Below are 112,333 nucleotides of genomic sequence, written 5' to 3'. Positions count from 1 at the left end.
CTTCGTCCAGCGCCGGCCGGTGACCCGCGCCGCCGCCCTCGGCGTCGTCCTCGCCGTCGGCGGACTCGCCTGCGTCGTCCAGGTCTGGTCCGGCCTCAGCTTCGACCTGCTCGGACTGCTCCTCGCGCTCGGCGCCGCCTGCTGCCAGGTCGGCTACTTCGTCCTGTCCGACCAGGGCAGCGCCGACGCGGAACCCGCCGACCCGCTCGGCGTCATCGCGTACGGCCTGCTCGTCGGCGCCCTCGTCCTCACGGTCGTCGCCCGCCCGTGGGGCATGGACTGGTCCGTCCTCACCGGCGACGCCCACCTCGACGGCACCGCCGCTCCGGCCTGGCTGCTGCTCGCCTGGGTCGTCCTGATCGCCACGGTCCTCGCCTACGTCACCGGAGTCGTCTCGGTGCGCCGGCTCTCCCCGCAGGTCGCCGGGGTGGTGGCCTGCCTGGAGGCGGTCATCGCGACCGTGCTCGCGTGGGTGCTGCTCGGCGAGCACCTGGCCGCGCCGCAGATCATCGGCGGTGCGGTGGTCCTCGCGGGCGCCTTCATCGCCCAGTCCTCGACGCCGAAGACGACGGGGGAGGAGCCGGTCGCCGGGTCGGCGGCGGACGGCGGTCCGGCGCATGAGGGTCCGGCGGACGGGGCCGGAGCCGCGGACGGGGCCGGGGGCGGGGGCGGCTTCGCGTCCGCGAGCGGCGACGCGGCACCGGTGGCGGAAGAGGCCGGGTTGTCCGGCCGACGGACCACCTCGTAAGGTGGCGATCATGCACTCGACCGTTCTGCCGCCTCCCGCCGCCTAGCGCGGGCGGCACCTTCCGCTGACGAAGACCGGACTCGGGCGGGCCGACACGGCCCCCGAGTGGTTCGTCGCTGCCCGCCCGCGGAGCGAAGCGACCACCCATCCCGTCTTCACGCGGAGAACACACGTGTCGAACACCCATGGTTCCGCCCTGTCCACCGGGCGGAGCCTCACCTACCTGATCGTCGCCGGACTCGCCTGGGGCACGGCCGGCGCCGCCGCCTCCCTGGTCTTCCGGGCCAGCGACATGGGCCCGCTCGCCCTCTCCTTCTGGCGCTGCGCCGGCGGGCTCGTCCTGCTGCTGGGCGTGCTCGCGCTGCGCCGGGAGCCGCGGGCCGCCACGCGCCTCGGGGACGCGGAACCGCGCCGGCGGAGGCTCGTCCGCATTCTCGGCACGGGGATCGGCCTGACCGTCTTCCAGAGCGCCTACTTCGCCGCGGTCGAGGCCACGGGCCTCGCCGTCGGCACCGTCGTCACCCTCGGCGCCGGGCCCGTGCTCATCGCGGTCGGCGCCCGGCTCCTCATGGGCGAGCGGATCGGGGCCGGCGGAGCCGCCGCCGTCGCCGGGGCGCTCGCCGGGCTCGGCGTCCTCGTCCTCGGCGGCAAAGGCGCCGACGTCCGGCCGCTCGGCGTCCTCCTCGCCGTCGTGTCCGCCGCCGGTTACGCCGCGATCACCCTGCTCACCCGCCGGCTCGGCCGCGACGGCGGCGGCGCGGACGCGCTGTCGACCACCACGTGGTCCTTCGCCGTCGGAGCGGTCGGACTGCTGCCCATGGCCGCGGCCGAAGGGCTCCTGCCGCACACCGACGCCCCGGTGCGGCTGCTCGCCCTGCTCGTCTACGTGGCCGCCGTGCCGACCGCCCTCGCCTACGCCCTGTACTTCGCCGGAGCGGCCGTCGTCCGCGCCGCGACCGTGTCGGTGATCATGCTCCTCGAACCGGTGAGCGCGGCGGTCGTCGCGGTCGCCCTCCTCGGTGAACACCTCACCCCGGCCACCCTCGCCGGCACCCTGCTCCTGCTCGTCGCCGTCACCGGCCTGGCCTTCGCGGAGGCCCGCACGGCGGCGGAACGCAGGCGGGAGGGGCAGGCGGTGGCGAGGATCCCGGTGCGGGCGGAATAGAGCGGCGCCGGGCCGTCGCTGTCCTTGACCGACGGAGCGTCGACTCCCCGAAGGAGCGCCTTTCATGGAACGGACGACGGCACCGGCTCCCCTCCCGCGCGGCACGAGGGTGCTGACCATCGGGCTGCACCCCCGGGCCCTCGACTACAGCCGGATGCCCGAGGGCCTGGACGAGGCGGCGATGGCCGCCCGGATCGAGGCGGGCCACGCCTTGGTGCGGGAGGCGGGCTTCGACGCCGTCTCCTGTCTGATCGACGGGGACCCGGACGGAGCCGAGCGTGCCGTCCGCGCGCACCTGCGGGACCGGGAGTTCGGGCTCGCGATGATCGGCGGCGGGGTGCGGATGCTGCCCGAGCACACCCTGCTGTTCGAGCGGATCGTCGACGTCCTCGGCGAGGCGGAGCCCAGGATCCGGCTCTGCTTCAACACGTCGCCCGAGGGCGTCGTCGACGCGCTGAAGCGCTGGGTCAGCGGCTGAGGCCGGCCGGCCCGGCGGTGCGGCGGCGGGTCTGGTGGGAACGGGCCGCCGCGTCGCCGGGGCCGTCGCGGTCGGCGAGGTGGGCGGACACGCGGTCCTGGACGTCCTGCGGCTTGTTGCCCGCGTACTTGAACTTCGCCCGCACGTCGGTCACCTCCAGGCGCAGCACCCGGATGCCGGGCAGCATCCGGCCGAAGGGCGCCTCGCCCACGCGGACGGGGGCGGTGCCGCCCTCCGGCTGGAAGTGGGCGACCTGCCGGTCGAGCAGGGCCGCCTTCTCCTCGGGGTCGTCGACCACGTGCGCGGTGCAGCGCAGTTGGACGGCCGCGTAGTACGAGGTGGGGGTGCCGTGCTCGGAGGGCGCTCCGGCCGGGGCCGTCCAGTGGCCCGGTACGAACACGTAGTCGTCGACCACGCTCAGCAGCACGGTCGGGTTGCGTTCCAGGTCCCGCCAGAGCGGGTTGGGGCGCGCCAGGTGGGCGATCGCCTGACCGTACGGGCCGCGCTCGGGCTCGTACCGGAAGTGCGTCGGCTGCACCCACGGCGGCTCGCCGGGGCCGCCGTTGACCGCGAGCTGCCCGAAGTCGTGGGCGGCCAGCCAGGTCCGCCACTCGCGCTCGTCGTGGGGCGCGTCCCAGGGGTGGATCAGCACGGCGGGGTCCTCAGAGGGCGGCGAGGTAGTCGGGCAGGGCGATCGCCGGGTCGAGGTCGGCGGCCGGGATCGGCGTGCCGTAGCCCCGCTGGACCGGGATCACCCCCGACCAGTGGGGGAGTCCGGCGTCGGCCGGGTCGTCGTTGGGGCCGCCGGTGCGGACCTTGGCCGACACCTCGGTGAGGTCGAGGCGCAGTACGGCGGTCGCGGCGATCTCCTTGGCGTTGGCCGGGCGGGAGTCGGCGGAGCGGCCGGGCACGACGTGGTCGACGAGCGCGTCCAGCGCGGTGCGGAGCTCCTCGGGGTCGGTGACCTGGTGGGCGGTGCCGTGCACCACGACCGAGCGGTAGTTCAGGGAGTGGTGGAAGGCGGACCTGGCCAGCACCAGGCCGTCCACGTGGGTCACCGTGAGGCAGACCGGCAGGCCGGGCGCCGCCTCGCCGCGACCGGCCGCCCGCAGCGGCCGGGAGCCGGTCGAGCCGTGCACGTACAGGCGCTCGCCGACCCGGCCGAAGAGGGTGGGCAGGACGACGGGCGCGCCGTCGCGGACGAAGCCGAGGTGGCAGACGTAGGTCTCGTCGAGTATCGAGTGGACCAGCTCGCGGTCGTAGGAGGCGCGCTCGCGGGACCGGGTGGGGACGGTCCGCTCGGTCGGCTCGTAGGAGGGCCTCTCGGTTCCGCCACCGGTTTCCGTTCCGGTGCCGATTCCGGTTCCGGTGGCGGGGGCCGTCGCGTCCGTCATTGCATCTCCCATTGCACTAGTGCATACTTTGCTTTGTGCTAGGAGAGTATCGGATCGAAGGTCGTCGCGCATCGGAGATCGCCGCGAGCGTGGAGCGCGGGGTCGGCTCCGGGCAGCTCACGCCCGGCCAACTGCTGCCACCCATGCGGGAGTTGGCCACTTCCCTCGGCGTGAACCCCAATACGGTCGCGGCCGCCTACCGCACCCTGCGCGAACGCGGGGTGATCGAGACGGACGGCCGGCGCGGCAGCCGGGTGCGGCCGGCGCCCGCCACGACGGCACGCGGTTCCCTGCGGGTCGAGGCCCCCGAGGGCGTCCGGGACGTGAGCGGCGGCAGCCCGGACCCGGCCGTGCTGCCGCCGCTCGGCGCGGCCCTCGCCGAGGTCGCGCGCGAGTACGCCGAGCGGCCCCCGATGTACGGGGAGGCGCCTGTCGACGAGGAGTTCGCGCGGCTCGCGCGGGCCGCCTTCGACGAGGGCGGGGTCCCCGCCGGGCCGGTCGGCGTCGCCTCCGGCTCGCTCGACGCGGTCGAGCGGGTGCTCGCCGCCCACCTGAGGCCGGGCGACGCGGTCGCCGTGGAGGACCCCGGCTGGGGCAGCCTCCTCGACCTCGTACCGGCCCTCGGGCTGCGGCCCGTGCCGGTCGCCGTCGACGACGAAGGGCCCCTGCCCGGCGCCGTGGCCCGGGCGCTGAAGGCCGGGGCGCGCGCCGTGATCGTCACCGACCGGGCCCAGAACCCGACCGGTGCCTGCGTCACGGCCGGGCGCGCCGCCGAGCTCCGGGCGGTCCTCGACGACCACCCGGACGTCCTGCTCATCGAGGACGACCACGGGCACGGCATCGTCGCGCAGCCCCTGCATCCGCTCGCCGACGGGCGGGGCAGGTGGGTCTTCGTGCGCTCGGTGGCCAAGGCGTGGGGTCCCGACCTGCGGATCGCGGCCTTCACCGGGGACCCGGAGACCGTCGACCGGGTCCTCGGGCGGCAGCGGCTCGGTCCCGGCTGGGTCAGCCGGCTGCTCCAGCGGGCCGTGGTCCATCTCTGGGCCACGGGGGCCGTCGACCCGTCGGCCGTGGCCGCCTCCTACGGCGCGCGCCGCGACGGACTCGTCCGCGCGCTCGCCCGGCGCGGGGTCGAGGCGCACGGGCGCAGCGGGATGAACGTGTGGGTGCCGGTCGCCGACGAGACCGGCGCCGTGGCCCGCCTCCTGTCGGCGGGGTGGGCGGTGGCGCCCGGGGCCCGGTTCCGGATGGAGGCGGGCCCGGCGATCCGCGTGACCGTCTCGGGCCTGGCTCGCGCCGACATCGAACCGCTCGCCGACGCCGTCGCCCACGCGGCCGGCCCGGCCCCGGCCCGGAGCTACGGCTGAGGGGCGGGGCCCGGCCCGGCCGCTCGCGCGCCCCACGCCGGGCCGCCGCGGCGCACGGCTCGCACCGGGAGGCCGCCGAGCCGTACGGCTGCCACGACCGGCTGGCCTTCCCCCCCGCTCCCAGGCATCGAACCCCGCATCGCCCATGTCGCCGGCGACCACCGCACCCAGCTCGCCCTCGTCGCCGCCGGCCTGGGCGTCTGCGTCACCCCGCGCCTCGGCCGGCCGCCGACGATGGACGGGGTCGCCTTCGTCCCGTACGGCAGCCGGTGTGGCGGCACCTCTACCCCACCTGGCGCACCGGCGCCGGACGCCGGCCGTCCATCCGGGCGGTGGTCGACGCGCTGCGCGCGGCGGGATCCGCGGGGCAGGGCCGACCGGACGGAACCCCCTAGAGCGCGCCCCCTGGAGGAACTTTCTGGCGGAACCCCCGGAGGAACCCTCTAGAGCGAGGCCAGTTTGCGGAAGTCCCAGGACGCCACGGCGTCCGGGGTCAGGCGCAGCCAGGCGTGCCGCCCGTCGTGAGGCAGGGCGTCGAGGCCGAAGTTCTTGGCGGCGAAGAGCCGCTCGGGGGTCTCCAGTTCGGGGCAGGGCAGGCCGGTGCGCGGCGCCTCGCCGACGAACTCCACGGTGCCCGAGAGCTCCACCCCGCGCAGCTCCCCGTACTCCTCGCCGTCGTCCACCACGACGGCGATCCGGGGCCGGGCGCGCAGCTCGGCCCAACGGCGGCTGCGGGTCAGGGAGTAGAGCCACATCGAGGTGCCGTCCCAGACGAACCAGAGGGCGCTGACGTGCGGGCGTCCGTCGGCCGACACGGTCGCGACCCGGCAGGTGCGCTGTTCGGTGAGGAAGGTGTCGAGCTCCTCCGGGGTCATCATGATCCGGCGTCCACGGCGCTGTGCGACGGTCATCGTCCGCACCCTTCTGGATTTCTGATGGAGTGTCAGAAATCATGGGGGCTCCGCCGCCGCGGTGCAAGGCACCGAACATGGCGGGCGACAGCGAGGAGGCCACCGTGACGCGGTCGGAACGGCTCAGGGAACAGCTCGCCCCCGACGGCACCGTGCTGCTCACCGTCGAGTGCCAGGAGGGCGTCGTGGGCCCGGTCAGCGCCCTGCCCGAACTCGCGGCCGCCGCCCGCGCGTCGGGCGCCCTGCGCAATGTCGCCCGGCTGGCCGCCGCCGCCCACGCGGCCGGCGTGCAGGTCCTGCACGCCGTCGCCGAGCGCCGGCCCGACGGGCGCGGCGCCAACCGCAACGCGCGCCTCTTCCGCGCCGCCGCCCGCCTCCCCGTACAGCAGCACACCGGAAGCGCCGCCGTACGGATCGCCCCACCGATCGAGGTGGCCGAGCAGGACCTCGTCGTCCGGCGCCTGCACGGGCTCTCGCCGATCGCCGGCACCGACGTGGACGCCCTGCTGCGCAACCTCGGCTGCCGGACGCTGGTCGTCACCGGCGTGTCCGCCAACGTGGCGATCCCCAACGCCGTCTTCGACGCCGTCAACCTCGGCTACACCGCCGTCGTGCCCGGCGACGCCATCGCGGGGGTGCCGGCCGACTACACGCCCGCGATGATCCGCCACACCCTCGCCCTCGTCGCCACCGTCACGACCACGGACGAGGTCCTCGGCTGCTGGAAGGCACCCCGCGGGGTCAGCCGAGCCTGATCGCGTCCCCGATCACCTCGACCGGGACCGGCTCCAGGGGCTGGGTCGCCGGCCCCTTCTTCACGCTGCCGTCCGAGGCGTCGAAACGGCTCTGGTGGCAGGGACAGACGATCACCCCGTCGGCCACGCTGCCGACGTGACAGCCCTGGTGCGGGCAGCGCGACGAGTACGCCTTGAACTCGCCCGCCTTCGGCTGCGTGACGACCACCCCCCGGTCGGCGAGCACCTTGCCGCCGCCCACCGGGACCTCATCCGTGCGCGCGAGCGGCGCCTCCTGCCCCGTACCGCCGGACGCGTCCCCTCCGCCGGAGGTCTCCCCGCCGCCCGAGGCGTCCTTGCCGTCCTGCGCGGTCCCGCCGCAGCCCGCGAGGGCCGCCACCAGCCCCGCCCCGCCCGCCGCCGCGACGACCGCCCTGCGCCCCACACCACTCATACCGCACCCTTTCGGATCACCGGAGTCCGCCCGTACGCGCGCCATGGTGGCGGATGGAACGGCCCCGCGCCATGAAAACCGGAACGGCGCATCCGACAGAGCGACGAAAGGGGAAGGACGGAAGGGAGCGGAAGAGACCGGAAGAGACCGGCACAGCCCGGAAGAGAGCCGAGGGGACACCACCCCCGTACCCGAGAAGGAGCCCCAGCGGCCATGGCCCCACCCCAGTCCGGCGACACCGCCGGCGCCCTCTGCCTGGTCACCGGCGCGGGCGGCTACATCGGCGGACGACTCGTCCCCGAGCTCCTCGACGCCGGATACCGGGTGCGCTGCCTCGCCCGGACGCCGGCCCACCTCCAGGACCACCCCTGGGCCGACCGCGTCGAGATCGTCCGCGGCGACGTCACCGACGCCGACACCCTGCGGCCGGCCCTCGACGGCGTTGACATCGCCTACTACCTCGTCCACTCGATGGGCTCCGGCAGCCGCTTCGAGGACACCGACCGGCGCGCCGCCCGCACCTTCGCCGCCGAGGCCCGGGCCGCGGGCCTGCGGCGCATCGTCTACCTCGGCGGCCTCACCCCGAGCGGCGTGCCCGAGGAGCGGCTCTCGCCCCACCTGCGGTCCCGCGCCGAGGTCGGCCGGATCCTGCTCGACTCCGGCGTCCCGACCACCGTCCTCAAGGCCGCCGTCGTCATCGGCTCGGGCTCGGCGTCCTTCGAGATGCTGCGCTATCTGACCGAACGCCTGCCGGTGATGGTGACCCCGAGTTGGGTCGGCACCCGCGTGCAGCCGATCGCGGTGCGCGACGTGCTGCGCTGCCTCGTCGGCAGCGCCGCGATGCCGGCGGAGGTGAACCGGAGCTTCGACATCGGCGGGCCGGACGTCCTCACGTACCGGGAGATGATGATCCGGTACGCGGCCGTCGCCCGCCTGCCGCGGCGGCTCATCGTGTCCGTCCCCCTCCTCACCCCGCGTCTGTCGAGCCAGTGGATCGGACTCGTCACCCCCGTGCCCGCCTCCCTCGCCCGTCCGCTGGCCGAGTCCCTGCGGCACGAGGTGGTGTGCGCCGAGAACGACATCCGCGCGTACGTCCCCGACCCGCCGGGCGGCCCGCTCCCCTTCGACCGGGCGCTCCGACTCGCCCTCCAGCGGGTCCAGGACGCCCAGGTCACCACCCGCTGGTCCTCCGCCTCGCTGCCCGGAGCCCCCAGCGACCCGCTGCCCACCGACCCCGACTGGGCGGGCGGCAGCCTCTACGCGGACGAACGCACCCGCACGGTCGACGCCGACCCGGCCCGGCTGTGGCGGGTCATCGAGGGCGTCGGCGGCGAGAACGGCTGGTACTCCTTCCCCCTCGCCTGGGCGGTACGGGGCTGGCTCGACCGGCTCGTCGGCGGCGTCGGCCTGCGCCGGGGGCGCCGCGACGCCCAGCGTCTGCGGGTCGGCGACGCGCTCGACTTCTGGCGCGTCGAGGAGATCGAACGCGGCCGGCTGCTCCGGCTGCGCGCCGAGATGCGGCTCCCGGGACTCGCCTGGCTGGAGATGCGCGCCGAACGCGACGCCACCGGACGCACGCGCTACCGGCAGCGCGCCCTGTTCCACCCGCGCGGGCTCGCGGGGCAGCTCTACTGGTGGGGCGTGTCGCCCTTCCACGCGGTCGTCTTCGGCGGCATGGCGCGGAACATCGCGCGGACCGCCGAGAAGGCGGCGAGGGCGGATGCTCCCGGGCCGGGCGGCGTGGGGCCCGCGCGCACCGGCTCGTCCCCTTCCGGCCCGTCCCGGAAGTGAGGTCATGAACCTCCCCGTTACCGTCCCCGCCCCCGCCGTCGTCCTGTTCACCTCCGACCTCCGCGTCCACGACCATCCGCCGCTGCGCGCCGCCACCGCCGGCGGACGGGAGGTCGTCCCGCTGTTCGTCCGGGACCCGGCCGTCGACCGGGCCGGCTTCGCCGCGCCCAACCGGCTCGCGTTCCTCGCCGACTGCCTCGCCGACCTGGACCGCTCCCTGCGGGAGCGCGGCGGCCGGCTGATCCTGCGCACCGGGGACACGGTGGCCGAGGTGTGCGCCCTGGTACGGGAGACCGGGGCCGGAGAAGTGCACCTGGCGGCCGGATACTCGGCCTTCGCCCGCGCCCGCGAGGAACGGCTGCGCCGCGCGCTGGCGGCGGAGCGGTGCCGGCTCCATGTCCACGACGGCGTGATCACCGCCGTACCGCCCGGAGATCTCACCCCCCAGGGCTCCGACCACTTCGCCGTCTTCACCCCCTACTTCCGGCGCTGGACCATCGAGCCGCTGCGCGCGCCCCTCGCGGCGCCCCGGGCGGTGCGGGTGCCGCCCGGGACGCGCTCCGAGGAGCCGCCCGCGCGGGCGGCCGTGCCGGGCGTGTCCGAAGGGCTCGCGGCCGGCGGCGAGACGGAGGGCCGCAGGCGGCTCCGGTCCTGGACGGCTCGGCACGCCGACGCGTACGGGGAACGGCACGACGACCTCGCGGGCGACACCACCTCGCGGCTCTCGCCCCATCTGCACTTCGGCACCGTCTCCGCCGTCGAGGCGGTGCACCGGGCGCGCCGGCACGGTGGGGCCGGTGCGGAGGCGTTCGTACGGCAGTTGTGCTGGCGGGACTTCCACCACCAGGTGCTGGCCGCGCGGCCCCGAGCCGCCACCGAGGACTACCGGCCCCGCCACGACCGGTGGCGGCGCGGGCCGGAGGCCGAGGCGGACCTGGCGGCCTGGCGGGAGGGCAGGACCGGCTATCCGCTCGTGGACGCGGCCATGCGGCAGCTCGCGCACGAGGGCTGGATGCACAACCGGGGCCGGCTGGTCGCCGCCTCCTTCCTGACCAAGACGCTGTACGTGGACTGGCGCGAGGGCGCCCGCCACTTCCTGGACCTGCTGGTCGACGGCGACGTGGCGAACAACCAGCTCAACTGGCAGTGGGTGGCCGGCACGGGCACGGACACCCGGCCCAACCGCGTGCTCAACCCGGTCCGGCAGGGCCAGCGGTACGACCCGGAGGGCGCGTACGTACGACGCTGGGTGCCCGAGCTCGCCGGGCTCGGCGTGCGGGAGGTGCACGAGCCGTGGCGCGTCACCGGGCCCGCGCGGGCGGCCCTGCCCTACCCGGAGCCGGTGATCGGCCTCGCGGACGGCCTGGCGCGGTTCCGTGCCGCCCGGGAAGGGGCGACCGCCCGCGCCTGACGCAGGCGGTCGCGGTGCGCGGGCTGGGCGATCCGCGCGAGGCCGGGGACGTCGCCCAGCAGATTTCTCGCTCGGTGACGGGGTGTCGCACGCCGCGCTGCCGCTGCTCGCGTTGACGTTGACGCGGAATCCGATGGCGCTCGCCGTCGGCGCGGCCGCAGGGACGCTGCCGTGGCTGCTCTTCGGGGTGCTCGGCGGTGCCCTGGTGGACCGCTGGGACCGTCGGCGCACGATGTGGATCACGGACGCGGCACGTGCGGTGCTGCTCGCGATACCGGCGGCAGCGGCCGTGCTCGACGGCCTGAGCATCCCGCTGCTCGCGGCCGTCGCCTTCCTGCTCGGCCTCGGCGGACTCTTCTTCGACACGGCCGCCACGGCCTATCTGCCGGATCTGCTCGGCCGCGACCCCGCACTCCTGGAGCGCGCCAACTCCCGGCTGCGCGGCGCCCAGACCGCCATGTCCGGCTTCGCGGGGCCGCCCGCGGGCAGTGCCCTGCTCGCGCTCGGACGGGCGGTTCCGCTGCTCGCCGACGCGGTGTCGTTCCTGGTCTCCGCACTGCTCGTCCGGTCGCTGCCCGCCATGCCCCGGCCCGTGCCGGAGGCCCGCGAGCCGCTCCTGCGGCAGGCGCGGGCCGGCGCCGCGTACGTCTTCCGGGACCGGTTGCTGCTCGGGCTCGCGCTCCGCCCGGCGGTCGGGAACGTCGCCTTCCTCGCCGTGGAGACCGTCCTCGCCCTCTTCGCGCACGAGCGCCTCGGCATCGACACCTACGGCTTCGGCCTGCTCCTCACGGCGGAGGCCACCGGCGGCCTGCTCGGGGCGGGCATCGCCTCCCGCCTCGGCCGACGCCTCGGCACCGGCACCGCGCTGACCTGCACCGCCACCGTCGAAGGGCTGGCCATCCTGGGCCTGGCCGCTGCCCCGAACCCATACGTGGCCGGGTTGGCGCTCGCCGTCTGCGGGGCCGGCATGGGCGCCACGATGGTGCTCGCACCCTCCCTCCGGCAGGCGATCGTCCCGGCCCACCTCATGGGCCGGGTCGCCTCCACCTCCCGCATGCTGGCCATGTGCGCCGCCCCCCTCGGGGCCTTCCTCGGCGGCTGGCTGACCACCGCCCACGACATCCGCACCCCGCTCTACGCCGCCGCCGGCCTCCTCCTGGCGATGACCGCCGTCACGGCGTCCATGACCGGCAACCGCCGGATCGAGGCGGCGCTGCGTGCCGCCGCCGCCCCGGCCGGCGGTCCGGATCACGCTGCGGCCAAGGATCCCGCCCCGGAGAAGGCACCCGAGGTGCGGTGACGCTTGCCGCGAAGGCGTCACCACGACGTCACTCGGCTCGAACAGTGCGCTGCCGGGCCTCAGTCGCCCCGTGCGAGCGCCGCCGCGCATGCCTCCCGGGTGGCCCGGTGCACGGCGCGGGCCACGCGGGCGCCCCAGAGGGAGCGGGGGCCGGCGAAGGGCTCGGGCTCGGTGTCGCCGGTGGCCGGGCAGGCGACGCAGACCGCGTCGGTGGGGGTGCCGGAGGCGTCGGCGCCCAGTTCCACCAGCGCCTGGACCTTGGCCTCGGTGGCCGTGGCGACCGCGTTGACGAGGGCCGCGTCCGTGAGCGGAACGGGGAGCGACACGATGATGTTGACGGTGCCCGGGCGCGGCGGGCCGACCGTGCCCGTCCCCTCGTCCGGGACCGCGGCCCAGCCGCGTACCCCGATGCCGGCCGTGACCACGGCCTCGGCGCCGCCGTCGGCGGCGCAACGGCGGTCGGCGACCGGGGCGGCCGTCATCAGGCCCACCCCGGCACCTTCCAGGCCGGCCCGCGCGGCCAGGGCGCGCAGATGGGCGACCGGGTCGAGGCGGGCGTACCCCGGGGGCACCTGGGCGTTGACCACCCAGGCGCGCTCGCCGATGCCGCCGCCGAGGACGGCGCTCGACACCATGCGGGTGCCGGGTCCCGGCGCCCACACCAGGAGCGGCCAGCGGCGGCCGTCCTCCTCGTGCCCGAGCAGGACGGCGTCGGCCAGGGCGGGGGCGGGTGCGACGGGCACCGGGACGGGAACGGGGCCGGGAGGGCCGGCGGGTCCGGCGGGTCGGAGAAGCACCCCGCACCCTAACGCCTTCCCGATCGCCTCAGCTTCACCGCGTCAGCTTCACCGCGTCAGCTTCACCGCGCAGTGCACCTCGTCGTCCTTGAACAGGTCCGAGTCGAACACCTTGTTGGTGGCGATGGCCGTCTCCCCGTGCGCGCACGGGGATGTGGAGGGCAGGACCACATTGCGGCGCACGTCGGTCAGGATGTCGCGGATCCTGTGCGTGGCGTCCTTCGCCGCGCAGGCGGCCTCCGCCACGGCCTGGCCGGACACCTTGACGCAGTCACCGATGCGGATGCCCGGGCCGCCGCCCTGACCCACGTCGGAGGGGTGGGGCCCCGTGAGCCTGCGCAGGCAGGCGTATCCCGCGGCCGGCGGATCGGTGCCGCGCTCCGCGAGGGGGAGGGCCCGGAGGCCGGCGGGCACGTCGACCAGGAAGTCGGTGTCCTCGGGGCACTGGCTCCGGGAGAGCTCGTGCGCGACCTGCGTGTCCCAGCGGCTGATCACCTTGCCGAGTGCGCCGGGCGCCGTGCAGGGCACCTCGCGGTAGACGTCCTCGCCCTGCCCGCCCTCGACGGGCGCCGCGCACTCGCCGTACCCGAGGAACTTCGCGCCGTACGGGGGGAGTGCGGAGGCGCTGGGCGAGGCGTCCTCGCCGTTCAGCCCGTCCGTACCGGCCTTGCCGCAGCCGGTGAGCAGCAGGAGGGCGACGGCCGTCCCCGTCATGATTGTTCTGCCGCGCATGACCCTCAGCCTAACCGGCGGCCGGGGCCTCGCGCAGGCGTTCCGAAGCCCGGCACGTCCCGCGTCACGCCGCGCCCAGCCAGCGCGTCAACTCCTCGGCCAGCTCGGCCGGATCCGGCTCCGTGTCCGTCGCCGCCCAGGCCAGATAGCCGTCCGGGCGGCACAGCACCGCGCGCCAGGGCGGCGCGGTGCCGTCGGCGTCCAGGACGCGGACGGTCCGCAGTCGGCCGGTCCAGCGGTCGGAGAGGCCGGCCGGGAGGGTCGTCACGTCCGGGGCGAGCAGGAGCAGGGGAGTGGCGTCTTCCAGGAGGTCGGCCGTGGTTCGCGGCCCGTCGTCGGTTTTGAAGGTGTGGTTCGGCAGGAAGGTGCCGGTGAGGGGGTCGGTGCCCGGCCGGGGGTAGTGGATGCTCTGTCCGCTGATCTCGCCGGCGGTCGCCGCCCGCGCCTCCGGCACCTCCATCAGGCGCCCGAAGTAGGCCCGGAGCGGCTCCTGTTCGGGGCGCGGGTCCATGAGCGCGGCCTGGGCGCGGGTGTTGGCGACCACGGTGAGCGCCACCGGCCGCCGCTCGTCGGTGTAGGTGTCCAGGAGTGCGGCGGGGGCGTCGCCGCGCGCGACCAGGCCGAGCTTCCAGCCCAGGTTGAAGGCGTCCTGGAGACCGGTGTTGAGGCCCTGGCCGCCCAGCGGGGCGTGGACGTGCGCCGCGTCGCCGGCCAGCAGGACGCGGCCGTGGCGCGGGGAGCGGTAGGTGTCGGCGACCCGGGTGAAGTCGCTGAAGCGGGAGCCGTACGTGAGATCCCGCATGGGCAGCTCCCGGCCGAGGACCCGAGCGGCGGTCAGGCTCAACTCCCGTAGCGTCACCGGCTGTCCGCGGTTCGGGAACGGGCGGCTGAAGTCATGGGTCAGCACCCGGCTCTGCCCCCGGGGGTTGATGTTGATCAGAGTCGAGCCCTCGGGGCCGCGCGCCCAGCCGCCGGGCGCGCCGGCCGGGTCGAGAAGACGTACGAGGCCGATGACCCCGCTGAAGGACGGCTCGGTGGTGGTGACCGGGATGCCCGCCTGCTCCCGCACGGTGCTGCGGGCCCCGTCGCAGCCGACGACGTAGTCCGCCTCCAGGGTGCGGGCGGTGCCGTCCGGGGCGAGCACCTCGACCTCCACCCGGTCAGGGTGCTCGGTCAGCCGGTGCACGCGCAGTCCTCGGCGTATCTCGGCGCCCAGCGCGCGGGCCCTGGCCTCGAAGGCCGCTTCGAGGGCGGACTGCGGCTGGTTGAGGATCGGCGGCCCTTCGGCCGTGGGGCTGGTGATCGTCAGGAGCGGCAGCCCGGCGAAGTGGAAGCCGGTGCGCTGCCACAGGTCGAGCCGGCCGGGCCGGGGCAGCCGCAGCACGCCCCGGCGCAGCAGGGACTGCACGGTACGGGCGTGCAGGGTGCCGGCGCGCGGGGCGTCCCGGATCCGGTCGTGCTGTTCGAGCACGATCGTGTCGACGTTCCGCAGGGCCAGCTCGGCCGCGAGCAGCAGGCCCACCGGCCCGCCGCCGACGACGAGGACGGTCGTGCCTTCGTTGATCATGGCGGGAGTCCGGTGTCCTCACGCGTCGGCGTCGAAGCTGGCGAACCAGCCGGCGGCCATGTCCTTGTCGCCGTGCCCGAGCCGGGCGGCCCGCTGGAAGCGGCGGTGGCCGGCCTCGGTGGCGTCGAGCCGGACGCCGACCCGCTCGGCCGCCTCCAGGACGAGCCGGGCGTCCTTCTCGGAGTTGTCGATGGAGAACTGCGGGGTCCAGTCGCGGCCGAGGATCGCGGCGGACTTGCCCTGGAAGAAGCCGCTGTCCATGGGGCCGCCGGAGACGACGTCCACGAAGTGCCGCGGGTCGACGCCGAGCCGGTCGGCGAGCGAGAGCGCCTCGCCCACGCCGTGGGTGAGGGCGCCCACCCAGGTGTTGAGGACCAGCTTGAGGCGGCTGGCGGCGCCGCTCGTGCCGTCCTCGCCGACCCAGACGGTCCGCGAGCCGATCGTGTCGAACAGCGGCTGGACGGTGGGCCGTACGCTCTGCGGGGCCGCGGCGAGGACCACGAGCTGGCCCAGCTCGGCCGGCCGGCGCGAGCCCTGGACGGGCGCGTCGACGAAGACGAGACCGGCCTCGTCGGCGAAGGCGGCCAGCTCGTCGACGACCTCGCCCACGGTGCTGATCTGCACCCAGACGGTGCCCCGGGCCAGCTTGGGCGCGGCCGCCCGGACGGCCTCCAGGACACGGGGGCCGTCGTTGAGGACGGTGAGGACGACGTCGGCGCCGTCCACGGCCTCGGCGGGGGTGGCGGCGACCTGGACGCCGTCGGCGGTGAGCGCCTCGGCCTTGGCGCGGGTGCGGTTCCAGGCGCGGACCGTCAGGCCGGACGCGGCGAGGTTGCGGGCGACGGGGGCGCCGATGATGCCGGTGCCGAGGACTGCGATGACCGGCTGTGCGGAGGTCATGTCCGTACTCCTAGAGGGTGGTTCGGGTGGACGCGGGGCGGCGCGGGTGCGGAAGCGGCACGGTGGTCCGAGGCGCGGCGGTCCGACGCGCGGTGGTCGGACGCGCGGTGGTCGGACGCGCGGGGCGTCGGAGGCACGCCGCCGACGAGCCGTGACGACGAGGTGGCGGTTCGAAAATTTTCGTACCCGAGTACCTTAGGCGGGTCCCGCACGCGTCCACAACGTGTTCCCGCGGGTATGTCACCTGTCCGAGGACGAGAGGCCCCCGATGCCCGTCGAGCTGTTCCACCCGCCGCTGGAGGCCGTCGAACTCGACGCGGTATACGCGGCGTTGGCCGACCGGCACCGCCGCGGTGTGGTGGTCCGGCTGGCCCGGACCCCGGACGACGAGGTCGCCTGCACGACGCTGGACGTGCCGGGCGCGAAGTCCACCCGCTCGTACCACTGGAAGGTGCTCCGCGAGGCGGGACTGATCCTCCAGCGCAGCACCGGGACCGGCATGCTGCTGCGGCTGCGGCCGGACTTCGAACAGCGCTTCCCCGGCCTCCTCGGCAATCTGCTCAGCCTGGAGGGCGGTCACGGCGCGCCGGCCCCCTGATGCGGCGAGGCGGCGGCCGGCGTCGTGGTGGGCGGTGCCGGTACCGCGGCGGGGAGTGATGGCTCCGCCGGTCCGGGCGCGGCGCCCGTGGCCGCCGCCCGCCGGTGCAGCAGGCCCGACACGAGCGCCGTGCCCAGGCCCGCCACCGCGAGCACCGCCCCGGACCAGACGGGCGCCGTGTAGCCGAGGCCGGCGCCGATCACGCTGCCGCCGACCCACGGGCCGATCGTGTTGCCCAGGTTGAAGGCCGAGGTGTTGGTGGTCGTGGCGAGCGTCGGCGCCCGGCCGGCCTCGCGCATCACCTGCGCCTGGAGCGCCGGGTTGATGGAGAAGGCGGCCAGACCGAAGGCCAGGACCGTCACCACCGTGGCCGCCCTGCTGTGCGCGGCCACCGCCAGCAGGACCAGCACCAGCGCCATCGCCGAGATCCCCGCGTACAGGTTGGGCAGCGGATGGCGGTCGGCGAACCGGCCGCCGACGACGCTGCCCGCGAAACACCCCACGCCGAACAGCGTCAGCAGGACCGGCACCGCCGACTCGGAGAAGCCGCCGACGTCGGTGAGGAGTTTCGCCAGATAGCCGAAGCAGCAGAAGATCGCCGCCTGGGTCAGCATCGAGGTGGAGAGCGCCACCCACACCCGGGGGTTGCGGAAGGCCGACAGCTCCGCGCGCACTCCGGCGTACGGGCCGTTCGGCATGCGCGGCACCAGGAAGAGGACGCCGAGCAGGGCCAGCACCGCCAGCGCGTCCACCGCCCAGAAGCTGGCCCGCCAGCCGGCGTGCTGGCTGAGGAACGTGCCGGCCGGGACGCCGAACACATTGGCCACGGTCAGTCCGGCGAACATGATGGCCAGGGCGCGGCCGCGGCGCTCGGGGCCCGCGAGCTCGACGGCCACCACCGACCCGATGCCGAAGAACGCGCCCTGCGCGAGGGCCGCGATGACGCGGCCGGCCATCAGCACGCCGTAACCGGGGGCGAGCGCGCCCATCGTCTGGCCGAGCACGAACAGCAGCAGCAGACCGACGAGCGAGGTCTTGCGAGGGACGCGGAGGGTCGCGACGGTGAGGGCCGGGCCGCCGACGACCACGCCCAGCGCGTAGCCGGAGATCAGCCAGCCGACGGTGGGCACGGACACCGAGAGGTCGCGGGAGAGTTCGGGCAGCAGCCCGGAGATCATGAACTCGGTGGTTCCGATGCAGAAGACGCTCAGGCCGAGCACATAGACGGCGAGGGGCATCGCGCCGCTCCTCCTTCGGTCGTGACCGGATTTTGAATCATCGTTCCAGAACGTGCGCGAACGAAAGGCCGACCGTGAGGTCGGCCCGGGGAGGCGTCAGGGGGCGGGCGGAAGGATCTGGTCCACGAGGGAGGTCAGCGTCGCGCGGTCGCTCACCTTGCCGAGCACCCGCAGCCCGTACATCGAGTTGAGCAGATGGACGGCGAGCACCCGCGGCTCCTGGTCCTTCGGCATCGAGCCGTCGCGCTGGCCCTGCTCGACGCTGACACGCAGTGCCGTCTGCATCCGGGCGAAGGTGGTGCGGACGTGCTCGGTGATCTCCGGATCGCGGCCGGCCATCTCCATCGCGGTGTTCACGACGAGACAGCCGCGGTGCTCGGGAGCCTCCGCCGTCTCCTCGTCGACGACGCTCATCAGGACCGCGCGGATCCGCTCGCGGGCCGGTCCTTCGCCCTCTTCGAGCAGACCGACCAGGCGACTGGTGTGCTCCGCGTCGTACCGCCGGAGCGCCGCCTCGAAAAGGCCGCGCTTGCTGTCGAAGGTGTTGTAGAGGCTGCCGCGGCCAAGTCCCGTGCTGTCCACGAGGTCTTGCGCCGACGTTCCGGCGTAACCCTTGTCCCAGAACGTGGCCATCGCCGCGTCCAGTGCGTGGTGGAGGTCGAAGCTCCGGGGGCGAGGTGACATGCCGCCAGGTTAGCGGTTCTGGAACGATTGTTAAAATTCAATGGCGCGGCGTGACGACCGGCCGGACGGTGTGATTACCTCAACTCGTCGACGCGGCACCGAGTGTCCCGGACCGCACCGGGGACTCGTGTACGCCTGACCGGCACGGGAGATCGACCACTTCCCCGTCGCCGGGGCCGCGAAGACCCGGTCCGCCCGTCACCGACGGGAGGACGCGGGGGAGAGCCCTGTTCGTCAGGGCAACAACGTCGTTTTCATGGGGGATCACCTTGTCACCCGTTCAGTCCGTTGCGCCCCTTTACGGCTTACGCCTGGAGGACGGGGCCTGCCTGCCCAGCCTTCTGGAGCAGCAGGCCATGGCGCGGCCCGAGGACATCGCCGTCGTCTCCGACGACCGCAGCCTCACCTACCGGGAGCTCACCGACGCCAGCGGCCGGCTGGCCGTGCACCTCTCCGGCCTGGGCGTCTCGATCGACACCTGCGTCGGCCTCTACACCGAGCCGTCGCTGGACCTGATGATCGGGGCGTGGGGAATCCTGTTCGCCGGGGCCGCGTATCTGCCGCTCTCCCCGGAGTACCCCGAGGACCGGCTCCGCTACATGATCGAGAACAGTCGCACCGGGGTCGTCGTGACCCAGGAACACCTGCGGGAGCGGCTCGCCGCGCTCGCCCCGTCCGGCACCCGCATCGTCACACTCGCGGACCTCCCCGACGCCCCTCTCGACGGCGTACCGCCCTGCGGCGCCGGAAGCACCGGCGACAGCGTCGGCGCAAGCACCGTCGGAGGCACCCCCGGAAGCGCCGCCGCCACGACCGCCGCCGCGGCCGCCGCCGTGACGACCATCGCCGCGACCGAGCCGGAGCCCGGCCCCGACCACCACCGGACGGGCCCGCGGCCGGACTCCCTGGCGTACGTCATCTACACCTCGGGCAGCACCGGCAAGCCCAAGGGCGTGATGATCGAGCACCGCAGCATCGTGTCCCAGGTGCGCTGGATGCACTCCTTCGGCCACCTCGGCAGCCACGTCACCGTCCTGCAGAAGACCCCGATGAGCTTCGACGCGGCGCAGTGGGAGATCCTCGCCCCCGCCGCCGGAGCGAAGGTCGTCGTCGGCGCGCCCGGCATCTACCGCGACCCCGAGGCGCTCGTCGCCGCCATCAGGCGCCACCAGGTCACCACCCTGCAGGGCGTGCCCACCCTGCTCCAGGCCCTGGTCGACCTGGACGAGTTCCGCGCCTGCACCTCCCTGCGCCGGGTGTTCTCCGGCGGCGAGGCGCTGTCCCAGCGGCTCGCCCGGTCCCTGCTGACCGAGCTGCCGTGGATCTCGCTGGTCAACCTGTACGGCCCCACCGAGACCACCATCAACGCCACCGCGTGCCTGGTGGACCCCGACTCCCTCGGCGACGGCTCCGGCTCCGTCTCCGTGCCGATCGGCGTGCCCGTCGACAACACGACGTGCTTCATCCTCGACGAGGAGCTCCGGCCGGTCGACATCGGCACCACCGGAGAGCTCTACATCGGCGGCGTCCAGCTCGCCCGCGGCTATCTGCACCGCGACGACCTGACGGAGGAACGATTCATCCCGTCGCCGTTCGTCCCGACCGAGCGGCTCTACAAGACCGGTGACCTCGCCTACTGGAACGAGGACGGCACCATCACCTGCGTCGGCCGCGCCGACAACCAGGTCAAACTGCGCGGCTACCGTGTCGAGCTCGACGAGATCTCCCTCGCCATCGAGGAGCACGCCTGGGTCCGCCGCGCCGCGGCCGTCGTCACCGACGACCCGCGCACCGGCTTCCAGAACCTGGTCGCCTGCATCGAGCTCAACCCGCGCGAGGCGGCCCTGATGGACCAGGGCAACCACGGCGGCCACCACCAGTCCAAGGCCAGCAAGCTCCAGGTCAAGGCGCAGTTGTCCAACCCGGGTCTGCGCGAGCCGCGGGAACTGTCCGGCCGGCCGGTCCTCGGCCTGCCCGGCAAGGAGGGCACCGAGCAGCAGCGCCGGGAGACCTTCGCCCGCAAGACCTACCGCTTCTACGAGGGCGGCGAGGTCACCCGGGAGGACATCCGCCGACTCCTCGCGCCGCCGCCGGCCGGCACGCTGACCCGCGGCCTCGACGAACTGACGCGGGACCAACTGGGCGAGCTCCTGCGCTGGTTCGGGCCCTTCCGCAGCGCGGAGCGGCTCCTTCCGAAGTACGCGTACGCCTCGCCCGGCGCGCTGTACGCCACCCAGATGTACCTGGAGATCAGCGGCGTCGCCGGAGTGGAGCCGGGAGTCTACTACCACCACCCGGTCGACCACACCCTGGTGCGGATCACCGGCACCGACCTGACGGGCCCCGCCCTGAACGTGCACTTCGTCGGCAAGAAGCGCGCCATCGAGCCGGTCTACGCCAACAACATCCAGGAGGTCCTGGAGTTCGAGACCGGTCACATGCTCGGCGTCTTCGAGGAGGTGCTGCCCGAGTACGGACTCACCATCCGCCCCGCCGGCTTCACCCCCGCCGTCAAGGACCGCCTCGACGTCGTCGAGGAGGACTACTACCTCGGCACCTTCGAGGTGTACCCGAACGACGGCGTGCCCCGCCGGGACCCGACCGAGATCTACGTCCAGGCCCACCCGGGCCGGATCGCGGACCTGCCGGCCGGCCACTACCGCTACCACGAGGGCGCGTTCGAGCACGTCTCGGACGAGCTGATCCAGCGCCGGCACGTCATCGCCATCAACCAGGCGGTGTACGACCGGGCCTCCTTCGGCATCACCGCGATCAGCCGCGCCGAGGAGCCCTGGCTCGCATACGTCGCGATGGGCGCCAAGCTGCACCGCCTCCAGCGCAACGGGCTCTCCCTCGGCTTCATGTCCTCCGGATACAGCTCCAAGTCCGGCAACCCGCTGCCCGCCGCCCGGCGGATCGACGAGATCCTCGCCTCCATCGGCACCGAGACCGGCCCCTCGTACTTCTTCCTCGGCGGCAGGGTCAGCGAGGAGCAGCTCCTGAGCGAGGGCATGAACGAGGACGCCGTCCACACCAGAGGCCCGGCCGAGATCATCAAGGACGAGCTGGCCGGCTTCCTGCCCGATTACATGATCCCCAACCGGGTCCTCGTCATGGACGACCTGCCCCTGACCGCCAACGGCAAGGTCGACGTCAAGACCCTCGCCGCGAGCGAGCAGGTGCGCTCCGCGGGCAGCGGCGCCCCCTATGTCGCCCCGGCGACCGCCCACGAGCGGTGGCTCGCCGACGTGTGGGGCACGGCCCTCAAGTACGAGGACGTGTCGACCGAGGACGACTTCTTCGCGGCCGGCGGCAACTCGCTGATCGCGGTGGCCCTGGTCAACCGGATCAACCGGGAGTTCGGCACCCGGCTGCCGCTCCAGGTCGTCTTCGAGGCACCCCGGCTGCGCGACCTGGCCGCCCGCATCGCGGACGGCTCCGACACGCCCGTCTCGCGCCTGGTCAAGCTGCACGACGACACCCCCAAGGGCGCCGAGGGCGTCACCACCCCGGTGTTCTGCTGGCCCGGCCTGGGCGGCTACCCGATGAACCTGCGGCTGCTCGGCCGCGAGTCCGGCCTCGGCCGGCCGTTCTACGGAGTCCAGGCGCACGGCATCAACGAGGGCGAGGAGCCCTATCCGACCGTCCAGGAGATGGCGGCGGCCGACGTCGCCGAGATCCGGCGGATCCAGCCCGAGGGCCCCTACCTGCTGTGGGGCTACTCCTTCGGCGCCCGCGTCGCCTTCGAGGCCGCCTGGCAACTGGAGCAGGCCGGCGAGAAGGTGGAGCAGGTGCTGCTGCTGTGCCCCGGCAACCCGAAGGTGAGGGCCGCCGAGGCCGACCGCCACGGCCGCGAGGCCGCGTACACCAACCCCGCCTACGTCACCATCCTCTACTCGGTCTTCGCCGGCTCGATCAGCGGCCCCGAGGTCGAGGAGTGCCTGGCGGCCGGCCGCGACGAGGACGGCTTCGTCGCCTTCGTCCACGACCGAATACCCGCCCTGGACGAGCGGCTGATCCGCCGGATCACCCGCATCGTCGGCGAGACCTACGAATTCGAGTACAACTTCCGGGAACTGAGCGAGCGCCGGCTGACCGCGCCGGTGACGGTCTTCAAGGCGACCGGCGACGACTACTCGTTCCTCGAGGGCAGCTCCGGCTACTCCGCCGCCCCCGCCACGGTCGTCGACCTGCAGGGCGACCACTACAGCGTCCTCAAGGAGCGCGGCATCGCCGAACTGGTGACCGCCATCCGGGCCCGGCTCGCCGTCTAGCACCCGTCGGTCGGCCGGTTGGTCGGCCAGTCGGTCCACCGGTCCGTCGACCGGCCGACCGGCTGGCTGGTCGGTTGGCCGGTCGGCCGGTCACCGGCCGCCGGCCCCGGTCGCGCCCGCCCCTTCCGACCGACTTTCAGGCCGCCGTTACGGCGACCCCTTCGTAGCCCTACGCGCCCCTGCGCGCGCCACCTCATCGAACCTCCGGATCTGGAGTCCCTCGTGCCGCACGTGGACATTTCCTACTACGACCGGGAATTCACCGACGAGCAGAAGGACCGGCTGGCCAAAGCCCTGTCCGACGTCGTCGTCGAGCACTTCTCGACCTACGACGGAGCCGTCTCCATCTCCCTGCACCCCGTGGACCGGAAGGACTGGCAGGACCAGGTCCTGGCGCCCCGGATCACCGGTCTCGCCGACCGGCTGATCAAGGCGCCCGACTACCGGTCCGCGTGACCGCCCCGTCCGCAGCCCCGTCCGCCGCCCCGGTCCACCACCCGAACAACCGAGAGGCACCCGCAATGACCGACTCCCTCGGCCCCCGACTCAAGGTCGGCGTCGTCGTCCCCTCGACCAACACCTCGGCCCAGCCCGAGCTGGAGGCCCTGCGCCCCCACCAGGTCACCAACCACATCGGCCGCATGGTCATCGGCGACGACTCGATGGTCGACGAGCCCGGCTTCGACCACGTGATGCACAGCATCCGCAACTCCACCCACCCGGCGATCAAGAGCGTCGTGAGCTGCAACCCCGACACCGTGATCATCGGCGTCTCGCCGGAGAGCTACTGGGACGGCCCCGACTCCCACGAGCGGGTCCTCGCCTCGATGCGCGAGGCCGCGGGCGGCCTGCCCGTCGTCATGAGCCCCGACGCGATCAAGGCCGCGCTCGGCGTCTACGGCGCCCGCCGGATCGCCGTCATCACGCCGTACCTGCCCCTCGGCGACGACTCCGTCAGCCGCTTCTTCAAGGACAGCGGCTACGACGTCGTCCGCATCCAGGGCCTCGGCATGCCCAGCCCCGCGAAGATCTCGCACGTCTCCGAGACCGAACTCCGCGACGTCATCAAGGCGATCGACGGCCCCGACATCGAGGCCATCGTCCAGGTCGGCACCAACGTCGCCATGTCGCACGTCGCGGCGGTCGCCGAATTCTGGACCGGCAAGCCCGTGATCTCCAACAACACCGTCCTGTACTGGCACGCCCTGCGCCAGAACGGCATCCAGGACCGCGTCCACGGACACGGCTCGCTGCTCTCCGAGCACTGACCCACGGCCCACCCCTGTCCCCGTTCAGTCCGACCCCTGTCTGACCCTGTCTGACCGATGGCCGCGGCCCGTCCCGAGCGGCGGGCCGCGCCAAACTGGAGAATCCCCGTGACCAGCACCGGCAGTAGCGAAGCGACCGCAACCGCACTGCGCCCCCAGCAGGCGCCGTCCGAGGAACGGCTTCCCATCCTCAAACTCCTCGCGTTCACCGCCGCGGGCTTCCTCGCGATCATGACCGAGACGATGCCGGCGGGCCTGCTCCCGCAGATCGGGCGCGGCCTCGACGTGTCCGAAGGACTGGCGGGCCAGCTCGTCACCCTGTACGCCATCGGATCCGTCGTCGCCGCGATCCCCGTGATCGCCGCGACCCGCAGTGTGCGGCGCCGCCCGCTGCTGCTGGCCGCCGTCGGCGGGCTGTTCGTCTTCAACACCGTCACCGCCCTCTCCACCCACTACGGCGTCACGCTCGGCGCCCGCTTCGTCGCCGGCATGGCCTCCGGCGTGATCTGGGGCCTGCTCGCCGGTTACGCCCGGCGCCTCGTGCCCGAACACCTCCAGGGCCGTGCCCTCGCCGTCGTCGGCGTCGGCCAGCCCATCGCGCTGACCGCCGGCGTCCCGCTCGGCACGTACCTGGGGTCGATCACAAGCTGGCAGGGCGTCTTCTGGATCATGTCCGCCGTCGCGCTCGCCCTGATGATCTGGGTGCGCGCCCTGGTGCCGGACTTCGCCGGCCAGGCCGCCGAACAGCGCCGGCCCATCCGCGAGATCTTCGTGACGCCCGGCATCCGGCCCATCCTCGCGGTGATCTTCCTGTGGATCCTGGCCCACAACATCCTCTACACCTACATCTCGCCGTTCATGAGCAAGGCGGGCCTCGGTGAGCGCGTCGACGTGATGCTGCTGGTCTTCGGCGCCACCGCGATCGTCGGCATCTGGCTCACGGGCATGTTCGTCGACCGCAAGCTGCGCTTCCTGACCCTGGTCAGCCTGGCCGGCTTCGCCGCGGCCTCGCTGGTCCTCGGCATCGGCTACGACTCGCCGGTCGCCGTGATCGTCGGCGTGGTCGCCTGGGGCCTGACCTTCGGCGGCGCCCCGACCCTGCTGCAGACCGCCATCGCGGACGCGGCGGGCGACGGCGCCGACGTCGCCCAGTCGATGCTGGTCACCATCTTCAACCTGGCCGTCGCGGGCGGCGGCGTGGTCGGCGGCCTCCTCCTGGAGTCCTCCGGCGCCACGTCGTTCCCGTGGGTGCTGCTCGCGCTCGCCGTCCTGGCCTTCGCGATCGTCGGCACGGCCAAGGCGGGCTTCAAGCCCGGCAGCCGAGGGGCCGCCTGACGACGAGTCGTCCGCCCGTCTCGTACGTCCGTCCCGTACATCCGTCGCGGACCTCCGTCGCGTACGTCCGGAAGCCCGGCCCCGGCAGGGAGGGGGCCGGGCCTCCGGCGTGCCCGGGGTCCGGCAAACACGACAGGCATGTTTCGTTGCCCGCGTTTCCGTACCGCGGGCCGCCCCGGTGCGAGACGATGGCGCTCCCCACATCACCGACCCGTCCCCGACCCGACCCGGAGCGTACGATGCAGCCGCTGACGCGTCCGCGCATCGTGGCGGCGGGGCTGCGTGTGCTGGAGCGCGAGGGCGTGACCGGCCTCAGCATGCGCAAGCTCGCCGGCGAACTCGGCAAGGCCCCCGCGGCCGTCTACAAGCACGTGAGCGACAAACGCGAGCTGATGTCCCTGCTGTTCGACGAGGTGTCCCGGCGGATCGAGTTGCCGGATCCCGGCGACGATCCCCGTACGGCCATCGTGGAGGCGGCGCAGAGCGCGCACCGGGTCCTGGAGGAGCACGGCTGGATCGCCACCGAGATGCTCGACGGACCGCTGCTCGGCGCCACGTCCATGCGCCTCTCCGAGTTCATCCTGGACGCCCTGATCCGGGCCGGCCTGACCGACGCGCAGGCCGCGCGCCTGCACATCGCCATCTGGGACTACCTGGTGGGCCACCTGGTCGCCGCCCGTGCCGGGGCACCGGGCCTGCTTCCCCGCCCGACCGCGAGCGCGGACGGCACCGAGGACTATCCGACCGTACGCCGGGTCGCCCCCCTCATGGCCGGGATGACCGACCAGGAACGCTTCGCGGCGGGGCTGCGCGTCCTGCTCGACGGGGCCTTCGCGGAGGTGTCCGCTCCCCGCGAGGCGGAGGCGGCGGTGGGTGAGCGAGAGGCGCCGGGAGGACGGGAGGCACGGGGCACGCAGGGGGAGTTGGGCACACAGGACGTGCCTGGGTAGCGGGCGGCCGACGGGGGTTGGGGCGGCGCTCGGGTGGCAGGGCCCGTACGGGCTGCGGGCTGTGTACGGGTCCGTGGGCCCGGGCGGCGGCTCAGGCTCAGGCGACCGCCCGGGCTCAGGTGACCGCCCGGGCTCGAATGGCGGCTCGGGCGGCGGGCCGTGTACGGGTCCGCAGGCCCGCCGCGCTCAGATGGCGTACGGGCTGCGTGGACCGCGTGCCGGCCCGCAGGCCATACGGGCCCGGGCGCCCGCTCGCCCCGCTCGGGCGGCGAGGCCCAGGCGACCGCCCGCACTCGGGCGGCGTACGGGCGGATGGCTGCGCCCACCACGGTCGGCCCGGGCCGCAGTCGGCCCGGCAGTCGCCCGAGCGCGGCGAGCCCCGCACGGCGGTGGACCGCCGACCGGGGCACCGCCGTGCGTCAGCCCGGGCGTCAGCGGGGCTCTCCGCCCTCCCGTCAGCCCGTCCGGAGTTGGTGCTGCGGGGTCAGTGCCGGGCGGGGCTGGTAGATCAGTACCGGGGCCGTGGGAGAGTCCGCCTCCGGCGGGAAGTAGCGGATCAGTTCGTGGCGGCCGCTGATCCGCAGCTTCCGGTAGGAGTGGGTGAGATGGGACTCGACGTTCCGCAGGCTCACCTTGAGCAGGTCCGCGATGTCGCGGTTGCTCATCCCGCCCGCCGCCAGTTCCGAGACCTGCCGTTCGGTCGGGGTGAGCAGCGACTCGGGGGAGTCCTTGCGCGGATCGGGCCGCCCGCCCGCGTACCGCAGCTCCCGCTGCACGGCCTCGACCAGGCCGTCGGCGCCCAGGGAGATGCCCAGCTCGTTCGCGCGGTGCAGCAGTTCGCGGGTGCGGCGGGCCTTGCCGATCTGCCGGTGGGCCCGGCCCGCCTCGTACAGCGCGTGGGCGAACAGCAGCGGCGTGGGGGAGGGTTCGAGGATCTCCAGGGCCTGGTCGGCGAGGTGCAGCGCCTCGAGGCCCGTGCTGGCGGACGCCTGCGCGACCAGGGCGCGGCCGAGGGCGAAGGGAGCGCCCCAGCGGCGGGCGAGCTCGGTCTCCTCGCGGGCGACGCGCCGGGCCGCGGCCATGTTGCGCTGGGCCAGCAGGAGGGTGGAGCGGGTCGAACGCCAGGGCAGGACGGCCGGGTTGACGACACCCCGGCGGGTCAGCTCCTCCTCGCAGTCGGCGATCAGGGCGAGCCCGCGCTGGGCCTGCCCGAGCCGGCCCAGGGCGCGCCCGGTGCTGTGCAGGAGATACAGCCGCCACCAGGTGACGGGCTGCCCGCCGGGCAGCGGCGGCGCCTTGTCGAGCAGCGCGTCGGCCGCCGCGATGTCACCCTTCTCCAGGGCCACGTCGATCAGCACGCTGCGGGCCAGTGCCCCCACGTGGTGCGCGGCGGCACCGATCCGGGTGAGCAGGTCGAGTGCCTGGCAGGCGTCGTCCTCGGCGTCCGGGAGCAGCCCGCGGTGCAGTTGCACCAGGCCGCGTACGGCCAGGGCCTCGGCGATCCGGGTCACGGTGCCGTCGGCACGGGCGAGGCGCACTTCGGTGTCCATGTGCCGCCGGGCCTCGTCGACGTCGCCCGCCCACAGCAGCGCGAGCAGCGCGTGGTACCAGGTGGGAGAGCCGTACGGGGCGCGGGGAACGGTCAGGGTCCGGTCGGCGATCCGCCGCACCGCCTGGGCCGAGTCGCCCGCCCCGGTGCGCAGCAGCAGCACCCGCTCCAGCCGGTTCTCGCCCCCGGCCCCGGCTCCGGAAGGGGTGCCGGAGCTCGCCCCGTCCCCGACCCCCGGGCGGTACGTGCCCTCGTGCAGCCGGATGTGGAGGAGCCGCTCGCGCAGCCGGGCGGCGGCGGACGGGTCCAGGTCGCCGATCTCCTCGCGGGCCTCCTCGAGCACCTCGCGGGCGCGGGCGAGCTGGTCCAGGCGCAGCAGGACGTCGGAGAGGCTCAGCGCCTCCTGCAGCCGGTCGCCGGGGTCCTGCGGGCAGGCGGCATGCGCGGTCAGGGCGCGCGCCGAGGCCGGCAGGTCCAGGGCGGTGAGCGCCTGGATCCTCAATCCCTCGGCTCGGGCGGCCAGTTCGTCGGGCACGCCGTGCAGCAGGGCCTTCTCGATCAGGCGCCGTGCCCCGGCCGGGTCGCGGCCGACGGTGTCCTGGGCGACGTCGAGCAGCAGCCGGGCCATCCACGGCTCGTCGAGCCGGTGGGAGCGCAGCAGGTGGCCGGCGACGTCCTCGCGCGGCGCGTTGCGGCGCCACATGAACCGGGCGGCGTGGCGGTGGAGTTCGGCCCGCTCGGCGCAGGGGATGTCCTGGTAGAGCAGCCCGGCGAGGAGCGGGTGCCGGAACGTCATGTCGTGCGGGCAGAGCAGGCCCGACTCGGTGAGTCGCGACAGGCTGCGGCAGGCGTCCTCCGTCGGGACGCCGCACAGGTCCGCCAGGATGGCGGGATCCAGCGGCGAGCCCAGGATGCTGGCCGCGCGGGCGACCTCCAGGCAGTGCGGGTCGAGCCGCCGGAGCATGCACAGGATGCGCTCCTTGACCGCCTTCAGGCGCATCCGCTCGTCCGCCGGGTCCGCCACCGTCCGGCCGGTGTGCTCCCGGCCCGACCGGTCCCGGCCCCCGTGCTCCCGGCCCGACCGGTCCCGCCCGGCGCGGTCCCGGCCGACGTGCTCGTCCGGTGCGTGACCGGCCACGGTCCCGGCCCCGTCACCCGCCGCGTGCCCCGCCCCGCCGGGCGGTACCGCGCCGGGGCCGGCCGGCACGGTGCGTATCTGCTCGGTCAGCAGATACGGGTTGCCGCCCGTGTCGGCGACCAGCGCGTCCACCGCCTCGTGGTCGTGACCGCACAGCGCGGCGGCCAGGTCGGAGGCGGCGCTCGGGCTCAGGTCGTGCAGATGGATGTGGCGGTCGGGGCGGACGCCCTCCATGAACTCGACCAGCAGGTGCTGGTCGCTGGCCGGCTCGCCGCAGCGCTTGGTGGCCAGCAGCACGACGGGCAGGTTGTCGAGCCGGCGGCTGAGGAAGCCCAGCCACAGCAGGGACTTGCGGTCGGCGTGCTGCACGGAGTCGACCGTCAGCAGGATCGGGGTGCGGCGCGCCGCCCGGCCGACACCCGCGCAGAGCTCCGCGAGGAGCGGGTAGTCGGGCTCGGCCGGTCCGTCGTCGCTCCCCGCGCTCGACGCGAAGGCCCGCTCCCATCCCCCGGCCGTCTCGGGCAGCGTGCCGAGGAGCTGGTGGACGACCCCCAGCGAGAAACGCTGTTCGGTGGGGGAGGCCGTGGCGGAGAGCACGACCATGCCCTGCTCGCGTGCGGTGTCCTCGGCCCAGCGGAGCAGGGACGTCTTGCCCGTCCCGATGATCCCCTCCACCAGCGCGACCGCCCCCGCGCCCGCTCTCGCGGACTCGAGCATCTCTCTGATGATCTTGGATTCTTCGCTTCTGCCGAACAGTTCCTGGGGCACCGCCCTGAACCTCCCGCCGACCAGCGCCGTCAAAGATAATGACCGGTCACGATCAATCCGTCGCCGCCCTGGCGGAAAGGGGCCTCCGCGGATGGAGTGGAGGAAACCCGAGCCCCCACTTCGATCCCCCGATCACCGGTGAACGGCGTACACCACGGACGCGCCCGACGCTAACAGACGCCCCGACCCCCGAAGGTATCCATACGTGTTCCTTCGGCCATTGCTTCGGTCCCACCGTATTGATGCGCGTGGGGACCGCACGGGTACGGTCGGCTGGCAATTGCGGTGGTGACCGGTGAGGCACGCGGAAAGCACTCACCTCCGGGACCTGACATATTCCCCCGCCGCCTAATGGCGAAATCTGATGGAAGGATCGGTGCTCGCGTGACCGCGACCAGCGAGGAGCTCCGCCCGTTATGGGCCGTCCGTCCGGCCCTGTCGCCGCGACCGGCCCCCGCCGCCTCCGACGCCCCCGCCGCCTCCGACGGCGGCCGCACGGAGCGGTTCGTGCTGTCCCTGACCGGCCTGCTGCCGCTGGTGTACGAGCAGGCATGGCAGAGCGTCCTCGGACCCGGCTTCCGGCTCCAGGTCGTCGACTGGCGGGCCACCCGCCCGGAGGTCCAGGACGCCCGCCTCGCCGAGCGGCTCGCGCGGGAGGCGGTCACCGGACTGCCCGTCGACCAGGGGCCGTCGGCGGGGCCGATGTGCGCCACCCTGATCCGGCGCGACGACCGCACCTGGACCTTCGCCTGGCGGTACGCCCGCGAGCTGATGGACCGGCAGGCGGGGCTGCGCCTCCTCGACCGGGCCACCGAGGCGTACGCCGTCCTGCTGCGCGGCGGCACCCCGAGCCGGCCGTCCGCCGCCGGCGACCTGCTCGCGGGGCCGGTGGGCCGATGACCGCCGACAGCTCGGTGCGGCTGTTCTGCCTCCCCTTCGAGGGCGTCTCCGCCGGCGTCTACTTGCCCTGGATCGAGGCGATGGGCCCCTCGGTCGTCGTCACGCCCGTGGAACTGCCCGGCCGCGGCCGCCACCCGCGCACCCGCCCGTGCGACAGCCTGGAGCCGCTGCTCGCCGAGGTCATGCCGTACGTGGCCCGCATGTGCGACCGGCCGTTCGCGCTCTACGGGCACGGCTTCGGCGCCCTCCTCGCGTACGAGATAGCCGCCCGGCTCGAATGGGAGCACGACGCGGTCGCGGACCGGCTCTACGTGTCGGGCTCCGGCATGCCGCAGCGCACCCTGCCGGAGCGCGCCGTCGGCCACCTGCCCGACGCGGCGATGATCCGCGCGCTCCGCGACCGCGGCCGGATGCCCCCGGTCGACCGCGACCCGCGCCGCGCCGCCCGGGCCCTGGCCACGCTGCGCGCCGACCTCACCGTCCTGGAGACCTACCGGCGCGACCCGCGCCATGTGGTCCACTGCCCGGTCACCGCCATGGGCGGGCTCCAGGATCGCAGCGTGACGGGTCTCGACCTGGCCGGCTGGCGCCGGTGCACCCGGCGGGGCCTGCGCGTGGAGACCTTCCCCGGCGACCACTACTTCCCGCTCACCGCCCGGCCCGAGCTCCTGGACACCTTCGCGCGGGACCTGATCCGCCCCGCCGCCGCACGGCGCATGCCGGCCCTGGCCGCCGCGTACTGAGGCCGCCCGTTCCGGAACCGGCAACAGGAATTGCCCGTCACCCCCGGCGTCCCCATCCTGGCCGCCGGAGGTGACCCATGACACCCACACACCGCGCCCCGGGCCTCGACGGCGGGCCTCCCGGCGCCGAGCCGGACCCGCACGGCCCGGAGCGCGAGCCGGACCCGCACGAGCCGGACCCGCACGAGCCGGACCCTTACGAGCCGGACCCGCACGATCCCGAGCACGAGCCGGACCCGCACGACGACCCGGAGCACGAGGCGGACCTGCACGCCGGCTTCCTGGCGGACGCGGCGCAGTGGCTGCGCGGTCTGCTCGGGCCCGAGGACCGGGTGACGGAGGCCGTCCGCCGGATCGTCGACGTCGGCAGCGGCCCCGGAGCGGCCTCCTGCGCCCTGGCCCGCGCCTTCCCGCGGGCGGAGGTGGTCGCCGTGGACCGGTCCGCCCCGCTCCTCGCCCGGGCCGAGGCCCGCGCCGCCGAGCGCGGGCTGACCGGGCGGATCACCACCCGACGGGCCGAGCGGCCCGAGGAGTTCGGCCGGCTGGGACCGGCCGACCTGATCTGGACCGGCAACGTCTGCCGTCACCTGGGCGACCAGCAGGCGGCGCTGCGCGGCCTGGCCCGCGCGCTGCGCCCCGGCGGACTGCTCGCCGTCGCCGAACGCGGACTGCCGCCGCGCTTCCTGCCCCGCGACATCGGCATCGGAAGGCCCGGCCTCCAGGCCCGGCTCGACGCCGCCGTCGAGGAGCGGTTCGCCGCCGCACGGGACAGGCTGCCGGGATCCACCTCCGTGGTCGAGGACTGGCCGTGCCTGCTGGCCTCTGCCGGACTCGTCCCCACCGGCAGCCGCACCTTCCTGATCGACTTCCCCGCCCCGCTGGACCTGGCCCCGCGCCGGCACCTCCACACCCGGCTCGCCCGCCTGCTCGACGAGCTCGGCGACCGGCTCGACCCCGTCGACCGGCTGACCGTGGAACAGCTCCTGGACGGGGACGCCCGCACGGGCATCCTGTGGCGCCCGGACGCCTTCTACCTCGCGGCGATCACCGTCCACACGGCCCGCCTGTGCCGCCCCCGGGCCCGATTGTCTCCGTAATTCCTTAGTAGTGAGCGGCAGGCGGGAAAATACCGAAGGAATCGACGCCCATTCGCTCCCGTCCGACGACCCCGATTCCCCTTCCGCTTTCCCCTCGCGCACATTCCCCCGGCATTGTCCCCTCCTTCTCCGAACGGCCCGCGGCGTTCCCGCCGCGGGCCGTTCGCGCATGTCCGCACGACCGTAGGACGACCCCGACCGCAGATTCTTCGGTCAGCCCTACGGTCCCCCCGTATTGAGGCCCCCCTTCCCGCACTTCTACGTTCCTCCCCAGAGCGGTCGCCCCGGCCGGACCGGAAAACCGGAAGGGGCACATGCACATGACGGAGGACGCGTGAAGATACGGATTCTCGGGCCCCTGGAGGCCGAGACGGAGGGTGGTCCGGTCGTCCTGACGGCGGCGAAGACACGCCAGATCCTGGCGCTCCTCGCGCTCCACCCGGGCCGGCTCGTCCCGGTGTCCACCCTGCGGGAGGAGCTGTGGGGTCCGCTGCCGCCGCGCAGCGCGCACACCACCTTCCAGACCTACATCCTGCGGCTGCGCCGCGCCCTGGCCACCGCCCTCGGCGGCCCGGACGCGGCGGACCGGGCCCGGCGGCTCCTCGCCACCGGACACGACGGCTATCTGCTGAAGGCCGCGGAGGAGGACGTGGACGCCTTCGCGTTCCAGCGGGCGGCCCGTGCCGGTCACGCGGCCTTCGCGGACGGCGACAGCGCGCTCGCGTCCCGGCTGCTGCGCCAGGCCCTGGCGCTGTGGCGGGGTCCGGCACTCGTGGACGTACGGGCCGGGTCTGCCCTGCGGATCCACGCGGCCGCCCTGGAGGAGAGCCGGCTGCTCGCCGTCGAGCGCCGCATCGACGCCGAACTGCGGCTCGGCCTGCACACCGAACTCCTCGCCGAACTCGTCGAACTGACGGAACGGCACCACCGCCACGAGCGGCTGTACGCCCAGGCCATGGTGGCGTTCTACCGCTCCGGACGGCAGTCCGCGGCCCTCGACCTCTACCGCGCGCTGCGCCGCCGGCTGATCGAGGAACTGGGCCTCGAACCCGCCCCGCAACTCCAGCGGCTGCACCAGGCGATGCTCACGGCCGACCCCCGGCTCGACGCCGTCACCCACGGCGGCCCGCCCACCCCGACCTTCGAGCTGTACGCGGCCTGAGCGCGCCGCACCCCGACACCCGAGCACCCACGGAAGAGGTGACACAGTGACCGACCGGATCCCCACCCTGTACGAGTGGGTCGGCGGCGCCGAGGCGCTGGAACGGCTCACGGAGGAGTTCTACCGGCGCGTCCGCAAGGACGAGATCCTCGCCCCGCTCTTCCGGTACATGGACGACGACCACCCGCAGCACGTCGCGACCTTCCTCGGCGAGGTCCTCGGCGGCCCCCCGCGCTACACCGAACGGCACGGCGGCTACCCGCACATGGTCTCCCGCCACCGCGGCCGCGCCATCAAGCCCGAGCAGCGGGCGCGGTGGGTCGAGCTGATGCTGGAGGCGATGGACGTCGTGGGCCTGCCCGAGGACGCGGAGTTCCGCTCGGCGTTCGTCGGCTACATCGAGTTCGGCTCGCGCCGCGCCATGGCCAACTCCCAGCCGGACGTCGCGCCCTCCAGCCGTACCACCATCAAGAAGTGGGGCTGGGGCGAGGCCGTCCCCGGGGACGACTGACCCGGCGCCCGCAGCCCGGAACCGGCCCCGCCGGAACCCGTCCGCACGTCCCGGAACCGGCCCCGCCGAAACCCGCCCGCACGTCCCGGAACCGGCAACAAATGTTGTCCGTCCGCCACGCTCGGTTCCAGCATGGGGACCAGCAGTGATCAGTGTGATCCAGCGGATCACCCCGGCGTCCGCGCCACCCGGGCGGCCGCCCAGGAGTCCGGCGACGCCGCGCTCCGCGCGCCCGGCGGACCCGCGCGCACCCGCCCCGATCCGCTCCGCTCCGTACCGTACGACAAGGAGTTCTCCCCATGCGTCCGACCACTCCCCGTCCGCTCGGCGGCAGCCGATGAGCGTCCAGACCGAGACCCACGAGGCGACCCCGCGCAAGACCGGTGACCGGCTGCCGCTCGCGGTCTACCTGCTCGCGTTCAGCCTGTTCGCGATGGGCAGCGCCGAGTTCCTGCTCGCCGGCGTCCTGCCCGACATCGCCGACGACCTGCACATCTCGCTCTCCTCCGCCGGCGCCCTGATCTCCGCGTTCGCCATCGGCGTCGTCATCGGCGGCCCGCCCCTCGCGGTCCTGACGCTGCGCTGGCCCCGGCGCACCACCCTGGTGGTCTCCCAGATCCTGTTCGCCGTCTGCGTCGCGATCGGCCTGGTGACCGACAACTTCGCCGTCCTGATCGTCACCCGCTTCCTGTGCGGCCTGGCCTACGCCGGATTCTGGGCGGTCGCCGCCGTCACCGCGATCGGACTCGTCACCCCCGACCGCACCGCACGGGCCTCCGGCGTGGTGGTCAGCGGCCTCAGCATCGCCATGGTCGGCGGCGGCCCGGCCGGCGCGTTCCTCAGCCACTTCACCGGCTGGCGGGGCGGGTTCTGGGCGGTGGTCGCCCTCACCGTCCTCGGCGCGGTGGCCACCGCGATCGCCGTCCCCGCGACCAAGGCGGCCCAGGAACCCAGCGTGCGCCGCGAACTGCGCACCATGCGCCGGCCGCAGCTCTGGGTCGTGTACGCCGCGACCCTGCTCAGCACCGCCGCGTACATGATCTCGTACAACTACCTGGCGGCCTTCCTCACCGACATCACCGGAGTCGACGCCGTGTGGGTGCCGCCGATCCTCGTCCTGTTCGGCATCGGCGCCTTCATCGGCCTGTCCATCGGCGGCCGGATCGCCGACGGACGCCCCCACCACGCCCTCCTCATCGGAGCCGGCGGCATCCTCGCCACCTCGGTGCTGCTCGCCGTCCTCGCCGACCACGCCATCGCCGTCGTCGCCCTGGTACTCCTCCTCGGCGTCGCCGGATTCGTGCTCAACCCGGCCATCTACGGACGGGTGTTCACCGTGGCGGCCGACGCGCCGACGCTCGCCGGAGCCACCGCCGTCTCCATGTTCCAGCTCGGCATCAGCCTGGTCCCGGTCCTCGCGGGCGTCGCCCTCGGCGCCGGCGCCGGACTGACCGCCATCCCCTGGCTGGGCGCCGGCCTGGCCGTCCTCACCGTCCCGGTCGTCCTGATCGACCGGACGATGGCCCGCACCCGGGCGCGCAGCCCGCGGACGAGCGAGGACTGACACCTCGCCCCTCCGCTCCCAGGTCCGCGCTCCCGTATCCCGCCACCGACCGGAGCGGCCGGAGGAGTTCTCCCCCGGAACTCCTCCGCCCGCTCCCCTCACGGAGGATCCCATGGACAACGAACTCGGTTACGAACTCGGATACTGGGTGGTGTCACAGATCCAGAGCCCGGACCGTCCGACACCGTCGACCTTCACCCTGCTGGACCAGGAGTGGGACCTGCTCCCCGACGTCTTCCCGCCCTTCACCGACCCCGGCCCGGGACTGTTCGCCTCCTGGGTGCCGTACGAGAAGGGCATCCGCTTCCTGGAGATGGGCTGCGGCGCGGGCGTCGCCGCGGTGCTCGCCGCCCAGCGCGGCGCCGAGCGGGTGGTCGCCCTGGACATCAACCCGGCCGCGGCCGAGAACGCCCGCCGCAACGCCGTCCGGCACGGCGTGTCCGACCGGGTCACCGCCCTGGCCAGTGATCTCTTCGACGCCCTGGAGCCCGCCGAACCGTTCGACCTCGTCTTCTGGAACACCCCGTTCATCGAGGCACCCGACAGCCGCCCCTACGCCGGCCAGATCGAACGCGCGGTCTTCGACCCCGGCTACGCGATGGTGCGCCGCTTCTTCCGGGACGTCGTGCCCCACCTGGCCCCCGGCGGCCGGATCTACCTCGGCACCAGCGAGGCCATGGGCAACACGGACAAGATGCTGCGCGCCGCCGCCGACGCCGGCTTCGAGGGCCGCCGCCACCGCAGCGAGTCCGTCGGCCTGCCCGCCGCGGACTTCCCCGCCTCGCCCGTCGTCGCGGCCCACACCGACGACCGCGGAATCGTCGCCATGGACTTCACCCTCTACGAGTTCCTGCGCGGCTGACCCCGGCACCACTTCTGACACATGCGCACGCACACGCACACACGGCAGGGCGACACGACCGCCCCGGAAGATGGGAATCTGATGAGCGCCAACGGGAACGCGAACACCACCGGCTACGACGTCGTCATCGCCGGCAACGGAGTCCTCGGACTCTCGCTCGCCTGGGTCCTGGCACAGCGAGGACAGCGCGTCGCCGTGCTCGGACAGCCACACCGGCCCTGGGCCGGATCGGCCGCGGCCGGGGCCATGCTCGGCTGCTTCGGCGAGGTCACCACCTCGCTGCTCGCCACCGAGCACGGGCGGGCCAAGCTCGAACTCGGCATCCAGGCCGCCAAGCTCTGGCCGCGCTGGCTCGGCGAGCTGGAGGCCGACACCGAGGGCGCCCCCGTCAAGACCGCCGACGGCACCACCGTCATCCTCAACACCATCGGCACGGCCGAGATCGACGACGCCAACTACAACGCCATCCGGGCCGAGCTCACCCGCTACGACGAGCCCTTCGAGGACGTCGAGCCCACCGACCTCGACTGGGTGGACGCCGAGCCGATCTCCCGCCCGCTGAAGGCGTTCCACATACCCGGCGAGCACGCCGTCAACGCCGCCGCCCTCCTGGAGCGGCTCGAACAGGCGGTGGTCCGGGCCGGCGCCACCCTCGTCCCCGAGTTCGCCACCCGCGTCGTGCACCAGGGCGAGCGCGTCACCGGCGTCGTCACCACCTCCGGGCGGACCATCAGCGCCGACCACGTCACCCTGGCCGCCGGCGCCAACAGCCAGGAACTCCTGGACAGCCTGCCCATCGGCCCCCGCGTCCCCCGCCTCGTCAGCGGCTACGGCGTCTCCTCCCTGATCAGGACCGTGGACGGCACCACCCCGGACAGCGTCATCCGGACCCCGAACCGCTCCTTCGCCTGCGGCCTGCACGTCGTCCCGCGCGGCGACGGCCACGTGTACCTCGGCGCCACCAACGTCATCTCCGTGGAGCCGCGCGACACCGCCGAGATGCGCGACCTGGTCTTCCTCCTCCAGTGCGCCCACCGCCAGGTCCGCCGCAACCTGTGGAACAGCGACGTCGCCAAGGTCCAGGTCGGCAACCGCCCGGTGTCCATGGACGGCTTCCCGCTGCTCGGCCACGGCGGCATGCAGGGCCTGTGGATCATGACCGGCACCTACCGCGACGGCCTGCACCTCTCCCCGCTCCTCGCCCAGGACTTCGCCGCCCGCATCCTCGGCGAGGAGCCGGTCGCCGACCTCGACCGCTTCGCGCCGCTGCGGCAGCCGCTGCGGACCGGCACCCGCGAGGAGATCGTCGACGTCCTCATCGACCACCAGATGGGCATCGGCTACGAGCAGGACTGGACGATCCCCGTCGAGTGGCACCACTGGATCGAGATGGACCTGCGCCCGGCCACCCTCGCCTGGGCGAACGAGCTCGACCCGGAGTTCACCCCGCCGGCCGAGCTGCTCTTCGCCTCCCGCTTCGACGCCGAGCTGGTCAGCCTGCTGCGCAAGTACTACGCGACCTGCCGCGAGCACGGCTGACCGCCGCTCCACGGTCCCGGCCCACCCACACCCACACCCACACCGCCGCCGTGCGGGCAGGGGCGGCCCGCCCCTGCCCGCACGGCACGTCGAGAAAGGACAGCCATGGCAGTCGAGCCCATCGACCCGCCCGGTCTCCCCAAGCCCTACGGCTGGCGGCAGTTGGCCGTCGGCACCGGCAGCCGGGTGGTCTTCCTCAGCGGCCAGACCCCCCGCACCGCCGACGGCGAGCCCGTCGGCATGGGCGACCTCGCGGCCCAGACGGAGCAGGTCTACCTCAACATCGCGACCGGACTCGAGGCCGCCGGCGCCACCTTCGACGACGTCCTGCGCCTGACGATCTACGTCGTGGACTGGTCGCTCGACAAGTGGGAGGCCATCACGGAGGGCGCCCAGCGGGCCGCGGCCAAGCTGGGCGCGGACGTCGTCCGGCCCACCACCCTGGTCGGCGTCGCCACGCTCGCCGAGCCCGACTTCCTCATCGAGATCGAGGCGACCGCCATCGCCGCCTGACCCGCCCCGCACACCCGTGAGGCCCCGCCGGAATCCGGCGGGGCCTCACGGGCGTGCGCGGGGTCAGTGCTGTTTGGCGAGGAGGTCGTCGATCACCAGGGCCACCGTCTCCGGCGAGGGCAGCGCCGGGTGGTGGCTGACGGTGCCCGTGGTCGGGTCGAAACCGTCGTGCCACTCCGGCTCGTTGACCAGCCCGCCGTCCTCCCGGATCCGCGCGATGTTCCGCTGCACGGCCGGCTTGTGCCACATCTTGGCGCCCATCACCGGGAAGTAGACGACGGGGTAGTCCACCGACAGCGCCACCGTCATCAGACGGTTGGGCGCGGCCCCGCCCGCAGCGGCGGCCAGCGTGTGGGCGGTGGCCGGCAGGACCGCGAGGATGTCGTGGTCGGCGGCGAGCCGCGACGGCTTGTCCGTCGGCCAGTCGGCCGGCGACTCCCCGTGCACCACCCGCTCGGCGAAGAGCGCGAGGCTCTCGGGCGAGACGAACGAGGCCGCGGTGTGCGTGAGCAGCACCGTGAACGTGCTGCCGGCGATCTGCCGGCGCATCGCCTCGATATACGACGGAAGGCGGGTCACCGCAATCGATCCGGTGGCTCCGACGAGTATGCGTTTCCCGGCTGTCCCCGGGGAGTTCCGAATTTCCATGCCCCGATGATGTCGCCGTGGTCCCGCCCTCGGTCAATGGTCGAATCCGGCCTGGGGCACGGGAGTCGGGCGCCGGTCCAGCGCCGGTCGAGTGCGGGCCAAACCCTACGGTCGTCCCTACGGTCGGACCGTATTGAGGCCCTATACCGCCCCTCCTAACCTCCCTTTTCGTATGGGAATTCGAAAGCCCGTCAGGGCATCTGATTGAAAAGGGGCGGATCTCGATGGAGGATCTTTTCGCGGAGCTGCGCGGCGGGGCCGGCCACCCCCGCCTGGACGACACCCGGCTGCCCGACATCAAGCCGCGGCCGGAGCACCGTCACGAGCCCTTCCCGCTCACCGACATCCAGCAGGCGTATCTGATCGGCCGCCACAAGGGCCTGGAACTCGGCGGCATCTCCAGCCAGTACTACCTGGAGTTCGACTGTCCCGGCCTCGACCTCGCCCGGCTCACCGAGGCCCTGCGGAAGGTCGTCGAGCGGCACGAGGCGCTGCGCACGGTGGCCGGCCCCGACCAGACCCAGCGGGTCCTCGCCGCCGGCGAGGTGGAGCCGTACGTCATCCGCACCACCGATCTGCGTGGCCTCGCCGCCGAGGAGCAGGCCGCCGGGATCGAGCGGATCCGGACCGAGCTGACCGAGCAGGTCCTGCCGGTGGACCGAGCGCCGCTCTTCGACATCCGGGCCACCCTGCTCGACGACGACCGGCTCCGCCTGCACCTCGCCGTGGACCTGCTCTTCCTCGACATGCGCGGACTGCGCCTCCTCCTCGACGAGTGGCGCCGCTTCTACGACGAGCCCGGCCGGCGGCCCGAGCCGCTGGAGCTGTCCTTCCGCGACTACGTGCTCGCCCAGGAGGAACTGCGGGACGACGCCCTGGGCCGGGAGGCCGCCGCCTACTGGGCGGACCGCCTCGACACCCTGCCGCCCGCGCCCGAACTGCCGCTCGCCGCGGCGCCCGAGCAGCTCGGCACCCCCCGCTTCGTACGGCACCGGGCCCTGCTCGCGCCGGAACGCTGGGCGGCGCTGCGGGAGGCGGCCGGTCGGCACGGGCTCACCCCGACCGGCGTGCTGCTCGCGGCCTACACCGAGGTGGTGCGGACCTGGTCGCGCCGGCAGGAGTTCACCCTGACCGTCACCCAGTTCCACCGGCTGGGCCTGCACCCGCAGCTCGACGCCGTCATGGGCGACTTCCTCGCGCCGAGCCTGCTCGCCGTCCGCGGCGCCGCCGAGGAGACCTTCGCGCAGCGGGCGCGCGGTGTGCAGCGGCAGGCCCTGGAGGACCTGGCGCACTCCTCGTACGGCGGCATCAGGGTGCTGCGCGATCTGGCCCGCCGCGGGGACGACGGCCGGGCCTCGATGCCCGTTGTCTTCTCCAGCACGCTCGGCGCCGACGCCGGTGCCCGCGCCGGTGACGGTACGGCGGACGCGGGACGCCTGGAGGCGTTCGGCGAGCTGGTCCACGACCACAGCCGCACCCCGCAGGTCTGGCTGGAGAACCAGATCCTCGAACGGGACGGCCGCCTCTCGGTCAACTGGAACGCGGTCGAGGGCCTGTTCCCCGACGGCACCCTGGAGGCCATGTTCGAGGCGTACACGACCCTGCTCGACCGGCTGGTCGACGACCCCTCCGTATGGGACGCCACCCGCGGGATCGTGCCGCTGCCGGCCGCGCAGCGCGAGGAGCGCGAGCGGGCCAACGCCACCGCCGAGGACATCCCGCCGGCCCTGCTGCACGAGCTGGTCGCCGAGGCGGCGGCCCGCCGGCCCGACGCCGTCGCGGTCGTCACCCCCGGCACCGAGACCACCTTCCGCGAGCTCACCGAGAACGCCCACCGGATCGCCCACCGGCTCATCGACGGCCCCGGCACCGCGCCGAACGAGATCGTCGCCGTGTCCATGCGGCCGGGCGCGGCCCAGTACTCCGCGCTGCTCGGCGTGCTGCACTCCGGCGCCGCGTACGTGGCCATCGACCCCGAACTGCCGGAGGAGCGGCGCCTGAAGCTGCTCGCCCGCTGTTCCGTACGGGCCGTGGTCACCGAGCCGGAACTGCGCGACACCCTCGTCTGGCCGCCGGACGTGACGGTCCTGACCGCCGAGGACGAGGCCACCCGCGCCTGCTCCACCGAGCGGCCCGCGCGCCGGCAGGGCCACGACGACCTGGCGTACGTCATCTTCACCTCGGGCTCCACCGGCGAGCCCAAGGGCGTCATGATCACCCACCGCAGCGCCGCCAACACCGTGCAGGACATCAACCGGCGCTTCGGCGTCGGCGAGGACGACCGGACGATGGCGCTCGCCCCGACCGGCTTCGACCTGTCCGTGTACGACGTCTTCGGCGTCCTGGGCGCCGGCGGCGCGATCGTCGTGCCCGACCCGGCGCGCGCCAACGACATCGCCCACTGGTCGCAGCTCATCGGCCGCTACGGCGTCACCATCTGGAACAGCGTGCCCGCGCCCATGCGGATGTGGATCGACTCGCTCGGCGACGGGGGAGTGCCGCGCGGCTGCCGTCTGCGGCTCGCCCTGCTCAGCGGCGACTGGATCCCGGTCGACCTGCCGAACCGGATCCGCGAGAAGATCCCCGCGATGCGGGTGATCAGCCTCGGCGGCGCCACCGAGGGCTCGATCTGGTCGATCCACCACCCGATCGAGAACGTCTCGCCCGAGTGGTCGAGCATCCCCTACGGCAAGCCGCTCGCCAACCAGACCATGCACGTGTTCAACCCGTGGCTGGAGCCGTCCCCCGTCGGCGTCACCGGTGAGATCTTCATCGGCGGCGTCGGCGTAGCCCAGGGCTACCTCGGCGACCCCGAGCGCACCGCCGAACGCTTCCTCGTCCACCCGGTCACCGGGGAGCGCGTCTACCGCACCGGCGACCTCGGCCGCTACCTGCCCGGCGGCGACATCGAGATCCTCGGCCGCGAGGACTTCCAGGTGAAGATCAACGGCTATCGCGTCGAGCTCGGCGAGATCGAGGCCGCGCTGCTGCGCCAGGACGGCGTGCGCACCGCGCTCGTCACCGCGCCCGCCCACGCCCGTACCGGACAGCGCCAGATCGCCGCGTACGTCGTCCCCGAGCCCGGGGCCGAACCGGACCCCGCCGACCTGCGCGAGGCGCTGACCGCCCTGCTGCCCGGCTACATGGTGCCCAGCCGCTTCCTCACCCTGGACACCCTGCCCCTCACGGCCAACGGCAAGATCGACCACAAGGCGCTGCCCACGCCGTGGAACGACGACGCCGACACCGCCTCCGCGCGGGTGGCGCCGCGCAGTCGGATCGAGCGGCGGCTCTTCGCGCTCTGGACCCAGCAGCTCGGCCACAGCGACTTCGGCGTGGAGGAGGGCTTCTTCGACATCGGCGGCGACTCCCTGCACGCCGTCGGCCTGCTCGCGCTGCTGCGCGCCGAGTTCGGCATCGAGGCCGACACGGAGCAGGAGATGGTCGAGGGCCTGTTCATGAACGCGTCGATCGCCTCGTTCGCCGAACTGCTCGCGAACGCCGAGGAGACCGGCGAGACCGGCGAGGCCGGGGAGCCCGGGACGACCGCGGTGCTCGTGGACACCGAGGAGGCCGCCGCATGAGCCGCCGGCCCGTCACCGCCGCGGAGGACCGCGAGTGGGAGTACGTGATCGTCGGAGCGGGCTCCGCCGGAGCCGTCACCGCCGCCCGCCTCGCCGCCCGCGACTCCGGCGACGTCCTGCTCATCGAGGCCGGCGAGGACCAGCCGCGCCCCCGGGACCGGGCCCACCCGCTGGCCGACGCCGGGCGGCTCGTCCTGGCCGGCCACAACTGGGACTACCGGGCCAACCTCCGCACCAGCGACCGCCTGGAGGAGCTAGTCAGGGGCGGCGGCCCGGCGGCACCCGAGACCGCTGCCGCCGGTGCCGCCGGTGGCCGGGCGGCGGCCCGGGCGCTGCGCGAACGCTTCCCGTACCAGCTCGGCAAGGTCGTCGGCGGCGGCTCCGCCGTCAACGGCGCCATCGCCCTGCGCGGGCTGCCGCGCGACTTCGCCGCCTGGGAGGCCGCCGGCAACCCGGACTGGTCCTGGGAGCAGGTGCTGCCGTTCTACAAGGACATCGAGAACGACGCCGACCACCCCGGCCCGCTGCACGGCGACAGCGGCCCGCTGCCCATCCGCCGCACCCCGCGCGACCGGGTGCACCCGCTGGACGCGGCGTTCTGGGAGGAGTGCAACCGGCAGGGCGTCGGCGACCTGCTCGACCTCAACGACGGCCGGGAGGCCGGCGTCGGCCCCATCCCCGGCAACGCCGTGGACGGCGAACGCGTCGACGCCTCCACCGCCTTCCTCGCCGGCGTCCGCGCGCTGCCCACGTTCCATCTGCGCACCGGCGTCCGGGTCACCCGGGTGCTCTTCGACAGGAACCGGGCCGTCGGCGTGGAGGCCGAGACCGACGGCGGGCTCACCACGATCCGGGCGCGGCACGTCGTGCTCAGCGCCGGCGCGGTCGGCACCCCCGTGATCCTCCAGCGCTCGGGCGTCGGCCCGGCCGGACTGCTCGGCGCCCTCGGCATCCCCACCGTGGCGGACCTGCCCGGCGTGGGCCGCGACCTGGTGGACCACCCCTCGGTCGTCATCTGGTCCAGGCCGGCCGACGGGGTCTGCACCCCGGGCCTGCCCTGGCGCCAGGTCGCGGCCCGGATGAGCAGCGGCCACGACGACGAGGTCGACATCCAGGTGGGCCTGCTCAACAACGTGGAGAGCCACACCATCCCCGGCTTCGTCGACCGGCTCGGCTGGCCGCTCGTCGTCGGCATCTCCGTGATGCTGATGCGCCCGCGCTCCCGCGGCCGGGTCTTCCTGGACACCGCCGACCCGTACGCCGCCCCCGTCATCGAACTGGGCATCGGCACCGACCCCGAGGACGTGGAGCGACTGTGCCACGGCGTGCGCCGGGCCTGGAGCTTCCTGCGGTCCCCGGGCCTGTCGAGCCGCCTGGTCAAGACCCAGTTCTGGAGCGACCGCATGGTCGCCAACGACGGCGTGCTGCGCAGCGGGGTCCGGCACATCATGAACCCCGGCTGGCACGCCTCCGGTTCCTGCCGGATGGGGCCGGAGACCGACCCCTGGGCGGTCGCCGACCAGGAGGGCCGGGTGTACGGCACCGAGAACCTGCGGATCGCCGACGCCTCGCTCTTCCCGACCATCCCCAGCGCCCCCACCAACCTGACCACCCTGATGCTGGCCGAGAAGCTGGCCCGCAGTACGAAGGAGTGACCGTGCAGCCCGTATCAAGGCCCCCGGTACGGCTCTACTGCTTCCCGCACGCCGGGGCGACCTCGCTGGTCTACCGGGGCTGGCAGCCGCTCGGCGAGCCGCACCTGCTGGTCCGGGGCGTCGACGCCCCGGGCCGCGGGACCCGCCGCCGGGAGCGGAAGGCCGCCGGCTACCACGCCCTCGTGCGGTGCATGGCCGAGCAGGTGGTGGCCGATCTGCTCGCCGAACGCGCGCGCGTGCCCGGTCTGCGCTGGGCGACCTTCGGCCACAGCTTCGGCTCGACGACGAGCCTGGCGGTGGCCGCGGAGGTGACCCGCCAGGTCGGCGTCGCGCCGGAGCGGGCCGTGCTCTCCGGCGCGATCCCGCCCGCGCTCCAGCGGCCCGGCCCGCTGCTCGACTCCGTGTCCGAGGAGGAACTGCTCGCCCGCACCGCCGCCGACGGCGGGACACCGCCCGCCGTCCTCGCCGACCCGACGATGAGCCGCATCCTGCTGCGGATGCTCCGGGAGGACGACGCCGTCCGGGCCGAGTTCGCCGCCGAGGCGTCCGGACTGCGGGTGGACTTCCCGCTCACCCTGATCGCCGCCCGCCAGGACGTGCACGCGCCGCCGGAGAAGGTCTGGGGGTGGGCCGCGCACAGCACGGCCCCGGTCCGCCGGATCGAGATCGACGGCGGCCACTTCGCGGCCGTCCAGCGCCCCAAGGACACCCTGACCGCCATCGCCGACGACACCGACCCCGGAAAGGGGTGACCGCCCCATGCCACGCAGCAGGTACGAGGCCGAGCACGAGCAGTTCCGGGTGACCTGCCGGGAGTTCCTCCAGCGCGAGGTCCTGCCGCACCACGCGCGCTGGGAGCGGGAGGGTATCGTCGACCGCGAGGTGTGGCGTAGGGCCGGGCAGGCCGGGCTCCTCGGGATCGGCGTCGACCCCGCGTACGGCGGAGGCGGCGAGCCCGACTACCGCTACCCGGTCGTGTTCTCGCAGGAGATCATGTGGGCGCGGGCCACGGCCCCCGGCTTCGTCGCCCACAACGACGTCATCGCCACCTACCTCACCGAGCGGACCACCGAGGAACAGCGCAAACGGTGGCTGCCGGGACTGTGCGCGGGCGAGCTGATCGCCGCGATCGCGATGAGCGAGCCCGACGCCGGCTCCAACGTCGCCGACATCCGCACCACGGCGGTCCGCGACGGCGACTCCTACCTCCTCAACGGGCAGAAGACCTTCATCACCAACGGCGAGAACGCCGACGTCGTCGTGGTCGCCGCCAAGACCGCACCCGAGCGCGGCGCGCAGGGCATCAGCCTGATCGTGGTCGAGCGCGGCACGCCCGGCTTCACCCGGGGCCGGCGCATGGAGAAGCTGGGCTGGCACGCCAGCGACACCTGCGAGCTGTTCTTCGACGACTGCCGGGTGCCGGCCGACAACCTGATCGGCAAGGAGAACGCCGGTCTCGCCTACATGATGGCCGGACTGCCCCGGGAGCGGCTGAGCATCGCCACCGTGGCGGTGGCCGCGGCCGAGCGGATGCTGGCGGACACCCTCGAATACGCCAAGACCCGCGAGGTCTTCGGCCAGACCGTCGGCAGCTTCCAGCACAACCGCTTCCAGCTCGCCACCATGGACACCGAACTCACCATCGCCCAGGTCTTCCTCGACCACTGCGTCGCCGAACTCAACGCCGGGCGGCTGTCGGTGACGGACGCCGCCAAGGTGAAGTGGTGGACCACGGAGCTCCAGGTCGACATCGCCAACCGCTGCCTCCAGATCCACGGCGGCTACGGCTATCTGAAGGAGAGCGCGATCTCCCGGGAGTGGGCCAACAGCCGGGTCCAGACCATCTACGGCGGCACCACGGAGGTGATGAAGGAACTGATCGGCCGGTCCCTCGGCCTCTGATCCGTCCCGCGGGTGCCCCGGTCCCGGCCGACATGGCCGGGACCGGGGCACCCGCGGTCCGAAAACCGCACCTCTGGTTGCGAGTTCGGAAACCCGTCGTTCTAATGACGGCGTGGAGCAGTCACCGACGATCACCCAGGCCCTGTCCGCTGTCGGTTCCCGGCTCAGGCGGGTGCGTACCGCCCGTGGTGTCACCCTCGCCGCGCTGTCGGAGGCCACCGGCATATCCAAGAGCACGCTGTCCCGGCTCGAAGCGGGCCAGCGCCGCCCCAGCCTCGAACTGTTGTTGCCCATCGCCCAGGCCCACCAGGTGCCCCTCGACGAACTGGTCGGCGCCCCGGAGGTGGGCGATCCGCGCGTCCGCCTCAAGCCGCACGCGGTGAACGGCAACACGGTGCTGCCGCTGACCCGCCAGCCCGGCCCCCTGCAGAGCTACAAGATGATCCTGCCGGCCAGTCGCTCCACCCCCGAGCTGTGCACCCACGAGGGCTACGAGTGGCTGTACGTCCTCTCCGGACGGCTCCGGCTCGTCCTCGCGGACCACGACCTGGTCCTCGGACCCGGCGAGGTGGCCGAGTTCGAGACCCGGCTGCCGCACTGGTTCGGCAGCACGGGGGAGGGGCCGGTCGAGGTCCTCAGCGTCTTCGGCCGCCAGGGCGAACGGATGCACGTCCGCGCCCGCCCGACACGCCGGACGCCCGCCTCCGGCGAGTGAGCCGGGGCGGGCGCAGGGGGCCTTGAGGGCTTTCGTCCGCTCAGGACGCGGTGACGGACACCTCGGAGCCCTCCCGGGCGGCGCGGTGGGCGGCGAGGTCGCGCTCGATCTCCTCGTCCACCAGGTCGTGGTTGAGGGCGAAGGCGGCGGCCGCGCCCATGCCGGCCGCGGTGACGGCCTGCGCCCGCGGGTCCACCACGTTGCCCACGGCCCACAGACCGGGGCGGCTGGTACGGCCCGCGCGGTCGGTGACCAGCCAGCCCTGCTCGTCCTTCTCGCAGCCGAGGCCGTCGAAGGCCCCGTCGTTGGGCGTCATCTTCGGGAACAGGAAGACGCCGGCGCACTCCACCGTCCGCCCGTCGGCCAGCTCCACCGCGTGCAGCCGGCCGTCCTTGCTCAGCAGCGTGGACACCGGGCCCTCGACGACCTCGACACCACGGGCGTCCATGCGCTCGCGCTCCTCGTCGGCGAGCGGGCGGCTGTGCGGCACGTACACGACGTGCGACGACCACTGGCGCAGCAGCAGCGCCTGCCCGGGCGAGGCCGGGTGCACACCGAGCACGACGATCGGCTGGTCGCGGACCTCGTAACCGTGGCAGTACGGGCAGAAGTGCACGTCCTCGCCCCACATCGCGCGCACGCCCGGGATCTCGGGCAGTTCGTCGCGCAGACCCGTGGCGAGCACCACGTGCCGCGCGTCCAGGGCCGCACCGCCCTCCAGGCGGACCACGTACCCCCCGTTCTCCCCGGCCTCGACCTGATCCACCCGCCCCTCGATCCGCACCGCCCCGTACCGCGCGATCTCCGCGCGCCCGGTCTCGAGCACGGTGAGCGGCGGGACGCCGTCACGGGAGAGGAAGCTGTGCATGTGGGCCGAGGGAGCGTTGCGGGGCTCCCCGGAGTCGACGACGGCGACGGTACGACGGGCCCGCGCGAGCACGAGCGCGGCATTCAGCCCGCCCGCCCCGCCACCTATCACGATGACGTCGTACGAGGTTCGGTTGCTGCTGTGGTCCTTGGCGCCGGTCATGGCGATCACCTCCGCCGCCAGACTGCGACCCCCGGCCCCACCGGGCAATCTTTGTTGCCGTTCCCGGGACAGGACCCTCGCTCTTCGTCGTCGCCGTCCGCGTCCGTCGTCGGCTTCTGGTGTGAAACGACGAAGCACGGCGGTCTTTCCGGCGCAATCTCATGGTCTCACCCAGTAGGTCTGCCGACGGCGTGGCCTTTACGTTCACCAGGTCGAGGGCGTGCGGCGGAGGGGGAAGTCGTGGGAGCAGTGGCGTCCGTGCTGGCGGCAGCCGTGCTGTGGGGCACTGTCGGGCCGGCCCAACTGTGGGCTGACACCGGTGTGCACCCCGTGTCCCTGGGGGCCTGCCGGATGCTGCTGGGCGGGTTGGTGCTCAGCCTGCTGACGGTGCGTCCGGAAGGGCTGCGCATGTTGAGGCGGCCGGGGGCGGGGCGCTGGGTGGTGCTGAGCGTGCTGGTGACGGCGGCATTCCAGGTCTGCTTCCTGCAGGCGGTCGAACGGAGCGGAGCGGCCCTGGCGACGGCCGTCGCCTTCGGGACCGTGCCCGTGGTCGGCGGGCTGTGCGCCCGGGTGCTCCGTGCCGAGCGGCCGACGCGGCGATGGCTGCTCGGGACGGTCTGCGCGGTGGCCGGGATCGGTCTGCTGCTGTTGCCCGGCAGCGGAGCCCGGGTGGATGTGGCGGGGGTGGGGTTCGGCGTCGTGGCCGGGGCGAGCTTCGGGATCTACATCGCGGCCTCGAAGGAACTCGGCGCGCGCGGCGTGGATCTCGCCGCCGCGGCACCGGTGAGCGTTCTCTGCGCGGGGCTGCTCGTGTCCCCGTATCTGCTGGCGGCGCCGGAGGGGTTGTCCGGCCTGGCCACCGGCCGCTCGGCCGCCCTGATCGGATGGCTCGGACTGGGGACGACCGCGCTCGGGTACCTGTTGTTCACGCGCGGCGTGGGCAGGCTCAGCGCCGCCACGACGGGGACGCTGAGCCTGACCGAGCCCCTGGTCGCGACGGTGCTGGGAGTGGTCGTGCTCGGCGAGAGGCCGGGCGCCCCCGCCGCGGCCGGCGCGGTACTGCTGCTGCTCGGGCTGGTTCTCGTGTCCCTGCCGGAGCGGCACCGTACCGTGCCGGCGGCCGCGCCCCCGACCGGGCCGGGGATCACGGCGGGAAAGCGGTGACCGTCTAACGGTCCTGGTAGGTGCTCATCCTGGTGCGGACGTGATCGGAGAAGAACAAGGGGCCGATGGCGTCGGCCCAGGCCATGCCCTCCGGCGTCAGCACCAGCCTTCCGCCCTTCTCCCGCAGCCAGTGCCGCTTCAGAAGGTTCTCCAGTTGCGGGCCGAAGTCGTCCTCGAAGCGGGTGGCGAACCGCTGCTCGTACGCGGCCGTGCGCAGGCCGGTGGACTCCAGCAGGTGCTGGAGCACGTACATCCGGCGCCGCTCGCCGTCGTCCATCCGGAACGCCCACTGGGCGCGCCGGAACTGCTCGGTGGGGGTGGCCGTGTAGTCGTCGATGATGCGGCGCACCTCCGGCACCGCCACCGCGTAGTCGGTGGTGTAGTGGAGGTCGGTGGTGAACGAGCGTGCGCCCACGCCGAGTCCGACCATGCCGGCCTGCTGGTTGTACTCGCTGATGCTGCTGCCGTCGGTGTCCTCGACGGCGGCGGTACCGAGGCGCCGGAAGACCCGCATCGAGGTCTGCTCGAATCCGGCGGAGAGCAGGTAGTCGCGGCCGTAACGGTAGAGCCGCAGCCGCTGGTCGTTCCAGTCCGCGAGTGTCTTGGCGTGGCGGGAGCTGAGCCCGGTGAGCGGGCGCACGTACAACGGGTACAGGTAGACCTCCTCCGGCTGCCAGGCGAGGGCGGCGTCCAGCGAGATCTTGAAGGTGCGCTCGGTCTGGCCGTCGATGCCGTAGATGAGGTCGATGTTGAGGATGGGGAAGTCCGCCTCCTTGAGGCGAGCGAGTGCGGCCTCGACCTCCGCCCGCTTCTGCGGGCGCACGGCCGCGCGGGCTTCCTCGTCGATGAAGCTCTGCACCCCGATGCTCAACCGGGTCGCGCCGCGCTCGCCGAGTACGGCGATCCGGTCGGCGGTGGCCGTGGCGGGTGACGTCTCCACCGACCAGGAGGCGGTCTTGAGGTCGGCGCCCATGATGTTCTCGCTGACGTCGCACAGACGAGTGAGCTCGGCCGCCGTCAGGTAGGTGGGAGTGCCTCCGCCGAACGCGGCCAGCGTGAACCGGATCGGCTCTCCCTTGGCCTCCAGTGCCTCACGCGTGACCTGTGCCTGCCGCTCCAGGGTGTCGAGGAAGCGGTGGGTGACTTCTTCGGGGGCGCCGGTACGCGTGAAGAGGTTGCAGAAGCCGCAGCGCATCTCGCAGAAGGGGATGTGCACGTACAGGGATAAGGCGTCGAGGCGCTCCTTGGACCACAGCTCGCTGAGCAGCGGCCCGTCGTCCAGGAGGCGGTACGCCTTCTGGTGGGGATAGGCGTACACGTACTGCTCGTACGGCGTCGACGGCTCCGAGTCGCCGAGGGCACCCGGGAGGGCCGGCGTGGGGAGCAGAACAGGGTCGGGCATGACGGGAGTTGCCTCACTTCCAAAAACAGCGCGCGCCAGGGCTTCATGACCAGGCGTCACCGTATGGCCACAGCAAGCGGCAATTCCGCAGTGCAATGCACACAAAAACGCTGTGTTCGCATAGAGGTTCATATGCACTATCGGCGGAAGGATCGCTTCCCTGCCCGATGTCCCTGTATCGGTGATCGCCATGAAGAGACTTCTCCTCGCGGCCGGAGGCGGCGGCGACGCGATCACGGCGACCGTGATCCACGCCGCGTTGCACAGCCCGGGAACCCCGGCGCTCGTCCTGACCTACGCCTGGGAACGACTCGTCGTCGACCCCGTCCCGGGGCCCCGCCGCACCACCGACTTCACCGGCATCGAACGGGCCGCGCCCGAACTCGCCCTGCTCACCGAGAAGTCGGCGCCCATCGCCCCGGCCGGCTCCCTGCTCCCCCGACTGTCCGGCGCGCTCCGCCCGAGGCTGGGCCTCCTCGACCCGTACGACGGCACCATCGGTCTGGCCCGCCAGATCCGTGCGGCCGCCCACTGGTGCCGGGCCGACCGGATCGACCTGGTCGACGTCGGTGGTGACATCGTCGCCCGCGGCGACGAGCCGACGCTGCGCAGCCCCCTGGGCGACGCCCTGGCCGTCGCCGCCTGCGCGGCCACGGGTATCCCCACCACCGTGTACGTCGCAGGCCCCGGTCTCGACAACGAGGTGCCCTTGCCCGATCTGCTGCCCCGGCTCGGCGCACCCGCCTTCACCCTCGACCCGGTCCACACCGACGGCGTGACCGGTGTCTTCGACTGGCACCCCTCCGAGGCGAGCGCACTGCTGGTCGCTGCCGCTCGTGGGGTGCGCGGCGTCTGCGGCACCCGGGACGCACCACGCCCCCTGCTCCTCGACGGCACGGCCGCCGGCGTCCACCGGCTCACCCTGGAACGCGTCCTGGAACTGAACCCGCTCGCCCGAGCGCTGGCCGACTGCGCGGATCTGGACACGGCCGAGGACGTGTCCCGTACGATCTGCGGTTTCTCGGAGATCGAGCGCGAGCGGCACCGGGCGGCCCACGCACACCCCCGGGACGACGCGAGGCGGGAATGCGCCCCCCTGGTGAACGCCCCCCTCCGCGCGCGGTACGCCGCCTGGGAACGCGGCACACGGGCCGACGGCATCGAGTACGTCACCACCCGCCGGATCATCGAGGAGCTGGCCCTGAGCGGCGCGGAAGCACAGGCCCTTCTGCACGAACTCGGTCGGGCCACGCCTCCGCGAAGGGTGCCTCCGCTGTGGCGGCTCGTGGTGGACTGAAGAACCGAGCGCACTCCCCGCCGACGATCACCCTCAGTTACTATGCTCTCTTCGTGCCGGAGGCCGGCAGCAGGTCGACCGGCGGTCCCCGCTGCCAGGCCCCGCAGAAGTCGTCCGTGGATGGCAAGGCTGAAGAGATGGGTGGCCCGGGAAAGTGCTGCAAGAGGTCGTAGCGACCCGCTATGTCACGCCCCTGCGTGAGGGCGGCTCGCTCCCCGGGATCGTCGAGGCCGACGATCTCGGCACGTACGTCATGAAGTTGTCTACCTGGTGGCGCTGACCTGCATCGATGCCGCTGTGCCCACCTCTGACCTGCGCGGATAAGTCTTTCAGCGTCTTTCGGGATCGTGCTGCGTTATGCGGTTGATTCTCCCCACGCGCTCCCCAGGGCCGTCGATACTCCCCAGATTCTCCCCAGGAAGTACCGTTGCGGCGGGCCGTGGTGGCACGGGACATCATTCCGACCGAGGTGCTGCCAAGGGCACGCTGAGTGACCACCTGCGGGGGCAGTGCAGAAGCGTGGCGCCGAGCGGATGAGCGCAGGGCATGAGTCTGATGCTGCCTGAGCGGGCTCACCTTCGAACCTTGCTGTTGGAAGTCGATGTCTTTCCGATGACCCACCATGTCGAGTGCGTCGCGATCCTAGAGCCCGCCGCAGGCTCCCATGGCGCTCTGCGCGTTCATGACCGCGCCGATCCCCAGCGCGGCGAGCCCGGCACCGGCCACCTACAGACCGTGCCGTCCTGGACGGGCAGCCAGGAGACTGCCGGTGACAAGGGCGGCACAGCCCCACTGTTGGGCCGTCCCCGCCGCGCGGGCCTGGTGGATGCCGGTCTCGCCGGTGCGGCGCGGCTGGACGACGACCCGGGCCACCCATCCCGGCCAGTAGCAGGAGCGCCGCGAAGGGGGCACATGTGAGAACCGTCAGATGGCTCACTTCGGCTGTCAGCTGGCCGGAGACTGGTCCAGTTCGTGGTCGGTGCGGCGCCAGGACGGGGCGACAACGGCGAGGCCGCCGAGGACGATGAAGACGTCGGCGAGGTTGAAGGTGGGCCACCAGCCGGTGTGGAGGTAGTCGGTGACGACTCCGTCGACGGCCCGGTCGGCCAGATTGGCCGCCGCCCCGCCGAGGATGACCGCGAGCGTCCCGGCGGTGACGCGCGAGTGCGGGGCGGTGCGCCAGGCGAACACGGCGATCGCGGCGGTGATGGCGCTGGTGAAGGCGATCACCATCCACGCGGGGAGGGTGTCGCCGAGGGAGAAGGCGACACCGGGGTTGAACGCGAGGCGCAGGTCCAGCAGCCCAAGGTGCACCGGGGCGCCGGGCAGAGCGCTGTTCGCCCATGCCTTGGCCCCCAGGTCGATCCCGGCGGCTGTAACGGCCAGGGCCGCGGCGGCGGCCCGGGTGCGGGCCGCCGTCCGGGACGGGGCGGTGGGGTCAGTGGCATTCATCGGAGCAGGACTTCGTCTCGGTGCCGGCGGGCGCCTTGTCGTCCTCGCAGCCGTCGTCGCAGACCAGTTCGCCTTCCCAGGCTTCCTTGCCCTCCATGATTGCGAAGGCGGCGATGACGAAGCCGGCGACCGGGTCCAGCCAGGTCCAGCCGAACAGCGCGAAGGCGAGCAGACCGGCGAAGGTGGACACGCTCAGCCAGGCGCACAGCTTGGTCTCGGCGGCGTCCGCGACGACCAGCCGGGAGTTCATCTCCTGTCCGGCCTTCCGCTTGGCCCGGGCCAGCCACGGCATGATGATGATCGACACGCCGGTCAGCACGATCCCGACCAGCGAGGTGTCCGGCTTCTCGCCGCTGACCAGGTCGCGGATGCCCTCGACACTCACGTACGCGGCCAGCGCGAAGAACGTGATGGCAATGAACTTCAGCGCTCGGCGTTCCTTGACCTCGTCCGGCTCGCCGCCCTTGATCTCCGCGAGCAGACGCACCAGGACCACCACGGCTGCGGCGACCTCGATGCCGGAGTCCACCCCGAAGCCGATCAGGGAGACCGCCCCGGCCACCGCACCTGCGGAGATCGCGATGATCCCCTCGATCACGTTGTAGCCGATGGTGAACTTCGCGTACCGCACCGCGCGGCGGGCGGCGTGGCCGGTCACATCCGGCATCGCCGTGGTGGTGTTCTCGGTGCTCATCGGGGGGTGTTCTCCTTGATCGCGGTGCGGGCGCCGTAGGTGGGGCACAGGTCGACGGCCTCGCCAGTGGCGGCCAGGAGCCCTTCCGCAGCCGCCAGCAGGTCGAGCAGTTCCGGCCGGGCCAGGAAGTAGAAGGAGGCGCGGCCCTCGGCGCGGGAGTCGACCAGACTGCACTCGCGCAGACACGACAGGTGCGCCGAAATCGTCGACTGAGCCAGCCCCACCGCCCTCACCAGGTCGGTCACCCGTGCCTCGCCCTCGGCGAGGCGCATCAGGATGGCCAGCCGGGCCGGCTCCCCAAGGGAACGGAACAGCGCCACAGCAGGCGGCGGCGCATCACATTTGGCTGCGGCTCCCGCCGCCTCATTCATCGTCATGCAGCGATGATATCCATGTCGAGCAATGATTGAAAAGCGGCCAGTCGTGCTGTGGGCGAGGTGAGCGGGGACTCGCAGCGGGCTGAAAAGTTACCGCTGGGTTCCATCGCTCATGGGCGATGATATCGCTACGATCCGATATCGGAGTGGTCGGCGGGGTCCGGCCGCATCGATTCGGGGGTTGCCATGCAGGTTCTGATTGTTGAGGACGACCGGCGGATCGCGGACGCGCTCGGGGAGGCGATGCAGCGGTTCGGGCATGAGGTGGTGTGGGCGGCGACCGGGCGCGAGGCGCTGGCAGCGGCGGAGAAGACGGAGTTCGTTCTGTTGGACCTGGGGCTGCCGGACCTGGACGGGCAGGAAGTCTGCCGCCGGCTGCGGGAGCGGTCGTGGGTTCCGATCATCGCGGTGACTGCCCGGGCGGAGGAGGTGGACCGCATCATGCTGCTTCAGGCGGGTGCGGATGACTACCTGATCAAGCCCTACAGCATGCGGGAGCTGCTGGCTCGGATGGACGCCGTGGCGCGGCGGGTGACCGGCCCGGCCGCGCCTGGGGCAGGTGCGGAGCCGCGTGAGGATTCTTGGTCTGCCGGGCCGCTGGTGCTGGATCTGCGCACTCGCCAGGTGGAAGTGCATGGAGAGCCTGTGAGTCTGACGCGGCGCGAGTTCGACCTTCTGGCGGCGCTGGCGGCCGATCCGGGCGCTGTGCGGGCGCGCGAGGACTTGATCAATGAAGTGTGGGACGCCAACTGGCACGGCTCGACACGAACCCTGGATGTGCATGTCGGCTCGCTGCGCAGCAAGTTGGGCGCGCGAGAGTGGATCGAGTCGGTGCGTGGCGTGGGCTTCCGGCTGGCGGTGCCCGATGCGGCGTGACGGCATCGGTCCCGCCCAGGCGGCATCGAAGGCCAGGCGTGAGGAGCAAGTGCGAAGGGGCACGGGCAGCGTGCGCCGTCATCTGGTGACGGCACTGGTGTCCTTACCGGCGGCAGTGCTGGTTCTGCTCGGGCTGCCGCTGGCTTTGGAGCGGGACGATCAGGCGGTGCGCCAGCTCACCCATGCCCGCATGGAGCAGGCGCGGCAGATGAAGGACCTGGCCGTCGAGGTGGCGCGCGGCGGTGGGTCGGCCACAGCACGGCAGCGGATCGCCGACTTCCAGGACCGCACCGGTGGCCGGGTGCAGGTCTACGACCTCACTGGCCGGGCGCTGGTGGGGGCCCTGTGCATCCTGTCGGCGGATGAGCTGCGTGAGCGGGAGCCGGTTCAGGCAGCGCTGCGCGGCGATGTGGTGGACTCCGCCGAGCAGAGGGTGTCCTGGCAGGCGGCTGAGTTGGTGGTCGCCGTGCCGGTCATCGAAGCCGGGCAGATGGTTGCCGTGATCGTGATCTGCTCCTTCCTGGACGAACTGCAGATCGACGTGTTGACGCAGTGGACACTGATCGGGGTCGTCGCCCTGTTCGCGTTGGCTGTGGGGGCCTTTCTGGCGGAGCCGTTGGCCCGGTGGATCCTGCGGCCCATCCGCCACCTGGAGCGCGCCGCCCGGGACTTCGCGGCGGGGGACCACCATGCGCGGGTGCCAGTCGGTCAGGGACCACCGGAACTGCGCGTGCTGGCAGAGACTTTCAATCACCTGGCAGAGCAGGTCCAGCATCAGGTACACGTGCAGCAGTCATTCGTCGCTGACGCCTCGCACCAATTGCGCTCGCCGCTGGTAGCCCTCTTCCTGCGCCTGGAGAACCTGGAGCCGTACGTCGACGGAGCCGGTGCTGCACGCCTGGGTCTGGCTCTGGCGGAGGCGGACCGAATGAGCCGCATTCTGAACGCGCTTCTTCTTCTCGCCCGCTCCGAAAGCCAGGGCCAGCCGAGGCAGCCGGTCGACGCACTGGCCGTACTGGAGGAACGGGTCGCGTCATGGCGGCTGGTCGCCGCCCCGAAATCGGTCGGCATCGACATCGACACGGCCGACGAACCCGACCAACTGGCCGCAGCGATCCCCGGGACCCTCGACCAGATCCTCGACGTCTTTCTCGACAATGCCCTGAAGGTCTCCCCTAGTGGCAGCCGCTTGAGGCTGCGCATCGTGAGCGACGGGCCGGTGGTGGCGGTGCAGTGCCAGGACCAGGGCCCGGGCATGAGCGCCGCCGACCGGTCCAGGGCCTGCGACCGGTTCTGGCGCGGCCCGGATGCCGCACCTGATGAGGGATCCGGCCTGGGGCTGGCGATCGCCGCCAGCCTGGCCCGCGCCAACGGCGGCGAAATTCTCCTGGAATGCGTGCCCACCGGCGGCCTGCACGCCGAGGTACGCCTGCCTGCCTGGCAGCCACAGCGCGAACCCTCCGCGTCCCGCCCGGCCATCGAACCGGCACGGGGGTGAACTCGCTCTGTTTCCTGTATTTGCCCTGCATGTGCGCTGCGGATCTGCTGATCCGCGCCTTTCTACGCTGACGCCGGTCGCCCGGAGTGCGGCTCACGATCAGTGCACGCCGGCGGCCGACACCGACGCCCTACACGACACAGCATCGGCCTTCAGCCGTCCCTTCCTTTTCTGCCGTTCGGGCGGTCCTGCCTGTCATATGGCCGTCCTCACCCCTAGGAGGAGGCGTGGGAACCCGACCCACTGCCCGCACCACCGTCACAGCCGACGCACCCGCCGCCGGCCCGCCGCCACCGCCCGCCGGGGGTCTGGCGCGATTGGGAGCGTGGCTGGCGCGGCGCCGGGTGCTGGTACTCCTGGCCACCCTCGCCGCCCTGGTGGTGGCCGTCCCGTTCGGCTCGGATGTGGAGAGCCGCTTGTCCGAGGGAGGCATCACCTCTCCTGGCTCCGAGGCGGCCCGCGCCGATGACCTGCTCAACACCCGCTTCGAAGGCGGCTCCCCGCACCTGGTGTTCATCGCCAAGGCCACCGGTTCCGTCGATGCAGGCGAAGCCGCCCGCGAAGGCAGGGAACTGACTGACCGCCTCGCCAAGGAGAAGGGAGTCGTGCAGGCTGCCTCCTACTGGACACTCGGCCAGGCCGACGCCTTGCGGGCCAAGGACGGTACGTCGGCTCTGATCATGGTGCGGCTGGCCGGTGACGAGGACCAGGTACGCAAGCACGCCAAACGCATCCTGCCCACTGTCACCGGCACGCAGGGCCCCCTCGAGGTCACGGCCACCGGAGCGACCGCGGTGCGCATGGAGATCGAGAAGCAGAGCGAGGAGGACCTGGTCAAGGCCGAGATGCTGTCGGCACCTCTGGTCCTGATCATCCTGCTGCTCGTGTTCGGCAGCGTGGTGGCCGCCAGTACCCCGCTCGCGGTCGGCGTGCTCGCCGTGATTGGGTCGTTCGTCGTACTGCGCCTGCTGGACATGGTGACCCAGGTGTCGGTGTTCTCGGTGAACATCACCACCGCCCTGGGGCTCGGCCTGGCGATCGACTACAGCCTGTTCATCGTCACTCGCTACCGCGAGGAGTTGGCGGCGGGACGCGACGTGCACCCGGCGATCGCCGAAACCATGCGCACCGCGGGCCGCACCGTGCTGTTCTCCGCGCTGACCGTCGCCCTGTCCCTGTCCGCCATGCTCGTCTTCCCCATGTACCACCTGCGGTCCTTCGCCTACTCGGGAATCGCCGTCGTGGTCCTGGCCGCGCTCGGCTCCGTCATCGTCCTGCCCGCCCTCCTCGCCGTCCTCGGGCGCCGGGTGGATGCATGGAACGTACGCCGACTGTGGCGGCGCACTGCCAAGGACAGCGGCGCGCACAGCGACCGGGAGGGGTTCTGGCATCGCCTCGCCATGGCCGTCATGCGCCGCCCGCTGCCGTTCGCCCTCACCATCGCCGCCGTCCTTATCGCCTTGGGCATTCCGTTCCTGCGTGTGGAGTTCGCCGACAGCGACGACCGGGTCCTGCCCGCCAGCTCCTCAGCCCATCAGGGTGCGCAGGTTCTGCGCGAGCAGTTCGACAGCCAGGAAGGCTCCCCCATCGCCGTCGTCCTGCCCGACGCCGATACGAAGGCGGACGCGGAGGGCGTCGCCGCCTACGCCCGCGCCCTGTCGAAGCTGCCGGACGTGGCCCGGGTGGACGCCGTGACCGGCTCCTACAGCGCGGGCAGCGAAGTGGCACCCCCCGGCGAGGTGTCTCAGCGGTTCGCCGCCACCGGCACTGAACCGGGCACGTGGCTGGCGGTGATCTCCGACACCGAGCCGTACTCCGAGCGCGGCATGGACCTGGTCGACGCCGTGCGCGCCGTCCCCGCACCGTCCGAGAGCCTGGTGGGCGGGCAGGCCGCCCTCCTGGTGGACTCGAAGGCCACCCTGGGAGACAAGCTGCCCTGGGCGCTGGGCATCATCGCGGCGTCCACCATGCTGCTGTTGTTCCTGTTCACCGGCAGTCTGCTCATCCCCCTCAAGGCCATCGTGCTGAACCTGCTCAGCCTCACGGCCACATTCGGCGCCATGGTCTACGTCTTCCAGGAAGGGCATCTGCGCTGGCTGGTCGGCGACTTCACCGTCACCGGTGCCATCGACATCGACACCCCGGTGCTGATGTTCTGTGTCGCCTTCGGCCTCTCCATGGACTACGAGGTCTTCCTCCTGTCCCGTATCAAGGAGGAGTACCACCGCACCGGCGACAACGTCAGCGCGGTCGCCTGGGGCCTGGAACGCACCGGCCGCCTCGTCACGGCCGCCGCCGTCCTCGTCGCCACCGTGCTCCTCGCCTTCGCCACCTCCGGCCTGACCCCGCTCAAGCTGCTCGGCGTGGGCCTGGCCCTGGCCGTCATTGTGGACGCCACCTTGGTTCGAGGCATTCTCGTGCCCGCCTTCATGCGCCTGGCCGGCCGCGCCAACTGGTGGGCCCCACGCCCCTTGGCCCGCCTTCACCAGCGCATCGGCCTCGACGACTAGCACCACGGCCCATGCAGCGCACTGCCCCGGCGTCCGCCAACGGATGCCGGGGCAGCGGCATGGCGGGCCCCGGCATTCCAGCCGGCCGGTACAAGGAACGTTTCACTCCCTTTCATGCGAAATCCTGAGCGAGAGCTGTACGCGTGTTGTGCGAGTCCTGCATCCGCGGTTCGTAGCGTCGTGGGTGTTGCCGAAGCCAGGACAACCCGCCTGGATTCGGTGGCAGTTCATCGATGGGTACACGATTGTGTGGGGGAATCCGGGTATGAAGTTCTTGCACCGTGAGCGCGCCGTTCTGGAAGAGGCGCTGCCCGGACTGGACCAGCAGCTGGCCGCACACCCGCTGATGGACCTGGAGACCCCCGGCGGGCCGACGCTCGCCGCGTTCACCGAGGCGGGTGGGCCGGGCCTGCTGGTTCCCGCCGAGCACGGCGGAGGCGGCGCCGACCTGCTGACCGCCGTGCGCGTGCAGCGCGCTCTGGGTGCCCGCTCCCCGTCCCTGGCCGTCGCCACCACCATGCACCACTTCTCCGTCGCCTCCCTGGTCGAGGCCGCGGCCCACAGCAGCGGCATGGAATGGATGCTGCTGGCCGCCATCGCCAAGGACCGGCTGCTGCTCGCCTCCGGCTTCGCCGAAGGCCGCACCGGCCAGGGCATCCTCACCCCCAACCTCACCGCCCGCGTCGACGGGGAGAAGGTGTGGCTGAGCGGGTCGAAGAAGCCCTGCAGCCTCGCCCGGTCGATGAACCTGCTGACCGCCTCGGTCGCCCTGCCCGGCCCCGACGGCACACCGCAGCTGGCCATCGCCCTCATCCCGGCCGACGCGCCCGGGGTCAGCGTGCGCCCGTTCTGGGCCAGCCCGATCCTGGCCGGAGCCGAAAGCGACGAGGTGCTCCTGGACGACGTGGAGGTGCCCGCCGAACTGATGGTGCGCACCGACGTCACCGACGACGGCCGCCTGGACCACCTGCAGACCGTCGGCTTCGTCTGGTTCGAGCTGCTGATGACCGCCAGCTACCTCGGGGCGACCTCCGCGCTCGTGGAGCGCACCCTGGCCAACACCAAGGTGGACGCGGCCGTACGTGCCGAATCCGCCACCGCCGTCGAAGCGGCTTTCCTCGCCGTCGAGGCGCTCGCCGCTTCCACCGATCCGATCGGTCAGGACGCCCTCACCCAGGCACTGATCTGCCGCTACGCCGCCCAGGACGCGATCAACCGCGTCCTCGCGATCACGGTGGAAGCTCTGGGAGGCATGGCCTTCATCTCCTCCGCCGACGTCGCCTACCTCAACTCCGCCTGCCGCGCGCTGGCCTTCCACCCGCCTTCCCGCGCCCGCATGGCCGCCCCGCTGGTGGACGCCCTGGCCGGCGAGCCGCTGTGCATCCCCTGACGCCGACGGCCGTTTCGCATTCCTTCACCGTCCCCACTACTGGTGTCCGCCAGACAAGGGACGTACGAGTTCCCGCCCCTGCCGCCGTGCGCCGTCTCACCGCGCGCGAGCCTCGGCCTGCGGAGTCTTTGTCCTCTCGCACGCGCAACGCTGCCCATCCGTGAGGTGCTCGAACGTGTCTTCCGTACCTACCGTCCTGCTCACCGGCGCATCCGGCGTCATCGGCACAGCGCTCATACCCGAACTCTCCGACTGCCATGTGATCGCCCTGATCCACCGCACCCCGGTCCCCGGCGCCGACGAACTGCTCGCCGGCGACCTGACCGCGCCCCGCCTGGGCCTGGATGCGGCCGCCTACAAGAAACTCGTACGGCGGGTGGACGCCGTGGTGCATTGCGCGGCGGTCACCGACTTCTCGAGCGGCCCCGAGGCCACCCACGCACTGAACGAGGCCGGCACCCGCCAGATCGTGCGGCTGGTCGATGACGCGGACGCGGTGCTCTACCACGTGTCCACCGCGTTCGTCGCGCGCACCGAACTGACCCGGACCCGGCGGGGCCACGATGCCGGTGAGGCCAGTGCCCGGCCCGAGGACTACCTGGACTCCAAGCGCGCCGGTGAGCAGGTCGTACGCTCCTCCGGCGTCCCGGCCGTGATCATCCGCCCCTCGGTCGTCATCGGGGACTCCCGCACCGGGGAGATCTCCGCCTTCCAGGGCATGCACGGCATCTTGACCGCCCTGCTGCGCGGCATGCTGCCCCTGGTGCCGCTGCCGCCCGCTTCACCCGTCGACTTCGTCCCCCAGGACGTCGTGGCCTCGGCCATCGCCGCGGTGCTTCGCGAGCGCCGGCGCGAGGGCGAAGTGTGGGTGACCGCGGGAGACCAGGCGCCGAGCACGAGCCGGGTCCTGCATCTGGTCAGCGAGGCGGCTGCCGAGGTGGGAATTGAGATGGCCATACCCCGTACGGTCGGCCCGGAGATGGTGGACCGGCTCATCCGCCCGGTGTTCATCGCCAACCTGCATCCGCGTGCCCGCCGCCGCTTCGACGACATGCTCGCCATGACGGCCCTGTTCGCCGGAGCGCGGGCCTTCCCAAGCAGTCTCGGCGAGCCCGGACTGCCTCCCCGCCTGGGTGCGGCAGACGTGGAATCCGCGCTGCGCGCCTCGGTGCTGCACCTCGCCCAGGCCCGCCGCGTGGGCCGCCGGTTCGCCGAGCAGGTGCCGGCATGAGCACCCTCGACACCACGTTCCGCACTGACACCGCAACCGTTGCAGACGTCCTGGACGGCTACCGGCGTCATCTCAGCCGAGGCCGCGCCCGCCTTGCCTCCCTGACCGGCGGGGCGATGGAGGTCGCCTCCGAGGGAGCGTACGTGTGGGACTCCGAAGGCAAGGAGTATCTCGACTGCGGTGGCTACGGCGTCTTCCTGCTCGGCCACCGCCACCCCCGTGTCGTCGAGGCGGTCATCGACCAGATCCGACGCCACCCCATGGCCACCCGAATTCTGCTGGAGCCCGTCGCGGCCACCGCCGCCAAAGCACTCGCGGCTGTCACACCGCCGGGACTGGACTACGTCCACTTCGTCAACTCCGGCGCGGAGGCCACCGAGACCGCCATCAAACTCGCCCGCGCACACGGCAAACACCGTCTGATCTCCGCCGTCGGCGGTTACCACGGCAAGACCACCGGCGCCCTCGCCGTCACCGCCAAGCCGCTCTACCAGGATCCGTTCCGGCCTCTGCTGACCGCCGAGCACGTGCCCTACGGTGACGCCGACACGCTCGCCCACGCGCTCGCCGATGGCGGCCCGGCGTGCGTCATCCTCGAACCCGTCCAGGGCGAAGGCGGAGTTGTCATTCCCCCGCCCGGCTACCTGACCCGGGTCCAGCAGCTGTGCGCCGACCACGGCGCGCTGTTCGTCCTGGACGAAATCCAGACCGGACTGGGTCGGCTCGGTTCCTGGTGGGGCGCCGACGTCGAGGACATCCGCCCCGATGTGCTGCTGGTCGGCAAGAACCTCAGCGGCGGCGTCATCCCCGTCGCAGCAGCCGTCGCGACCGAAGCCGTGTACGCGCCCTTCAACCGCGACCCGTTCCTGCACACCTCCACCTTCGCCGCCGCCCCGGTGGCCATGGCCGCGGCCGCAGCCGCCGTCACCGCGATCGGCGACGAGCACCTGACCGAGCGCGCAGCCCTGCTGGGCAAGGACATCCTCGGCCGGATCGAGTCGGCCCTGGCCCCGCTGCGCGGCGGCCCGGTGGCCGACATCCGCGGCCAGGGCCTGCTGCTGGGCATCGAGCTGGCCGACGCCCACACCGCCGGCGAACTCGTGCTGCATCTGATGGAAGCCGGCGTCCTGGTCAACCACTCACTCAACGCCCACACGGTGGTCCGCCTCACCCCGCCCGCCGTACTCACGGAGGCGAACGTAGACCGCATTGCCGAGGCGTTCGCCGGCGCCGCCACCGCCTTGTCCCGCACCGCCTCCTCCCGGAAGGGAATGCTCTGACATGCCGCAGGTCACCCTCGACGCCCTCGTTCCCGGCACCACCGCACCCGTCGTCTTCGACCGGCTGCGCGACTTCGCCGCCTACCCCAAGTACACCGACGCCGTCCGCGAGGTGATCGTCACCGAATCCGGGGCGGACACGGTCGACTCCCAGTGGTCGGTCAACTTCCGCAACGGTGTGCTGTGCTGGAGCGAGCGCGACACCATCGACACCACCGCCCTGACCATCGACTTCACGCAGACCGAAGGTGACTTCGACACCTTCACCGGCAGCTGGCAGGTCCAGCAGCACGCCGAGTCGGTCACCGTACGGTTCACCGCCGAATTCGACCTGGGCATGCCCAGCCTGGCCGCACTCATCGACCCGATCGCCTGCGACGCCCTGATCGAGGCCATCACGCTGATCCTGCGGGGGCTGCTGGGCGAGCAGATCACCCTCGCCACCCCCGAGCCCGTCGAGGCAGGCGCCGCCACGGGCGGACGGCCGTGAGCGGTCCGACGGCCCTGCACGCACCGGCTGCGCAGGCCGTCACCCAGGAGGCATTCAAGAACGCGTTCGCCCAGCTGCCACCGGTGTGACCGTGGTGACCACCAGCACCCCAAGCGGCCACGACCCCTGCGGCATGACCGCGAGCGCCGTGTGCTCCCTGTCGCTGGACCCACTGATGGCGCTGGTCTGCCTGAGCAACCACAGCCGCACCCTGGCCGGCATCAAGGCCAACGGCGCCTTCGCCCTCAACCTGCTGCGCCACGACCAAGCCGGCATCGCCCAGCGGTTCGCCGATGCTCGCATCAGCCAAGTCGACCGGTTCGCCCGCACCCGCCACCACGAGGCCGACGCCCTGCCTGTGCTCAGCGACGCGCTCGTGTGGCTGACCTGCCAGGTCGCCGACATGCATCCCGGCGGCGATCACACCATCGTCCCCGCCACCGTGCGCAGCATCGGCAGCGGCGACAGCCCCACCGGTGGCCGCCCGCTGGTCTGGCACGGCCGGGCCTTCACCACCCTCACCTGACCACACGCCCACCGAACACCTCGCGCCAGCAGGAGGACCAGTGCCCAGGAATCTCAGCAACAAGGTCGTGGCCATCACCGGCGGCAGCCGCGGCATCGGCCGCGCGACCGCCGAGCAGTTCATCGCCGCCGGCGCGAAGGTCGCCATCGGCGCCCGCAACCACGACTTCGCCTCCAAGGTCGCCGCGGAGATCAACGCCCACGCCTACCCCCTCGACGTCACTGACCCGGCCAGCATGCGCACCTTCTGGCAGGAGGTGGAGAGGGACCTCGGCGAGATCGACATCCTCGTCAACAACGCGGGCGAGATGATCGTCAGCCGGTTCGAGAACGAAAGCGACGAGGACACCGCCCACCAGGTCGGGGTGAACTTCTTGGGCACCCTCAATGGCATGAAGACCGCGATCGGTCCCATGCGTGCCCGCGGCCACGGCCACATCATCAACATGGTCTCCGCCGTCGGCATGATCGGCCTGCCCGGCTGCGCAACCTACTCCGCCGCCAAGCACGCCGTGGTCGGCCTCTCGGAGGGCGTGCGGGCCGAACTGCGCGGCAGCGGCGTCGACCTGTCCATCATCCTGCCCATCCCCGCGCAGACCGAGCTGACCTCCGGCGTTGGCAAGGGGCGCTTCGTTCCCCTCCTCACCCCGGGCGACATCGCCGGCGCCGTGTTGCGCACCGCCCGCCGTCCCGTCTACAACCGGTACGTGCCGGGGTGGACCAACCCGGTCACCCGCTCCCTGTTCCTGCTGCCGCAGCCGTGGCGCGACGCGATGGGCCGCTTCCTCAAGGCCGACCAGCTGCTGCGCACCACCGACTTCCAGGCCCGCACCGGCTACGAGACGCGGGTGAAGGTCCCCACGGCGGAAGGGGCCGGTGCATGACCTCCGCGACACCGGCACCCAGCACGAGCAAGGGCGCCATCCGCCGCGGCAACGCGCCGGCCGTCGTCGGCTGGTCGTGGCTGGACAATCTCCTCCACGTCCACCCGATCACCACCGTGGCCATGTTCACCCCGGTCATCGCCGCCTGCGTCTGGTTCGCGATCGCCCGCGAACAGGCCGGGAACTGGGCGCTGCTCGGATGGGCCGCCGCCGGGTACGTGGCCTGGACTCTGTCGGAGTACTGGGGTCACCGCATCGTGCTGCACTACGAGCCCGAGAAGGGCTTCGGTGCACGGCTGCACTACATCCTGCACGGCATCCACCACGACTACCCCCAAGACGCGCGCCGCTCCATCCTCAGCCCCCTGCTGAGCATCCCCATGGTCGCCGGCACCATCTACCTTGCCTCCGGACTGGGCTCACTGCCGCTGACGTTCGGGGCCGGGTACACCTTCGGCTACCTCACCTACGACCTGTTCCACCTGTATCTCCACCACGCGAACCCGAAGAACCGGCTGATGCGCCACCTGCGCTCCCTGCACATGCGCCACCACTTCCGCGACGACACGCGCGGATTCGGGATCTCAGCCCCCTACTGGGACGAACTGTTCGGCACCTCCATCGCCCGGCAGTCCCGCACCACCACGGGAAGCAGCAGCCAGACCGCCTGATCCCGCCGGGTCCGCGCCCCGACCGGGCCGGGCTCTTCAAGACGGCGTGGGCGCCCACGCGACGAGACGACTAACCCCCGAAGTCGTCGATGCCCCCGCGTGGACGCCCACGCTCAACCCCCGCGCCACAGCACATCTGGAAAAGCCGCCGTGCGCGGACAGCCCGGAGCCGAACGCCACCCGCGAGGAAACCCATGAACTCCGAAACTCTTCTGGCGCGCACCTCCACCCTCCGGCCCACACATCCCGACCACACCCAGCCCGCCCCACAAGAGCGGCCGCTGACCGCCGCCACACCTCGCTCAAGCACGGCGGACTGGGACGAAGCCGAAGAGTTCGTGCGCCTGCACCACACCGAGCACCCCGACCAGCCCACCCCTCTGGCCGTCCGCCTGCACCAGATCCGCAGCCAGATCGACCACAGCGGCACCTACACTCACACCGAGGACGAGATCACCTACGGCGCCAGGGTCGCCTGGCGGAACTCCAGCCGCTGCATCGGCCGCCTGTACTGGAAGAGCCTGCGGGTCCTGGACCGGCGCCAGGCCACCTGCGCGGAAGAGATCCACCGGCACCTGTGCGAGCACCTGCACCAGGCCACCAACGGCGGACGCATCCGCCCCGTCATCTCCGTCTTCGCGCCCGACACTCCGCAAAACCGCGCGCCCCGGGTATGGAACGACCAGCTCATCCGGTACGCCGGCTACCGGCAGGAGAACGGCCAGGTGGTCGGCGACCCGGCCTACGTCGGCTTCACCGACACCGTGCGCCGCCTGGGCTGGCAAGCCCCGCAGGGGCCCTGGGACGTGCTGCCACTGGTCATCGACACCGACGAGGACAAACCGCAGCTCTTCGACGTGCCCCGCGACCTCGTCCTCGAAGTGCCGCTCAGCCACCCCGCGCTCGAGCACTTCGTCGACCTGGGCCTGCGCTGGCACGCGGTACCCGCCATCTCCAACATGCGCTTGCGCATCGGCGGCATCGACTACCCCCTCGCCCCGTTCAACGGCTGGTACATGGGCAGCGAGATCGGCGCCCGCAACCTCGTCGACGAAGACCGCTACAACCTGCTGCCCGCCATCGCCGAGCACCTCGGCCTCAACACGAGCACCGACACCACACTGTGGCGCGACCGCGCCCTCGTCGAACTCAACATCGCCGTCCTCCACTCGTTCCAGACGGCCGGTGTCAAGATCAGCGACCACCACAGCGAATCCCGCCACTTCCTGACCCACGTGGACAAGGAAGAACGCCAGGGACGCACCGTGCCGGCCGACTGGAGCTGGATCGTGCCCCCGATCTCCGGAGGCATCACGCCCGTCTTCCACCGCTATTACGACGTAGCCGACCAGCGCCCCAACTTCTACCTCGACGACGACGCCAAGGCCCGTGGCAGGGGCGGCTGCCCCTTCGGTCACTGAGCGGGCGGCACAGCCCCTCTCCTGCGCTGCCTCTTCGCCGGCCCGGGCTGTTCCGGGCGCCGATCGCTGCCCGCGGTACTCGCGGAGCAGGCGCCGCTCGCCCGGAACGGCTCGGCCAGCTGGGCCAGGTAGCCGCTCGGATAGCGGGGTTTGTCCGCCATGCCCAGATCCTCGCTAGTAAACCGTCGGGCCGGGTCGAGAGAGTAGGTACCCAGCATCCGGTCCCAAATCAGCGTGAACAGACCGAAGTTGACGTCGCCGGAGCCGGCCCACTTCAGGTGATGGAAGCGGTGGCCCTAGTTCAGGGACAACACGTGCCGCAGGGGCCCGACGCGGTAGTCGGCGTTCGAATGCTGCAGGAGCAGCTGAACGGCGACCGTGAGAGCGAGTGCGGCAGCGACATCGACCGGCAGCCCGAGGGCCAGGAGCGGAGCGACCCCGGCGGTCAGTTCCACGCTCTGGTGGAGCGGGTGCTTCATCAGACCGTTGAAGCCGTAGAAGCGCGTGATCGAGTGGTGCACCGCATGGAACCGCCACAGCAGGCCGACCTTGTGGCTGGCGAAGTGGACCAAGGTGATCCCCGCATCCGCCACCACAATCGCCACGACCACCTGGACGGCGAAGGGCCACCCGTGAGGCCACACGTCGGCCACGGTGACGACGGCGGCCAGTACCGGAATTGCCGTGACGCTGCCGAGGATCAGCATCTCGTTGACCACCGCATGCGTGGCATCACGGCTTCCGTCCCCGACGGAGCTGTTCCAGTCAGGCCGGTAGGGCAGGTGGTGCTCGGCGGCGAACGAGGTGGCGACCGCAGCCGCCAGGAGCGCGAGCAACCACCACCGGGAGGCGCCCGCACCGACGAGAGCTGTGCCAGCCCCGTTGATCCCCACCAGCAGGAACGGGGCGTAGAAGTACCGGATGAGGTTGCTGACCATGCTGCCCAGCGTGCGGCGCAGCGCCTCCGGCGGCTTGAACAGATCCGCTGCCGGATGTGGTCACGCCAACCGCCCGTCCGATTCAGGTGCGGCCCAGCGAATGGATCGGAGGACCGTCGAGGGGGCGAGACCGAACATCTCGTGGAAGACGCGCGTGAGGTGGGAGCTATCGGCGAATCCCGCCCCGTGCGCTGCCTTCGTCAACGAGGTCCCCTCCTGCACCAGCTCCATCGCCCGTCGCAGTCTGGCCCAGCGCAGGTAGACGGGAAACGGCAGCCCCAACTCCTCGGCGAACAGGTGCCCAAGCCTGCTGGCCGAGAGGCCCACGACTACGGCCAGGTCCTGCAGTCGCACCGGACCGCCCAGGAGACGCTGCGTATGGTCCATGGCGCGGCGTACGGCCGGGTGGCAGGAGAGGCCCGCGCGCGGGTCAGCCAGCCATGCGTACGGGTCCTGATCGCCGGTGAGGCGCTGCCGTGCTTCCTGCCTGACGGGTGGGGACGACTGAGCGGCTGCGATCCAGCCATCGACGTGATCCTGATCCTCACCCACGATGCGAGCCCGGAGACCGCATGCCAGCGGTGAGTCCGGGTCGCAGTACATGAAGACAGCGGTTGCCTCGGGGCCATGGATGGCATGAAGCGCGCGCGAGGGAATCAAGGCCATCCGGGTCGACCGGCGCTGCCCATGTCCGTCCCGCAATTGCACCTCGCCGGCCGTAACCACCATCACCTGCATGGCGGCGTGTGCGTGAAGCTCGGTAGTCCCGACGGCACCCGAGAACACCAGGCATCCAGGCTGCAACGTGACCGCCCCCGACCAGGCAGGAACCTTTGCCTTGCCCATCATGTCCGGCCCGCTCAGGGAAACTGGCCGTGCGCGTCGCTCTCGTGCGCGGCTCATAGTGATGATCACCTCCCCACTTCACCAGTACGACGCCGATGGCTGTCAGCCTTTGGTACCAGGGTCCTTCCCGCCACCGAGGCGTTCCGTCAGCGCCTTTGCGCCAAAGACCGGCCTCTTGAGCGGGGGGCGCACCTGCTGGCCCCGCCCCTCCTACTGGCCGCTGTTCGAGCACCCAAGCCGCCCGGTATACCGCTGGCGAGTTCGTGGCCGACCCTTCCCTGCCATGGCCTGACCGTGCGCGCCAGCCTGACCCGCATTCGAGGGGAACACCCTCTTGGCGCCGCGACCCGCGAGGCTGGACCCGGGCCAAGGGTGCTCTGCCCAGCATGTCGATCGATCGGCTGGGGCGCGGAACCGGTGCCAAGGAGCCGCAGACGCGTCGGGCCGGCGGGGCTCTGCACGCTGCGAGTCTGTCGCGGTGTGCTGGGCCGGACGATGCCTTACCTGAGCAGCCGTCGGTGGCCGTGTGCGCGCAGTGGCCACAGCAACGGTGCGCTGCGCTGCTCGGGGTTCTGAGTGGTCAGGCCAGGCTGAGGAAGAGCTTCTCCAGTTCCTGTTCGTTCAGCTGGGGTGTTCCGCCGTCCTCAGGGGCAGTCATGCACTCGCGCATCCGGCTGGCCACAATCTTGAACCCGGCGCGGTCCAGGGCCCGGGAGACCGCGGCGAGCTGTGTGACGACTTCGCGGCAGTCACGTTCTGCCTCGACCATGGCAATGACTCCGGCCAGCTGACCCTGAGCGCGCCGCAGTCGGTTCAGTACCGCCTGCTTGGCGGCCGTGTCGTCACTCATGGCTTCTCCTCGTTCTGCCGTCGCCGCTTCATCGTCTAGTACCCCCCAGGGTATGCCCTGCTGGAGGTGTCACCCTTCCCTCGGCCCCGGATGTGTGCGAGTCGACATGTGCTCCCCTCCGTCAACCCGGCCTGCGGGCCTTTGGCTTCCTGACCTGCAGCTTTACGCAGATCGAGGCGCGTGATCCGGGCAACCGGCGCCTGCGGGAGCGTGCGGCCCGGCCTTGAGTGGCGATTGAAAGGGATACCCCCCTAGGTATCCTTGTTACGGTAGTGGATATACCCCGGGGGGTAATTTCGAGTGAATGGAGCAGGGTGTGTTCTTCGTAGAGGTCATCGAGATCGAGGGACTCGGCAACCGGCACTACCTGGCGGGCGGTGCGCGTACGGCGGTCGCCGTCGACCCGCCCCGCGACATTGACCAACTCATCGCAGCTGCGGCCAAGCGTGGCGTGCGCATCACGCACGTCGTGGAAACCCACGTCCACAACGACTACGTGACCGGCGGTCTGGAACTGGCCCGGCTCACCGGAGCCACCTACCTGGTCCCCGCTGCGGCCAACGTCTCCTTCGCCCGGACTCCGGTCCACGACGGCGACACCGCTGACATCGACGCCGACGTGCGGCTGCGCGCCGTGGCCACCCCAGGGCACACTCCCCACCACGCTGCGTACGTCCTGGAGGAGAACGGCACCCCGGTGGCCGCTTTCACTGGAGGGTCACTGCTGATCGGCACCGTGGGCAGGCCCGACCTGGTCGAGCCTCGCCTGACCGAGCAGCTCGCCCGAGCCCAGCACGCCTCCGCGCACCGGCTGGCCGCCGAACTGCCTGACGAGACAGCAGTGCTGCCCACCCACGGCTTCGGCAGCTTCTGCTCCTCCGCGCAGGCCGAGGGCAACGCCACCACCATCGGCCGGGAGAAGAGCGTCAACGAGGCGCTCGCCAAGGACGTCGACGCGTTCGTTGCCGACCTGCTGGCCGGGCTGGAGGACGTCCCCGCCTACTACGCACACATGGGCCCGGTCAACGCGAGCGGTCCGGCCCCCCTCGACCTGACCCCGCCGGCCGTCGCTGACGCCGAGCAGATCGCCGCACGACTGGCGGCCGGCGAATGGGTTGTCGACCTGCGAAACCGTGTCGCTTTCGCGGAAGGCCATGTGGCAGGTTCGTTCAACTTCGAAGCCGAAGGGAAGCTCGCTACCTATCTCGCATGGATGATCCCCTGGGGCAAGCCCGTCACCCTGCTCGCCGACAACACCGAGCAGCTCGCTCAGGCACAGCGCGAACTCGTCCGCGTCGGCATCGACCGGCCCGCCGCCGCGGCGACCGGCGGCCCCGAGCGGTGGCTGCGCCCGGGCGACGACCCCGTCTCGTTCGCCCGTGCCGACTTCGGCGACCTCGCCGCGCTCGGTCCCGACCCGGACGTCGTGATCCTGGACGTACGCCGTGACTCGGAGCGCGCCGCGAGCCACATCGTCGGCTCGGTGCACATCCCCATCCACGACCTGCACAAGCGCCTTGCCGAGGTGCCGCCCGGCACGGTTTGGGTGCACTGCGCGGGCGGCATGCGTGCGGCCATCGCCGCCTCCCTGCTGGACGCGGCCGGCCGGGACATCGTCGCCGTCGACGACTCCTTCGACAACGCAGCGGCCGCCGGCCTCCCCCTCGTCGCCGCCTGACCTGGCGCCCGCAAACCCGAACCACCCAAGGAATGACCATGTCCCCCTACGGCCCCGCACTGGGCCGCGTCACCGCAGACCAGGCCGCCACGCTGACGCGCCCCGACGGCGACGCCGTCCTCCTCGACGTACGTGAGCAGCACGAATGGGACGCCGGCCACGCGCCGCACGCCATCCACCTGCCGATGAGGGCCCTGAACTCCGGCACTGTTCTGCCGACCGACGCCCAGCGACAGCCGCTCGTGATCATCTGCCGCTCCGGAAGCCGTTCCCGGCACGCCACGGCCCTGCTGTCCTCCCTCGGCATCGACGCCGTCGACGTCATCGACGGCATGCGGGCGTGGGCGGCCGCAGGTCTTCCCGTGATCGACGCGCACGGCAAGAACGGCTCGATAGCGTGACCACCCTGCTCCTCGCCCTCATCGCGGGCGCCGTTGTCGGCCTCGCTCTCGGGGGACTGGGCGGTGGCGGCAGCATCCTGGCCGTACCCGCTCTGATCTACCTGCTCGACTTCACCCCTGTCGCGGCCACCACGGCCAGCCTCGTCATCGTCGCTGCCACGACCGCGACATCCCTGTACACCCACGCCAAGGACGGCAACGTCCAGTGGCGCACCGGCATCCCCTTCGCCGCCGCGGGCATCGTCCCCGCACTGCTGGGAGGCACGCTGGCCGGCCGACTACCCGAAGCCCTCCTCACCGGAGCCTTCTCCGTGATCGCCTTCGTGGCCGCCCTGCGCATGCTGAAGCCACAGCAATCCGACGCCGACCGCAACCTCCTGCCCGTACAGCCGGCCCGGGCCGCCGCCACCGGTGCCGGACTCGGTGCGATCACTGGCTTCCTCGGTGTGGGCGGCGGCTTCCTTACCGTCCCGGCCCTGGTCAGCGTGCTGGGCCTCAAGATGAAGGGCGCCGTCGGCACCAGCCTCCTGGTGATCACCGTTACTTCCCTGGCGGCTCTCACCGCCCGCACCGGCACAGCGCACGGACTGCGCTGGGAGGTCATAGCCCCCTTCACCGGCGCCGCCATCCTCGGCGCCTGGGACGGCAAGCGCCTGGCCGCGAAGGTCTCCGGCGCCACGCTGCAGCGCGTCTTCGCCCTGGTCCTCGCGGCCGTGGCCGGCGTCATGCTCCTCGACGCGCTCACCTAGCGCCGCAGCGATCGCCCCGCAGCACCATCGGCACGAGAAGCCCGCCCGGCTTCGACACCACACAGACAACCCCACAAGGAGCTACACCACATGCCCACGCAGCCTCCCCTTGCCCTCGACGTCGACCAGGCCCACGGCCGTATCGACAGCATGACCGTCATCGACGTACGCACACCGGGCGAATACCGCTCCGGACACCTGCCCGGCGCCCACAACATCCCCCTGGACCACATCCAGCGCGCTCTGGTCACTCTCAAGGACGCCGCCACCCGTGCCGACTTCCTGATCGTCTGCGCCTCCGGCGCACGCTCCGAGAACGCCGCTAAGACCCTGGCCAACCACAACATTCCCGCCGCCACCCTCACCGGCGGAACCAACGCCTGGGCCGAACGCGGCCACGACCTCCACCACCCCCAGGCATGCGACATCCCACAGAACACGTGGAGCATGGAACGCCAGGTCAGGTTCACCGCCGGAACCATCGTGCTCATCGGCCTCGCCCTCGGCCTCCTCCACCCCGCCTACCAACTGATCTCCGCCGCCATCGCCGGCGGCCTCGTCTTCTCCGCCCTCACCAACACGTGCGGCATGGCCGCCGTCCTCGCCAAACTTCCCCACAACCGTCCTCGCCAGGCCGACCTCGACAGCGTCCTCGCCGCCCTGAGCCACCGATAGACAGCAGTGTGGACCGGGCCGCGGTGTGCGGGCCACCAGTCGGGGCGGGACGGGTTCGAGGGCACGGTCTCCCCGGGACAGCGGCGTGACGGCGCCAGAGGTCAACGCGAGCTGCCCCCTCGTGACATGGCGGCGGGTGTCAGGTGCGCCGTAGAGTCGGGAACCCAGGAGGCTCACGACTCGACGGCCTACGCGGAGGACGGCAGCGTTGTCAGTGCTCGTGGACTTCCACACGGTGGACGGGACCGTGCGGCTCTTCGCAGTGGCCGGCCCCTACGCCGACGAGTTCGGCCTCGTCGGCGTGGTCGACCTGGAGGGTGGTGTGGGTGATGCCGTACTCCGCGCTCAGCAGTTGCTTCAGCTCTCGCCGAGTGGTGTGGCAGTCGGCGTCGTCGTCCACGAGGACATGGGCGGACAGGGCGTTCTGTCCGGAGGTGATCTGCCAGACGTGCAGGTCGTGCACCTCGACGACGGACGCCTGGCAGACCAGGCGGTTGCCGAGGGCGTCGGGGTCGATGTGGGCGGGGGCGGCCTCTAGGAAGACGCGGCCGGACTCCCGGATGAGGCTGTAGCCGGCCTTGGCCATGAGGGCGACGACGACGAGGGTGGCGATGGCGTCTGCCTGCACAAAGCCGGTGAGCAGCACGATCAGGCCGGAGATCGCCGTGCCGATGAAAGCGAAGAGGTCGTTGAGAATGTGCTGGTAGGCGCCTTCGACGTTGAGAGATGTCCGGTTGGCCTTGGAGATGCACACGGCGGCGGCGATGTTGACGGCGATGCCTGCCAGTGCCGTGACCAGGACGAGCCCGCCTTCGACCTCGGGCGGGTCGATCAGACGTTCCACGGCCTCGTAGGCCAGCCATGCCCCGAGGAGGAGCAGGGTGAGGCCGTTGAGTTGGGCGGAGAGGATCTCGGCGCGCTTGAGGCCGTAGGTGAAGGCGCCCTTTGCCGGCCGAGCGGCCAGTCGCATTGCGATCAGGGCGAAGACGATGGACGCGGCGTCGGTAAGCATGTGGGCGGCGTCGGAAATGAGGGCCAGGGACTGGGCCGCGATACCGATGACCACCTCGATCGACATGAAGCCGCCAATTAGCACCAGCGCGATGGTCAGCCAACGGCGGTCCGCGTCGGCGGCCACCCCGTGGGAGTGCCCACCGTGGTCGTGTCCGTGACCGTGCTCATGGACATGGCTGTGTTCGTGATCGTGGCGGTCCGTGCCCTGGCTCATGCCAGTCCTCCCATGCCGTCGCGATGTGGATGCATCCGCAGTGAAGCGCATTGGTCCGGTACATGGCAAAGGCTGCATTGGTGACCGTTGTCATCTTGGCTGGATCAAGCGCTGACCTGCGGAAATTCTGTCCAGGACGGTGTCCACGCAAGACGCGCACTTGCCGTGGCGATCGAGGGCGCGGGCCGCCGCCACGACCCTGCGAGGTCGTGGCGGCAGCCCACCGCCAGATGTCATGCGACCGCGCCGACTGCCTCCCGGACCGTCAGCCGACCGCTGCGCGCGAGCGCCGAGACCGAGGCCGCGCAGGCGAGTCCGGTGGCCGCAAGGACGGCCCATGTCAGCCATAGAGCGTTGTGTCGTAGGGCGAAGTCCCACAGAGCTCCGGTGGCCAGATTGCCTAGGGTGATGCCCACGCCAGAGACCGTGTTGTAGAGGCCGTAGTGGGTGGCTACCAAGTGGTTGCCGGACAGGGCGACGACGGTGTCCATTTCGAAGGGGTAGACCACCGCGCTGCCCGCCGCGAGCAGGGCGACCGCGGCCGCGAGGGCAGTGATGACCAACAGCGTGGCGTCAAATGGGGTGAAGACGAGGGGCACGAAGGCCAGGCCCATCGCCGCGAGCCCCCGGACCAGGGCGTCGTGCGGGCTCCACCGCTGTTTGGCCCAGCCGGTCAGCCGCAGCTGGCCTGCGACCGCCACGGCGGCCGAGATGACGAAGAGACCGCTGGTGACGGAAGTTGCGCGCGTTCCGAGGGCTTCTGAGGCGGCCAGGGGGAGGGCGAGATAGACCTGGAACGTCAGCACGTACGAGCCGATCATCGCGGTCGAGAAGAGCAGGAAGGGCCTGTTGGTCATGACCGTGCGCCACTGAGCGAGCACACTCTCCTTCCCCTCTCCCGCCGCGTGACCGCCGCGGGCGGGCAGAGCACGCCATTGCATGAGGGTGAGTACGGCGAAGATGACGGCGGCAACCGAGCAGACAAGGCGGAAGTCGGTGGCCAGCAGGGCCAGTCCGACCAGGGGCCCGAGCAGCATTCCGGCCTGGTAGTACACGTTGAACGCGGCGAAGGCGTCCACGCGCCGGTCGCCAGCCTCCGCTGCCAGATAGGCGCGGACGGCCGGATTGAACAGGGCCCCCGCGAATCCGGTGGCGGCCGAGGCGGCGATCAGCGCGGGGAGACTGTCGACCCAGCCGAGCAGTCCGAAACCGGCGGTGCGGAGCAGGCACCCGGCCATGATCGGGAGCTTGTAGCCGTAGCGGTCGGCGAGCGTACCGCCCAGGAGGAACATGCCTTGCTGTGAGAAGTTGCGTACCCCCAGGACGAGCCCCACCGCCCAGGCCGCCAGACCGAGACCGCTGGAGAGGTGGGCGGCGAGGTAGGGCATGAGCATGTAGAACGCCAGGTTGATGGCGAACTGGTTGACCATCAGCAGACGTGCGGCGGGGGAGAAGGAGAGGGTCTGTTGCCACAGCGTCTTCATCGGGCGGCTCCCGTCAGCGCGCGCAGCTCGTCGTCGGCGAGCGGGTCGGTCACGTGGGTGCAACGCGTCCAGCAGTCGACGACCCGCTCGGCGGGATGGGCGATCTCGTCGGGCCCGTCGGCGGGGACGTGCCCTAGGAGGTCGTTGGCGCGGCAGTACGTGTCGTCGAAGACGGTCCCGACGTACCGCTGCGGGCCGTCGGGGAAGACGGTCACGATGCGCTCCTCCGCAGGCAGAACGCGCGCCAGCCAGCGGGACACGAGTGCCACGGCGCCGACGCTCCAGCCGCCGGTGGCGTAGTGGCTCCGTGCGAGGTGCCGGGCTGCCCAGACGGCCTCGGGCGCGGCGACCCAGTGGACCTCGTCGAAGAGGCCGTAGGCGACGTTGCGGGGGTAGATGCTGCTGCCGAGACCGCGCATGAGTCGTGGCCCAGCCGGTTGGCCGAAGATCGTGGAGCCGGTCGTGTCGACGCCGACGACCCGCAGGCCGGGGTAGAAACCGCGCAGTACCGAGGCGATGCCGGCGGAGTGGCCACCGGTGCCGACGGCGACCACGAGGGTGTCGATGCGACCCAGTTGGGCGACGAGCTCATGCGCGAGTGCGGCGTACGCGGCCACGTTGTCCGGGTTGTTGTACTGGTCGGGGCACCAGGCGTCGGAGTGGACGCCGAGGAGCTCGTCGACCCGCTCGCGGCGGGCCTGCTGCCACCCACCGTCCGGATGGGGGGTGGTCACCAGGTCCACCTCGGCACCGTGGGCAGTGAGCAGCCCGGTCATCAGCGGCTCCATGCCGGGATCGGTGACCACGGTTACCGGGTGGCCGTAGGTGGCGCCGGCGAGCGCGAGCCCGAGGCCGAGGGTGCCCGACGTGGACTCCACGATCCGGGCTCCGGGAAGCAGCTGCCCGCGTTCCCTGGCCGCGCGGACCATGTGCAGGGCGGCGCGGTCCTTGATGCCGCCGGGGTTGTGACCTTCGAGTTTGGCCCAGAAGCCGCGGCCCTCGGCGGTGAACGGTTCGCCGATCCATAGCAGTGGTGTGTCGCCGACCAGCCCGCCGGGGGTGTGCTGGGGGCGCTTGGCGTCGGTCAGGATCTGTGCCGGGGCGGCGAGGGCGGGGGTGCGCGTGAGGTGGTTCATGGCGTGCTTCTCCCGCGGCCGACGGGTGTTCGGGGTGTGTCGGTCGCTGTGTTTGAAGGAGGATGACCTGGGTGGCTGACGCTCGCCGGAGAAGCGGGTGCGTACACCCGCGTTTGCCCGGCGGCTCAGACTCCGATCAGGTTCTCCACACGCTCAGGCAGGCTTGCGTCGGAGCAGTGCGGCCACCGCTGTGACAATGGGGAATTGGGCCGTTCGCCTTCGGGCTGCCTGGCCCGTCGTGGGTGCTTCCGATGAGGAGCTCGACCGCCGGAGCGGCGGGGGTCACGCTGTCTCGGGCCTGTTGCACGGTCGGTTCGTCACCGCCGGGGCAGGGCGGCTGCCGGTCTTCAGCGGGGCCCGCCGCCACCACGTTCGGATGCCTGGGCGGCACCGGCGCCTCCAGCGCGGTGGCGACAGTGGCGAGCGGCGTGTCTGTACGGGGCGTGGCCGACGGGGCCGGCCCATGGGAGCAGCCCAGCAGGTGGAGCAGGGCGGCGAGCAGCATCACAAGCGCCGCCCCGGCCTGCAGCGCGGGGCGGGGAACGCGAGGGAGCACCCGGACCACCATGAGCACAGAAGGTAATCGATCGTGTGCATAAAGTTCGCGTGAAGTAACGCGTGGATCGCAGACGGAAGGAGCGGCGGAGAGCCCGCGATCCTTGGCAGGAACGCGGTCCACGGCGGCGACTGCTGTGCGTCAGAATTTATTCGGCGACCACCGGAACGGGTGAATTCTGTGCTGCAGAGCCCCTGGGTTTCCGTTGACGTGATGCCCGCTGGCCTGCGAACGGTGACCTCTGAGGACAGGAACAAGCCGGACCTGCCGAGCGCGCCCTCGGCAGGTCCGATACGGAATTGGCGTTGATGTGACGTCAGCCGACGGCTGCGGTGAGCTTCGGGGTCTCGCCTGTCATGGTGGTGGGCTGCGGAGTGACGACTCGTTCGGCGAGGTAGCCGAAGAGGAGGCCGAAGGTCGCCCACAGAAGCGCCTGGATGCCCAGCGACGCCATGCGGAACTCCCACAGGTCCGTGGCGGGGAAGCCCTTTGGGACATTGTCCCCGGCCGGGAGGAAGACCATCGCGACCGCGGTCGCGGCGACGAAGCCCGCCGTCGCGGCGATGGAGGCGTTCCAGTTGCCCCAGCGAGGGCCGAGGTGGCGGCCGAGCAGAACCGCCGCGATGCCCAGCAGCACGGTGAGGGCGATCATCAGGAAGTACAGGGCCGTCCGCTGGTCGAGCGTGTCGGGGTCGCCGACGGCGGGCGGGTTCGCCGGGTACTTCAGGATAGGCACGAGGTAGAGGGTGAGGAACGCGCCGAGCGCGACCAGTCCGGACGTCGCCCTGGCGCCGAACCGTCCTATCCGCCCCAGCGCGAAACAGAACGCGAGGGCGGCGATGCCTCCGACCGCCACGCCGAAGACGAGGACGCCCGTGGCGAGACCGGCGGTTGACTGGACCGTCCTGCTGACGAGTTCCTCCCCGCCCATCTCGTGGGCGGCGCCGGCCTCTTCGAAGGCGATCGCTGCCTCCACCGGGCCTTCGCCCACCAGGTAGGCGAAGACGAAGGCCACGAGACCGGCGCACAGGCCGGCAAGCATGCCCCGAACCAGCAAGGCACGAACAGTTCTGGAGTTCATGGGTGTTCCCCCGTCTCAGTGGCAGGGGAAGCCGAGCAGGTGCCGGCCGTCGTGGACCCACTCGTGGACACCTTCGCCGGAGAACACCGCGAGAGCTCCCTGCTCCGCGCCGACGAAGTAGAGCAGGACCAGCATCAGCAGGCCGACGAACACGGCCCAGGGGAGTACTGCTCGGATCGGCAGGGGCGCCGGGGTGGGCAGGGAGACGGGGGCAGGGGCGGCAGTGGACTGCGCCATGGCGAGACCTCCTCGGGAACTACGCGTCCCGCATCGTGTGGAGCACTCGACGACAGCATCGGGTCTGACTCACCACCGCCTCTATGGAGGGGTGGCACACAGTGGCGCGACCGTGCCGGGTTTGCACCGGGCTTCCGTAGCGCTGTCGTCCTTGTCGCCCAGATCGTACGGGCCACGCGGCTTTCGGCCAACATGGCGTACACCACCTACGATGAGCCGTCCCCACGGCAGGGGACACAGTGCATTGGGGGGACATCTGTGACCATCCGACTCACGCTGGTGGTCGCCGCGCAAGAGGCTGGAGGCGACCTGCGCTTCGGGAGCACGCCCGGTGCGCCTCTCGACCCACGAACGCTCCGGCGGGTGCGTACCTTCGCCGACCGGCTGCCCGCCTTCGCGCTTCGGTACATGGCGCCGTCCACGCGGTGCCGCGACACGGCTGCCGCCATGGGGTGGGACGGCACTGTCGTCGAACCCGCGCTTCGGGATCTCGACATGGGCAGCTGGCTTGGCCGGAGACTGGACGAAGTCGCGGCAGGCGACGCCGAGGCGCTGGCCTCGTGGATGAGCGATCCCGACGCCGCTCCACACGGCGGTGAGTCTGTGGGAGACGTGTGCGGTCGGGCCGCCGGGTGGCTCGAAAGGCTGCCGGAGAACGCCGGCCGGGTCGGCGCCGTGGTCGAGCAGGCCCTGGCGCGCGCAGCGGTGGTGTGCGCGCTGTCCGCGCCGACTGCGTCTTTCTGGCGCGTCGACGTGCCACCGCTGTCCGTCGTCGAATTGACCGGGCGGGCCGGCCGCTGGAACCTGCGGATGAACGCCGTCTCCACCCTGGCGCTCGGTGAAGACGGCTGACTCACCTTGAGGGACCGGCCAGCCAGCCGTGATCAGCGGCTTCCGGCTGAGCGCCGCTTGAGAAGCCACCAAGCGCCCGCACCGAGGACGGCGAGGACAGCCGCGATACTCACCACCATGAGCCCTGTCGAGTTTCCGCTGTCCTCCTCGGCGGCGGACTTGTCGGCGGGCTCCGGTGCCGCGGTCGGTGAGCTGGAGGTCGTCTCCGACGGGGTCGGGCTCGGCGTCGGACTCGTAGTGGTGGGGCTGGGCTTGGGGGCGACCGGGGTGGCCCCGGGAGCTGCCTTCTTGAGCTTAAGGAGCGGCGCCGGCTGCCCGGATCCGCCACCGCCGGGCAGTTCGATCCAGCGGGAAGTCTTGCCGTCGCTGTACGTCTCGACCGTCTTGAACGCGATTTCCTCGGCGTCCGGAAGCTGCCGGACGACGATCTTGTGTTCGGCGTCGACGCCTGCCTTGAGAGCGGGGCCGGCGATGGTGTAGCCGTCGGCGCTGGGAGCGAGGTTCCAGCCCTTCGGGCCTTCCTTGAGGACGACATCGCCCGGCGCGATGCCCTTTGGCAGAACGATGCGCAACTGCGTAAATCCTGCGGTGCCGGACTCCGCCTCGGAGGCGAAGCTGAGGGTCACGTTCTGAGCCAGTGCCTGCGGGGTATCGGCTTCGACCTCGGCGTGCGCGGACGCCGGGCCCGCCAGCACGAGGACGGAGGTCAGCGCGGTGGCGCCGACGAGTCCGATACGACGTGCCGCGAGGGCACGGTGACGGGTGGACATGGGGAGAGCTCCTTGTTACAGATGCCCGGTCGGATGGTACCGGCTCGGGCGGAGGGAAACGGGCTCCGGGGCGGGACGCCGCCCTGGTGGCCCCCTGCGCATCTGCGCGTTTTCCAGGAGCGTCGGTTCGCACACGGCGTCGACGGGAGCAACCGGGCGGGCCGTCGGCCGTTCGGGGACCGCTGCCGCACCGACAGTGCGGATCACCCAGGTGGTGACGGTGGCGGCGAGGCGTCGCAGGGATCGACGGGCGGCGAGCGCCGCGGTCACGCATGTGTCCGAGTGATGGAAGAGCCAGGCCACCACCAGCGCCGCCGCGACGTGGACGGCCGTCATCGCCGTCGAGGCGTGGTGCCAGGTGTGTCCGTCCCCGGCTGGCACGCCGGTGTGGTGGACGGTGGACATCCGCGGGTTCCAGGTGAGATGACGACCGGACGCGTCGGCTATCGCCACGTGCAGCACACCCTGCGAGACGAGTGCCCACGCGGAAACCGCCGCGAGTGAGAAGCGAACATGGGCGACGGGCAAGAGCACGAAGAACTGGCCCAGCGCGAGAATGACCAGGACATCCCATGGCAGTTGCCCTTCGAGCACCGTGTGGTGTCCCAGCGCCGCGAGCACGGTACCGACACACGCGAACGCCCCGGTGGGGAGCACCCCAGCCGCTCCGTTGCGCCCCGACGCCGCACCCCCGGTGACGGAAGCCTTCATCCGATCCCCCGCACGGTCATCCATCATTCACCTCGAAAGCTCCTGGCGTCAGACGGAGTCGCGAATCGCCTCCGCGAGACGATCGGGTGTGCGGGTGGAGATGTAGACGTAGGGGGTGGGGTCGTCGGGATCGACGACCTCGATGCGCACCGCGGTCGGGATGTAGGCACGCATGGCCATGAACGCGCGCAGATCCGCCTTGTAGGTACGCCAGGCGCGCGCCTCCTCACCGTCCAGGGTCTCCGGCTCGCCGAGTGCGGACAGCGGGATGCGGGCATCTCCGGCCACCAGAAGTCCGCCGACCACTCTGATCCGCATGGAACCCTGGGCGCTGACGATGAAGCCCGCCAGCGCGGTTCCCGCCGCCAGTCCGAGAAGAGCGGCGAGAAGCCCGAAGGGAAAGAAGACCAGACCTATGGAGATGCCGAAGAGGCCGGCGATCACCCACCAGGATCTGGGTGCGGTGAGGCGTTCGTCGTACGCGGGGGGCTTTGGTGTGGCCATGGACGTCACCTTGTCCTGGGGCGGTGGCGGGGTGTTCACAGAGGACGGAAGGAGCGGGCGCCCGGGCCGTACTGGAGTACGGCGCCGGTCTCGATTTCGTAGAACCAGGCATGGAGGCGCAGGGAGCGGGCGGTGAGTCTCCGCATGATGCTCGGGTAGCCGCAAAGCGCGTCGAGCTGGGCCACGGTGTGCCAGTGGCCGGCTGTCGAGGTTCCCGAGTGCTCTTCGGTGGCCTTCACTGCCTTGTCGACGACACCGCAGTCGGAGTGACCGCAGATCACGATGTCTGTGATCTCCAGTTCACGTACGGCGCGTTCGATGGTTCGCGACTCTCCCGTGGACTCGCCGGCCTCGTACTGGGGGACGACCCCGCCGTAGGTACGCAGTTCGTAGAGGTCCCCGGGTCGACTTCCGGTGAGGAGAGCCGGTACGACCCGGGCGTCTGAGCAGGAGACGAACATCGCGCGAGGCTTGCCCGTTCGCCCCGGAAGGCTGCCGCCGGACGCGGCTGACCGGGCCCGGAGGGACCGGGCCTGTTCGATGAGACACCGCACGAAGGGCTCCCGCGTCAGCCGGCCAATCGGGCATCGATGAACGCCTTGAACGCCTCGTACGACTGGGGCGTGGAAATCTTCACACCGTCGACGAGGAATGTGGGCGTCCCCTGGACCCCGAGCGCCAGGCCGTCCCGCTGGTCGGCCTTCACCCTTTCCGCTGTCTTCGGATCGGCGAGGGCGGCGTCGAACTTCCGCATGTCCAGGCCGATCTGCTGGGCGTAGCCCCGGAAGACGGACTCCTTTGACCCCTGCGCCTCACCCCACTCCTTCTGGGTGCTGAAGAGCTTGGCGTACATCTCCTCGAACCTGCCCTGCTGGGCAGCGGCCTCGGCTGTACGGGCGGCCAGCTCGCCGTTCTTGTGGCCCGGCATGGGGAAGTAGCGGGCAACGAACGTGACGCGGTCGCCGTACTCCTCGCGCAGCTTCTCGACGACCGGGTAGGCCGCGCCGCAGCCTTCGCACTCGAAGTCGAGGAACTCGACGATCGTCAGCTCGCTGCGCTTCGGCGTGGTCAGGCGATGGCTGTCGCCACGTACGGGAACGGCTTCCGCGGCCGGCTGCACGTTCAGGCCACCGCTGTCCTGCGCTTCCGGCTTGAACAGCAGGAAGGAGCCGAGTGCGACGGCGAAGGCGGCCATCATCACAGCAGCGACGATCAGGTTCTTCTTGAGCTTGCTCATGAGTCCTCGGTGGGGGCGGAGGTGGGCGTGGGGACGGAGCGCCGGTCGCGGGCGTGGAGACCGGCAAGGTAGGCGTTGTAGGCGGCGAGCGGGTCGCCCTCTCCGCCGCGGTCGATCTGACGGTCGACGCGCCGTGCTTCGCGTTCGTCGGACCGGACCCATTGGATGGCGAGCACGATGGTGGTGATGAGAACGGGGATGTCGCCGGTCGCCCAGGCGATCGCACCCGCGTTGTACTGGTCCTCCAGCGGATCCGGGACCCAGGGCCGGTCGAGGACGCTCCACCAGCCGTCGCCGATCAGGTCTGTCGCGCTCATCAGCGAGATGCTGAACCAGGAGTGGAACGGCATCGTCAGGATCAGCACGAAGAGCCGCCCCAGATGGGGAGGGCGCCGGGGGCCGGGATCGATTCCGATGATGACCCAGAAGAACAGCAGCCCCGCGCCCAGGAAGTGCAGCAGCATCACCATATGACCGAGGTGACTGCTCATCAGGGTCTCGAACAAGGACGTGAAGTACACGGCGAAGGCGCTGCCGATGAACAGCAGGCTCGCCACGGCCGGGTGGGAGATGACTCTGACGTAACGGCTGTGCAGGAGCTTCATCAGCATCTCGCGCGGGCCGTCCGGTTCGCCCTTGGGGGTGGAGGGGAGGGCCCGCAGGGCGAGTGTGGCAGGGCCGCCGAGGACGAGCAGGATGGGCACGGTCATCGCCAGGATCATGTGCTGGCCCATATGGACGCTGAAGGTGACCTTGCCATAGACAGCGAGCCCGCTCATCGTGGCGAGCACGGTCACGGCCAGACCGGCCAGCCAGGCGATCGTCCGTCCTACCGGCCACTTGTCGCCGCGGGCGCGTAGCTTGCGGACACCGGTGAGGTACAGCAGCGCGGCGGCGGCCGTGCCGAATGCGAACAACGGGTCGAAGTGCCACTGCGTGAACAGCGGCGTCCAGGGGAAGTCACCGAGGGGCGGCGGCATCGCGAAGCCCAGAAGCTCCTCGGACGGAGAGAAGGCGGCGTCCCCGGTACTTGGGGCGGGGGTGCGGGACAGGCCGACGGCGAGTCCGGTGGCCGCCGCCATGAGCAGGAGCTCCCCGGCCGCGAGCCGGATGAACGCACGCCTGCGGCCCTCGCGGAGCGCTGGCAAGGTCCGACGGCGGTGCAGCGAACCTATGAAGCCCAGTGCGGCGAGGGCCAGCGCCTTGACCAGCACCATCAGCCCGTAACCGCTGGTGACGAGGTCGCTGGGGGAGAGCCGGACGACGGCGTTGACGACGCCGCTGGCCGCGACGGCGATCAGGGCCCAGGCGGCGAGCGGGCTGAAACGCCGGACGGCATCCGCCGCCTGCTCCTCACGGCGCGCGGCGACGACGAGGAGGAAGAGCAGACCGCCGACCCAGACCGCGACACCCACCAGATGCAGGGCGAGACTGGTGATAGCGGCGTCGTGGTTGCCCGCAGCGGAGGAATGTCCGGTGAAGGCGGGCGGCAGCAGCCCGGCGAAGGCGACGAGGAGAGCCAGGCGGGCCCAGCGCGCGGTGCCGATGCCGAGGCAGAACGTGGCGATCAGGGCCGCTGCCCCGGCGCTCATGGCGTACGCGCGGCCCTGCGCGTCGGTGACGATGAAGTCGGCCACCACGGCGGGGGAGAGGATCTCCCCCACCGGCTGGGCGAACAGGTCCGAGAGGGTGAACACGAGCGTGACGGCCGATGCCGCCGCCCACAGTCCGGCAGCGCACGCGGCCCACGTCAGATAGCGCAGCTGCGCCGGACCGAGTCTCTTGCCGCCCGGCAGAAGGACGACCACGAGGAGCAGGGCGCCGATGGTGATCACGGCGGTGGCATCAGTGAGGGTACGGGCCGCGGGCAGGCCCCAGGCCGTGAGCTTCCCGGCGTCCTCGATGCCGGGAACGACGGCCGTCGCTCCGTCCCCGAAGCGGGCGACGGCGAGCGCGATGGCCAGGCAGACGAACAGCGACGCCATAAGGACGAGGGGCAGCCGGGGCAGGGTGCGAGCCCCGGGCGTCTTGGTCTCAGTCGCCATGACGGGCTCGCCTCCGTCGCACTGCGTAGGCGCTGAAGCCGCCGGCCACGATGAGAGCCCCGGCGCCCGCCAGTGCGGCCAGGCTCACGCCGGCGGGGCTTTGCGCGGGCGTGGAAGCCGCAGTAACCGGCGCGGTCTTCATCGCGATTGCCGTCGAGGTCGGGGCGTCGGGCCCGGCAGGGGCGCTGCCCGGGGACGCGCTCCCGTCGACGGGAGGCTTCGTCGCCTCGATGGTGAAGGAGTACGAGCCGGAGACCGGGTGGCCGTCCGCGGAGACCATCCGGTAGCCCACCGTGTAGCGGCCGTCGGTGATATCCGTCCTGAACGGGAGGGCGACCGACTTGCCCGTCACCTGCGGGGCGCCCTGTGCGGCGGACGCTCCGTCCGCGGTGGCGACGGCGACCTTGGCGTACTTCTGGTTCATCGGGTCGCTGAACGTCAGCGTCACCTGGGACGGGGGAGCGCTCAACAACGCCTCTCGCGCGGGACTGCTCGAATCGAGATCGGTGTGTGCCGCCGCTGGCGACGCGGCGAACGCTACGGCCGTGGGGGCCGCGGGTGCGATGAGGAGACGTGCTGCCGGGCGGGCGGCACGCCGATGCAATGCAAACATCGGAAGAAAGCTCTCTGCTGTCAGCCGGCGGCCTCTGCCGCCGACGGGGAAGGGCCGGCCTGTGGGTCCTCACCTCGCACCCCTCAGGGCAGGCAGGGACCACCGATCGGCATCGGCCGGAGAAGCGTGAATGGTTTCCGGAGGACACCGCGCTGGCGCGGCGGGGCACGCCCCTCGTGAAGGCGGGCCAGCATTGACGACCGCAGCGGTGACGTGCTCTCACAGAAAGCGGGCCGCGGGCCGGTTCCGCGCGAGGTGCCGAGGAGCGGCCACAGGAACAGCAGGGCGCGGTGCACGACCTCAAGCAGCGGCACACCCTGCCACAGCAGCTGCTCGCTGACACCGAGAAGTCGGGCGGCGAGCAGGACGGTGATCAGATGGCTTGCCAGAAGCACGCCCATCGGCGGCCCCGCCACGGCGTCATACTCGATGAACCACGACCAGTCCGCCGTCGCACCGGCTCGACCGGGCATCGCGGCGCAGGCCCCTGGCACCGAGTAGGCCACGTGATAGGCGAGCTGTGAGGCGGCGAAAGCACCGAGCAGCTGTGTGTCCGTGAGCCGTCGACGAGTGACGAACGCGGCTCCGGGCACGGCGACGACAGCCGCCGCGACCACCACGAGCCATCGCGGGGCGTGCCCCTGCGACAGCGCGTGTCCGGCGAGAGGCAGCAGCACACACAGCACGGCCAGGGCCCCGGCCCGCACACCACGAAGCAGGCCGACCGCCGGTGAGGCGGGGCCTGTCGGGCAGGGCGGTCGCATGAGGTCGGCCTTCGGGGAGTTCTTCAAGGGGTTGCCGGCGTCGGTCCGGGGCAGCGTATCCGTCGCCCCCCGCCAGATTTTCCGTCGGGGCGCCCGGTAACGCACTGGTACGTCCTCAGCTCCTCGCTCGGACCAGAGTGACCTACGTCCGGGAAGCTGGGGAACGGAAATGGTCCGACCGGGCCGGTACCCGGCCGGACAGCGACTCAGCTCTTTGCCGTAGCGCCACGCCGGGTGAGCATGTCGGCCATCAGGTCCATCTCCGTCTGCTGGCCGTTGACCATGGTCTGCGCGAGGTTCTTGAGATTGTCGTCCTCGACCCTCTCCACCGCGCCGCGCGCCATGTCGACGCCGCCCCGGTGGTGGGCCGTCATCAGCTGGAGGTAGAGGATCTCGGCGTCCTTGCCCTTGGCCTGCCGCAGCTTGTCGATCTCGGTGTTCGTGGCCATTCCGGGCATGAGGGACCCGTCCTTCGCCTCGTACATCGAGCCATGACCCATCCACGTCATGGGCGCGTCGCGAGAGGACTTGCTCAGCCCCCAGCTCTCCAGCCAGCCGAGCATCATGCCGCGCTGGGTCGCCTGGGTGTTGATGACGTCGTACGCCAGAGTCCTCACGTCCTGGTCGCCGGTGCGGTCCCGGACGATGAGGGACATCTCCACCGCCTGCTGGTGGTGAATGGACATGTCGCGCGAGAAGCCCGCCTCGGCCGATCGGTCGTCCGGTACCGAATCGCTCGTCATGCCGGTGGTGGTGTTCCACCAGACGGCGAGCGCTACCAGGAGCATGAGAGTGGCTCCGAGAACGACGAGCAGGGGTGTGTTGCGCTTGGTGACGCGGCTCTCATCAGTCTCGCTGCTCATGCCGGCTTGCCTCCTGTGCAGGCAGCGCCCGGCTCCGGGGTCTGCTTGCCCTGTACGTACTTGTCGAGGAACGTCTGGACCCGCGGGTCCGAGGCGGAGTCGACGCTGAGCTGCTTGCCCCATGCGGACAGGTTGATGGGGGAGGACTGCTTCGGGAACGGGCTCATCAACGTGTAGGGGGTCTTGCCGACCTTCTCCTTGAGGGCGCTGACGTCCTTGGCGTCCGCCTTGTCGCTGTATGTGATCCAGACCGCACCGTGCTCCAGCGAGTGGACCGCGCTGGTCTCGCTGATTTCCTTGTCGTAGGAGTCGCCGTTGCAGTTCATCCAGGCCGGATCGTGATCGCCCCCCACCCCGGGGGACATCTTGTAGGTGACCGGGGTGGTGACATGGTTGCGGCCCAGGTCGTCGAAGGACTTCTCTCCCTCGACAGGGGCAGCGATCGCTCGCTCCTTCGCTTCCTTGCGGGCCGACGTCACGTCGACCACATACCACCCGCCCCCTACCAGACCGGCGAGGATCACGCCGCTGCAGGTCCAGGTGATGATGCGGTTGCGGCGCTCCCGCGCCGCCTGGGCGCGGCGCAGCTCGTCCAGCTTGGCGCGGCGGGCCTCACGGTTCGTCTTGGCTCCTGCGGAACCCATGGCATGTCCTTGTCTCCACCGCGCGGACGGGCGGTGGTGCGAGTCAGAGGTCGGCGGAGTGCCGCTCGCAGGGCGAGGCGGGGCGGCACGGGGATCGGAGAGCGCGGACATGAGCCGTCAGGCCGCGCGAACCGGTCCTACGTCCGCTGGACCTGCAACTCGTACAGACCGGGAGCGTGGACAAGGACAGCAGCCGGACCGGACGCGCGGGGGGAGTCTGCCGTCCAGCCGGAGGCCGTAGCGTCCACCGGACGAGGCGGGGCGGCCGGAACGGGCCCTGAGGGGTTTCCCGCAGCGCCCGCCACCGGCCGGCAGTGCGTGTCCTCCGAGCCGTGCCGCATGTCGAGGCATACGTGGGCGAGAGTGCCCTGCCTGATTGTCGAGGGACTCTCGATGGCGGTGCTGGACGGCCTGCCGGCCGTCGCGGAGGGCAGTTCACCGGCAGGGTGGCCACACAGAGGAAGAACCCACATCAGTACAGCCAGCAGCGCACAGCAACGCAGCATGAGGGCGGCGGTGACGCTTGTCGCCGAACCTCGGAGTCGCTGTCGCGGGTGCATGACCGCAAATCGTATCCACAGACGTGCTGCACAGGGGACTCCGGAGGACTGCCGATCCCGTCACAACTTTGGAGAACGATCTCTGTCCGGCATGGGCGTCCTCTGGTGGAGCTGCGAAAGCGTGCTCTGGGCAGCTCGCCGAGGGCGACGCGAAGATCGCCGACCTGATGGCCGTCCGCACCGACCTGGCTGGCGTATGCCTGTCGGCCGACACCCCTCTGAAGATCACGAATGTTGAGCGCTGGTAATGCCCGGCGGTGTTGCCCCTTGCTCGGCGATGCGGCAGAGACGCGCAGGCCAGCTGTCGTTTCTTGCTCTTAGGCGGGCGTCCTTCGGCAGCTACCATGAGCGGATGGACCGCTGGTCGAGACGTCGGGCCGGCCCGAAGGGAGTGGGAGTGCGCCAGCTGGGTGAGCTCGAGGCGGAGATCATGGACCGCGTATGGTCCTGGGGCCGTCCGGCCACCGCGCGCGAGGTACTCAACGACCTGCTCAAGAAGCGGCCTATCGCCTACAGCACGGTGAAGACGGTGGCCGACATCCTCTGCGACAAGGGGATGCTGACCCGTGAGAAGGACGGCCGGGCCTGGGTGTACCGGGCCACCTGCACGCGACAGCAGTACACCGCCGCGCGCATGCAGGACGCTCTGAGCGGCAGCTCGGACGCAGCAGGCGTCATGGCCAGTTTCGTTGAACAGATCACCCCCGGTGAGGCCGAGGCCCTGCGCGCCGCCCTGCGTGCCGCCAAGAGGCGGCAGGCGCCGTGACGGCCCTGGCGGTTCTCGCGGCTTACGCCATTCTCGTGGGCGCCGTCGTTCCCCGTCTGCTTGCGAGGGCCCGATGGCCTCAGCGTGCGCCCCGACAGGCGGTGGTCGCTTGGCAGGCCCTGATGGCGACGTTCCTCGTCACTGTCGCGCTCGCCCTCTACGATCTCGTACTGACGGAGAAGCACGTCCACGACGGTCTTGTCGGCCTCCTCACCGCCTGCGGCCTTGATGCCGATGCCCCCCTGAGCGACTCCCGTCCGACGCTGCTCGAGGTCGCCGCTCTGCTGGCTCCGATGGCGTTCCTGTCGCTGCCTCTCTTTTGGCTGGTAAGAACCGTCTGGATCGCCCGCCGCGAGCGGCGGGATCACCTCCGCACGTTGGATCTCATCGGACGGGAAGTGCCTGAGTACGGCGCGAAGGTCGTGGAGTTCGACGTGCCCGCCGTCTACTGCGTTCCTGGCAGGAGACCGGCGGTCGTCATCACGCGAGGCGCTCTGGACGTGCTCGACGGCGAACAGGTCAAGGCTGTCCTCGAGCACGAGCGCGCCCACCTCGACGGCCACCACCACCTGGTTCACATGATCGTGCGGGCCTTCGCCCTCGCGTTTCCAGGACTTTCCCTGGCCCGGCACGCCGAGGAGCAGACCCGGCTCCTCCTGGAGATGATCGCGGACGATGGGGCTCTACGGCACCACACTCCCGACGCCCTGGCCACAGCGCTGTGCGAGGTTGCGGCCGGCCAGGCGCCCGCGCCGGCATTAGGCGCAGGCGGTCCGGGCACCCTGTTGAGGCTGTACCGGGTCCTCGAGCCTCGGCCGATCCCGCACAGGGCGGTCTGGCCGGTGATTGTCGCGCTCTCCGCAGCTGTCCCACTGTTGCCACTCGCCACGGCATGCGGACCTGTCTGAAGCGGCACTTCGTGGGTGAGGCCAGGAGTCCCGTCAGGCCGACGTAAGGCCGACTCTGCTACTGCACCTGCCATCGCTGCGTCACCTCTCACCGGTGCGACGCCGAGGAGCCCGTCCCGCCGGAGCAGGACCCGGAACTTCCTGACGGGTTCTGGCTCAACTTCAGTGGACCTGGTCAGAGGCGGCACCCTCGCGCTGGACAGTGCCAGGTTGGATGCGTTACCGACGAGACTCAACCCGCGGACAGTTGAGAGCAGGAACGACAGCTGTCGCGGATCCGCAGAAGCCGAGCCAGAGCCGGACGTCGTGAACCAGGCGATTTAGAGGCGCACGCCCCACATGAACGGCATGCCGCTGCGGGCGATCGACTCGTAGCGGACCTGAGCCCCGGGCTTGGGGGAGTGGAGGATCTGACCGTTACCAGCGTAGAAGCCGACATGGCTCAGATCCGTGCGCATGATGATCAGATCACCAGGCCGGAGGTCGCTCAGAGAGTTGATCCGGGTGCCGACATCGGCCTGAGCCTGGGAGGTACGGGGAATCGAGACACCTGCCTGCCGGAAGGCCCAGGAGGCCAGCCCAGAGCAGTCGAATGAGTTAGGGCCTGTGGCGCCCCAGACGTACGGCATGCCGACGCGGCTCTGGGCGGCGGCGAAGGCGGCGGCCCCGCGTGACGACGCGCTCTTCTCGTTTCCGAGTTCGACGCGGGCGCCGGCCCGGTTGGCGCGGTCCTCCTCAGCGCGGATGCGCGCCCGCTCCTTGGCGGAAAGTGTGTTCAGGAGTTCCTGGGCCTTCGCGAGCTTCTGCTGAACCTCGTTCTTCTTGCGTCGCTGCTCGGTGCGTGTGGCCTCGAGGTCCGCCAGCTTCTGGGACGCCTCCGTACGCTGCTGCCGCAGCGCGCGCTGCTGGTCCTGGAGCTGCAGCAAGGTGCTCACTTCGCGTTCGCCGAGGCGCTGCTGCAGGCTCGCTCGTTCCAGGAACGAATCCGGATCGGCCGACAACATCAGCTGCACCGAGGGATCAAGTCCTCCGCCCCGGTACTGCGCCGCCGCGATCGAACCGACGCGGTCACGCAGCTCATTGAGCTCGGACTGCTTGCGCGCGGCGGCGTCCCGCAGGCCGGCGACCTCCTTCTGGAGGGCGTCAGCCTTCTCCTTGGCGCCGTTGTAGTGCTCCGTCGCCTGCGTAGCTGCTTCGTACAGGCGCGCAACCTCCGCCTCGACGCCCTTCTTGTTCGGGTCGGGCAGGGGGTCGGCGGACGCGGCCTGCGAGGAGAGCACCACGGCCGCGGCGGCGGTTGTGGTGAGCATTCCCACGTAGCGGGGGCGTGCGGGTTTGGGGCGGCGATGGGAAGCCACGGTCGGAGCCAGCTCCTTCGTGCATGCTGCGGGGCGCGGTTGGCTCCTTCGGACGCGCCGGGAGAGCGGCAAGGCATCGAAGGAGCGAACGAATACTAAGACGCTTAACAGTTCTGGGGCAACGAGGGGTAGGTGATGCGCTGGAGATGCCCGTGGCGATTCTGCTTCAAGGTCCCTTCGGAGGCCGACGCCCCGCGGGGCGCCGGCCTCCGAAGAAGACGTCCGCAGCGATGCCGGCGCCGTGGCTCCGGGCACCTGCTACGAGCGTGGCGATGCCCGGTACGGGAGCCCAGAATGGCCGTCAGCCCAACCGTACTGGCGCGCGCAGAGGTCACCAGCCCGCGCCGTCCGGGCTCTTCCTGTGGCGGCGGACGGTGACGACCATCGCGGTGACCAGTACGACGAGTCCGATGCCGAAGCCGATTCCGATGGCCTTGAGGCTGGTGACCGCTCGCTCTCCGGAGGCGACGGCTGAGCGGGAGAGGGTGGCGGAGGAGGAGGGAGAGGGGGAGGACGCGGAGGCGGAGTGCTTCGGGGCGACAGGAGCGGCCGATGGTGTGGTCGGGGGCGCTGTGGCGGCGGGCCGCACGGTGAACACCGACTTACCCGAGACGGGGTGGCCGTCGGCGGACACGACCCGGTAGCCCACCGTGTACCGGCCGGCGCCGTTCGCGGCCTGCAGCTTCAGCGTGACCTCGCGCCCCGCCACAGCCGGAGCGCCGTCGCCGAGCGCGGCGCCGTCCGGTCCGGTGACGGCGAGCTGGGCGTACTTCTGTGTCATGGGGTCGCTGAACGTGAGCGTGACCGTACGGGGGACGGCGTCGAGGAGGGCGCCGTTCGCCGGATCGGAGCCGTTCAGGTCCGTGTGGGCGGCGGCTGGCGGGGAGGAGATCGCCAGCAGTCCGCTGACGGCAGCGGGAAGGAGAAGGGTGCGCACCGTCGTACGGGCGGCGCGTGGATGCCTGATGCGCATGGTGAGGAGAGCTCTCTGTCGGCCCCGGCACAGGACGGGCACGGGAAAGGACGGCGTGTCGAGGAGGCCGCACGGCGCGCGCCGACTCGCCCGCGTCGTGCGTCAGACGTCGTGGCGTCAGGCTGCGAGGCGGAAGCCGGTCACGGCCGGCGGCCGGAACGGGTTCGGGAGGACCACGGGCGTCGGAGGCGCGCGTCCGGGGCACGGGTACGCGAGGGCGGTGGGCCGTAGCGGAGCCACTTCGGTGGCAGGGGTGCGCAGGGGGCCGTGCCCGGCCGGGATGGCCGTCAGCAGAGGTAGCAGGGCGTGCAGGATCCGCTGGGCGGATTCGGTGAGGGGCCGGGCGTGCAGGAGCAGGGACTCGGTCGTGCCCAGCAGCCGTGCGGCTAGCAGCAGCGTGACGGCGTGGCCGCCCAGCAGCACGGGCGGGCCCGGTCCGGCGGCCGCGTGCTCGGTCAGTCCCGCGAGATGTCCGCCACTCGGTCTGTCGGTGAGTGCCGCGCAGGCGCCAGGAACCACGTAGCAGACGTGGTACGCGGCCTGCGCGCCGGCGAACGCGGCCAGCAGCTGGGTGTCGGCGAGCCGCCGCCGGGTGAGGACGAGATACAGAGGCACCGCGAGCGCGGCCTCGACCACGAGGACGAGGAGTCGCGGGGTGTGTCCTTGGAGCAGAGCGTGTCCGCCCACCGGCAGCAGGACGCACAGAACCGCCAGCACCCCGGCCCGCACCGCCCGCAGCGCACCGGCCCACGGCGGGACGCCGTGCGGTAGGAGGGAAGCGAGCATGACGGGGCTTTCGGAGGGGAGCGGTCGAGTCGGCCGCCGGAAGGGCCGCAATGGACGGACGAACGCAGCGTACCGGCCCGCCGTCGGCGCGAGTGCAGCGGCCGTGCTCGTACGAGGGGGACCTCACAGGTGGGCCGATCGGGTGTACGGCGCCTCGACGGCGTGCGGGTCCGGGACAGGCTGTTGGCTGCCTCTGCTAGGGCTGCGGAATGATCGATGCCTTCGAGGCCCTTGCCCGGGCCGTCCCGTCCCTCTCCGGCCGAGGGGCTGTGGGGGCGGGTTCCTGGGGCGCGGCGGGACTCGTGTGCCTAGGCACCCTGGCTGGAGCGTGGCTGGTGCGACGCTCCCGGTCACGTCGCGGCCTGTGGCCGGCAGTCGCCGCGACCACCATGCTCACGCTTGCCCTCACCGACATCGTCCCGGAAGTCCGGGATGACTCCCGCGAGGCCGGAGTGCCCCTGTGGTGGTGTGCGGGGGCGGGGTGTGCCGGCTTCCTGGTTGTCACCCGTGTCACGCGTCGCTGCTGCGGTCGCGCCGGGGTAGCCCCCGGCGCGACCGGTGGAGCCGCTGGGGTGATCGCCGTGCACCGCGTGGTCGAAGGCGCCTCGCTCGGGCTGGCGCCCTCACTACCGCTCGCCATCGGGCTCGTGCTGCACGCGGTCGGCGAGGGTCTGGCCCTGGCCGTGCTCCTCGGCGCGGAGACCGGCAGGTTGAGGCTGTGGCTCCCGGTGGCGGCCCTGAGCCCGGCGGCCGGGCTGCTGCTGACGGCCGTCCGCCCCGTGCCGGACTCCGTGGTGCCCGTGGTGCTCGCGGTGGTTGCCGGGGCTCTCCTCCGTATGGCCTGGGTGGGAGTGAAGCTCGCCATCGCCGAGCGCCGGAGCGTTCCATGGGCGCGGGACGACGTGGGGGGCGGTCCGGTGGATAGCTCAGCGGACCAGTCGGTGACAGCATGATTCAGCGCGTGCTTTATTCACGCTTCACTTGATTCAGTGTTGGCTGTACTGTCCGTTTCCATGGAGACGATGAACCCGCCCGCCCTCGCGGTCGCCGTGAACGCCGAAGCGCTGGCCAGAGTCGGCACGGCCCTCGCCGACGAGAACCGCCGCAGGCTGTTGCTGGCCCTGCTGAAGGCCCCGGCTTATCCCTCGGACCTGGCCGAAGCGCTGGGCATGACCCGGGGCAACGTCTCGAACCACTTGTCCTGTCTGCGCGGGTGCGGACTGGTGCGGACCGTCGCGGTCGGGCGCCGGGTCCGCTATGAGCTGGCCGATCCCCGACTCGCCCACGCGCTGTCCGAGCTTGCCTCGCTCGTCCTCCTCGTCGACCCGGCCGTCGAGACCGCGGAACCCTGCGCCCCGGACGACTACGCCGACGGCACCGCCGCCGACGCCTGCGACGCGGCCGGCGACTGCGGCGCCGCTGACCTCGTCACCGTCGACGCTGCGGAGGTGTCCCGTGGCTGACGCCTGCTGCGGCACCGACACCCCTGGGTCCGCACCCCATGCCACGGAACAGGCCCCGCCTCCCTCGGCCGTCTGGCAGGTACGCGAACTCCAGGCCGCCGCCCTCTCCGGCGTACTGCTCGGCATATCCCTGCTGCTCCCCGGGACCTGGGCCACCGTCGGCGAACTCGCCGCCCTGGCGGTCGGCGCCGCCACCTTCGTGCCCGGCACGCTGCGGGGCCTGGCGAAGGGCCGGCTCGGCGTCGGTCTGCTGATGACCATCGCCGCCGCCGGTGCCGTCGCCCTCGGCGAGCACGGCGAGGCCGCCACCCTCGCGTTCCTCTTCTCCATAGCCGAGGGGCTGGAGGGCTACGCGGTCGCCCGCACCCGGCACGGGCTGCGCGCCCTGCTCGACCTCGTTCCGGCCACCGCGACCGTACGGCGCGGTGGACTGGAGCAGGAGATGGCCCCCGCCGAGCTCCGAGTCGGCGACACGCTCCTGGTCAAGCCGGGCGAACGCATCGCCACCGATGGCACCGTCGCCTCCGGCCGCAGCGCCCTGGACACCTCCGTCGTGACCGGCGAGTCTGTCCCCGTCGAAGTCGGCCCCGGCACCGAGGTGTTCGCCGGTTGCGTCAACGGCGCGGGCGCCCTGGAGATCACCGTCACCGCCACCGCCGAGGACAACTCCCTCGCCCGCCTGGTCCACACCGTCCACGAGGCCCAGGAACGCAAGGGCGCGGGCCAGCGCCTCGCCGAACGGTTCGCCAAGCCCCTCGTCCCCGGCGTGCTCGTCCTCGCCGCCGCCGTCGCGGCACTTGGCAGCCTCTTCGGCGACCCGGGCGTTTGGATCGAGCGCTCCCTGGTCGTCCTCGTCGCCGCCGCCCCGTGCGCCTTCGCGCTGTCCGTGCCGGTCGCCGTGGTCGCCGCGATCGGGGCCGCCTCCAAGGCGGGCGTCCTGCTCAAGGGCGGCGCCGCTGTCGAAGCTCTGGGCAAGGTCCGGGTCGTCGCCCTCGACAAGACCGGCACATTGACCCGTAACGAGCCCGCCGTCATCGAGATCGTCCCGACCGACGGTCACACGCGCGCGGACGTCCTGGCGGTCGCCGCCGGACTGGAGGCGCGCAGCGAGCACCCGCTCGCAGCCGCCGTCCTGGCCGCAGCCGACACCACGGTCCCCGCCGACGACGTGGAAGCCGTCCCGGGCAACGGACTCACCGGCACCGTGGCGGGGCGGCCCGCCCGGCTCGGCAAGCCCGGCTTCGTCGAACCGGGACCCCTCAACGATGACGTCCTGCGTCTCCAGGACGCCGGGGCAACCGTCGTCCTGGTCGAACACGACGGTCGGCTCCTCGGCGCCGTCGCCGTCCGCGACGAGATACGTCCCGAGGCCGCCGATGCCGTCCGTGCCCTCCACCGTCAGGGCGTCCGGGTGGTCATGCTGACCGGTGACAACGCCCGCACTGCCGCCGCCATCGGCGCCGCCGCGGGCATCGAGGACATCCGCGCCGAACTCCTCCCCGAGGACAAGGCCCGCATCGTCACTGAACTCCGTGCAGTCCACGGGCCGGTCGCGATGGTCGGTGACGGCATCAACGACGCCCCCGCCCTGGCCACCGCCGACTCCGGCATCGCCATGGGAGCCATGGGCAGCGACGTCGCCATCGAGGCCGCCGACACCGCGCTCATGGGCGAGGACCTGCGTCGCCTCCCCGACGCCCTCGCCCACACCCGGGCCGCCCGCCGCATCCTCACCCAAAACCTGCTCCTGTCCGGCGCCATACTCGTCGCCCTGGTGCCCCTCGCGGCAACCGGTGTGCTGGGCCTGGCGGTCGTCGTCGCCAGCCACGAACTGGCCGAGGTCCTCGTCATCGGCAACGGCATCCGCGCCGGCCGCAAGCGCCTCCTGCCCGCGCACCCGCCCCTGCGTACCTCCAGGGCCGCCCCGGCCACCGCACCGCTCCCGACCCCCGCGACGGCCGTACCCGTACCAGTGGCGGGCCCGGTTCTCCTGTCCCTGAGCCCGGCGGTCCCGGCCACGGCCCCCGGTCAGCAGTCAGGAGGCTGCTGCGGCGATTCCTGCGGATGCGACGGCGGCTGACAGGACACCTCCGCCGCTCAGGGGCGGGCGGAAGCGCTGGAGCGATGGCCTAGCATGGCGCGCATGCCGAGCCACCCGCCCCTGCCGCTCCGGACCTGGTCCGGCGTGCTGCTGGTGTGCGCGCTGTTTGCCTGCCTGACGGGGCTCGCCCGTCCGGCGATGGCCATGGGCATGTCGATGCCCATGGCCGCGCCGATGACCGAGCACATGACCCCGGCGGCCTGGCACTCCGCGTCCGCGAGCCCGGCGAACAAGGCCACGGCTGCCGTCCCGCCCAAGGCGCCCGACTGCCCGGTGGTCGACGACCAGTGTGTCGCGCCCAAGGGCATCCCGGCCCAGGACGGCCCTTCACCCGCCGCTCCCGGGGCCTCATCGTCCGGTGCGAGCAGCTCTGTACCCATGGGTGACTCGTGGCCCCATGCCCCACCCGACGTAGCGGCACCCCCTGATCTGCACCGGTTGTGCGTGTCGCGGACGTGACGGCACACCGCCCGCGAGGCCGAGCCTTCGATGCCGCCTCACGGGCTTCTGCGTACATCACGTCCGCTTCGGCGTGCCCGTAAACCCGCTGTGCGGGGGGCCGTCGTCGTCGCAGAACAGGAGCCGCGACGCCATGTCGTCGTCCATCGCCTTGCTCGTGACCGGTGCTGGTACCGGTCTGCTCGCCGGGGGTGCCTCGTGCGCCGCCGTCCAGGGAGGTCTGCTGGCCGGGGCCGTCACCCGCCGCCGTACCTCCGCCCCCGACCGAGGGACCGGGGAAACCCCACTCGCCCCCGTCGGGGCCTTCCTCGCCGGAAAACTGCTCTCCCACGCCGTCCTCGGCGCCCTGCTCGGCACCTTCGGCAAGGCCCTCCAGCCCAGCCCCCGCACCCAGGCGGTCCTGCTGCTTGCCGCTGGCGTGTTGATGGTGCTCTTCGCCCTCGACCTGTTCGGGGTGAAGGCCGTCGGACGACTCGTGCCCCGACCGCCGGCGTCCTTCGGCCGGCTCCTGCGTCGCAGTGGCAGGACCGAATCAGCTCTGACACCCGCCCTCATCGGGCTCGCCACCGTCCTCGTGCCCTGCGGGGTCACCCTCTCCATGGAGCTCCTCGCCATCACCTCCGGCTCTGCCGTCGCCGGAGCAGCGGTGATGGCCGGGTTCGTCATCGGCACGGCCCCGCTCTTCGCCGTACTCGGCTACCTCTTCCGGCGCAGCAGCCAGGCGATGTCCGGGCGGCTCGCCGGACTCACGGCCGTCGTGGTGCTCGCCGTCGCCGTGTGGACCATGGGCTCCGCGCTCCAGGCCGGCGGGTGGGTTTCGTTCAGCGCCCCGGACAAGAAGGAGACCGTCACTGCGAGCGGCCCGTTCATCGTCGAGGGCGGCGACGGCAGCGGCAGCGGCAAGGGCGGCACTACCGGCGCGGATCCGGCGCCCGTTCGCATCGATGCGAACGGGAAGCAGATCGTCACCCTGACCGTCACAGACTTCTACACGCCCACGTCCTTCACGGCGAAGACAGGCGTGCCCACCACGCTGGTGCTGCACGGCAAGGACTCCGGCGGCTGCGCCCGGGCCTTCACGATCCCCGAACTCGGTGTCCAGGAGATCGTCAAGCGGGACGGAGACATCGAGATCGACCTCGGCACGCGCAAGGCCGGCACCCTGCGCTTCTCGTGCGCCATGGGCATGCAGACCGGCTCCATCGACTTCGCGTAAGGAACAGTGGAATGAAGCTCTTCAACCGTAAGAAGAACACCACTCAGGCCGCGGCCGAGGCCGGTTCGGCTGTCACGCTTCTCATCGAGGGCATGCACTGCACGAGTTGCGGTCTGCTCATCGACGACGAGCTGGAGGATGTCGACGGGGTCCGCGCGGCCACGACGGACGCACGGACCGGGCGCAGTGTCGTCCGCCTGGACGAGGGCGCTGACGTCGACAGTGTCGTGCTCATCGCCGCTGTCGAAGCGGCCGGTGACTACACGGCACGCGTTGCGGTGTGACGCACTGACGGGGGTGCGCGGGCAGCGGCCGGTCCGCGGCCCGCGCGCCGTTCCTCACCGAGCGACGACGAGGCGGGAGCCCTGCGGGCCACGCTGAGGCGCCGGCACGAGCCAAGGATGCAGCAATGGCGGAATACGCATCCGAACAGGTCATCAGCTCAATTCCAACTGGACGGGAATACCGCCCGGCGACCTCGTTATGCGCAGCCGGTGTGATTTCCACCGATCAGCAAGGCGTAGCTGACCGGCACGGCCGACAGGGTCGTGCAGGAGGCGCGTGGCGCCCCGTGGGCGAGACGGCGCGCGGATGCCTGCCGGTGTCGCCTTGACGTTGTGCGATGGACCCGGCGCTGCGGGCGGCGGTCGTCCGCCTGGACACCCGTCGTCATTGCTGGCGCTGGTGCTACGGCCCAGCTGACACGGATGCCAGGCCGCGAGCGGCGCGCTGGACGACGGGCCCGAGCTTCCGGGACAGCGGCATCTGCAGCCCGATGTCGCCGGCACCGTCACCGCTGACGACGCTGCCGAACGGACCCGTCAAAGAACGGCCTAAAAGCGCTTCTCCCTCCACACGGTCACGACCGACGGCCGCGGCAGGCTGCCCGGTCCGTCCGGCCAGACGGATCCCGGGTTCTCGGCCGTGGCGCCGTCGGTCTCGCCCGGGTGCTGGGCCGCGATGAGGATGCGGTCCTCGGTGATGATCGGGCCGCAGGTCTCGGCGGCCTTCGGGACGGTGAGGAACTGCTTGACGTGGCCGCGCTCGGGGCCCTTGAGGGGGACGGCGAAGAGGCCGTCGTTGGAGCCCAGGGCGTTGCCGTCAGTGGCGAGCCACAGGTTGCCGTGCTCGTCGAAGGCGATGTTGTCGGGGCAGGAGATGGGGCTGACCTGGCTCTTGTCGTAGCCCGCGAAGTAGGTGGAGGGGTCGGACGGGTCGCCGCAGATCAGGACGAGGCGCCAGCCGAAGGAGAGGGCGGCGTCGTCGTGGTGCTCCTCCAGTTCGAGGATGTGGCCGTGCTTGTTGCCCTTGCGGGGGTTGGCCTCGTCGGGGCCGGCCTTGCCGGTGGCGCCGCGGTCCTTGTTGTTGGTGAGGGCAACGTAGACGCGGCCGGTGATCGGGTGGGGCTCGACGTCCTCGGGGCGGTCCATCTTCGTCGCGCCCACCTTGTCTCCGGCGAGGCGGGTGAAGACGTACACCTCCTCGGCAGTCATGCCCGGCACGTGGGAGACGTCACCGGAGGCGAGCGGGATCCACTCGCCGGTGCCGCCGAAGTCGCCGTCGGAGGGGAGTGCGCCGCTGCCGTCGATCTCGGCGGCCGGGCTGTCGCCGGTGAACTTGGCGACGTACAGGGTGCCCTCGTCGAGCAGGCGCATGTTGTGCGCGCGGGCGGAGGGGCTGTTGCCCTTCCGGTAGGCGTGCTTGGAGACGTACTTGTAGAGGTAGTCGAAGCGCTCGTCGTCGCCCATGTAGAGGGCGACGTGGCCGTTGCGGGTCAGGCGGGGCTCGGCGGCCTCGTGCTTGAAGCGGCCGAGCGCGGTGCGCTTGCGGGGGACGGAGTCGGGGTCGTACGGGTCGATCTCGACGATCCAGCCGTGCCGGTTGGGCTCGTTGGGCTCCTTGGCGATGTCGAAGCGGTCGTCGAACCGCTCCCACTTGCGGGCGCTGGCGCCGGTCGGGAGGCCGTAGCGGGCGAGACGCTGCTTGGCGAGAGGGTCGGTGACAGCGGCGGCGTTGGCGAAGTACTGGTTGAAGTTCTCCTCGCCGGACAGGACGGTGCCCCAAGGGGTGATGCCACCGCCACAGTTGTTCAGGGTGCCGAGCACGGTGCGGCCAGTGGGGTCGGCGGCGGTCTTGAGGAGTTCACTGCCGGCGGCGGGGCCGGTGAAGCGGAAGGGGGTGGTGGCGGTGATCCGGCGGTTGAGGGTGTCGCTGACCGGCCAGAGGCGTCCGGAGTGCCGGTCGGCGCGTACGACGAGGACGGTCAGGCCGTGGGCGGCCCAGGCGGTCTCGACCTGCTCGCGGGTCGGGTTGGCCGGGTCGTAGCCGTAGAACATGATCTCTTCGTTGGTGTACTCGTGGTTGACCACGAGCAGCTGGTGGCCCCGTCCGCGCGGTGCGTCCAGGAGAGCCATGTAGTCGCAGTTGTAGCCGAACTGGAGGGCCTGGGCCCGAGCGCTTTGGTTGCGGGCGTCGAAGCGCGGGGCGCGGGGAAGTACCGGGTCGCCCCAGCGGATCACGACCTGCTGGGCGTAGCCCTCCGGGACGATCACGGCGTCGGCGGTGTTCGGGGCGACCGCCTCGAAGTCGAGACCGCGCGGCGGACGACCGTGCCCACTGTGCAGGGCGGAGCCGGCAGCGGCCGGAGCCGCAGTGAGACTGGTAGCGCCGGTGGCCATGGCCAGGACGGTCGCGCCCTTGAGTACACCGCGGCGGGACATCGCCCGGGCGACGATGTCGCCGAAGTAGGTGTTCAGCGAGCGGTTCGGGGCTTCGTGGGAGCAGGCGTTGCCGCACCGGTACTGGCAGGTCAGCGCCGACCGTGCGGTGTTGTGGCTGGGCAGCAGGGGCAGTTCGACATGCTGGCCAGTGCGGTCGCCGGACAGGGGCTGATCGGGCACGGTTCCTCCACGCTCAGGGGTTGGGTGGGCCGGCCGCCGGGCATATAGGCGGTCATCGATGGATGACGCTAAGGCTCGCCCTTCCGCTACGCGGCGACCGGACGGTGAACACCGTTCGAACTCTGCCCCGAGGGTGGACTGCATCGCTCGTAAAACATCATGATCCGTCTATATAGATGGGCGGCTATCGTTCATCCGAGAGGGTCCTCCCGTACATCGGAAGTTCACATAGGCAGCCTTCGATCTAAGTGTCCGAACGGGGCGCGCCGCGCACCGGATCCAGACGCCGGGGCACCCGGCAGACACGAGGGTCGAGAGTCGTGAACATTTCCACTTCGTTGCGCCGGGCCAAGGCTCCCCTGGCCCTGACGGCCGCCGTCATGCTCACCGCGGCCGCGTGCGGCGGTGCCGACGCGGGTTCGGGCGGTGGCGAGGACGGCGGAAAGCTCTCCGGCAAGGTGGCGATCGACGGTTCGAGCACGGTCGCCCCGCTGAGCAGCGCGGCCTCGGAGCTCTACGCCGAGAAGCAGCCCGGCGTGCAGGTCACGGTCGCCACCTCCGGCACCGGCGGCGGCTTCAAGAAGTTCTGCGTCGGCGAGACCGACATCTCCGACGCCTCCCGTCCGATCAAGGACGAGGAGATCAAGACCTGCGGCGAGAACAACATCAAGTACAAGCAGTTCGCCATCGCCAACGACGGTCTGAGCGTCGTGGTGAGCAAGGAGAACACCTGGGCGAACTGCCTCACCGTCGCCCAGTTGAAGAAGATCTGGGAGCCCGGCTCCAAGGTGAACAACTGGAACCAGGTCGACCCGAAGTTCCCGAACGAGCCGCTGAAGCTCTTCGGTGCGGGCACCGACTCGGGCACCTTCGACTACTTCACCGACGCCATCAACGGTGAGGAAGGCGCCTCCCGCACCGACTACAGCGGCAGCGAGGACGACAACGTCACCGTGACCGGCGTGTCCGGAACCAAGGGCGGCCTGGGCTACTTCGGCTTCTCCTACTACGAGGAGAACGCGGACAAGCTGAAGCTCGTCGATATCGACGGCGGCGGCGGCTGCGTCAAGCCGAGCGTCTCGACCGTCCAGGACGGCTCGTACACGCCGCTCGGCCGACAGCTGTTCATCTACCCCTCGGACGCCGGCCTGAAGAAGCCCCAGGTCCTCGACTTCGTCGAGTTCTACGTCGAGAACAACAAGAAGATCGCCGAGGACGCCAAGTTCATCCCGCTCAACGACAAGCAGGAGAAGGAACTTCAGGCCGCCCTGGAAGAGCTGAAGAAGGCCACCAAGTGACAGGCTCCACCACCCAGTCCGCCGCGGGGACCGAAACCCGGTCCCTGCGGCGGGCTCGCCCGCGTTACGGCGAGGCGGCCATCAAGGCGGTGCTGCTCGCCGCAGCCCTGGTCTCGGTCGCCACCACGGCGGGGATCGTCATCTCCCTGATCCCGCCCGCCGCCGAGTTCTTCCAGCAGGTCGACATCGGCGAGTTCCTCACCGGGACCCAGTGGACACCGCTCTTCTCCGACAAGCACTTCGGTGTGCTGCCGCTGGTCGCCGCGACCCTGGTGATCACGGGCATCGCCGTCCTCGTCGCGATCCCCGTCGGCCTCGGCGCGGCGATCTACCTCAGCGAGTACGCCAAGCCGCGCGTCCGCAAGTTCCTCAAGCCCAGCCTTGAGGTCCTGGCCGGCATCCCGACCGTGGTCTACGGCTTCTTCGCGCTGGCGTTCATCACCCCGCTGCTCCAGGACACCCTGCCCGAGGGCTGGGCGCCCGAGGTCCGCAACGGCCTCGCGGCCGGCCTGGTCATGGGCGTCATGATCGTCCCGACGATCGCCTCGCTCACCGAGGACGCCCTGTCCGCTGTGCCGCACGCCCTGCGCGACGGCGCGTTCGCCCTCGGCTCCGGCAAGCGCACCGTGTCGGTCCGCGTGGTCGTCCCCGCCGCACTGTCCGGCATCGTCGCCGCCTGCGTCCTGGGCATCTCCCGGGCCATCGGCGAGACGATGATCGTCCTCATCGCCGCCGGTTCGAAGCCCGACTTCACGATCAATCCGCTGGTGGAGATGGAGACGATGACCGCGTTCATCGCCCGTGCCGCCTCCGGCGACGTGCCGGTCGGCTCGATCTCGTACAACACCATCTTCGCGGTGGGCGCGCTGCTGTTCCTGGCGACCTTCGTGATGAACATGATCAGCATCCGTCTGGTGCGCAAGTACCGGGAGGTCTACGAATGAGCGCCCCCGTCAAGGACGCGCCCGCGCCCGTCTCCGAGCGCAGACTGCTGGCCGGACCCCGCTTCCGTCCCGGCGAGAGCCTGTTCCGCTGGCTGCTGCTCGCCTGCCTGGCGATCGGCATCCTCTTCCTGGTCTCGCTCCTGGCCTACCTGGTCATCGAGGCGTGGCCGCGGCTGGACTCCCGGCTGTGGAACAACTTCCCCTCCATCCGCCGCCCCGAGAACGCCGGCGCCCAGTCCGCCATCATGGGCACGATCTGGGTCATCAGCTTCACGGCCCTGTTCTGCCTGCCCACCGGCATCATGGCGGCGATCTACCTGGAGGAGTACGCCGACCAGAACCGCTGGTACAACCGCCTGATCGAGCTGAACATCCAGAACCTGGCCGCCGTCCCCTCGATCATTTACGGCATCCTCGGACTCGGCCTCCTTGCCCGGCAGTTCGCCCTGGGAACCACCGTGCTCACCGCGGCACTGACGCTCTCCCTCCTGGTCCTGCCCGTCGTGATCATCGCCTCCCGCGAGGCGATCCGCGCCGTCCCGCAGTCCATCCGGCAGGCGTCCCTCGCCCTGGGCGCCACCCAGTGGCAGACCATCTCGCGCCAGGTCCTTCCGGCCGCCGTACCCGGCATGGCCACCGGCGCGATCCTCGCCCTGTCCCGCGCGATCGGCGAGGCCGCCCCGGTGATCATGCTCGGCGCGGTCACCTTCGTGATGTTCAACCCCGAGGGCCTGCAGAGCTCCTACACCGTCCTGCCGGTCCAGATCTACAACTGGATCAGCCAGTCCCGCACGGAGTTCCACCACCTGGCCGCCGCCGCGATCATCCTGCTGCTCGGCATCCTGCTGCTGATGAACGCCGTCGCGATCTGGCTCCGCAACCGCTACGCACGCCGCTGGTGACCACCATGACCCCCGCCACGAACAGCCCCGTCACCGCTCCCACCCCTCCGCAGGAGACCGTCATGACCACTTCCTCCGAGCCCGCCGGCGGCCTGAAGTCGCCGAAGGTCAGCTACCGCGACGCCCCCGCCCTGGTCAGCCCGGTCTTCGAGGTCGGCAGCCTGTCGGTCTTCTACGGCGACCACGAGGCCGTACGCGACGTCAACATGAGCATCGGCCAGCGCCAGATCACCGCGATGATCGGTCCGTCCGGCTGCGGCAAGTCCACCGTCCTGCGCTGCTTCAACCGCATGAACGACCTCGTCCCCGGCGCGCGGGTCGCGGGCAAGGTCCGCTACCACGACGAGGACCTGTACGGGAAGGACGTCGACCCGATCGAGGTCCGCCGCCGGATCGGCATGGTCTTCCAGAAGCCCAACCCGTTCCCGAAGTCGATCTTCGACAACATCGCGTACGGGCCCCGGGTGGCCGGCTTCAAGGGCAACCTCGACGACCTCGTCGAGGAGACCCTCACGCGCGCGGCCCTGTGGGACGAGGTCAAGGACAAGCTGAAGACCTCCGCCCTCGCCCTGTCCGGTGGACAGCAGCAGCGGCTGTGCATCGCCCGCACGATCGCGGTCAAGCCCGAGGTGATCCTGATGGACGAGCCCTGCTCGGCCCTCGACCCGATCGCCACGGCCAAGATCGAGGACCTCATGGAGCACCTTGCCCAGGAGTACACGATCGTCATCGTCACCCACAACATGCAGCAGGCCGCCCGTGTCTCGCACCGCACGGCCTTCTTCACAGCCGACGTCGACGACAAGGGCGTCCGCCACGGCCGGCTCGTCGAGTACGACGAGACCGCCCGGATCTTCAGCACCCCCGCCGACCAGCGCACCGAGGACTACATCTCCGGCCGCTTCGGCTGAGCCCCCTCCAGACCGCCGCCCTTTGCGCGCCGCCACCGTGAAGGAGAACCACGGGTGACCCCCGACGCACCAAGGCCACCGAAGATCACCGCACAGCGCGGTACGGATGGCAAGGACGACACCGCAAGGCCGGGCCTTCTCCTGGCCGAGCCCGACCTCAAGCTCGCGGCACGCGCGACGGCCCGCTTCGAGGGCGCCGGCATCTCCGTGACCGTCTGCCACGACGGCGCGGAGGCACTGCTCCAGGCAGGCGCCCACCATCCGGCCGCCGTCCTGCTCGCCACGCCGCTCCCCGTGGTCGGCGCGGCTCGGGTCACGGAGCTGATCGCCCGTCTCCATCCGGTTCCGGTCATCGTCGGGGCCGGCCCGGAGGGAGTGGAGGAAGCCACCGCCGCGCTCGCCGCGGGCGCCGTGGCCATCGTCGCCCGCCCGTACCGCATCGAGGAGATCCTGCCGTTCCTCACCGGCGGCAGGCCCCCGGGCGACGGTTCCGCCGAACCCTTGGTGGTTGGTGACATCGAGCTTGACCCGATCGGCTTCCACGTCCATGTACGCGGCCGTGCCGTCCAGTTGCCGGTCCGTGAATTCCAGCTGCTGCGCTACCTGATGCAGCACCACAACCGGGTCATCAGCCGCGCCGAACTGACCCGGGCGCTGTGGGGCACGGACGCACCGGACAGCAACACCCTCACCGTCCACATCCGCCGCGTACGAATGAAGCTGCGCGAGGAGGCCGGGAGCTGCTGCACCATCGACGCGATCCGCGGCCTGGGGTATCGGCTGGAGTGCAGCACCGCCAGAACGCCGGCGTCTTCGGGCGCGTAGCCGGACGGCCAAGCCGGAGAACACCCGGCGTTCCTTCCAACCGTCACCGGATGCCATCGAGGAGTTGACCAGCCTTTGGCTCCCAGGGACAGGCAGCGGCGAGCATCCGGTCAGTCGGCGCGCAGCAGGGGGCCGAAGGTGTCACGTCCGACCTGTTCGGCTCGTGCCTGGCTGACGATGCCGCCCTTCACGTGGGGGTGAGCTTCCGCCCAGGTGCGGGCGGAAGCTTCGCTCGTGAAGAAGTTCAAGGCGTCGCAGCACACTTGGGCAGCTGGCCCCGAGGCCTGGCGGCGACCGACGAACACCACCGCGCTCGTCGGCTCCCACAGAGTCGTTTCGCCCGTCACGGTGACGGTGACCGGCTCCGCGGTGACGGGGTCCGAGGAGGTGATCACCGTGTTCTGGTCGAGCATGGCTGCGATGCCGAGGGCGTCGATCGCACACATCGACCACACCTGCACCCCGTTCTCCAGGCGTACGCGGTGCCGGGTCTCCTGGCTGGAGAAGGGGTAGGCGGCCCGGATCCGTCCCTTCTCGTCGAGCGTCAGGAAATCCTCGCGGTCCAGGTCGGCGAGCACCTCGGTGGCCGAGCGCCCGGTGGTCGCGGCGACCGGTTGCAGTGCGGCGGGCTCGGGGGCGGCGCCGGTGGCGGCGAAGTGCCGGAGCACTGCCTGATGCACGGCCCGCAGTCCGTTCTCCGTCGGGGCCAGGCGTCCGCGGCCACCACGTCCGACCGGATCCAGGACATCCGCATCGCAGCACTCCTCGGCCTCGACGGCGCCGGGCAGGTCCCCGGCCCGGCCGGCGAGCGCCTGACACAGGGCTTTCACGCTGGGCGCGCCGTCCACGCGGCCGTCAGCGTCCCGGTAGAGGCGGCACGAGACGCTCGGCGCTGCCCCGGCGGCGGCGAAGGGGTCGATGCCGTCGAGGAGCACGGTGGGCGAGCCGGTCATACCCCAGCGCGCGGCTCCCGCTTCGTCCTGTATCTCGACCAGCTCCACCCGCGCCTCGCGGCCCGCCAAAGCCGCGGCAATCCGCTGCTGGACCGCTGGGGCGTTGGGGCAATCGGGGACCGTCAGTACGGTGATGCGCATGCTGTCCTCCCAGCTCAAAGCCTGTACGTCCGACGCTAGACCTTCCACCGCACTGGAAGGTCAAGGCGTAGCCTTGAGGCATGCGTATCGGGGACCTCGCCACCGCCAGCGGACTGACGGCCAAGACCATCCGCTTCTACGAGCAGGCCGGACTGCTGCCGAAGCCGACGCGTACGAGCGGCGGATACCGCGACTACACGGGTGACGCCATCACCCGGCTCGCGTTCATCCGCGACGCCCAGGTCGCCGGTCTCACCCTCGCCGAGATCCGCTCCGTCCTGGTCCTACGCGACACCGGCCAAGCCCCCTGCGCTCGCGTCACCGAGCTGATCGACCAGCACCTCGACGAGATCAACCGGCGCCTCGCGGAGCTCCGGGCAACCCGTACGGCACTGCGTGCTCTCGCCCAGCGGGCTGCCGCGACCGACCCGGACACCTGCGACGAGGGCGATATCTGCACCATCCTCGCCATGCCGCTGCGAGCCACTGCCGCAGCATCCGAGTCCAGAGCCGACTGAGCCGGGAACCGGACTTGCATCCGGTACTCAGGTACAGGTTTACCGTCGGAGACGAGCCCCGGATGCGGGGATGTGATGACGGGAGTGAGCACGATGACCGATCTGGGATGGGTGCCGCAGTCCTGCACGCTGCCCACCGAGGAACGGCCCTTGCGGGTCGCCGAGTGGGATGCCCTGTTCGTCGAACGGCTGACCGCCCTCTCCCGGCCCGAGCCCCTGCGCCTGCGCCTCGCCCTGGCCGCCGGAGTGGGCGTCGAGGACCGGATCCGTGACCTGGTGGAGCGCGAGGGCGGCTGCTGCTCGTTCTTCACCTTCACGATCACTCCCGGTGGAGAGCTGGTTCACCTGGACATCACCGTGGACCAGGCGCACGAGGCGGTCCTGGAGTCCCTCGTCGCGCGGACGGGCATCGCCGGGGAGTCGTGGTGAGCGCGGGCCTGCGCAGCGGACAGGTCGCCGAGGCGGCCGGCGTGAACGTCCAGACGCTGCGCTACTACGAGCGGCGCGGCCTGCTGGCCGAGCCCAAGCGCACCAACGGCGGTCACCGCCTCTACGGCGAGGAGGCGGTGACCGCGCTGCGGGTGATCAAGGCCGCCCAACGGCTCGGGTTCACGCTGGAGGAGGTCGCCGAGCTGCTGGAGGCCGGCGGCCACCGACACGGCCGCCCCGTCGCGGGCCTCCAGGAGCGTGCAGCCGCCAAGCTCGCCGAGGTCGACGCGAAGATCGCCGATCTCACCACCATCCGCACTGCCCTGGCCACGGCCGTCGAAGCGGGCTGCGACGACCTGACCGTCTGCGCCTCCAGCGCCTGCTGCCCCATCCCCTTCACCGACCTCGCCGAGGAGAACCGCCATGCCGGACCTTGCTGACTCGCGTCCCCGCCGGGCGCCGAAGGCCCTGGGCGGCCTGGCCGCGCTGGCCTGCGTGGCATGCTGCGCGCTGCCCGTCCTGATCGCGGCGGGCGTCGTCGGCGCGGGCGCCGGGGCGGTGGTGGGCTGGCTGCCCGCCCTCGCCGTCGCCCTGGCCGTGCTCGCCGCCGGAACCTGGTGGTACGGCCGGCGCCGAGGCTCCTGCTCCTGCGCGCCCAAGGCCGGTGAGCAGGGTGGGTGCGGCTGCGGGACGCCCACTGACCCGCTGAAGATCAGTGACTCTGACGCGAGGCAGACCCGATAGACGAGCGCAGCAGCTCGTGCCCACCCTCTTCGGCGGCACCAGAGGATCGGGCGCCCTGGCGTCCGTGCCCACACCGTCTTTTCAGATCGGATCTCTCAATGCCTGCAGCTACACATGGTGGGGGCGGCTTCCTCCGCGGGGTCGCGGCCGGGCGTCCGGCGGCGGTCATTGCGGGGACGGTTGCCGCAGCCCTCGGGGTCAACCTCGCACTGTGGCTGATCGGTCTGGGCTTCGGCGGGTCGTTCCAGTACACCGAGGCCGATGGGTCGCTGCACACCACCACGGCACCGCAGGGCGTCATCACCATGACGGTGCTTCCCATGAGCGGCGGCCTGGCTCTGGCCGCGCTGCTGGCGGCGGCCGGGAAACGGCGTGCCATCCTGCGGTCGGCCCAGGTCGTGGGGGCGGGTGCCGCTTTGGCCACGACGGCGCAGACGTTCACCGCCAGCTTCGATATGCCCAGCACGATCGCACTCTCCGGCATGCACATCATCATCGCCGCACTCGTACTCCTCGCCCTGGAAGCACTGGCCCGCCGCAAGGACAGGCCCGGTCCGCCGGTAGAGGCACCGCAGGGGCAGGGGCCCTGCCCAGCGAGCCGACGTAGCCAGGCAGGATGAAGGACGCAAGTTCCCGCCCGCCGGGCGGACGGCGTAGAGGAGTAGTGCGTGTCGCAGGAGTCGCGGGGGCTTGTCGCGGGGATGGAGCGGCACCAGGTCGCCGTCTATGTAGGGGCGATGGCGGCAGGCGCCCTGGTGGGATGGGTGGCTCCCGATGCGGGTCCGGGTCTGGAGCACGCGATCAATCCCGTTCTCGCGGCCCTGCTGTACGTCACCTTCCTTCAGGTGCCCGCCGCGGACCTGGTCCGCTCCCTGCGCGCGAGCCGGTTCCTGGCCGCCGCGCTGATGGTGAACTTCGTGGTCGTGCCGCTGGTTGTGGCGGCGATGTTCGTGTTCCTGCCCGCCGACCAGGCGGTACGCCTGGGTGTGTTGCTGGTGTTGCTCGCGCCGTGCGTCGACTACGTGATCGTCTTCAGCGGGCTCGCCGGGGGCAGCAGCCAGCGTCTGCTAGCGGCCACTCCACTGCTGCTGCTCGCGCAGATGGTGCTGCTGCCGCTGTTCCTCTACCTGTTCATGGGTTCGGAGCTGGCCGACATCGTCGAAACCGGCCCGTTCATCGAGGCGTTCGTCGTACTGATCGTCATCCCGCTGGCCCTGGCGTGGCTCACCCAGGCGTGGGCTGCACGCCGGCCGGCCGGGCAGAAGGCTGCCGACGCGGCCGGGACGACGATGGTGCCGCTGATGGCCGCGACCCTGCTGACGGTGGTCGCCTCCCAGGTGCCCAAGCTCGACGACAGCCTCGTCGACGTCGCCCGCGTCGTGCCCTTCTACGTGATCTTCCTGATCGTGATGACGTTCGCCGGACTTGCCGTCGCTCGCCTCTTCCGCCTGGACGCGCCCGACGGCCGGGCGATCGTGTTCACCGGCGCGACCCGCAACTCCCTGGTCGTCCTCCCGCTCGCGCTGGCCCTGCCTGACCACCTCGCCGTCGCCGCGGTGGTCGTAGTCACCCAGACCCTGGTCGAGGTCGTCGGCATGGTCGTCTACGTCCGCGCGGTACCGCGCCTGCTGCCCGTCCCCGACCAGCGAGGACAGGCAAACCGCACGCCCGCCGACCGCTGACCTCCTCCTCACCCGCCCCTACGGATCACACGGGAGCCGCAGACTCCGGCCCCGGGCAGCGTCGGTGGCGGCGCGTGAGCCAGGTAGTGCCGCCGCCGACGGTTCAGGAGAACACCCTCAGCGCCCAGGGACCGGCGCCGAGCGCCACGCACCCGGCGAATTCACGCCCGGGGAGCCGTGGCCTCCGCCAGTTCGCGCGCGAGGTTGTCAACGCGGGCCGCAAGCGCGTCCCGCACTGCGCGCGCACTCTCGATGTCCAGACCGCCGAGTTCGGGCAGGTCCCAGTCCAGATAGCGGCGGCCGGGCAGCACGGAGCAGGCGTCGCCGCAGCCGAGCGTCACGACGACGTCCGCGGCCGTCACGGCCTCCGAGGTCAGGGGCTTGGGAAACTCCTCGCCCGGATCCAGCCCCTGCTCTGCGAGCAACCGCCGTACGACTGGAGCGATCTCCGCAGCCGGTGCGGATCCCGCCGTCATGACGAGAACCGAGTCCCCGGCACGCTCACGCATCAGGGCGGCGGCGAGCTGGGACCGGCCGGAGTTCTCCGTGCAGACGAACAGCACTTCGGGCACGGGCTTGGGGCACAGCCCGAGGCCCCGCGCCAGGGCGCTGAGCCTCTGGTCCGCGAAACGCTCGACAAGGGCCGGCAGGTGACGGCGCAGACGGGCACCGCCGGCGAGCAGGTCGGCGCACTCGGCTACGTACCGCTGAACCGTCTCACGGGAGAAGGACTGGCGGTGTCGCCCGACGAGCCGACGTGTGATGCGTTCCAGGACGCCACTCGGGTCGCCCAGGGGCGGCGTAGACCGCCCGAGGCCGGCAGATTCGTCCACCGCACACCTCCGCTCCGCGGCCAGGCACGCCGCAACACCCCACATGATAGATGCTCATCTATGTTCTGGACAGGCGCGCGGCGAAAGTGAACGCTCGGTGAACAGGCGGTAGGGCCACCTTCCGGGACCGGATTCCATGCCGTCCCGACCGTATGGTGAATAGATGGCTATCACTGCAATAGACGCGTCCCCGGACGTGCGCGCCCCGGAGACGGAGGCGTGCACCCCCCACCTGGCTTGCCTCCTGATCGACCGGGAGGAGGCGCAGCGGCTGGCGGCCACGCTCAAGGCCATCGCCGACCCCACCCGGCTGCAGATACTGCGACTGATCGAGCGCTCGCCGGAGGGCGAGGCGTGCGTGTGCGACCTGACGGAGTGCCTGGGGCTGCGCCAGCCGACGGTCAGCCACCATCTGAAGATCATGACCGAGGCCGGGCTGCTGAAGCGTGAGCGCCGTGGCACCTGGGCCTGGTTCTCCGTGGACCACGAGGGCCTGCGCCGCGTCCGGGACATCCTGGACCCCGCGACCGCCTGACCCGTAGCTCGCCACTCGGAACACCGAACCGGCCTCCGGTCTGCCGTACGGCAGACCCGAGGGGGGGTGGGTGTTGCGCGGCAGCCGGGCACACAGAGAGAAGGGAAGAGGGGGGGGGAGGGGAAGGG

General features: G+C 71.6%; 108 protein-coding genes and 1 pseudogene (1 of these 109 cut by a window edge). 68 read left to right on the top strand and 41 right to left on the bottom strand.

Annotation, left to right across the window (positions count from 1 at the left end):
- The 3 genes from ABZ135_RS19605 to ABZ135_RS19595 all read left to right on the top strand — a co-directional run.
- A protein-coding gene (locus ABZ135_RS19605) for an EamA family transporter (RefSeq protein ID WP_356697380.1) crosses the window boundary here: on the top strand, positions 1-748 show its 3' portion. 341 nt of this gene lie to the left of the window's left edge; only the last 748 of its 1,089 coding nucleotides appear in the window; its start codon lies off the left edge, out of view; it ends in the stop codon at positions 746-748.
- Between the two features lie 172 nt (positions 749-920).
- The gene (locus ABZ135_RS19600; protein WP_356697378.1) at positions 921-1,913 is read left to right on the top strand and encodes an EamA family transporter; all 993 of its coding nucleotides are present in this window, start codon (positions 921-923) and stop codon (positions 1,911-1,913) included.
- 64 nt (positions 1,914-1,977) lie between these two features.
- Positions 1,978-2,391, top strand: coding sequence for a hypothetical protein (locus ABZ135_RS19595; protein WP_356697376.1), 414 nt, complete (start codon positions 1,978-1,980; stop codon positions 2,389-2,391).
- Here ABZ135_RS19595 and ABZ135_RS19590 read toward each other — a convergent pair.
- Together ABZ135_RS19590 and ABZ135_RS19585 are read right to left on the bottom strand one after the other, a co-directional pair.
- Positions 2,381-3,043, bottom strand: coding sequence for an FMN-binding negative transcriptional regulator (locus ABZ135_RS19590; protein ID WP_356697374.1), 663 nt, complete (start codon positions 3,041-3,043; stop codon positions 2,381-2,383). The two genes, ABZ135_RS19595 and ABZ135_RS19590, sit on opposite strands and share 11 nt — an antisense overlap.
- A 10-nt stretch (positions 3,044-3,053) precedes the next feature.
- Positions 3,054-3,785: a pyridoxamine 5'-phosphate oxidase family protein gene (locus ABZ135_RS19585; RefSeq protein ID WP_356697372.1), complete on the bottom strand. Its 732-nt coding sequence runs from the start codon at positions 3,783-3,785 to the stop codon at positions 3,054-3,056.
- A 35-nt stretch (positions 3,786-3,820) separates the two neighbouring features.
- Here ABZ135_RS19585 and ABZ135_RS19580 point away from each other — a divergent pair, with 35 nt between their 5' ends.
- Positions 3,821-5,152, top strand: coding sequence for an aminotransferase class I/II-fold pyridoxal phosphate-dependent enzyme (locus ABZ135_RS19580; protein ID WP_356697370.1), 1,332 nt, complete (start codon positions 3,821-3,823; stop codon positions 5,150-5,152).
- Positions 5,153-5,275: 123 nt separating this feature from the next.
- Positions 5,276-5,547, top strand: a pseudogene (locus ABZ135_RS19575) (LysR substrate-binding domain-containing protein); the annotation flags it as partial.
- Between the two features lie 48 nt (positions 5,548-5,595).
- Here the strand turns inward: ABZ135_RS19575 and ABZ135_RS19570 are convergent.
- Positions 5,596-6,063 (bottom strand): pyridoxamine 5'-phosphate oxidase family protein, encoded by a 468-nt coding sequence (locus tag ABZ135_RS19570; protein WP_356697368.1) that lies wholly within the window; start codon positions 6,061-6,063, stop codon positions 5,596-5,598.
- A 77-nt stretch (positions 6,064-6,140) separates the two neighbouring features.
- Between ABZ135_RS19570 and ABZ135_RS19565 the strand changes: the two genes are divergently transcribed.
- Complete coding sequence (locus tag ABZ135_RS19565; RefSeq protein WP_356697366.1) at positions 6,141-6,818, top strand: isochorismatase family protein; 678 nt, start codon at positions 6,141-6,143, stop codon at positions 6,816-6,818.
- Here the strand turns inward: ABZ135_RS19565 and ABZ135_RS19560 are convergent.
- Positions 6,805-7,251, bottom strand: a complete 447-nt coding sequence (locus ABZ135_RS19560; protein ID WP_356697364.1) for a Rieske (2Fe-2S) protein — start codon at positions 7,249-7,251, stop codon at positions 6,805-6,807. The genes ABZ135_RS19565 and ABZ135_RS19560 overlap by 14 nt on opposite strands.
- Before the next feature lie 213 nt (positions 7,252-7,464).
- Between ABZ135_RS19560 and ABZ135_RS19555 the strand changes: the two genes are divergently transcribed.
- The 3 genes from ABZ135_RS19555 (at position 7,465) to ABZ135_RS19545 (ending at position 11,753) form a co-directional block, all read left to right on the top strand.
- A complete protein-coding gene (locus ABZ135_RS19555) occupies positions 7,465-9,042 on the top strand; it encodes an SDR family oxidoreductase (RefSeq protein ID WP_356697362.1) in 1,578 nt (525 codons plus the stop codon).
- Positions 9,043-9,046: 4 nt separating this feature from the next.
- On the top strand, positions 9,047-10,453 hold the full coding sequence (locus tag ABZ135_RS19550) for a deoxyribodipyrimidine photo-lyase (protein ID WP_356697360.1): 1,407 nt from the start codon (positions 9,047-9,049) through the stop codon (positions 10,451-10,453).
- Positions 10,454-10,535: 82 nt separating this feature from the next.
- Positions 10,536-11,753 (top strand): MFS transporter, encoded by a 1,218-nt coding sequence (locus ABZ135_RS19545; protein ID WP_356697358.1) that lies wholly within the window; start codon positions 10,536-10,538, stop codon positions 11,751-11,753.
- 59 nt (positions 11,754-11,812) lie between these two features.
- Here ABZ135_RS19545 and ABZ135_RS19540 read toward each other — a convergent pair whose 3' ends face one another.
- The 4 genes from ABZ135_RS19540 to ABZ135_RS19525 form a co-directional block, all read right to left on the bottom strand.
- Complete coding sequence (locus tag ABZ135_RS19540) at positions 11,813-12,496, bottom strand: adenosylcobinamide amidohydrolase (protein WP_356697356.1); 684 nt, start codon at positions 12,494-12,496, stop codon at positions 11,813-11,815.
- Between the two features lie 102 nt (positions 12,497-12,598).
- On the bottom strand, positions 12,599-13,282 hold the full coding sequence (locus tag ABZ135_RS19535; RefSeq protein ID WP_356697354.1) for a hypothetical protein: 684 nt from the start codon (positions 13,280-13,282) through the stop codon (positions 12,599-12,601).
- A 64-nt stretch (positions 13,283-13,346) separates the two neighbouring features.
- Positions 13,347-14,849, bottom strand: coding sequence for an FAD-dependent monooxygenase (locus ABZ135_RS19530; protein ID WP_356697352.1), 1,503 nt, complete (start codon positions 14,847-14,849; stop codon positions 13,347-13,349).
- Positions 14,850-14,867: 18 nt separating this feature from the next.
- Complete coding sequence (locus ABZ135_RS19525; RefSeq protein WP_356697350.1) at positions 14,868-15,749, bottom strand: NAD(P)-dependent oxidoreductase; 882 nt, start codon at positions 15,747-15,749, stop codon at positions 14,868-14,870.
- 268 nt (positions 15,750-16,017) lie between these two features.
- Between ABZ135_RS19525 and ABZ135_RS19520 the strand changes: the two genes are divergently transcribed.
- Positions 16,018-16,347 (top strand): helix-turn-helix transcriptional regulator, encoded by a 330-nt coding sequence (locus ABZ135_RS19520; RefSeq protein WP_356697348.1) that lies wholly within the window; start codon positions 16,018-16,020, stop codon positions 16,345-16,347.
- On the opposite strand, the gene ABZ135_RS19515 is transcribed toward ABZ135_RS19520, so the two are convergent.
- Complete coding sequence (locus ABZ135_RS19515) at positions 16,326-17,585, bottom strand: Cmx/CmrA family chloramphenicol efflux MFS transporter (RefSeq protein ID WP_356697346.1); 1,260 nt, start codon at positions 17,583-17,585, stop codon at positions 16,326-16,328. The two genes, ABZ135_RS19520 and ABZ135_RS19515, sit on opposite strands and share 22 nt — an antisense overlap.
- Positions 17,586-17,681: 96 nt before the next feature.
- A complete protein-coding gene (locus ABZ135_RS19510) occupies positions 17,682-18,269 on the bottom strand; it encodes a TetR/AcrR family transcriptional regulator (protein WP_356697344.1) in 588 nt (195 codons plus the stop codon).
- A gap of 311 nt (positions 18,270-18,580) precedes the next feature.
- Here ABZ135_RS19510 and ABZ135_RS19505 point away from each other — a divergent pair, with 311 nt between their 5' ends.
- The 5 genes from ABZ135_RS19505 to ABZ135_RS19485 all read left to right on the top strand — a co-directional run bounded on the left by ABZ135_RS19505 (position 18,581) and on the right by ABZ135_RS19485 (position 26,096).
- On the top strand, positions 18,581-22,543 hold the full coding sequence (locus ABZ135_RS19505; RefSeq protein WP_356697415.1) for an amino acid adenylation domain-containing protein: 3,963 nt from the start codon (positions 18,581-18,583) through the stop codon (positions 22,541-22,543).
- 231 nt (positions 22,544-22,774) lie between these two features.
- Positions 22,775-22,999, top strand: a complete 225-nt coding sequence (locus ABZ135_RS19500) for a tautomerase family protein (protein ID WP_356697342.1) — start codon at positions 22,775-22,777, stop codon at positions 22,997-22,999.
- 65 nt (positions 23,000-23,064) lie between these two features.
- Positions 23,065-23,811 (top strand): arylmalonate decarboxylase, encoded by a 747-nt coding sequence (locus tag ABZ135_RS19495; RefSeq protein WP_356697340.1) that lies wholly within the window; start codon positions 23,065-23,067, stop codon positions 23,809-23,811.
- A 108-nt stretch (positions 23,812-23,919) separates the two neighbouring features.
- Entirely contained in the window at positions 23,920-25,146 is a 1,227-nt protein-coding gene (locus ABZ135_RS19490) for an MFS transporter (protein WP_356697338.1), read from the top strand.
- Positions 25,147-25,385: 239 nt separating this feature from the next.
- A complete protein-coding gene (locus ABZ135_RS19485; protein ID WP_356697336.1) occupies positions 25,386-26,096 on the top strand; it encodes a TetR/AcrR family transcriptional regulator in 711 nt (236 codons plus the stop codon).
- Positions 26,097-26,551: 455 nt separating this feature from the next.
- Here ABZ135_RS19485 and ABZ135_RS19480 read toward each other — a convergent pair whose 3' ends face one another.
- Entirely contained in the window at positions 26,552-29,551 is a 3,000-nt protein-coding gene (locus ABZ135_RS19480) for a BREX system ATP-binding domain-containing protein (protein WP_356697334.1), read from the bottom strand.
- Between the two features lie 384 nt (positions 29,552-29,935).
- Between ABZ135_RS19480 and ABZ135_RS19475 the strand changes: the two genes are divergently transcribed.
- The 9 genes from ABZ135_RS19475 (at position 29,936) to ABZ135_RS19435 (ending at position 38,442) form a co-directional block, all read left to right on the top strand.
- Positions 29,936-30,451, top strand: a complete 516-nt coding sequence (locus tag ABZ135_RS19475) for a hypothetical protein (protein WP_356697332.1) — start codon at positions 29,936-29,938, stop codon at positions 30,449-30,451.
- Positions 30,448-31,194 (top strand): thioesterase domain-containing protein, encoded by a 747-nt coding sequence (locus tag ABZ135_RS19470; protein WP_356697330.1) that lies wholly within the window; start codon positions 30,448-30,450, stop codon positions 31,192-31,194. Before ABZ135_RS19475 ends, ABZ135_RS19470 begins: the two co-directional genes overlap by 4 nt.
- 77 nt (positions 31,195-31,271) lie before the next feature.
- Complete coding sequence (locus ABZ135_RS19465; RefSeq protein WP_356697328.1) at positions 31,272-32,291, top strand: methyltransferase; 1,020 nt, start codon at positions 31,272-31,274, stop codon at positions 32,289-32,291.
- Positions 32,292-32,625: 334 nt separating this feature from the next.
- Positions 32,626-33,453 carry an AfsR/SARP family transcriptional regulator gene (locus ABZ135_RS19460; protein WP_356697326.1) on the top strand — a complete coding sequence of 276 codons (828 nt, stop codon included), beginning with the start codon at positions 32,626-32,628 and terminating at the stop codon, positions 33,451-33,453.
- Positions 33,454-33,499: 46 nt separating this feature from the next.
- Positions 33,500-33,964, top strand: coding sequence for a group II truncated hemoglobin (locus ABZ135_RS19455; protein WP_356697324.1), 465 nt, complete (start codon positions 33,500-33,502; stop codon positions 33,962-33,964).
- A 337-nt stretch (positions 33,965-34,301) separates the two neighbouring features.
- On the top strand, positions 34,302-35,528 hold the full coding sequence (locus tag ABZ135_RS19450) for a Cmx/CmrA family chloramphenicol efflux MFS transporter (RefSeq protein ID WP_356697322.1): 1,227 nt from the start codon (positions 34,302-34,304) through the stop codon (positions 35,526-35,528).
- Positions 35,529-35,640: 112 nt separating this feature from the next.
- Positions 35,641-36,390 carry a methyltransferase domain-containing protein gene (locus ABZ135_RS19445; RefSeq protein ID WP_356697320.1) on the top strand — a complete coding sequence of 250 codons (750 nt, stop codon included), beginning with the start codon at positions 35,641-35,643 and terminating at the stop codon, positions 36,388-36,390.
- An 81-nt stretch (positions 36,391-36,471) separates the two neighbouring features.
- Positions 36,472-37,929 carry an FAD-binding oxidoreductase gene (locus ABZ135_RS19440; RefSeq protein ID WP_356697318.1) on the top strand — a complete coding sequence of 486 codons (1,458 nt, stop codon included), beginning with the start codon at positions 36,472-36,474 and terminating at the stop codon, positions 37,927-37,929.
- Between the two features lie 105 nt (positions 37,930-38,034).
- Positions 38,035-38,442 carry a RidA family protein gene (locus ABZ135_RS19435; protein WP_356697316.1) on the top strand — a complete coding sequence of 136 codons (408 nt, stop codon included), beginning with the start codon at positions 38,035-38,037 and terminating at the stop codon, positions 38,440-38,442.
- A gap of 63 nt (positions 38,443-38,505) precedes the next feature.
- Here the strand turns inward: ABZ135_RS19435 and ABZ135_RS19430 are convergent, their stop codons facing one another.
- Positions 38,506-39,090: a flavoprotein gene (locus ABZ135_RS19430; RefSeq protein ID WP_356697314.1), complete on the bottom strand. Its 585-nt coding sequence runs from the start codon at positions 39,088-39,090 to the stop codon at positions 38,506-38,508.
- 224 nt (positions 39,091-39,314) lie between these two features.
- On the opposite strand from ABZ135_RS19430, the gene ABZ135_RS19425 reads away from it, so the two are divergent.
- The 5 genes from ABZ135_RS19425 to ABZ135_RS19405 all read left to right on the top strand — a co-directional run bounded on the left by ABZ135_RS19425 (position 39,315) and on the right by ABZ135_RS19405 (position 46,946).
- Positions 39,315-42,674, top strand: coding sequence for an amino acid adenylation domain-containing protein (locus tag ABZ135_RS19425; protein WP_356697312.1), 3,360 nt, complete (start codon positions 39,315-39,317; stop codon positions 42,672-42,674).
- Positions 42,671-44,329 carry a GMC family oxidoreductase N-terminal domain-containing protein gene (locus tag ABZ135_RS19420; RefSeq protein WP_356697310.1) on the top strand — a complete coding sequence of 553 codons (1,659 nt, stop codon included), beginning with the start codon at positions 42,671-42,673 and terminating at the stop codon, positions 44,327-44,329. The genes ABZ135_RS19425 and ABZ135_RS19420 overlap by 4 nt, the downstream gene beginning before the upstream one ends.
- 2 nt (positions 44,330-44,331) lie before the next feature.
- Positions 44,332-45,081: a thioesterase domain-containing protein gene (locus ABZ135_RS19415; protein ID WP_356697308.1), complete on the top strand. Its 750-nt coding sequence runs from the start codon at positions 44,332-44,334 to the stop codon at positions 45,079-45,081.
- Between the two features lie 7 nt (positions 45,082-45,088).
- Positions 45,089-46,231, top strand: coding sequence for an acyl-CoA dehydrogenase family protein (locus tag ABZ135_RS19410; protein ID WP_356697306.1), 1,143 nt, complete (start codon positions 45,089-45,091; stop codon positions 46,229-46,231).
- A 112-nt stretch (positions 46,232-46,343) separates the two neighbouring features.
- Positions 46,344-46,946, top strand: coding sequence for an XRE family transcriptional regulator (locus ABZ135_RS19405; RefSeq protein ID WP_356697304.1), 603 nt, complete (start codon positions 46,344-46,346; stop codon positions 46,944-46,946).
- A gap of 40 nt (positions 46,947-46,986) precedes the next feature.
- On the opposite strand, the gene ABZ135_RS19400 is transcribed toward ABZ135_RS19405, so the two are convergent.
- A complete protein-coding gene (locus tag ABZ135_RS19400) occupies positions 46,987-47,976 on the bottom strand; it encodes an NAD(P)/FAD-dependent oxidoreductase (protein WP_356697302.1) in 990 nt (329 codons plus the stop codon).
- Positions 47,977-48,234: 258 nt separating this feature from the next.
- Between ABZ135_RS19400 and ABZ135_RS19395 the strand changes: the two genes are divergently transcribed.
- Positions 48,235-49,140: an EamA family transporter gene (locus ABZ135_RS19395; RefSeq protein ID WP_356697300.1), complete on the top strand. Its 906-nt coding sequence runs from the start codon at positions 48,235-48,237 to the stop codon at positions 49,138-49,140.
- Between the two features lie 4 nt (positions 49,141-49,144).
- Here ABZ135_RS19395 and ABZ135_RS19390 read toward each other — a convergent pair whose 3' ends face one another.
- Positions 49,145-50,542 carry an STM4012 family radical SAM protein gene (locus ABZ135_RS19390; RefSeq protein ID WP_356697298.1) on the bottom strand — a complete coding sequence of 466 codons (1,398 nt, stop codon included), beginning with the start codon at positions 50,540-50,542 and terminating at the stop codon, positions 49,145-49,147.
- Between the two features lie 190 nt (positions 50,543-50,732).
- On the opposite strand from ABZ135_RS19390, the gene ABZ135_RS19385 reads away from it, so the two are divergent.
- Both ABZ135_RS19385 and ABZ135_RS19380 read left to right on the top strand, forming a co-directional pair.
- On the top strand, positions 50,733-51,839 hold the full coding sequence (locus ABZ135_RS19385) for a DUF1152 domain-containing protein (protein WP_356697296.1): 1,107 nt from the start codon (positions 50,733-50,735) through the stop codon (positions 51,837-51,839).
- Positions 51,840-51,993: 154 nt separating this feature from the next.
- Positions 51,994-52,119 (top strand): hypothetical protein, encoded by a 126-nt coding sequence (locus tag ABZ135_RS19380; protein ID WP_356697421.1) that lies wholly within the window; start codon positions 51,994-51,996, stop codon positions 52,117-52,119.
- A gap of 665 nt (positions 52,120-52,784) precedes the next feature.
- Here the strand turns inward: ABZ135_RS19380 and lspA are convergent.
- The 3 genes from lspA to ABZ135_RS19365 are packed head-to-tail and all read right to left on the bottom strand — an operon-like array spanning position 52,785 to position 54,362.
- Positions 52,785-53,291: a signal peptidase II gene (gene lspA, locus ABZ135_RS19375; RefSeq protein ID WP_356697294.1), complete on the bottom strand. Its 507-nt coding sequence runs from the start codon at positions 53,289-53,291 to the stop codon at positions 52,785-52,787.
- Positions 53,278-53,985 (bottom strand): cation transporter, encoded by a 708-nt coding sequence (locus tag ABZ135_RS19370; protein WP_356697292.1) that lies wholly within the window; start codon positions 53,983-53,985, stop codon positions 53,278-53,280. The genes lspA and ABZ135_RS19370 overlap by 14 nt, the downstream gene beginning before the upstream one ends.
- Positions 53,982-54,362: a metalloregulator ArsR/SmtB family transcription factor gene (locus tag ABZ135_RS19365; protein ID WP_356697290.1), complete on the bottom strand. Its 381-nt coding sequence runs from the start codon at positions 54,360-54,362 to the stop codon at positions 53,982-53,984. The genes ABZ135_RS19370 and ABZ135_RS19365 overlap by 4 nt, the downstream gene beginning before the upstream one ends.
- 186 nt (positions 54,363-54,548) lie before the next feature.
- Here ABZ135_RS19365 and ABZ135_RS19360 point away from each other — a divergent pair, with 186 nt between their 5' ends.
- From ABZ135_RS19360 to ABZ135_RS19310, 11 genes are all read left to right on the top strand, one after another.
- On the top strand, positions 54,549-55,238 hold the full coding sequence (locus tag ABZ135_RS19360) for a response regulator transcription factor (protein WP_356697288.1): 690 nt from the start codon (positions 54,549-54,551) through the stop codon (positions 55,236-55,238).
- 70 nt (positions 55,239-55,308) lie between these two features.
- Positions 55,309-56,736, top strand: coding sequence for a HAMP domain-containing sensor histidine kinase (locus ABZ135_RS19355; RefSeq protein WP_356697286.1), 1,428 nt, complete (start codon positions 55,309-55,311; stop codon positions 56,734-56,736).
- A 227-nt stretch (positions 56,737-56,963) separates the two neighbouring features.
- Entirely contained in the window at positions 56,964-59,246 is a 2,283-nt protein-coding gene (locus tag ABZ135_RS19350; RefSeq protein WP_356697284.1) for an MMPL family transporter, read from the top strand.
- Positions 59,247-59,511: 265 nt separating this feature from the next.
- On the top strand, positions 59,512-60,636 hold the full coding sequence (locus ABZ135_RS19345) for an acyl-CoA dehydrogenase family protein (RefSeq protein ID WP_356697282.1): 1,125 nt from the start codon (positions 59,512-59,514) through the stop codon (positions 60,634-60,636).
- A gap of 175 nt (positions 60,637-60,811) precedes the next feature.
- On the top strand, positions 60,812-61,867 hold the full coding sequence (locus ABZ135_RS19340) for an SDR family oxidoreductase (protein WP_356697280.1): 1,056 nt from the start codon (positions 60,812-60,814) through the stop codon (positions 61,865-61,867).
- Positions 61,864-63,147, top strand: coding sequence for an aminotransferase class III-fold pyridoxal phosphate-dependent enzyme (locus tag ABZ135_RS19335; protein ID WP_356697278.1), 1,284 nt, complete (start codon positions 61,864-61,866; stop codon positions 63,145-63,147). Before ABZ135_RS19340 ends, ABZ135_RS19335 begins: the two co-directional genes overlap by 4 nt.
- A 1-nt stretch (position 63,148) precedes the next feature.
- Positions 63,149-63,637 carry an SRPBCC family protein gene (locus tag ABZ135_RS19330; protein ID WP_356697276.1) on the top strand — a complete coding sequence of 163 codons (489 nt, stop codon included), beginning with the start codon at positions 63,149-63,151 and terminating at the stop codon, positions 63,635-63,637.
- A gap of 85 nt (positions 63,638-63,722) precedes the next feature.
- Positions 63,723-64,163, top strand: coding sequence for a flavin reductase family protein (locus tag ABZ135_RS19325; protein WP_356697274.1), 441 nt, complete (start codon positions 63,723-63,725; stop codon positions 64,161-64,163).
- A 40-nt stretch (positions 64,164-64,203) separates the two neighbouring features.
- On the top strand, positions 64,204-65,046 hold the full coding sequence (locus tag ABZ135_RS19320; RefSeq protein WP_356697272.1) for an SDR family oxidoreductase: 843 nt from the start codon (positions 64,204-64,206) through the stop codon (positions 65,044-65,046).
- On the top strand, positions 65,043-65,717 hold the full coding sequence (locus tag ABZ135_RS19315; RefSeq protein WP_356697270.1) for a sterol desaturase family protein: 675 nt from the start codon (positions 65,043-65,045) through the stop codon (positions 65,715-65,717). Before ABZ135_RS19320 ends, ABZ135_RS19315 begins: the two co-directional genes overlap by 4 nt.
- Before the next feature lie 194 nt (positions 65,718-65,911).
- Positions 65,912-67,138 (top strand): nitric oxide synthase oxygenase, encoded by a 1,227-nt coding sequence (locus ABZ135_RS19310; RefSeq protein ID WP_356697268.1) that lies wholly within the window; start codon positions 65,912-65,914, stop codon positions 67,136-67,138.
- 296 nt (positions 67,139-67,434) lie between these two features.
- Here ABZ135_RS19310 and ABZ135_RS19305 read toward each other — a convergent pair whose 3' ends face one another.
- The 3 genes from ABZ135_RS19305 to ABZ135_RS19295 all read right to left on the bottom strand — a co-directional run bounded on the left by ABZ135_RS19305 (position 67,435) and on the right by ABZ135_RS19295 (position 69,772).
- Entirely contained in the window at positions 67,435-68,076 is a 642-nt protein-coding gene (locus tag ABZ135_RS19305; RefSeq protein WP_356697266.1) for a sterol desaturase family protein, read from the bottom strand.
- 60 nt (positions 68,077-68,136) lie between these two features.
- Positions 68,137-68,925 (bottom strand): AraC family transcriptional regulator, encoded by a 789-nt coding sequence (locus ABZ135_RS19300; protein ID WP_356697264.1) that lies wholly within the window; start codon positions 68,923-68,925, stop codon positions 68,137-68,139.
- A gap of 577 nt (positions 68,926-69,502) precedes the next feature.
- Positions 69,503-69,772, bottom strand: coding sequence for a metal-sensitive transcriptional regulator (locus ABZ135_RS19295; RefSeq protein ID WP_356697262.1), 270 nt, complete (start codon positions 69,770-69,772; stop codon positions 69,503-69,505).
- Positions 69,773-70,088: 316 nt separating this feature from the next.
- Here ABZ135_RS19295 and ABZ135_RS19290 point away from each other — a divergent pair, with 316 nt between their 5' ends.
- From ABZ135_RS19290 to ABZ135_RS19275, 4 genes are all read left to right on the top strand, one after another.
- Positions 70,089-71,450, top strand: a complete 1,362-nt coding sequence (locus tag ABZ135_RS19290; RefSeq protein WP_356697260.1) for an MBL fold metallo-hydrolase — start codon at positions 70,089-70,091, stop codon at positions 71,448-71,450.
- Between the two features lie 38 nt (positions 71,451-71,488).
- Positions 71,489-71,851, top strand: coding sequence for a rhodanese-like domain-containing protein (locus ABZ135_RS19285; protein ID WP_356697258.1), 363 nt, complete (start codon positions 71,489-71,491; stop codon positions 71,849-71,851).
- The gene (locus ABZ135_RS19280; protein WP_356697256.1) at positions 71,848-72,600 is read left to right on the top strand and encodes a sulfite exporter TauE/SafE family protein; all 753 of its coding nucleotides are present in this window, start codon (positions 71,848-71,850) and stop codon (positions 72,598-72,600) included. The genes ABZ135_RS19285 and ABZ135_RS19280 overlap by 4 nt, the downstream gene beginning before the upstream one ends.
- Positions 72,601-72,690: 90 nt before the next feature.
- Positions 72,691-73,275 (top strand): rhodanese-like domain-containing protein, encoded by a 585-nt coding sequence (locus ABZ135_RS19275; protein WP_356697254.1) that lies wholly within the window; start codon positions 72,691-72,693, stop codon positions 73,273-73,275.
- Between the two features lie 211 nt (positions 73,276-73,486).
- On the opposite strand, the gene ABZ135_RS19270 is transcribed toward ABZ135_RS19275, so the two are convergent.
- The 5 genes from ABZ135_RS19270 to ABZ135_RS19250 form a co-directional block, all read right to left on the bottom strand.
- Positions 73,487-74,503 (bottom strand): cation diffusion facilitator family transporter, encoded by a 1,017-nt coding sequence (locus ABZ135_RS19270; protein WP_356697252.1) that lies wholly within the window; start codon positions 74,501-74,503, stop codon positions 73,487-73,489.
- A 233-nt stretch (positions 74,504-74,736) separates the two neighbouring features.
- A complete protein-coding gene (locus ABZ135_RS19265) occupies positions 74,737-75,987 on the bottom strand; it encodes an MFS transporter (RefSeq protein ID WP_356697250.1) in 1,251 nt (416 codons plus the stop codon).
- Positions 75,984-77,123, bottom strand: a complete 1,140-nt coding sequence (locus ABZ135_RS19260; RefSeq protein ID WP_356697248.1) for a PLP-dependent cysteine synthase family protein — start codon at positions 77,121-77,123, stop codon at positions 75,984-75,986. Before ABZ135_RS19260 ends, ABZ135_RS19265 begins: the two co-directional genes overlap by 4 nt.
- Before the next feature lie 872 nt (positions 77,124-77,995).
- Entirely contained in the window at positions 77,996-78,760 is a 765-nt protein-coding gene (locus ABZ135_RS19255; protein ID WP_356697246.1) for a CbtA family protein, read from the bottom strand.
- A 15-nt stretch (positions 78,761-78,775) separates the two neighbouring features.
- Complete coding sequence (locus ABZ135_RS19250) at positions 78,776-78,997, bottom strand: CbtB domain-containing protein (protein ID WP_356697244.1); 222 nt, start codon at positions 78,995-78,997, stop codon at positions 78,776-78,778.
- A 258-nt stretch (positions 78,998-79,255) separates the two neighbouring features.
- On the opposite strand from ABZ135_RS19250, the gene ABZ135_RS19245 reads away from it, so the two are divergent.
- Positions 79,256-79,849: a histidine phosphatase family protein gene (locus tag ABZ135_RS19245; RefSeq protein WP_356697242.1), complete on the top strand. Its 594-nt coding sequence runs from the start codon at positions 79,256-79,258 to the stop codon at positions 79,847-79,849.
- Positions 79,850-79,881: 32 nt separating this feature from the next.
- Here ABZ135_RS19245 and ABZ135_RS19240 read toward each other — a convergent pair whose 3' ends face one another.
- The 10 genes from ABZ135_RS19240 to ABZ135_RS19195 all read right to left on the bottom strand — a co-directional run bounded on the left by ABZ135_RS19240 (position 79,882) and on the right by ABZ135_RS19195 (position 88,000).
- Complete coding sequence (locus tag ABZ135_RS19240) at positions 79,882-80,619, bottom strand: DUF1775 domain-containing protein (protein WP_356697240.1); 738 nt, start codon at positions 80,617-80,619, stop codon at positions 79,882-79,884.
- 15 nt (positions 80,620-80,634) lie between these two features.
- On the bottom strand, positions 80,635-81,276 hold the full coding sequence (locus tag ABZ135_RS19235) for a hypothetical protein (protein ID WP_356697238.1): 642 nt from the start codon (positions 81,274-81,276) through the stop codon (positions 80,635-80,637).
- Between the two features lie 102 nt (positions 81,277-81,378).
- Complete coding sequence (locus tag ABZ135_RS19230; RefSeq protein ID WP_356697236.1) at positions 81,379-81,834, bottom strand: DUF3093 domain-containing protein; 456 nt, start codon at positions 81,832-81,834, stop codon at positions 81,379-81,381.
- A 35-nt stretch (positions 81,835-81,869) separates the two neighbouring features.
- Complete coding sequence (locus ABZ135_RS19225) at positions 81,870-82,295, bottom strand: carbonic anhydrase (RefSeq protein ID WP_356697234.1); 426 nt, start codon at positions 82,293-82,295, stop codon at positions 81,870-81,872.
- Between the two features lie 107 nt (positions 82,296-82,402).
- Positions 82,403-83,071: a thioredoxin domain-containing protein gene (locus ABZ135_RS19220; RefSeq protein WP_356697232.1), complete on the bottom strand. Its 669-nt coding sequence runs from the start codon at positions 83,069-83,071 to the stop codon at positions 82,403-82,405.
- Positions 83,068-85,116, bottom strand: coding sequence for a cytochrome c oxidase assembly protein (locus tag ABZ135_RS19215; protein WP_356697230.1), 2,049 nt, complete (start codon positions 85,114-85,116; stop codon positions 83,068-83,070). Before ABZ135_RS19215 ends, ABZ135_RS19220 begins: the two co-directional genes overlap by 4 nt.
- Positions 85,106-85,729 (bottom strand): copper resistance CopC family protein, encoded by a 624-nt coding sequence (locus tag ABZ135_RS19210; RefSeq protein WP_356697228.1) that lies wholly within the window; start codon positions 85,727-85,729, stop codon positions 85,106-85,108. The genes ABZ135_RS19215 and ABZ135_RS19210 overlap by 11 nt, the downstream gene beginning before the upstream one ends.
- A gap of 83 nt (positions 85,730-85,812) precedes the next feature.
- Entirely contained in the window at positions 85,813-86,406 is a 594-nt protein-coding gene (locus ABZ135_RS19205; protein ID WP_356697226.1) for a hypothetical protein, read from the bottom strand.
- A 293-nt stretch (positions 86,407-86,699) separates the two neighbouring features.
- Positions 86,700-87,356, bottom strand: coding sequence for a DUF305 domain-containing protein (locus ABZ135_RS19200; RefSeq protein WP_356697224.1), 657 nt, complete (start codon positions 87,354-87,356; stop codon positions 86,700-86,702).
- Positions 87,353-88,000 carry a DUF3105 domain-containing protein gene (locus ABZ135_RS19195; protein WP_356697223.1) on the bottom strand — a complete coding sequence of 216 codons (648 nt, stop codon included), beginning with the start codon at positions 87,998-88,000 and terminating at the stop codon, positions 87,353-87,355. Before ABZ135_RS19195 ends, ABZ135_RS19200 begins: the two co-directional genes overlap by 4 nt.
- A 957-nt stretch (positions 88,001-88,957) precedes the next feature.
- On the opposite strand from ABZ135_RS19195, the gene ABZ135_RS19190 reads away from it, so the two are divergent.
- Together ABZ135_RS19190 and ABZ135_RS19185 are read left to right on the top strand one after the other, a co-directional pair.
- Complete coding sequence (locus tag ABZ135_RS19190; protein ID WP_356697221.1) at positions 88,958-89,326, top strand: BlaI/MecI/CopY family transcriptional regulator; 369 nt, start codon at positions 88,958-88,960, stop codon at positions 89,324-89,326.
- A 122-nt stretch (positions 89,327-89,448) separates the two neighbouring features.
- The gene (locus ABZ135_RS19185; RefSeq protein ID WP_356697219.1) at positions 89,449-90,234 is read left to right on the top strand and encodes a M56 family metallopeptidase; all 786 of its coding nucleotides are present in this window, start codon (positions 89,449-89,451) and stop codon (positions 90,232-90,234) included.
- Positions 90,235-90,554: 320 nt separating this feature from the next.
- On the opposite strand, the gene ABZ135_RS19180 is transcribed toward ABZ135_RS19185, so the two are convergent.
- The 3 genes from ABZ135_RS19180 to ABZ135_RS19170 all read right to left on the bottom strand — a co-directional run bounded on the left by ABZ135_RS19180 (position 90,555) and on the right by ABZ135_RS19170 (position 93,351).
- Positions 90,555-91,592, bottom strand: coding sequence for an NlpC/P60 family protein (locus ABZ135_RS19180; RefSeq protein WP_356697217.1), 1,038 nt, complete (start codon positions 91,590-91,592; stop codon positions 90,555-90,557).
- A gap of 331 nt (positions 91,593-91,923) precedes the next feature.
- The gene (locus ABZ135_RS19175; RefSeq protein WP_356697215.1) at positions 91,924-92,565 is read right to left on the bottom strand and encodes a copper resistance CopC family protein; all 642 of its coding nucleotides are present in this window, start codon (positions 92,563-92,565) and stop codon (positions 91,924-91,926) included.
- Between the two features lie 117 nt (positions 92,566-92,682).
- Entirely contained in the window at positions 92,683-93,351 is a 669-nt protein-coding gene (locus ABZ135_RS19170; protein ID WP_356697213.1) for a hypothetical protein, read from the bottom strand.
- A 572-nt stretch (positions 93,352-93,923) separates the two neighbouring features.
- Here ABZ135_RS19170 and ABZ135_RS19165 point away from each other — a divergent pair.
- The 6 genes from ABZ135_RS19165 to ABZ135_RS19140 all read left to right on the top strand — a co-directional run bounded on the left by ABZ135_RS19165 (position 93,924) and on the right by ABZ135_RS19140 (position 98,874).
- The gene (locus ABZ135_RS19165) at positions 93,924-94,304 is read left to right on the top strand and encodes a hypothetical protein (protein WP_356697211.1); all 381 of its coding nucleotides are present in this window, start codon (positions 93,924-93,926) and stop codon (positions 94,302-94,304) included.
- A gap of 69 nt (positions 94,305-94,373) precedes the next feature.
- A complete protein-coding gene (locus ABZ135_RS19160; protein WP_356697413.1) occupies positions 94,374-94,814 on the top strand; it encodes a helix-turn-helix domain-containing protein in 441 nt (146 codons plus the stop codon).
- Complete coding sequence (locus ABZ135_RS19155) at positions 94,807-96,894, top strand: cation-translocating P-type ATPase (protein ID WP_356697209.1); 2,088 nt, start codon at positions 94,807-94,809, stop codon at positions 96,892-96,894. Before ABZ135_RS19160 ends, ABZ135_RS19155 begins: the two co-directional genes overlap by 8 nt.
- Before the next feature lie 63 nt (positions 96,895-96,957).
- On the top strand, positions 96,958-97,374 hold the full coding sequence (locus tag ABZ135_RS19150; RefSeq protein ID WP_356697207.1) for a hypothetical protein: 417 nt from the start codon (positions 96,958-96,960) through the stop codon (positions 97,372-97,374).
- Between the two features lie 133 nt (positions 97,375-97,507).
- Positions 97,508-98,590 carry a sulfite exporter TauE/SafE family protein gene (locus ABZ135_RS19145; RefSeq protein ID WP_356697205.1) on the top strand — a complete coding sequence of 361 codons (1,083 nt, stop codon included), beginning with the start codon at positions 97,508-97,510 and terminating at the stop codon, positions 98,588-98,590.
- A gap of 11 nt (positions 98,591-98,601) precedes the next feature.
- Entirely contained in the window at positions 98,602-98,874 is a 273-nt protein-coding gene (locus tag ABZ135_RS19140) for a cation transporter (RefSeq protein ID WP_356697203.1), read from the top strand.
- 549 nt (positions 98,875-99,423) lie between these two features.
- On the opposite strand, the gene ABZ135_RS19135 is transcribed toward ABZ135_RS19140, so the two are convergent.
- On the bottom strand, positions 99,424-101,490 hold the full coding sequence (locus ABZ135_RS19135) for a PhoX family phosphatase (RefSeq protein WP_356697201.1): 2,067 nt from the start codon (positions 101,488-101,490) through the stop codon (positions 99,424-99,426).
- Positions 101,491-101,810: 320 nt separating this feature from the next.
- On the opposite strand from ABZ135_RS19135, the gene ABZ135_RS19130 reads away from it, so the two are divergent.
- From ABZ135_RS19130 to ABZ135_RS19110, 5 genes are all read left to right on the top strand, one after another.
- Complete coding sequence (locus ABZ135_RS19130) at positions 101,811-102,788, top strand: PstS family phosphate ABC transporter substrate-binding protein (protein ID WP_356697199.1); 978 nt, start codon at positions 101,811-101,813, stop codon at positions 102,786-102,788.
- A complete protein-coding gene (gene pstC / locus ABZ135_RS19125; RefSeq protein WP_356697197.1) occupies positions 102,785-103,732 on the top strand; it encodes a phosphate ABC transporter permease subunit PstC in 948 nt (315 codons plus the stop codon). The genes ABZ135_RS19130 and pstC overlap by 4 nt, the downstream gene beginning before the upstream one ends.
- Positions 103,729-104,634 (top strand): phosphate ABC transporter permease PstA, encoded by a 906-nt coding sequence (gene pstA / locus ABZ135_RS19120; RefSeq protein ID WP_356697195.1) that lies wholly within the window; start codon positions 103,729-103,731, stop codon positions 104,632-104,634. Before pstC ends, pstA begins: the two co-directional genes overlap by 4 nt.
- 62 nt (positions 104,635-104,696) lie before the next feature.
- A complete protein-coding gene (gene pstB / locus ABZ135_RS19115) occupies positions 104,697-105,545 on the top strand; it encodes a phosphate ABC transporter ATP-binding protein PstB (protein ID WP_356697193.1) in 849 nt (282 codons plus the stop codon).
- A gap of 54 nt (positions 105,546-105,599) precedes the next feature.
- Positions 105,600-106,370, top strand: coding sequence for a response regulator transcription factor (locus ABZ135_RS19110; RefSeq protein WP_356697191.1), 771 nt, complete (start codon positions 105,600-105,602; stop codon positions 106,368-106,370).
- Between the two features lie 110 nt (positions 106,371-106,480).
- Here ABZ135_RS19110 and merB read toward each other — a convergent pair whose 3' ends face one another.
- Complete coding sequence (merB, locus tag ABZ135_RS19105; RefSeq protein WP_356697189.1) at positions 106,481-107,464, bottom strand: organomercurial lyase; 984 nt, start codon at positions 107,462-107,464, stop codon at positions 106,481-106,483.
- A gap of 80 nt (positions 107,465-107,544) precedes the next feature.
- Between merB and ABZ135_RS19100 the strand changes: the two genes are divergently transcribed.
- The 6 genes from ABZ135_RS19100 to ABZ135_RS19075 all read left to right on the top strand — a co-directional run bounded on the left by ABZ135_RS19100 (position 107,545) and on the right by ABZ135_RS19075 (position 110,837).
- Complete coding sequence (locus ABZ135_RS19100) at positions 107,545-107,982, top strand: heavy metal-responsive transcriptional regulator (RefSeq protein ID WP_356697187.1); 438 nt, start codon at positions 107,545-107,547, stop codon at positions 107,980-107,982.
- Positions 107,983-108,075: 93 nt separating this feature from the next.
- The gene (locus tag ABZ135_RS19095) at positions 108,076-108,411 is read left to right on the top strand and encodes a hypothetical protein (RefSeq protein ID WP_356697185.1); all 336 of its coding nucleotides are present in this window, start codon (positions 108,076-108,078) and stop codon (positions 108,409-108,411) included.
- Positions 108,408-108,851 (top strand): MerR family transcriptional regulator, encoded by a 444-nt coding sequence (locus tag ABZ135_RS19090; RefSeq protein ID WP_356697183.1) that lies wholly within the window; start codon positions 108,408-108,410, stop codon positions 108,849-108,851. The genes ABZ135_RS19095 and ABZ135_RS19090 overlap by 4 nt, the downstream gene beginning before the upstream one ends.
- Entirely contained in the window at positions 108,835-109,155 is a 321-nt protein-coding gene (locus ABZ135_RS19085) for a hypothetical protein (RefSeq protein WP_356697181.1), read from the top strand. The genes ABZ135_RS19090 and ABZ135_RS19085 overlap by 17 nt, the downstream gene beginning before the upstream one ends.
- A gap of 98 nt (positions 109,156-109,253) precedes the next feature.
- A complete protein-coding gene (locus ABZ135_RS19080; RefSeq protein ID WP_356697179.1) occupies positions 109,254-109,775 on the top strand; it encodes a DUF6069 family protein in 522 nt (173 codons plus the stop codon).
- Between the two features lie 48 nt (positions 109,776-109,823).
- Complete coding sequence (locus tag ABZ135_RS19075; protein WP_356697177.1) at positions 109,824-110,837, top strand: bile acid:sodium symporter; 1,014 nt, start codon at positions 109,824-109,826, stop codon at positions 110,835-110,837.
- Between the two features lie 161 nt (positions 110,838-110,998).
- Here ABZ135_RS19075 and ABZ135_RS19070 read toward each other — a convergent pair whose 3' ends face one another.
- Positions 110,999-111,670, bottom strand: a complete 672-nt coding sequence (locus ABZ135_RS19070; RefSeq protein WP_356697175.1) for a three-helix bundle dimerization domain-containing protein — start codon at positions 111,668-111,670, stop codon at positions 110,999-111,001.
- Between the two features lie 163 nt (positions 111,671-111,833).
- Between ABZ135_RS19070 and ABZ135_RS19065 the strand changes: the two genes are divergently transcribed.
- Positions 111,834-112,205 (top strand): metalloregulator ArsR/SmtB family transcription factor, encoded by a 372-nt coding sequence (locus ABZ135_RS19065; RefSeq protein WP_356697173.1) that lies wholly within the window; start codon positions 111,834-111,836, stop codon positions 112,203-112,205.
- Positions 112,206-112,333 lie beyond the last annotated feature (128 nt).

The organism is Streptomyces sp. NPDC006339 (assembly GCF_040612775.1).
In the GTDB taxonomy this organism is placed as follows: domain Bacteria; phylum Actinomycetota; class Actinomycetes; order Streptomycetales; family Streptomycetaceae; genus Streptomyces.
This window is presented reverse-complemented; position numbering and strand designations above follow the sequence as displayed.

Excerpts from the sequence above, each read along its gene's own strand:
- ABZ135_RS19595 (WP_356697376.1), top strand. The coding sequence starts at position 1,978 with ATGGAACGGACGACGGCACCGGCTCCCCTCCCGCGCGGCACGAGGGTG.
- ABZ135_RS19585 (WP_356697372.1), bottom strand. The coding sequence starts at position 3,785 with ATGACGGACGCGACGGCCCCCGCCACCGGAACCGGAATCGGCACCGGA.
- ABZ135_RS19570 (WP_356697368.1), bottom strand. The coding sequence starts at position 6,063 with ATGACCGTCGCACAGCGCCGTGGACGCCGGATCATGATGACCCCGGAG.
- ABZ135_RS19565 (WP_356697366.1), top strand. The coding sequence starts at position 6,141 with ATGGCGGGCGACAGCGAGGAGGCCACCGTGACGCGGTCGGAACGGCTC.
- ABZ135_RS19560 (WP_356697364.1), bottom strand. The coding sequence starts at position 7,251 with ATGAGTGGTGTGGGGCGCAGGGCGGTCGTCGCGGCGGCGGGCGGGGCG.
- ABZ135_RS19555 (WP_356697362.1), top strand. The coding sequence starts at position 7,465 with ATGGCCCCACCCCAGTCCGGCGACACCGCCGGCGCCCTCTGCCTGGTC.
- ABZ135_RS19550 (WP_356697360.1), top strand. The coding sequence starts at position 9,047 with ATGAACCTCCCCGTTACCGTCCCCGCCCCCGCCGTCGTCCTGTTCACC.
- ABZ135_RS19535 (WP_356697354.1), bottom strand. The coding sequence starts at position 13,282 with ATGCGCGGCAGAACAATCATGACGGGGACGGCCGTCGCCCTCCTGCTG.
- ABZ135_RS19530 (WP_356697352.1), bottom strand. The coding sequence starts at position 14,849 with ATGATCAACGAAGGCACGACCGTCCTCGTCGTCGGCGGCGGGCCGGTG.
- ABZ135_RS19525 (WP_356697350.1), bottom strand. The coding sequence starts at position 15,749 with ATGACCTCCGCACAGCCGGTCATCGCAGTCCTCGGCACCGGCATCATC.
- ABZ135_RS19520 (WP_356697348.1), top strand. The coding sequence starts at position 16,018 with ATGCCCGTCGAGCTGTTCCACCCGCCGCTGGAGGCCGTCGAACTCGAC.
- ABZ135_RS19515 (WP_356697346.1), bottom strand. The coding sequence starts at position 17,585 with ATGCCCCTCGCCGTCTATGTGCTCGGCCTGAGCGTCTTCTGCATCGGA.
- ABZ135_RS19510 (WP_356697344.1), bottom strand. The coding sequence starts at position 18,269 with ATGTCACCTCGCCCCCGGAGCTTCGACCTCCACCACGCACTGGACGCG.
- ABZ135_RS19495 (WP_356697340.1), top strand. The coding sequence starts at position 23,065 with ATGACCGACTCCCTCGGCCCCCGACTCAAGGTCGGCGTCGTCGTCCCC.
- ABZ135_RS19485 (WP_356697336.1), top strand. The coding sequence starts at position 25,386 with ATGCAGCCGCTGACGCGTCCGCGCATCGTGGCGGCGGGGCTGCGTGTG.
- ABZ135_RS19470 (WP_356697330.1), top strand. The coding sequence starts at position 30,448 with ATGACCGCCGACAGCTCGGTGCGGCTGTTCTGCCTCCCCTTCGAGGGC.
- ABZ135_RS19465 (WP_356697328.1), top strand. The coding sequence starts at position 31,272 with ATGACACCCACACACCGCGCCCCGGGCCTCGACGGCGGGCCTCCCGGC.
- ABZ135_RS19450 (WP_356697322.1), top strand. The coding sequence starts at position 34,302 with ATGAGCGTCCAGACCGAGACCCACGAGGCGACCCCGCGCAAGACCGGT.
- ABZ135_RS19445 (WP_356697320.1), top strand. The coding sequence starts at position 35,641 with ATGGACAACGAACTCGGTTACGAACTCGGATACTGGGTGGTGTCACAG.
- ABZ135_RS19440 (WP_356697318.1), top strand. The coding sequence starts at position 36,472 with ATGAGCGCCAACGGGAACGCGAACACCACCGGCTACGACGTCGTCATC.
- ABZ135_RS19435 (WP_356697316.1), top strand. The coding sequence starts at position 38,035 with ATGGCAGTCGAGCCCATCGACCCGCCCGGTCTCCCCAAGCCCTACGGC.
- ABZ135_RS19430 (WP_356697314.1), bottom strand. The coding sequence starts at position 39,090 with ATGGAAATTCGGAACTCCCCGGGGACAGCCGGGAAACGCATACTCGTC.
- ABZ135_RS19425 (WP_356697312.1), top strand. The coding sequence starts at position 39,315 with ATGGAGGATCTTTTCGCGGAGCTGCGCGGCGGGGCCGGCCACCCCCGC.
- ABZ135_RS19420 (WP_356697310.1), top strand. The coding sequence starts at position 42,671 with ATGAGCCGCCGGCCCGTCACCGCCGCGGAGGACCGCGAGTGGGAGTAC.
- ABZ135_RS19410 (WP_356697306.1), top strand. The coding sequence starts at position 45,089 with ATGCCACGCAGCAGGTACGAGGCCGAGCACGAGCAGTTCCGGGTGACC.
- ABZ135_RS19400 (WP_356697302.1), bottom strand. The coding sequence starts at position 47,976 with ATGACCGGCGCCAAGGACCACAGCAGCAACCGAACCTCGTACGACGTC.
- ABZ135_RS19390 (WP_356697298.1), bottom strand. The coding sequence starts at position 50,542 with ATGCCCGACCCTGTTCTGCTCCCCACGCCGGCCCTCCCGGGTGCCCTC.
- ABZ135_RS19385 (WP_356697296.1), top strand. The coding sequence starts at position 50,733 with ATGAAGAGACTTCTCCTCGCGGCCGGAGGCGGCGGCGACGCGATCACG.
- lspA (WP_356697294.1), bottom strand. The coding sequence starts at position 53,291 with ATGAATGCCACTGACCCCACCGCCCCGTCCCGGACGGCGGCCCGCACC.
- ABZ135_RS19370 (WP_356697292.1), bottom strand. The coding sequence starts at position 53,985 with ATGAGCACCGAGAACACCACCACGGCGATGCCGGATGTGACCGGCCAC.
- ABZ135_RS19365 (WP_356697290.1), bottom strand. The coding sequence starts at position 54,362 with ATGACGATGAATGAGGCGGCGGGAGCCGCAGCCAAATGTGATGCGCCG.
- ABZ135_RS19360 (WP_356697288.1), top strand. The coding sequence starts at position 54,549 with ATGCAGGTTCTGATTGTTGAGGACGACCGGCGGATCGCGGACGCGCTC.
- ABZ135_RS19345 (WP_356697282.1), top strand. The coding sequence starts at position 59,512 with ATGAAGTTCTTGCACCGTGAGCGCGCCGTTCTGGAAGAGGCGCTGCCC.
- ABZ135_RS19335 (WP_356697278.1), top strand. The coding sequence starts at position 61,864 with ATGAGCACCCTCGACACCACGTTCCGCACTGACACCGCAACCGTTGCA.
- ABZ135_RS19330 (WP_356697276.1), top strand. The coding sequence starts at position 63,149 with ATGCCGCAGGTCACCCTCGACGCCCTCGTTCCCGGCACCACCGCACCC.
- ABZ135_RS19315 (WP_356697270.1), top strand. The coding sequence starts at position 65,043 with ATGACCTCCGCGACACCGGCACCCAGCACGAGCAAGGGCGCCATCCGC.
- ABZ135_RS19310 (WP_356697268.1), top strand. The coding sequence starts at position 65,912 with ATGAACTCCGAAACTCTTCTGGCGCGCACCTCCACCCTCCGGCCCACA.
- ABZ135_RS19305 (WP_356697266.1), bottom strand. The coding sequence starts at position 68,076 with ATGGTCAGCAACCTCATCCGGTACTTCTACGCCCCGTTCCTGCTGGTG.
- ABZ135_RS19300 (WP_356697264.1), bottom strand. The coding sequence starts at position 68,925 with ATGATGGGCAAGGCAAAGGTTCCTGCCTGGTCGGGGGCGGTCACGTTG.
- ABZ135_RS19295 (WP_356697262.1), bottom strand. The coding sequence starts at position 69,772 with ATGAGTGACGACACGGCCGCCAAGCAGGCGGTACTGAACCGACTGCGG.
- ABZ135_RS19285 (WP_356697258.1), top strand. The coding sequence starts at position 71,489 with ATGTCCCCCTACGGCCCCGCACTGGGCCGCGTCACCGCAGACCAGGCC.
- ABZ135_RS19275 (WP_356697254.1), top strand. The coding sequence starts at position 72,691 with ATGCCCACGCAGCCTCCCCTTGCCCTCGACGTCGACCAGGCCCACGGC.
- ABZ135_RS19270 (WP_356697252.1), bottom strand. The coding sequence starts at position 74,503 with ATGAGCCAGGGCACGGACCGCCACGATCACGAACACAGCCATGTCCAT.
- ABZ135_RS19265 (WP_356697250.1), bottom strand. The coding sequence starts at position 75,987 with ATGAAGACGCTGTGGCAACAGACCCTCTCCTTCTCCCCCGCCGCACGT.
- ABZ135_RS19260 (WP_356697248.1), bottom strand. The coding sequence starts at position 77,123 with ATGAACCACCTCACGCGCACCCCCGCCCTCGCCGCCCCGGCACAGATC.
- ABZ135_RS19255 (WP_356697246.1), bottom strand. The coding sequence starts at position 78,760 with ATGAACTCCAGAACTGTTCGTGCCTTGCTGGTTCGGGGCATGCTTGCC.
- ABZ135_RS19250 (WP_356697244.1), bottom strand. The coding sequence starts at position 78,997 with ATGGCGCAGTCCACTGCCGCCCCTGCCCCCGTCTCCCTGCCCACCCCG.
- ABZ135_RS19240 (WP_356697240.1), bottom strand. The coding sequence starts at position 80,619 with ATGTCCACCCGTCACCGTGCCCTCGCGGCACGTCGTATCGGACTCGTC.
- ABZ135_RS19230 (WP_356697236.1), bottom strand. The coding sequence starts at position 81,834 with ATGGCCACACCAAAGCCCCCCGCGTACGACGAACGCCTCACCGCACCC.
- ABZ135_RS19225 (WP_356697234.1), bottom strand. The coding sequence starts at position 82,295 with ATGTTCGTCTCCTGCTCAGACGCCCGGGTCGTACCGGCTCTCCTCACC.
- ABZ135_RS19220 (WP_356697232.1), bottom strand. The coding sequence starts at position 83,071 with ATGAGCAAGCTCAAGAAGAACCTGATCGTCGCTGCTGTGATGATGGCC.
- ABZ135_RS19215 (WP_356697230.1), bottom strand. The coding sequence starts at position 85,116 with ATGGCGACTGAGACCAAGACGCCCGGGGCTCGCACCCTGCCCCGGCTG.
- ABZ135_RS19210 (WP_356697228.1), bottom strand. The coding sequence starts at position 85,729 with ATGTTTGCATTGCATCGGCGTGCCGCCCGCCCGGCAGCACGTCTCCTC.
- ABZ135_RS19200 (WP_356697224.1), bottom strand. The coding sequence starts at position 87,356 with ATGAGCAGCGAGACTGATGAGAGCCGCGTCACCAAGCGCAACACACCC.
- ABZ135_RS19195 (WP_356697223.1), bottom strand. The coding sequence starts at position 88,000 with ATGGGTTCCGCAGGAGCCAAGACGAACCGTGAGGCCCGCCGCGCCAAG.
- ABZ135_RS19185 (WP_356697219.1), top strand. The coding sequence starts at position 89,449 with ATGGCGACGTTCCTCGTCACTGTCGCGCTCGCCCTCTACGATCTCGTA.
- ABZ135_RS19175 (WP_356697215.1), bottom strand. The coding sequence starts at position 92,565 with ATGCGCATCAGGCATCCACGCGCCGCCCGTACGACGGTGCGCACCCTT.
- ABZ135_RS19170 (WP_356697213.1), bottom strand. The coding sequence starts at position 93,351 with ATGCTCGCTTCCCTCCTACCGCACGGCGTCCCGCCGTGGGCCGGTGCG.
- ABZ135_RS19160 (WP_356697413.1), top strand. The coding sequence starts at position 94,374 with ATGAACCCGCCCGCCCTCGCGGTCGCCGTGAACGCCGAAGCGCTGGCC.
- ABZ135_RS19150 (WP_356697207.1), top strand. The coding sequence starts at position 96,958 with ATGCCGAGCCACCCGCCCCTGCCGCTCCGGACCTGGTCCGGCGTGCTG.
- ABZ135_RS19145 (WP_356697205.1), top strand. The coding sequence starts at position 97,508 with ATGTCGTCGTCCATCGCCTTGCTCGTGACCGGTGCTGGTACCGGTCTG.
- ABZ135_RS19140 (WP_356697203.1), top strand. The coding sequence starts at position 98,602 with ATGAAGCTCTTCAACCGTAAGAAGAACACCACTCAGGCCGCGGCCGAG.
- pstA (WP_356697195.1), top strand. The coding sequence starts at position 103,729 with ATGAGCGCCCCCGTCAAGGACGCGCCCGCGCCCGTCTCCGAGCGCAGA.
- pstB (WP_356697193.1), top strand. The coding sequence starts at position 104,697 with ATGACCACTTCCTCCGAGCCCGCCGGCGGCCTGAAGTCGCCGAAGGTC.
- merB (WP_356697189.1), bottom strand. The coding sequence starts at position 107,464 with ATGCGCATCACCGTACTGACGGTCCCCGATTGCCCCAACGCCCCAGCG.
- ABZ135_RS19100 (WP_356697187.1), top strand. The coding sequence starts at position 107,545 with ATGCGTATCGGGGACCTCGCCACCGCCAGCGGACTGACGGCCAAGACC.
- ABZ135_RS19095 (WP_356697185.1), top strand. The coding sequence starts at position 108,076 with ATGACCGATCTGGGATGGGTGCCGCAGTCCTGCACGCTGCCCACCGAG.
- ABZ135_RS19085 (WP_356697181.1), top strand. The coding sequence starts at position 108,835 with ATGCCGGACCTTGCTGACTCGCGTCCCCGCCGGGCGCCGAAGGCCCTG.
- ABZ135_RS19080 (WP_356697179.1), top strand. The coding sequence starts at position 109,254 with ATGCCTGCAGCTACACATGGTGGGGGCGGCTTCCTCCGCGGGGTCGCG.
- ABZ135_RS19065 (WP_356697173.1), top strand. The coding sequence starts at position 111,834 with ATGGCTATCACTGCAATAGACGCGTCCCCGGACGTGCGCGCCCCGGAG.